The organism is Campylobacter sp. LH-2024 (assembly GCF_048270605.1).
GTDB classification, from domain to species: Bacteria; Campylobacterota; Campylobacteria; order Campylobacterales; family Campylobacteraceae; genus Campylobacter_D; species Campylobacter_D molothri.
In genome coordinates, this window is the sequence record NZ_CP168139.1 from 459,887 (window position 1) to 575,229 (window position 115,343).

General features: G+C 27.8%; 106 protein-coding genes, 1 tRNA gene, 1 other RNA gene and 4 pseudogenes (2 of these 112 running past the window's edge). 77 read left to right on the top strand and 35 right to left on the bottom strand.

Translation table 11 applies throughout. The features are described from left to right. From ACD570_RS02480 to prfB, 3 genes are all read left to right on the top strand, one after another. Positions 1-344, top strand: partial view of a type II secretion system F family protein gene (locus ACD570_RS02480; RefSeq protein WP_337199715.1) — the 3' end only. 835 nt of this gene lie to the left of the window's left edge; only the last 344 of its 1,179 coding nucleotides appear in the window; its start codon lies off the left edge, out of view; the stop codon is at positions 342-344. A gap of 82 nt (positions 345-426) precedes the next feature. Further along, on the top strand, positions 427-1,914 hold the full coding sequence (locus tag ACD570_RS02485) for a hypothetical protein (RefSeq protein ID WP_417904356.1): 1,488 nt from the start codon (positions 427-429) through the stop codon (positions 1,912-1,914). Between the two features lie 187 nt (positions 1,915-2,101). Next, entirely contained in the window at positions 2,102-3,199 is a 1,098-nt protein-coding gene (prfB, locus tag ACD570_RS02490) for a peptide chain release factor 2 (RefSeq protein WP_337200306.1), read from the top strand. Between the two features lie 2 nt (positions 3,200-3,201). On the opposite strand, the gene truD is transcribed toward prfB, so the two are convergent. Then, a complete protein-coding gene (gene truD, locus ACD570_RS02495) occupies positions 3,202-4,320 on the bottom strand; it encodes a tRNA pseudouridine(13) synthase TruD (protein ID WP_337207773.1) in 1,119 nt (372 codons plus the stop codon). Next, positions 4,289-5,107 (bottom strand): thiamine-phosphate kinase, encoded by an 819-nt coding sequence (locus tag ACD570_RS02500; protein ID WP_337207772.1) that lies wholly within the window; start codon positions 5,105-5,107, stop codon positions 4,289-4,291. Before ACD570_RS02500 ends, truD begins: the two co-directional genes overlap by 32 nt. Positions 5,108-5,198: 91 nt before the next feature. On the opposite strand from ACD570_RS02500, the gene ACD570_RS02505 reads away from it, so the two are divergent. The 10 genes from ACD570_RS02505 (at position 5,199) to ACD570_RS02550 (ending at position 12,861) form a co-directional block, all read left to right on the top strand. Next, positions 5,199-6,272: a DUF5644 domain-containing protein gene (locus ACD570_RS02505; RefSeq protein WP_337200307.1), complete on the top strand. Its 1,074-nt coding sequence runs from the start codon at positions 5,199-5,201 to the stop codon at positions 6,270-6,272. After that, on the top strand, positions 6,269-6,652 hold the full coding sequence (locus ACD570_RS02510; protein ID WP_200283591.1) for an ornithine carbamoyltransferase: 384 nt from the start codon (positions 6,269-6,271) through the stop codon (positions 6,650-6,652). The genes ACD570_RS02505 and ACD570_RS02510 overlap by 4 nt, the downstream gene beginning before the upstream one ends. After that, positions 6,645-7,313: an RsmD family RNA methyltransferase gene (locus ACD570_RS02515; RefSeq protein WP_337200308.1), complete on the top strand. Its 669-nt coding sequence runs from the start codon at positions 6,645-6,647 to the stop codon at positions 7,311-7,313. The genes ACD570_RS02510 and ACD570_RS02515 overlap by 8 nt, the downstream gene beginning before the upstream one ends. A gap of 64 nt (positions 7,314-7,377) precedes the next feature. After that, positions 7,378-8,424 carry a flagellar basal body P-ring protein FlgI gene (locus tag ACD570_RS02520; protein WP_239820080.1) on the top strand — a complete coding sequence of 349 codons (1,047 nt, stop codon included), beginning with the start codon at positions 7,378-7,380 and terminating at the stop codon, positions 8,422-8,424. Next, a complete protein-coding gene (locus ACD570_RS02525; protein ID WP_200283581.1) occupies positions 8,424-8,759 on the top strand; it encodes a rod-binding protein in 336 nt (111 codons plus the stop codon). Before ACD570_RS02520 ends, ACD570_RS02525 begins: the two co-directional genes overlap by 1 nt. A 66-nt stretch (positions 8,760-8,825) precedes the next feature. Then, a complete protein-coding gene (locus ACD570_RS02530) occupies positions 8,826-9,023 on the top strand; it encodes a flagellar biosynthesis anti-sigma factor FlgM (RefSeq protein WP_200283579.1) in 198 nt (65 codons plus the stop codon). A 44-nt stretch (positions 9,024-9,067) separates the two neighbouring features. Then, complete coding sequence (locus ACD570_RS02535) at positions 9,068-9,502, top strand: flagellar protein FlgN (RefSeq protein WP_200283576.1); 435 nt, start codon at positions 9,068-9,070, stop codon at positions 9,500-9,502. Between the two features lie 11 nt (positions 9,503-9,513). Next, positions 9,514-11,340: a flagellar hook-associated protein FlgK gene (gene flgK / locus ACD570_RS02540; RefSeq protein ID WP_239820081.1), complete on the top strand. Its 1,827-nt coding sequence runs from the start codon at positions 9,514-9,516 to the stop codon at positions 11,338-11,340. A 10-nt stretch (positions 11,341-11,350) separates the two neighbouring features. Further along, complete coding sequence (locus ACD570_RS02545; RefSeq protein WP_337197573.1) at positions 11,351-12,115, top strand: TIGR02757 family protein; 765 nt, start codon at positions 11,351-11,353, stop codon at positions 12,113-12,115. Next, entirely contained in the window at positions 12,097-12,861 is a 765-nt protein-coding gene (locus tag ACD570_RS02550; RefSeq protein ID WP_337202488.1) for a TSUP family transporter, read from the top strand. The genes ACD570_RS02545 and ACD570_RS02550 overlap by 19 nt, the downstream gene beginning before the upstream one ends. Before the next feature lie 70 nt (positions 12,862-12,931). Here the strand turns inward: ACD570_RS02550 and ACD570_RS02555 are convergent, their stop codons facing one another. The 4 genes and pseudogenes from ACD570_RS02555 to ACD570_RS02570 all read right to left on the bottom strand — a co-directional run. Continuing rightward, the gene (locus ACD570_RS02555; protein WP_417904357.1) at positions 12,932-14,479 is read right to left on the bottom strand and encodes a hypothetical protein; all 1,548 of its coding nucleotides are present in this window, start codon (positions 14,477-14,479) and stop codon (positions 12,932-12,934) included. Beyond that, entirely contained in the window at positions 14,476-14,703 is a 228-nt protein-coding gene (locus ACD570_RS02560; protein ID WP_417904155.1) for an acyl carrier protein, read from the bottom strand. The genes ACD570_RS02555 and ACD570_RS02560 overlap by 4 nt, the downstream gene beginning before the upstream one ends. Positions 14,704-14,720: 17 nt before the next feature. Further along, positions 14,721-16,223 (bottom strand): annotated as a pseudogene (locus tag ACD570_RS02565) (AMP-binding protein); the annotation flags it as partial. A gap of 906 nt (positions 16,224-17,129) precedes the next feature. After that, positions 17,130-17,943 (bottom strand): annotated as a pseudogene (locus ACD570_RS02570) (glycosyltransferase family 2 protein); the annotation flags it as partial. 123 nt (positions 17,944-18,066) lie between these two features. Here ACD570_RS02570 and rimO point away from each other — a divergent pair. Beyond that, a complete protein-coding gene (gene rimO / locus ACD570_RS02575; RefSeq protein WP_417904358.1) occupies positions 18,067-19,386 on the top strand; it encodes a 30S ribosomal protein S12 methylthiotransferase RimO in 1,320 nt (439 codons plus the stop codon). Continuing rightward, entirely contained in the window at positions 19,376-20,341 is a 966-nt protein-coding gene (gene tilS, locus ACD570_RS02580; protein ID WP_337205189.1) for a tRNA lysidine(34) synthetase TilS, read from the top strand. Before rimO ends, tilS begins: the two co-directional genes overlap by 11 nt. Here the strand turns inward: tilS and ACD570_RS02585 are convergent. From ACD570_RS02585 to ciaI, 3 genes are read right to left on the bottom strand one after another with little or no spacing between them, the layout of a single operon-like run. After that, a complete protein-coding gene (locus ACD570_RS02585; protein ID WP_337205188.1) occupies positions 20,324-21,031 on the bottom strand; it encodes an EI24 domain-containing protein in 708 nt (235 codons plus the stop codon). The two genes, tilS and ACD570_RS02585, sit on opposite strands and share 18 nt — an antisense overlap. Next, positions 21,019-21,717 (bottom strand): dUTP diphosphatase, encoded by a 699-nt coding sequence (locus ACD570_RS02590; RefSeq protein ID WP_337202505.1) that lies wholly within the window; start codon positions 21,715-21,717, stop codon positions 21,019-21,021. Before ACD570_RS02590 ends, ACD570_RS02585 begins: the two co-directional genes overlap by 13 nt. A gap of 11 nt (positions 21,718-21,728) precedes the next feature. Beyond that, entirely contained in the window at positions 21,729-22,277 is a 549-nt protein-coding gene (gene ciaI, locus ACD570_RS02595) for an intracellular survival protein CiaI (protein ID WP_239820070.1), read from the bottom strand. 74 nt (positions 22,278-22,351) lie between these two features. Between ciaI and ACD570_RS02600 the strand changes: the two genes are divergently transcribed. The 18 genes from ACD570_RS02600 to ACD570_RS02685 all read left to right on the top strand — a co-directional run bounded on the left by ACD570_RS02600 (position 22,352) and on the right by ACD570_RS02685 (position 43,809). Beyond that, the gene (locus ACD570_RS02600) at positions 22,352-22,771 is read left to right on the top strand and encodes a hypothetical protein (RefSeq protein ID WP_337197490.1); all 420 of its coding nucleotides are present in this window, start codon (positions 22,352-22,354) and stop codon (positions 22,769-22,771) included. A gap of 52 nt (positions 22,772-22,823) precedes the next feature. Beyond that, the gene (locus ACD570_RS02605; RefSeq protein ID WP_417904359.1) at positions 22,824-23,606 is read left to right on the top strand and encodes an ABC transporter permease; all 783 of its coding nucleotides are present in this window, start codon (positions 22,824-22,826) and stop codon (positions 23,604-23,606) included. Then, positions 23,603-24,265: an ABC transporter ATP-binding protein gene (locus tag ACD570_RS02610; protein ID WP_337207493.1), complete on the top strand. Its 663-nt coding sequence runs from the start codon at positions 23,603-23,605 to the stop codon at positions 24,263-24,265. The genes ACD570_RS02605 and ACD570_RS02610 overlap by 4 nt, the downstream gene beginning before the upstream one ends. Continuing rightward, positions 24,265-25,383: a capsule biosynthesis protein gene (locus ACD570_RS02615; protein WP_337207491.1), complete on the top strand. Its 1,119-nt coding sequence runs from the start codon at positions 24,265-24,267 to the stop codon at positions 25,381-25,383. Before ACD570_RS02610 ends, ACD570_RS02615 begins: the two co-directional genes overlap by 1 nt. After that, positions 25,383-27,041, top strand: a complete 1,659-nt coding sequence (locus ACD570_RS02620) for a polysaccharide biosynthesis/export family protein (protein WP_337207699.1) — start codon at positions 25,383-25,385, stop codon at positions 27,039-27,041. Before ACD570_RS02615 ends, ACD570_RS02620 begins: the two co-directional genes overlap by 1 nt. A gap of 12 nt (positions 27,042-27,053) precedes the next feature. Further along, positions 27,054-28,001, top strand: coding sequence for a KpsF/GutQ family sugar-phosphate isomerase (locus ACD570_RS02625; protein ID WP_417904360.1), 948 nt, complete (start codon positions 27,054-27,056; stop codon positions 27,999-28,001). 4 nt (positions 28,002-28,005) lie between these two features. Then, positions 28,006-28,395, top strand: coding sequence for an adenylyltransferase/cytidyltransferase family protein (locus ACD570_RS02630; protein ID WP_337207488.1), 390 nt, complete (start codon positions 28,006-28,008; stop codon positions 28,393-28,395). A 113-nt stretch (positions 28,396-28,508) separates the two neighbouring features. Then, on the top strand, positions 28,509-29,585 hold the full coding sequence (locus ACD570_RS02635; protein ID WP_337207702.1) for a LicD family protein: 1,077 nt from the start codon (positions 28,509-28,511) through the stop codon (positions 29,583-29,585). A gap of 19 nt (positions 29,586-29,604) precedes the next feature. Continuing rightward, positions 29,605-32,901, top strand: a complete 3,297-nt coding sequence (locus ACD570_RS02640) for a CDP-glycerol glycerophosphotransferase family protein (RefSeq protein ID WP_417904361.1) — start codon at positions 29,605-29,607, stop codon at positions 32,899-32,901. After that, entirely contained in the window at positions 32,894-36,490 is a 3,597-nt protein-coding gene (locus tag ACD570_RS02645; protein WP_417904362.1) for a hypothetical protein, read from the top strand. Before ACD570_RS02640 ends, ACD570_RS02645 begins: the two co-directional genes overlap by 8 nt. After that, positions 36,487-37,743 (top strand): protoporphyrinogen/coproporphyrinogen oxidase, encoded by a 1,257-nt coding sequence (locus ACD570_RS02650; protein WP_337207705.1) that lies wholly within the window; start codon positions 36,487-36,489, stop codon positions 37,741-37,743. The genes ACD570_RS02645 and ACD570_RS02650 overlap by 4 nt, the downstream gene beginning before the upstream one ends. Next, a complete protein-coding gene (locus tag ACD570_RS02655) occupies positions 37,727-38,272 on the top strand; it encodes a dTDP-4-dehydrorhamnose 3,5-epimerase family protein (RefSeq protein ID WP_337207706.1) in 546 nt (181 codons plus the stop codon). Before ACD570_RS02650 ends, ACD570_RS02655 begins: the two co-directional genes overlap by 17 nt. Continuing rightward, positions 38,269-39,402 (top strand): GDP-L-fucose synthase family protein, encoded by a 1,134-nt coding sequence (locus ACD570_RS02660; RefSeq protein WP_417904363.1) that lies wholly within the window; start codon positions 38,269-38,271, stop codon positions 39,400-39,402. Before ACD570_RS02655 ends, ACD570_RS02660 begins: the two co-directional genes overlap by 4 nt. Beyond that, positions 39,399-40,460, top strand: coding sequence for a GDP-L-fucose synthase (locus ACD570_RS02665; RefSeq protein WP_337207708.1), 1,062 nt, complete (start codon positions 39,399-39,401; stop codon positions 40,458-40,460). The genes ACD570_RS02660 and ACD570_RS02665 overlap by 4 nt, the downstream gene beginning before the upstream one ends. Positions 40,461-40,500: 40 nt before the next feature. Continuing rightward, entirely contained in the window at positions 40,501-41,532 is a 1,032-nt protein-coding gene (locus ACD570_RS02670) for a GDP-mannose 4,6-dehydratase (RefSeq protein ID WP_337207709.1), read from the top strand. A gap of 8 nt (positions 41,533-41,540) precedes the next feature. Further along, positions 41,541-42,560: a dehydrogenase gene (locus ACD570_RS02675; protein ID WP_337207710.1), complete on the top strand. Its 1,020-nt coding sequence runs from the start codon at positions 41,541-41,543 to the stop codon at positions 42,558-42,560. Then, positions 42,548-43,147 carry a D-sedoheptulose-7-phosphate isomerase gene (locus ACD570_RS02680; protein ID WP_337207711.1) on the top strand — a complete coding sequence of 200 codons (600 nt, stop codon included), beginning with the start codon at positions 42,548-42,550 and terminating at the stop codon, positions 43,145-43,147. The genes ACD570_RS02675 and ACD570_RS02680 overlap by 13 nt, the downstream gene beginning before the upstream one ends. Continuing rightward, the gene (locus ACD570_RS02685; RefSeq protein WP_337207712.1) at positions 43,144-43,809 is read left to right on the top strand and encodes a nucleotidyltransferase family protein; all 666 of its coding nucleotides are present in this window, start codon (positions 43,144-43,146) and stop codon (positions 43,807-43,809) included. The genes ACD570_RS02680 and ACD570_RS02685 overlap by 4 nt, the downstream gene beginning before the upstream one ends. On the opposite strand, the gene ACD570_RS02690 is transcribed toward ACD570_RS02685, so the two are convergent. Then, positions 43,810-44,208: a hypothetical protein gene (locus tag ACD570_RS02690; protein WP_337207718.1), complete on the bottom strand. Its 399-nt coding sequence runs from the start codon at positions 44,206-44,208 to the stop codon at positions 43,810-43,812. Then, entirely contained in the window at positions 44,187-44,999 is an 813-nt protein-coding gene (locus ACD570_RS02695) for a class I SAM-dependent methyltransferase (protein WP_417904364.1), read from the bottom strand. Before ACD570_RS02695 ends, ACD570_RS02690 begins: the two co-directional genes overlap by 22 nt. A gap of 94 nt (positions 45,000-45,093) precedes the next feature. On the opposite strand from ACD570_RS02695, the gene ACD570_RS02700 reads away from it, so the two are divergent. From ACD570_RS02700 to ACD570_RS02770, 15 genes and pseudogenes are all read left to right on the top strand, one after another. Then, a complete protein-coding gene (locus ACD570_RS02700) occupies positions 45,094-45,492 on the top strand; it encodes an HAD hydrolase family protein (RefSeq protein WP_337207715.1) in 399 nt (132 codons plus the stop codon). Then, positions 45,489-47,021, top strand: coding sequence for a phosphotransferase (locus tag ACD570_RS02705; protein ID WP_337207716.1), 1,533 nt, complete (start codon positions 45,489-45,491; stop codon positions 47,019-47,021). Before ACD570_RS02700 ends, ACD570_RS02705 begins: the two co-directional genes overlap by 4 nt. Continuing rightward, the gene (locus ACD570_RS02710) at positions 47,018-47,755 is read left to right on the top strand and encodes a glycosyltransferase family 2 protein (protein WP_417904365.1); all 738 of its coding nucleotides are present in this window, start codon (positions 47,018-47,020) and stop codon (positions 47,753-47,755) included. Before ACD570_RS02705 ends, ACD570_RS02710 begins: the two co-directional genes overlap by 4 nt. Beyond that, entirely contained in the window at positions 47,748-49,589 is a 1,842-nt protein-coding gene (locus ACD570_RS02715; RefSeq protein WP_417904366.1) for a DUF2972 domain-containing protein, read from the top strand. The genes ACD570_RS02710 and ACD570_RS02715 overlap by 8 nt, the downstream gene beginning before the upstream one ends. 63 nt (positions 49,590-49,652) lie before the next feature. Further along, positions 49,653-51,540, top strand: a pseudogene (locus ACD570_RS02720) (DUF2972 domain-containing protein). Between the two features lie 53 nt (positions 51,541-51,593). Then, positions 51,594-52,367, top strand: coding sequence for a class I SAM-dependent methyltransferase (locus ACD570_RS02725; protein WP_337207625.1), 774 nt, complete (start codon positions 51,594-51,596; stop codon positions 52,365-52,367). Between the two features lie 45 nt (positions 52,368-52,412). Next, positions 52,413-53,174, top strand: a complete 762-nt coding sequence (locus ACD570_RS02730; RefSeq protein WP_337207626.1) for a class I SAM-dependent methyltransferase — start codon at positions 52,413-52,415, stop codon at positions 53,172-53,174. An 11-nt stretch (positions 53,175-53,185) separates the two neighbouring features. Further along, positions 53,186-55,531, top strand: a complete 2,346-nt coding sequence (locus ACD570_RS02735) for a PEP-utilizing enzyme (protein ID WP_337207627.1) — start codon at positions 53,186-53,188, stop codon at positions 55,529-55,531. After that, a complete protein-coding gene (locus ACD570_RS02740; protein WP_337207628.1) occupies positions 55,522-56,130 on the top strand; it encodes a gamma-glutamyl-CDP-amidate hydrolase in 609 nt (202 codons plus the stop codon). Before ACD570_RS02735 ends, ACD570_RS02740 begins: the two co-directional genes overlap by 10 nt. Continuing rightward, positions 56,127-56,888 carry a phosphocholine cytidylyltransferase family protein gene (locus tag ACD570_RS02745; protein ID WP_337207629.1) on the top strand — a complete coding sequence of 254 codons (762 nt, stop codon included), beginning with the start codon at positions 56,127-56,129 and terminating at the stop codon, positions 56,886-56,888. The genes ACD570_RS02740 and ACD570_RS02745 overlap by 4 nt, the downstream gene beginning before the upstream one ends. Positions 56,889-56,969: 81 nt before the next feature. After that, positions 56,970-59,057, top strand: coding sequence for a capsular polysaccharide biosynthesis protein (locus tag ACD570_RS02750; RefSeq protein ID WP_337207630.1), 2,088 nt, complete (start codon positions 56,970-56,972; stop codon positions 59,055-59,057). Further along, on the top strand, positions 59,036-60,217 hold the full coding sequence (locus tag ACD570_RS02755) for a capsule biosynthesis protein (RefSeq protein ID WP_337207631.1): 1,182 nt from the start codon (positions 59,036-59,038) through the stop codon (positions 60,215-60,217). Before ACD570_RS02750 ends, ACD570_RS02755 begins: the two co-directional genes overlap by 22 nt. Positions 60,218-60,287: 70 nt before the next feature. Then, entirely contained in the window at positions 60,288-61,409 is a 1,122-nt protein-coding gene (locus ACD570_RS02760) for a DUF829 domain-containing protein (RefSeq protein ID WP_337207632.1), read from the top strand. After that, entirely contained in the window at positions 61,406-62,788 is a 1,383-nt protein-coding gene (locus tag ACD570_RS02765) for a cytochrome P450 (RefSeq protein WP_337196926.1), read from the top strand. Before ACD570_RS02760 ends, ACD570_RS02765 begins: the two co-directional genes overlap by 4 nt. Then, on the top strand, positions 62,769-63,185 hold the full coding sequence (locus tag ACD570_RS02770; protein WP_200280810.1) for a hypothetical protein: 417 nt from the start codon (positions 62,769-62,771) through the stop codon (positions 63,183-63,185). The genes ACD570_RS02765 and ACD570_RS02770 overlap by 20 nt, the downstream gene beginning before the upstream one ends. Here the strand turns inward: ACD570_RS02770 and acpS are convergent. After that, complete coding sequence (acpS, locus tag ACD570_RS02775) at positions 63,182-63,529, bottom strand: holo-ACP synthase (protein WP_200280807.1); 348 nt, start codon at positions 63,527-63,529, stop codon at positions 63,182-63,184. The genes ACD570_RS02770 and acpS overlap by 4 nt on opposite strands. Beyond that, on the bottom strand, positions 63,529-64,065 hold the full coding sequence (gene fliL, locus ACD570_RS02780) for a flagellar basal body-associated protein FliL (protein ID WP_417904367.1): 537 nt from the start codon (positions 64,063-64,065) through the stop codon (positions 63,529-63,531). The genes acpS and fliL overlap by 1 nt, the downstream gene beginning before the upstream one ends. 114 nt (positions 64,066-64,179) lie before the next feature. Here fliL and ACD570_RS02785 point away from each other — a divergent pair, with 114 nt between their 5' ends. Then, positions 64,180-65,550, top strand: a complete 1,371-nt coding sequence (locus ACD570_RS02785; RefSeq protein ID WP_417904368.1) for a phosphomannomutase/phosphoglucomutase — start codon at positions 64,180-64,182, stop codon at positions 65,548-65,550. Between the two features lie 41 nt (positions 65,551-65,591). Further along, positions 65,592-65,969: a DUF1090 family protein gene (locus ACD570_RS02790; RefSeq protein ID WP_239820040.1), complete on the top strand. Its 378-nt coding sequence runs from the start codon at positions 65,592-65,594 to the stop codon at positions 65,967-65,969. A gap of 72 nt (positions 65,970-66,041) precedes the next feature. On the opposite strand, the gene rsfS is transcribed toward ACD570_RS02790, so the two are convergent. Then, a complete protein-coding gene (gene rsfS, locus ACD570_RS02795) occupies positions 66,042-66,371 on the bottom strand; it encodes a ribosome silencing factor (RefSeq protein ID WP_200280795.1) in 330 nt (109 codons plus the stop codon). Positions 66,372-66,399: 28 nt separating this feature from the next. After that, positions 66,400-66,945: a nicotinate (nicotinamide) nucleotide adenylyltransferase gene (gene nadD, locus ACD570_RS02800; protein WP_200280775.1), complete on the bottom strand. Its 546-nt coding sequence runs from the start codon at positions 66,943-66,945 to the stop codon at positions 66,400-66,402. A gap of 60 nt (positions 66,946-67,005) precedes the next feature. On the opposite strand from nadD, the gene gap reads away from it, so the two are divergent. Genes gap through ACD570_RS02825 form a run of 5 tightly spaced genes read left to right on the top strand, consistent with a single transcriptional unit; the run spans position 67,006 to position 72,221 of the window. Continuing rightward, positions 67,006-68,004, top strand: a complete 999-nt coding sequence (gap, locus tag ACD570_RS02805) for a type I glyceraldehyde-3-phosphate dehydrogenase (protein WP_417904369.1) — start codon at positions 67,006-67,008, stop codon at positions 68,002-68,004. Between the two features lies 1 nt (position 68,005). Then, positions 68,006-69,205, top strand: coding sequence for a phosphoglycerate kinase (locus ACD570_RS02810; protein WP_239820037.1), 1,200 nt, complete (start codon positions 68,006-68,008; stop codon positions 69,203-69,205). Then, positions 69,206-69,877, top strand: coding sequence for a triose-phosphate isomerase (locus ACD570_RS02815; RefSeq protein ID WP_417904370.1), 672 nt, complete (start codon positions 69,206-69,208; stop codon positions 69,875-69,877). It begins immediately after the preceding gene. Positions 69,878-69,880: 3 nt separating this feature from the next. Continuing rightward, positions 69,881-70,705: an enoyl-ACP reductase FabI gene (gene fabI, locus ACD570_RS02820; RefSeq protein WP_337205026.1), complete on the top strand. Its 825-nt coding sequence runs from the start codon at positions 69,881-69,883 to the stop codon at positions 70,703-70,705. A gap of 4 nt (positions 70,706-70,709) precedes the next feature. Then, on the top strand, positions 70,710-72,221 hold the full coding sequence (locus tag ACD570_RS02825; RefSeq protein ID WP_337207635.1) for a hydrogenase small subunit: 1,512 nt from the start codon (positions 70,710-70,712) through the stop codon (positions 72,219-72,221). A 32-nt stretch (positions 72,222-72,253) separates the two neighbouring features. On the opposite strand, the pseudogene ACD570_RS02830 reads toward ACD570_RS02825, so the two are convergent. From ACD570_RS02830 to ACD570_RS02850, 5 genes and pseudogenes are all read right to left on the bottom strand, one after another. After that, a pseudogene (locus ACD570_RS02830) lies at positions 72,254-73,586 on the bottom strand (MmgE/PrpD family protein). An 8-nt stretch (positions 73,587-73,594) separates the two neighbouring features. Continuing rightward, on the bottom strand, positions 73,595-74,962 hold the full coding sequence (gene purB, locus ACD570_RS02835) for an adenylosuccinate lyase (protein ID WP_337207338.1): 1,368 nt from the start codon (positions 74,960-74,962) through the stop codon (positions 73,595-73,597). A gap of 11 nt (positions 74,963-74,973) precedes the next feature. Continuing rightward, complete coding sequence (gene metC / locus ACD570_RS02840; protein WP_200280750.1) at positions 74,974-76,137, bottom strand: cystathionine beta-lyase; 1,164 nt, start codon at positions 76,135-76,137, stop codon at positions 74,974-74,976. A gap of 12 nt (positions 76,138-76,149) precedes the next feature. After that, on the bottom strand, positions 76,150-77,643 hold the full coding sequence (gene dcuC, locus ACD570_RS02845) for a C4-dicarboxylate transporter DcuC (RefSeq protein ID WP_337207638.1): 1,494 nt from the start codon (positions 77,641-77,643) through the stop codon (positions 76,150-76,152). Positions 77,644-77,645: 2 nt separating this feature from the next. Continuing rightward, positions 77,646-78,008, bottom strand: coding sequence for a RidA family protein (locus ACD570_RS02850; RefSeq protein WP_239820029.1), 363 nt, complete (start codon positions 78,006-78,008; stop codon positions 77,646-77,648). A gap of 190 nt (positions 78,009-78,198) precedes the next feature. Here ACD570_RS02850 and ACD570_RS02855 point away from each other — a divergent pair, with 190 nt between their 5' ends. Then, positions 78,199-78,867, top strand: coding sequence for a helix-turn-helix transcriptional regulator (locus ACD570_RS02855; RefSeq protein ID WP_337207639.1), 669 nt, complete (start codon positions 78,199-78,201; stop codon positions 78,865-78,867). Here the strand turns inward: ACD570_RS02855 and ACD570_RS02860 are convergent, their stop codons facing one another. Together ACD570_RS02860 and ACD570_RS02865 are read right to left on the bottom strand one after the other, a co-directional pair. Further along, entirely contained in the window at positions 78,868-79,338 is a 471-nt protein-coding gene (locus tag ACD570_RS02860; protein ID WP_200280723.1) for a Cj1386 family hemin-binding protein, read from the bottom strand. 56 nt (positions 79,339-79,394) lie between these two features. Further along, entirely contained in the window at positions 79,395-80,819 is a 1,425-nt protein-coding gene (locus tag ACD570_RS02865; protein WP_239820027.1) for a catalase, read from the bottom strand. A 179-nt stretch (positions 80,820-80,998) separates the two neighbouring features. Here ACD570_RS02865 and ACD570_RS02870 point away from each other — a divergent pair, with 179 nt between their 5' ends. From ACD570_RS02870 to fldA, 3 genes are read left to right on the top strand one after another with little or no spacing between them, the layout of a single operon-like run. Then, a complete protein-coding gene (locus ACD570_RS02870; RefSeq protein ID WP_337207641.1) occupies positions 80,999-81,316 on the top strand; it encodes a DUF2325 domain-containing protein in 318 nt (105 codons plus the stop codon). Then, entirely contained in the window at positions 81,317-82,003 is a 687-nt protein-coding gene (locus ACD570_RS02875) for a hypothetical protein (RefSeq protein ID WP_337204513.1), read from the top strand. After that, positions 81,994-82,485 (top strand): flavodoxin FldA, encoded by a 492-nt coding sequence (fldA, locus tag ACD570_RS02880; protein WP_200280711.1) that lies wholly within the window; start codon positions 81,994-81,996, stop codon positions 82,483-82,485. The genes ACD570_RS02875 and fldA overlap by 10 nt, the downstream gene beginning before the upstream one ends. A gap of 30 nt (positions 82,486-82,515) precedes the next feature. Here fldA and ACD570_RS02885 read toward each other — a convergent pair whose 3' ends face one another. Beyond that, positions 82,516-84,159 (bottom strand): 4Fe-4S dicluster domain-containing protein, encoded by a 1,644-nt coding sequence (locus ACD570_RS02885; RefSeq protein ID WP_337207642.1) that lies wholly within the window; start codon positions 84,157-84,159, stop codon positions 82,516-82,518. Between the two features lie 72 nt (positions 84,160-84,231). Between ACD570_RS02885 and selA the strand changes: the two genes are divergently transcribed. From selA to ACD570_RS02905, 4 genes are read left to right on the top strand one after another with little or no spacing between them, the layout of a single operon-like run. Continuing rightward, positions 84,232-85,551, top strand: coding sequence for an L-seryl-tRNA(Sec) selenium transferase (gene selA, locus ACD570_RS02890; RefSeq protein ID WP_337198765.1), 1,320 nt, complete (start codon positions 84,232-84,234; stop codon positions 85,549-85,551). Next, positions 85,548-87,350 carry a selenocysteine-specific translation elongation factor gene (selB, locus tag ACD570_RS02895; protein ID WP_337207643.1) on the top strand — a complete coding sequence of 601 codons (1,803 nt, stop codon included), beginning with the start codon at positions 85,548-85,550 and terminating at the stop codon, positions 87,348-87,350. Before selA ends, selB begins: the two co-directional genes overlap by 4 nt. A 47-nt stretch (positions 87,351-87,397) precedes the next feature. Continuing rightward, positions 87,398-88,108, top strand: coding sequence for a thioredoxin fold domain-containing protein (locus ACD570_RS02900; protein WP_239820021.1), 711 nt, complete (start codon positions 87,398-87,400; stop codon positions 88,106-88,108). A gap of 32 nt (positions 88,109-88,140) precedes the next feature. Next, positions 88,141-88,629, top strand: a complete 489-nt coding sequence (locus ACD570_RS02905) for a hypothetical protein (RefSeq protein WP_200280866.1) — start codon at positions 88,141-88,143, stop codon at positions 88,627-88,629. Here the strand turns inward: ACD570_RS02905 and ACD570_RS02910 are convergent. After that, a complete protein-coding gene (locus ACD570_RS02910) occupies positions 88,619-89,914 on the bottom strand; it encodes an MFS transporter (RefSeq protein WP_337207644.1) in 1,296 nt (431 codons plus the stop codon). The genes ACD570_RS02905 and ACD570_RS02910 overlap by 11 nt on opposite strands. Positions 89,915-90,066: 152 nt before the next feature. On the opposite strand from ACD570_RS02910, the gene rdgB reads away from it, so the two are divergent. Beyond that, positions 90,067-90,678: an RdgB/HAM1 family non-canonical purine NTP pyrophosphatase gene (gene rdgB / locus ACD570_RS02915; RefSeq protein ID WP_337196962.1), complete on the top strand. Its 612-nt coding sequence runs from the start codon at positions 90,067-90,069 to the stop codon at positions 90,676-90,678. 42 nt (positions 90,679-90,720) lie between these two features. Here rdgB and ACD570_RS02920 read toward each other — a convergent pair whose 3' ends face one another. From ACD570_RS02920 to mqnE, 6 genes are read right to left on the bottom strand one after another with little or no spacing between them, the layout of a single operon-like run. After that, complete coding sequence (locus ACD570_RS02920) at positions 90,721-93,174, bottom strand: efflux RND transporter permease subunit (RefSeq protein WP_417904371.1); 2,454 nt, start codon at positions 93,172-93,174, stop codon at positions 90,721-90,723. After that, a complete protein-coding gene (locus tag ACD570_RS02925; protein ID WP_239820017.1) occupies positions 93,175-93,741 on the bottom strand; it encodes an MlaC/ttg2D family ABC transporter substrate-binding protein in 567 nt (188 codons plus the stop codon). A gap of 8 nt (positions 93,742-93,749) precedes the next feature. Next, positions 93,750-94,439, bottom strand: coding sequence for a VacJ family lipoprotein (locus ACD570_RS02930; protein ID WP_337207647.1), 690 nt, complete (start codon positions 94,437-94,439; stop codon positions 93,750-93,752). Between the two features lie 26 nt (positions 94,440-94,465). Then, the gene (locus ACD570_RS02935) at positions 94,466-94,909 is read right to left on the bottom strand and encodes a phosphoribosyltransferase (RefSeq protein WP_200280682.1); all 444 of its coding nucleotides are present in this window, start codon (positions 94,907-94,909) and stop codon (positions 94,466-94,468) included. A gap of 12 nt (positions 94,910-94,921) precedes the next feature. Then, a complete protein-coding gene (locus ACD570_RS02940; RefSeq protein ID WP_200280863.1) occupies positions 94,922-96,241 on the bottom strand; it encodes an NCS2 family permease in 1,320 nt (439 codons plus the stop codon). An 8-nt stretch (positions 96,242-96,249) separates the two neighbouring features. Then, positions 96,250-97,314, bottom strand: a complete 1,065-nt coding sequence (mqnE, locus tag ACD570_RS02945; protein WP_200280678.1) for an aminofutalosine synthase MqnE — start codon at positions 97,312-97,314, stop codon at positions 96,250-96,252. Between the two features lie 207 nt (positions 97,315-97,521). On the opposite strand from mqnE, the gene glmS reads away from it, so the two are divergent. Together glmS and fumC are read left to right on the top strand one after the other, a co-directional pair. Further along, the gene (gene glmS / locus ACD570_RS02950; RefSeq protein WP_417904372.1) at positions 97,522-99,318 is read left to right on the top strand and encodes a glutamine--fructose-6-phosphate transaminase (isomerizing); all 1,797 of its coding nucleotides are present in this window, start codon (positions 97,522-97,524) and stop codon (positions 99,316-99,318) included. A gap of 135 nt (positions 99,319-99,453) precedes the next feature. Then, a complete protein-coding gene (gene fumC, locus ACD570_RS02955) occupies positions 99,454-100,845 on the top strand; it encodes a class II fumarate hydratase (RefSeq protein ID WP_417904373.1) in 1,392 nt (463 codons plus the stop codon). A gap of 29 nt (positions 100,846-100,874) precedes the next feature. On the opposite strand, the gene ACD570_RS02960 is transcribed toward fumC, so the two are convergent. Together ACD570_RS02960 and ruvB are read right to left on the bottom strand one after the other, a co-directional pair. Beyond that, positions 100,875-101,918, bottom strand: coding sequence for an AI-2E family transporter (locus ACD570_RS02960; RefSeq protein WP_337210984.1), 1,044 nt, complete (start codon positions 101,916-101,918; stop codon positions 100,875-100,877). A gap of 4 nt (positions 101,919-101,922) precedes the next feature. After that, a complete protein-coding gene (gene ruvB / locus ACD570_RS02965; protein ID WP_337210985.1) occupies positions 101,923-102,930 on the bottom strand; it encodes a Holliday junction branch migration DNA helicase RuvB in 1,008 nt (335 codons plus the stop codon). 89 nt (positions 102,931-103,019) lie between these two features. Between ruvB and ACD570_RS02970 the strand changes: the two genes are divergently transcribed. Together ACD570_RS02970 and ssrA are read left to right on the top strand one after the other, a co-directional pair. Beyond that, positions 103,020-103,430, top strand: a complete 411-nt coding sequence (locus ACD570_RS02970) for a histidine phosphotransferase (RefSeq protein ID WP_200280663.1) — start codon at positions 103,020-103,022, stop codon at positions 103,428-103,430. A 1-nt stretch (position 103,431) separates the two neighbouring features. Beyond that, positions 103,432-103,790: a transfer-messenger RNA gene (gene ssrA / locus ACD570_RS02975) on the top strand. On the opposite strand, the gene ACD570_RS02980 is transcribed toward ssrA, so the two are convergent. Further along, the gene (locus ACD570_RS02980; protein WP_337199391.1) at positions 103,791-105,875 is read right to left on the bottom strand and encodes an RNA degradosome polyphosphate kinase; all 2,085 of its coding nucleotides are present in this window, start codon (positions 105,873-105,875) and stop codon (positions 103,791-103,793) included. A gap of 258 nt (positions 105,876-106,133) precedes the next feature. Here ACD570_RS02980 and nrfH point away from each other — a divergent pair, with 258 nt between their 5' ends. From nrfH to ACD570_RS03000, 4 genes are all read left to right on the top strand, one after another. After that, positions 106,134-106,625: a cytochrome c nitrite reductase small subunit gene (nrfH, locus tag ACD570_RS02985; RefSeq protein WP_337198778.1), complete on the top strand. Its 492-nt coding sequence runs from the start codon at positions 106,134-106,136 to the stop codon at positions 106,623-106,625. A gap of 15 nt (positions 106,626-106,640) precedes the next feature. Next, positions 106,641-108,473: an ammonia-forming cytochrome c nitrite reductase subunit c552 gene (locus ACD570_RS02990; RefSeq protein WP_417904374.1), complete on the top strand. Its 1,833-nt coding sequence runs from the start codon at positions 106,641-106,643 to the stop codon at positions 108,471-108,473. 83 nt (positions 108,474-108,556) lie between these two features. Beyond that, positions 108,557-109,111 (top strand): hypothetical protein, encoded by a 555-nt coding sequence (locus ACD570_RS02995; RefSeq protein ID WP_417904375.1) that lies wholly within the window; start codon positions 108,557-108,559, stop codon positions 109,109-109,111. Positions 109,112-109,170: 59 nt separating this feature from the next. Beyond that, positions 109,171-109,260 (top strand) — tRNA-Ser (locus ACD570_RS03000). 1 nt (position 109,261) lies between these two features. Here ACD570_RS03000 and ACD570_RS03005 read toward each other — a convergent pair. Further along, positions 109,262-110,260, bottom strand: coding sequence for a phospholipase A (locus ACD570_RS03005; RefSeq protein ID WP_337207652.1), 999 nt, complete (start codon positions 110,258-110,260; stop codon positions 109,262-109,264). Further along, the gene (locus ACD570_RS03010; RefSeq protein WP_337205007.1) at positions 110,257-110,832 is read right to left on the bottom strand and encodes a molybdenum cofactor guanylyltransferase; all 576 of its coding nucleotides are present in this window, start codon (positions 110,830-110,832) and stop codon (positions 110,257-110,259) included. Before ACD570_RS03010 ends, ACD570_RS03005 begins: the two co-directional genes overlap by 4 nt. A gap of 61 nt (positions 110,833-110,893) precedes the next feature. Here ACD570_RS03010 and ACD570_RS03015 point away from each other — a divergent pair, with 61 nt between their 5' ends. The 5 genes in view from ACD570_RS03015 to ACD570_RS03035 are tightly spaced (at most 10 nt apart) and all read left to right on the top strand, a layout consistent with a single transcriptional unit that may run on beyond the window. Beyond that, complete coding sequence (locus tag ACD570_RS03015) at positions 110,894-112,201, top strand: NFACT RNA binding domain-containing protein (RefSeq protein ID WP_337207653.1); 1,308 nt, start codon at positions 110,894-110,896, stop codon at positions 112,199-112,201. Between the two features lie 2 nt (positions 112,202-112,203). After that, positions 112,204-112,542, top strand: a complete 339-nt coding sequence (locus tag ACD570_RS03020) for a hypothetical protein (protein ID WP_337209599.1) — start codon at positions 112,204-112,206, stop codon at positions 112,540-112,542. A gap of 10 nt (positions 112,543-112,552) precedes the next feature. Further along, positions 112,553-113,278, top strand: a complete 726-nt coding sequence (locus ACD570_RS03025; RefSeq protein ID WP_417904376.1) for a phosphatidate cytidylyltransferase — start codon at positions 112,553-112,555, stop codon at positions 113,276-113,278. After that, a complete protein-coding gene (gene dxr, locus ACD570_RS03030) occupies positions 113,275-114,348 on the top strand; it encodes a 1-deoxy-D-xylulose-5-phosphate reductoisomerase (RefSeq protein WP_337210124.1) in 1,074 nt (357 codons plus the stop codon). Before ACD570_RS03025 ends, dxr begins: the two co-directional genes overlap by 4 nt. Continuing rightward, positions 114,348-115,343 carry the 5' portion of a M99 family carboxypeptidase catalytic domain-containing protein gene (locus ACD570_RS03035; RefSeq protein WP_239819953.1) on the top strand. The gene runs 393 nt beyond the window's last position, so the window shows 996 of its 1,389 coding nt (coding positions 1-996); it begins with the start codon at positions 114,348-114,350; its stop codon lies beyond the right edge, outside the window. The genes dxr and ACD570_RS03035 overlap by 1 nt, the downstream gene beginning before the upstream one ends.

Consider the following 115,343-nt stretch of genomic DNA (forward strand, 5'->3'; position numbering starts at 1 on the left):
ATTTAGCAATTTTAGGACTTGAAAATAAACAAATTATCTCAAAATACAAAAAACTTCTATCTTTTATAGATTCTGGACTTGAAATCACTCATGCTTTTAAGAAAATAGGCATATTTAATCCTTTGGTGCTTTCTATGCTCAATATTGCGATGAAAAGTTCAAAACTTGAATTTTTAACTGAGGAAATTTCAAAATATTATGAAAATAAAATGGAAAATCTTATAGATAAATTTTTAATTTTACTTGAGCCTTTGATGACCTTATTTGTCGCAATTTTGGTTTTATTATTGGCTCTTGGTATTTTTTTGCCGATATGGGAGCTTAGTTCTGGGGCGAATTTTTAATTTATTAATGTTTCTTATACTTATAAATATTATTTAAATTTTGAATTTTTTGATATATAACAAAAAACTCCAGGGAATTTCTATGAAAAATGTAGTTTTACTTGGTGAAAGTAATTTTGCGTTTAAAAATGGAATCACACAAGGTTTAAAAAATAAAGGAATTAATGTAATAAATTTATCATTAGGTTTAACACCTGCTTTACAAAATTTATATGAATTGAAAAGAAATGATCAAATTTTAAAAAATGCAGATTTAATTATAAATACATCTAATGTTAATGATATAGGTCGCTACAATTCAATTGAATTATTTTTTAAAAGTTATCAAGTTATCAATTGGTTACATAAAGAATTATATTTTCTAAATAAAAAAATTCTTTGTTTTCTTTTTCCAAATCCTCAAAAGTGGCATAACATACAATGCTCAAAATTAGTTTATGCTTTACATAAAAAATTAATCAATAAATACGGTTTTAATATCATTGATTTAAATGAATATTATCTTAAGAAAAATTTGTATGATTTTATAAGAAGAGATGAGGCTCATGGTTTTGATTTTATTACGAGAGAAATTGGTGAAAAAATAGCTAATAATATTGAAAATTTTTCTTTACCTAGAAAAATAGATATACAAAATGATAATCCCAATTTCATTGCTTTAAATGTTAAAGAGATGAAAAATATCGATGAAAATAATTTTAAAAATAAAACAAGTTGGCTTTGTCAAGAAGAAATTTATGAATTAAAAAATGAATTAAAATTTAAATCCATATATCATAATAATATCATTTTAGGTGTTCATACTTGGAATAATCAAGATAATAGTGAAATTGAAATTAAGAATGATATAGGTAATTTTAATAGAAATCTTAACCATTCGTTTTCATTTTTTTTCGATACCTATAATAGAAATATCAAAATAACTAAAAATACAACAATTTTAAGTAAAAATAATCCTGTAGGATTTGTAGGACTTCTTCTTGCCTCTACTGAAGGAAATTATCATAATGAAAATATAGATTTCAAAGCTTTAATCAAAGAAAACATAGAAATTGAAAAAAAATATAATTTCAATCACCTTATACCTCCAATAGAGTGGTATAAAGAAATTATAGATGAGTATTGTTCTATAATGGATCCTATAAAATTAGCATCTCTTCAAAATCAAATCAATACTTTAAAGATTCAATTATCAAATTCTCAAGCTAATTCAGCTAAAGCAAGAATTCAAAACCAACTTTCCTATAAACTAGGTCAAGCTATGATAGAAAATTCAAAAAGCATACTAGGTTATATAAGAATGCCTTATGTTTTATCTTATATAAAAGATAAACACAAACAAGAACAAAAAATTTATCAAGAAAAAATAAAAAAAGATCCTTCTTTAAAATTACCTCCTTTAGAATCTTATGCTGATTATAATGAGGCTTTAAAATTTAAAGAACATTTATCTTATAAATTAGGACAAGCTTTAATAAAAGCTAATAATAATTGGTATAGGGGTGGATATATCAAATTGTGGTTTGAGATAAGAAGGATAAAAAAAGAATTTAAAAATAAAAAAGCATAATTTTTCATCTAAGTACTGAATTTAATTATTTTTGAAAGATATTTTTGTATTTTTCAAATAAATTTGAAATTTAAGAAAAATAATCCCAAGCAACTTTGATGATGGTTATAATTAAAATAAACTTAGCTTACTTTTTGATAAAATTTGCTAAAATTATGTAAAAATTAACTTTGAGAAAGAAATTTTTATGGATAATTACGAATTTAGCGAACTATTAAAAACTCTTAAAAATAAAGTAAACAATATAGCCTCTATCATCAAACCACAAAACATTCAAGAAAGACTTAAAGAAATTGAAGAATTAGAAAATTCTCCTTCTTTTTGGAGTGATGTTAAGCAAGCTGGAATTATCGGCAAAGAAAAAACCAAAATTACAAATTTATTAAAAAAATACGAAGAAGCTTTATTGGCAGTTAATGATGCAAGCGAGCTTTTTGATTTGGCTAATGCAGAAAATGATATGCAAACCTTAGAAGCTTTATTTAATGATGCTCCAAAGCTTGAAGATACGATAACAAGCCTTGAAATTTCTATGCTTTTAAGTGGAGAAAATGATAGTAAAAATGCGATTGTTTCCATTCATCCTGGTGCAGGAGGAACTGAAAGCAACGATTGGGCGAGCATGCTTTATAGGATGTATTTAAGATTTTGCGAAAGAGAAGGATTTAAGGTTGAAACTCTTGATTTTCAAGAAGGCGATGAAGCAGGACTTAAGGATGTAAGCTTTTTGGTTAAAGGCGATAATGCTTATGGTTATTTAAAAGCTGAAAATGGAATTCATCGCTTAGTAAGAACTTCTCCTTTTGATAGTGCTGGACGTCGTCATACAAGCTTTTCAAGTGTTATGGTAAGCCCTGAACTTGATGATGATATAGAGATTGAAATTGAAGAAAAAGATATTAGAATTGATTATTACAGAGCAAGTGGTGCAGGTGGACAACATGTTAACAAAACAGAATCAGCGGTAAGAATTACACATTTTCCAACTGGTATAGTTGTGCAATGCCAAAATGACAGAAGTCAACACAAAAACAAGGCTACTGCTTTTAAAATGCTAAAATCTCGACTTTATGAGCTTGAACTTATGAAACAACAAGATAGTGCAAATTCAGGCGAAAAAAGTGAGATAGGCTGGGGGCATCAAATTCGCTCTTATGTGCTTTTTCCCTATCAGCAAGTCAAGGACAATCGTAGCGGAGAAGCTTTCTCTCAAGTAGATAACATCTTAGATGGAGATATTAAAAAAATGATAGAAGGTGTTTTAATCGCTTTAAAAGCAGAATGATTTTAATCAAATAAATTTTTATGCAAGATTTCCTCTAAAATCACCGTAGCATAAGAGCCTTTTTGTAAGAAAAATTCTATACAAAAATGCGCTTTTTGCTCATCATATCGCCACTTAACATTCTCTAAATAACTCCACATAAAACGTCTTGAACCTTGCATTTTAGTTTTAAATTCATAAGCATCTTTAAAAATTTCATTCTCTAAATTTAAAGCTAAGCCTTCTTTGGCCTCATACGCTTTTGCACCAAGTAAAAGTCCCATAGGAGTAATATCTCTTGTTTTAAAACGCTTAATCTCACTCTCTAAATCTTCGCATAAAAAACATTTACCAAAAGGGTAATGTCCTAAAACTTCACCTTTTAAAAGTTTAAAAAAATTATCTTGCTTTCTCAAGCTTTTAACCTCTTCTTTAGAGATATGATAAATTTGCATAAGCTCCTTTTCGCTAAATTCTTTTGAAAAATGCGATAACTCGACTCTTTTACTCAAATAACGATTGAAAAGTTCACTTTGAAAAGCTGAAATTAAAAATTCTTTCATTTTAATATTTTTCATTTTCTTGCCACGTAAAATTTCAAGCCCTTCTTTGTAATTATCTCTAAATTTACCAAAACGTTGGTATCCAAAATAATTTGCAAAACCTTGTTTGTCCAAATTGACAATGGCCTGTTCAAGTTTTAAAGCATCACTAGGCAAAACTTTTTTTAAGCGGATAAAAAAAGAATTGCCTTTTAAATGCCCTATTTTTAATTTATTTTCATGGGCAAAAGTTTCTAAAATTTTTAATTTTGGATGAGAAAAATTGTTTAAAGTGTGTTCAAATTTTTTAGGCATAGAAATATACTGAAAGGTTAAACCTTGTTTATCTTTAAGTCCAGCATAGCCAAAATCACGTATTTTTACCCCACTAACTTCACTTAAAATTCTTAAAGCTTCGTTAGTGCTTAAATCTTTTTTGTTAATGTGCAAAATGAGATGCTCACCTTTGCCACTAAATTCATACAAAGCTTTTTCACGTACTACAAAATCGTCGCTATTTTTACTAAAATAAGCATTAATGGGGGTATGTTTTAAACTATACAAAGGCTTAAAAATGGTGTTCTCTTCCGCTAAATTCATATTTTCCTTTCACTGCTTTTGCAAAGATATTTAATTTTACATGATGTTTTTTTGCAATTTGCTCTATATTAAGATATTGTGTTTTATCAAAGGCAAATAAAATTTCATATTCCTCTCCGCTATAAAGAGTATAATCATCTAATTTTTTTAGCCATTCAATACCACATTTATTTTTTGCCAAAAGTCTTGATAAATCCTTACTCAATCCATCTGAAATATCCATTGCACAAGAAATAAAAGGGGCAATTTCGTAAAAAAAATCTGACCTTAATTTAGGTTTTATAAAGCGGTGGTTTAAATTTAATTTACCACCATTTTGCAGAATTTCAAGTCCCTTTAAACTTTCTCCTAGCTTTCCTGTATAAGCTAGTAAATGTCCTATTTTTAAGCCTTTTCTAAATACAGCTTTTTTTCTAATTTTAGAAATAATAGTAATGCTAATATCTATTTTATCATTATAAATTGTATCGCCACCTATGATTTGCATACCAAATTTTTTTGCTGTTTTTAAAAAACCTTTTTGCAAAGCTTTAATTTCTTCATTATTTAAATTTGGTAAAGCAAGTCCTAAAAGTGCGTATTTTGGTTCAGCATTCATCACAATAGCATCAGAGATATTAACAAGCATTGCTTTAGTAGCAATTTGTTCTAGTGTCAGCCATTCTCTTTTAAAATGTATATTTTCAAAAAATAAATCTTTGCTATAACACCATTGATTAATAATAGCACCATCATCGCCATTTTTTTCATTTAAAAAAGCTTGAATTATAAAATCTTCTTTATTCATAAAAAAATTTTATGAAATTTCTTTTTAAATTCTATTAAATTTTAATTTTTTTTTATATAATATTTATCCTAAAGATATCAAGGAAAAAATCATGAGAAATTTAGAACTTAGACTTTTTAGATTTGATAAAAATAAAGACTATGAGAGTTATTACAAACCTTATGTTTATAATAACTATGAAAATTTTGCTACTCTTTATGATTTACTTTTGCAAGTGCAAGATGATGACATTTATTTCGAATTTGAAAAAAATGAAAATTCTCATATAGTTGTTAATAGACAAATTTTACCTCTTAATACCCCTTTAGAAGAATTAGTTAAAAAATATAATTTTAATCTTACTATTGAACCTTTAAACACAAAAAGAGCGATAAAAGACTTGATCATCAATAAAGATGATTTTTTAAGTAAATACAAATATCTTGCCCCATTTGGCAATGAAGAAGATAAAAAATTTTATGAAAAATATGACTATTTATATTATGCTAATGAAATTTTAGAATTTCTTCCTGAGTATATGGGAGACGCCTTATTTTATCTTGCATTTGAAATGATCAAAAAATATCCAGATAAAAAAACAGAAATTTTAAAAGTTATCTCTGATCCTGAAATAGGAATTTTTTATCATATTAACGGTACTAATCAAAAGGTAGAAAATGTAATTGAAAATCTAAAAAAAGAAATTTTAAATTTAGGATTTTTTGATGAAAAATTACTACATTTTGATTTACCTAAAAATGATGCTTTTGAAAATGAAATAAAAGAACTTGGACAAGTTAAGCATGATTTTGAAAATTTTAATGTAGCCTTTTATGGTTTTAAACCTTGTGATAATTTAAAGTCAAAAATCAAAGCAAAATTTATTTCATATGAAAATGCCGAAAAAAATAATGGTTTTGATCTCTTAAAACTCAATAGCGAACTCAGTTATAAAATGGCAGCAAAAATTCTTTTAGATGCTTATGATAGTGGAAGCGACTTTTTAGTTGTAAAAAATCCTAAAGATTTTTATATGTTTGACACTTGTGCTAAAAAACTTATGAATATAAGCAATAGGGATTTTAAAGATTTTTATATTTTAAGTCATTTAGAATTTTTATCTCTAATTCAAGGTATCAAAAGTCCATCTTTGCAAAATCATGAATTAAAAGTAACTTTGATATGAAAATTTCTTTAGAATGTAAAGATATTATTATAGAAAGAGCATTAGCTCTTTTTTTAAAGGAACATTTAGTAATAAAAAAAGATTGTGATTTTATCATTAGTGATGAAAAAATTCCTTCAACTAAACCTTTATTTCTTATAGCTCCCAATTCCCCATTTTTAAGTGTGCCTTTTAGTAAAGAAGCTTTATTTAAATCTTTAAATGATTTTGACAATGCTTTAAAAACAACAGCTCAAAAAATTGCAGATGAAAAAAGAAAAATTTTAGAAGCAAAAATTGACTCTATAGCAGAAGAATTTAGAAAAGACTATCAAATAAAAATAGATCTTGCTATTAGCGAACTTAAAGATAAACTTGTTAAAGCTTTAATACATGAGTGAAGATTTTATTCATGTAAAAGATTTTTTAAAAGAATATCAAAAAATCTCGAATTTAAAAAATAAAACAAATAAGACAACAAAAATTTATACTTTTATAGAAAGCGGACAATATAAAGGAAAAAAACTTCTTTTGCCTTCACTTGAAAAAACAAGAAGCACTAAAAGCATAGTAAAAGCTTGTGTTTTTAATGTTATAAGACAGAATTTAAGAAATAAAATTTTTATAGAAGCTTTTGGTGGAAGTGCTTTAATGGCGGCTGAAGCTTTAAGTAATTTTGCCTTAAAATCTTATGCTATCGAACTTGATAAAAACGCTTACAAAATCGCTGTTCAAAATTCTAAAATCGATCAAAATTTAAATGTTGTACAAGGAGATACTTTTGAAATTTTACCCCAGCTTATCGAAAAATTAACCCAAGAAAATATTCCTATTTTTCTTTATCTTGATCCACCTTTTGATATCAGAAAAGGTTTTGAAAAAATTTATGAAAACATTGAAAATCTTTTGAAAAATCTTAATCGAAAAAATATAGAAAAAATTATTTTTGAGCATCATTCAAAAATAGAACTTCCGCAAAATATAGAAGAATTTCAAAAAAATAAATCTAAAAAATTTGGCTTAACTTCTCTTAGTTTTTACGAAAATACTCCACAAAATTAAGCTCTTAAAATTGGAACACTTTTTGCTTTATTTTATATAATAATATAGATTAAAGGAATAATCCATGAGAGTTTTAATGTTTTTTTTACTCTTTATGACAAGTATTTTTGCAATACAAATCAAGGATGTAGCAAACACTGTAGGTGTTAGAGATAATCAACTTATAGGTTATGGACTTGTTGTTGGTCTTAATGGTAGCGGAGATGGAACAAGTTCTAAATTTACCCTACAATCTGTATCAAATCTTTTACAAGGTATGAATATCAAAGTAGATCCAGCAGATATCAAGTCAAAAAATACAGCAGCCGTCATGGTAACAGCAAAACTTCCAGCTTTTGCTAAAAGTGGAGATAAGCTTGATATTACAGTATCTTCTTTGGGGGATGCAAAATCTTTACAAGGTGGCACACTTTTACTTACTGCACTCCGCGGAATTGATGGAGAAATTTATGCAATAGCACAAGGTTCTATCTCAACTGGAGGACTCACAGCTAGACCAGGAGGTGCAGGTAGCCATTCTACAGCGGCAACTGTGATGGGCGGAGCTAACGTAGAAAGAGAAATTCCACAAAATTTTAGTCAAAATAATGATTTAACTTTAAGTCTAAAAGTAGCTGATTTTCAAACCGCTAGTAATATAGAAAGAGTGCTTAATAACGTTTTTGGAGAAGATGTTGCTAAAGCGATTGATTCACGTACAATTAAACTTAAAAAACCTGAAGATCTTTCAAATGTAGATTTTATGGCAAGAGTTTTAAATCAAGATATAGCTTATACTCCAGAAAGCAAGGTTATCATTGATGAAAGAACAGGAACAGTAATTGCGGGTGTTGATGTAGAGGTTGAACCTGTATTAATTACTCATAAAGATATTACAATCAAAATTGATCCTAACAATAACACTACTCCAAATCAAAATGAAATTGATATGAAAGATGGTGGTTTTATAGATCCTAGTTCAAATACGTTAAGAATTAATAATTCAAAAAGCACTGTTGCAAATATAGCAAGAATGCTTAATAAGCTTGGGGCAACCCCAAATGATATTATAGCTATTATGGAAAATTTAAAACGTGCAGGTGCAATTACAGCTGATTTGGAGATTATATAATGAAAGTAGATAATTTTTTAAATACATTTAACATGGATAATGTTTTATTAAACAAAACATCAAGAAATTTAGAAAACCATATTAAAGTAAATGATAATGATATAGTTACTAAAACTAAAGAAGATGAAGCTTTAAAAGAGCAAACTGATGCTTTTGAAGCATTTTTTTTAAAACAAGTTTTAGATGTATCTTTAAAATCTCAAAATTCACTTTTTGGAAAAGATGCAAGTGATGAAATTTATTCATCTATGTATAATGATACTATCAGTAAGGCTTTAAGTGGTGGTATGGGATTTTCAAAATTATTATATGATTTTTTAAAAGAAAGGGGTTAAGTTTTTTAATTTTTAGCCGATATAGTTTGTAGAGGATTTTTAATAAAAAATTTCAAGGAGGCAGAAATGATAAATCCTATACAGCAAGGCTACGTGGCAAGCTCCACATTAAACACAGTTCAAACAAATAAAGAAACTAAAACAAACGATACTCAAAAAACAGAGAATGATAAAGCTGCGAAAATTGCAGAACAAATTAAAAATGGCACTTATAAAATTGATACGAGAGCCACTGCTTCTGCTATAGCTGATTCTTTAATTTAAAGATAATTTTCTCTCTTTTTTTGAGTAAAAAAAGGAGAGAAAAAATGCTTAAAAAACATCTTGATGAAGTTAATGCTATTTTAGAAAAATTAATAGCATTAACCCAAGAAGATATAGAAAATATAAAAGTTGCAAAACATGATACTGTTGCACCTAGTGTTGAAGAAAAAAATAAATTAATTTCTGAATTTACAACAGCTAAAAAACAACTCGATGCTGCTTTAGTAGCTTTGAACAATAGCTCCACCAAAGGACTTAGTGAATTACTTGATGAAGAGGATAAAGAAAAATTAGATTTATTGAAAAAAAATCTTCAAACTCTTCATTCTGCTAACAAAGAATATGCCAAATTTGTACTTATTATTAAAGATTTTTTTGATGGTTTAGTTAATAAGATGTTTAATCTCAATGATGGAACAAATAATGCTTATGGTGATAAAAAGACTACTCCAGAGTCAATTTTTAAGATTAATGTATAAGGAATAAGAATATGGGTATTTTTGGAACTTTATATACGGGAGTTACAGGCTTAAAAGCAAGCGAAGTACAAATTGCAACCACCAGTAATAATATTTCTAATGCAAATGCAACTTTTTATACTCGACAAAGAGTTGTGCAAACAACCAATGGTTACGTTTCATCTAATGGAGTTCAAGTAGGAACAGGTACAGCCATCGAAAGTATTGTTCGTTTGCACGATGAATATTCTTATTTTAAACTAAAGGGAGCTTCAACTCAATTAGAATACACTAAATATATGGCTTCAACCTTGCAAGAAATTTCTGAACGTTTTCCAGATTTGCAAAATACAGGGATTTTACAGGATTTAGAAAATTACAATAAAGCATGGAATGATTTTGCATCCAATCCTAATGAAAATGCTACAAAAATAGCCCTTGTGAAAGCTTCTCAAACATTAACAGAAAGTATTAACAATACTTTTTCAACCTTAGATAAAATTCAAAAGAAAATCAACAACGATATTAAATCAACTGTGGAAGAAATTAATAGAATTGGCGAAGAAATCGCGACAATTAATAAACAAATTTATGGTCAAGAAGCTCTTCCAACAGAACACGCAAACGAATTAAGAGATAGAAGAGATGAGCTAGAACTTACTCTTTCAAAGCTTGTAAGTGCAGTGGCTAGTAAAAATGAAATCAATCAAGATAATCGTTTAGATACAACCATAACCGATCCAGGACATCAATATAATCTTAGTATTGAAGGTTTTAGCATAGTAGATGGGATCAATTTTCATCCGCTAAAACTCGATTATGATGATAAAAATAAATCTTATAGTATTTATTATGAAACTGCAGATGAAAAAGTAAGAGACCTAACTGGTAAAATTTCAGGAGGGCAATTAGGTGCTCAGCTTGATTTACGCGGTAGAAATTATGATAAAAGTAAAGGAAAATATAGCGACGGGATTATACAAGGTTATATGGATTCTTTAGACACTTTTTCTAAAACAATGATCAATGAAACCAATAATCTTTACGCTAGTTCTGCAAAAAGTCCAGTAACTTCTGATTATCTTCCGGGGCTTCAAGGCAATATTCCTTTGATGAATTATGATAGAACTATACAACCAGGAAGTTTTGATATCGTTCTTTATGATGAAAAAGGAGATAAAAAAGTTACTAAAACTATTAATATCGATGTTAATACCACCATGGATGATATCGTACGCCAAATCAAAGCTAATACAGACGATAATAACAACAAAGATCCAAATGATGATGTTGATGATTTAATTAATGTAAGTTTTAGCTACGATCCAACCTCTAATGATGGCTTATTTCAACTTACTGCAAAATCAGGATATAAGATAGCCATAGAAGATAAAGGAACAAATTTTGCAGGTGCTTTTAGCATAGGAGGGTTTTTTAGTGGAAATAGTGCAAGTGATATTAAAGTAAAAGATTCTATTTTAAGCGATCCAAGCACAGTAAGAGCTAGTCTAAATGGGGTTGATAGCGGTAATGATATGGCAAATAAAATCATACAACTTCAATATGATAAGGTTAATTTTTACAATGAAGATGGAACCATTGACCATCTTACCATGGAAGAATATTATCGTAAATTTACAGGAAAAATAGGCTCTGATGGGGAAAATAATAATGTAGTTAATGCTAGCAATCAAACCTTTTACAATTCTGTATATAGCGAGTATCAATCTAAAAGTGGAGTTAATACCAATGAAGAACTTGCAGCCTTAATACAATGGCAATCAAGCTATGGCGCCTCTGCTAAAATTGTTACTACCATTGATCAAATGCTAGATACTTTACTAGGAATTAAATCATAATCCTAGTAAAATGTCTGAGATATTAAAAACCAAGCTAGATACTTTAGTAAAATTAAAAAATACCAATAAAGCTTTATTTGAAAACCCAGATCCTTTGCAAGTTGCTAAAATTTACAAAGATGAATTTATTGCTTTGCTTTGTGCTTTATTTGCCTATGGTAATGCAAAAAATATAGTTAATTTTTTAAATAAGCTGGATTTTTCTTTACTCGATTCAAGTGAAAAACAAATTCAAAAAAATCTAAAAGGAATAAAATACCGCTTTCAAAATGAAAGAGATATTTTAGAAATTTTTATTACCCTTTCAAGGCTTAAAAATGAAATTTCTTTAAATGAATTTTTTACTAAAGCTTACCAAAAAAGACAAAATACTACAGACGCTATCCTTGCTTTCATGAAAAAAATTCAAAAAATAAATTCTTATTCTAGTTATGGATATGATTTTTTCTTTGGAAAAATTTGGCAAAATATACCAAAATCACCGCTTAAAAGATATCATATGTACTTTAGGTGGATGGTTAGAAAAGATGAGCTTGATCTTGGAATTTTTACTAATATACACACAAAAGATCTTTTGATTCCTCTTGATACCCATCTTTTTAAAATTTCCTTGACTTTAGGACTTTTAAAGCGTAAAATATATGATTATAAAAGTGTGTTAGAGCTTACCAAGAAGTTAAAAGAATTTGATGCAAATGATCCTGTTAAATATGACTTTGCACTTTATCGCTTAGGACAAAGCAAGGAGATTGATACATGGGCTTTGAACATTTAGATACAATTTATTATATTATATTATTTTTTGCAGCACTTTTTGCAGGTTTTATAGACTCAATAGTTGGTGGAGGTGGACTTATAACCTTGCCAGCATTAATAGCTTGCGGGATTCCTGCACATTTATCTATCGCAACTAATAAAGTTCAGAGCGTATGTGGAGCTTTTACTGCAACAATTACTTATTTTAAATCCACAACTTTACCTTATCTAGCTTGGGGGATATTTTTCACTGCGGTGGGTGCTATTATAGGAAGCTATAGTGTACTTTTTGTAAAGGATGAAAATTTAAAAATCATTATTCTAATCTGTTTAACTTTAACTTTTTTATATACAGCTTTACGCCCAAATTTAGGAAAATATGAAAACAATCCAAAGATTAAAAATATTAAAATTTTTTATCTTATTTGTGGTTTAACTTTAGGTTTTTATGATGGTTTTTTAGGCTCTGGAACCGGATCTTTTTGGATATTTGCTTGTGTAACCTTACTTGGCTTTAATATGAAAAAAGCAAGTATGAATACAAAAATTTTAAATTTTACAAGCAATATTATCGCTTTAATTATTTTTTTATGGCAGTATGAAGTTTTATGGAAAGTGGGATTAATCATGGCCGTTGGACAAATTTTAGGAGCTTTTTTGGGTTCTAAACTTGTATTAAAAAGTAATGGAAAATTTATTAAAAGCTTATTTTTAATCGTAGTAGGTATAACCATCATCAAAGTTGCTTGGGATTATTTTTCTTAAATTTCAAATTTATTTGAAAAATACAAAAATATCTTTCAAAAATAATTAAATTCAGTACTTAGATGAAAAATTATGCTTTTTTATTTTTAAATTCTTTTTTTATCCTTCTTATCTCAAACCACAATTTGATATATCCACCCCTATACCAATTATTATTAGCTTTTATTAAAGCTTGTCCTAATTTATAAGATAAATGTTCTTTAAATTTTAAAGCCTCATTATAATCAGCATAAGATTCTAAAGGAGGTAATTTTAAAGAAGGATCTTTTTTTATTTTTTCTTGATAAATTTTTTGTTCTTGTTTGTGTTTATCTTTTATATAAGATAAAACATAAGGCATTCTTATATAACCTAGTATGCTTTTTGAATTTTCTATCATAGCTTGACCTAGTTTATAGGAAAGTTGGTTTTGAATTCTTGCTTTAGCTGAATTAGCTTGAGAATTTGATAATTGAATCTTTAAAGTATTGATTTGATTTTGCAAGACTTGTAGTTTAATAGGATCTTTTCTTTGGTTATATTGCTCGATAATAATTTTATAGTCTTTTAAATATTCGCAAAGGTGTGTAAAATCATATTCTTTTGAAATTTCAAAATTTAAATCGTCTGGAATTTTTATTTCTTCTAGCGTTTCATTTTTTGGCATAAGTAAGAAACCTATGATTCCTGCTTGTTTTCCTTCTTCAAATATTCTATCATAAAAGACATTATATTTAGGTTTCTTCACATCATCATCCAAACGATTATGAATTTTTATATCTTGATTTGTAGTAAAGTTATATTCTAATGCAATGATTGCTTGATGATTATATACAGGTATTAGGACTTTTTGTTTTTTATTTTCAAAAATACAATAAGAAAGAAGATTTTCCGGAGTAAAACTATTGTTCCAAAAGTGAACAGCTAGAATTTTCATATCGCAATATTTTGCAGGTAAAATTAACTTAAGCTCCTTCTTATTCTCTAATTTATAAATATTTTCTTTACAAAGAAAGGATCTGATTTTTACAAAATCTTTATTGTTTTTTACATCTATAATTTCATCTAAATCTAAAGTTTGAAAAGATGGAATGTTAAGATTTTTAATTTTTTTTGGTTTTTTAAAAAAGTCAAAATTTTCACAGATTTTACAAGCTAATGTAGAGGTGATAAATATTGGAGGATGAACAGGATTAATTATATTAGCATAAAAATCTAGGATAGATTCTTTTGAAAGAAAATTAAAGACATCAATAAAATTAAATCCATATTTCTCGCTTTGAATTTTGTGAAAAGAAGTATATGTATATCCTCCATGATGAATTCCATGCAGCCATTGAACAATTAAAACTTTCTTTTGCAAGCTATTTAAAATTTTATAAATACAACTAAATACAGGTAGATTTATTTGCGCTATATCTTTATTTTTACGAAAAGCTGTCTCATCTAAAGAAAAGATTATTAAATCAGCTTCTTCGATATATTTTTTTGTTTTTTGTCGAAAAAGATAATAAATATGCCCTAAAGGGTCTATAGAGGCTAATCCAAAACTTTTAACATTTGCACCAAATTTCCTAAAACCTTCTGTAAAGGGATCATTCCATCTTGATTCGCAAGATCCAAGTAAAACAATTTTCATAAATCAAAAGCCTTTTTTATCATTGTTTCTATAGTTTTAAAATCTTCAAAATTTTCAGGCATTATAAAATTCATGTCTAATTCTTGTTCATAAAAATCTTCTATTTGAGTTACTAATTTCATAATATCTAAACTATCTATTAAACCATTGGTGACTAAACTTTTAGAATTTTCATCAATATCTTCTCTTCCAATTTCTTTAAAAAATTGTTTAATTTCTTCCATTTTTTCTCCTTAAAGTTCTTTATAATAACCCTATCAATCTTACCATTTTGATTAAGTTTAAAACTATCTATTCTTTTAAAATGTTTAGGTATCATATAAAGAGGTAATTTATCTTTTAAAAGAAACATTCTAAAATCAATTTCTTCTTTACTCTCATAAAAACAAATAATCTCTTCTTTAAAAACACAAGTAGAGTTTCTTACTTTATCATGGGAATTAATAATATTTTCTATTTCTCCTAGTTCAATTCTATGACCCATGTATTTAATCTGATTATCAGCTCTTCCATAGCATAACAATTCTTCAAATTCATTATAAGCAACAATATCTCCTGTCTTATAGAGTAAATCTAAATAATTATCATGTAAAGGATTTTGTATAAAAGCTTTATTTGTTTTTTCTTTATCATTGTAATATCCTAAGGATAAAGAAGTTCCTCTTATATATAATTCTCCTTTTTTACCTATTTCTTTAGTACTTATATAATTCATATTTTCATCAAAGACTAGAAGTTCTGTATTTTTACAAGCTTTACCAATTGGTAAGAGTTCATCATCTTTAAAAGGGCGATTGATGATGTAAAAACAAGCAATAATTGTGATTTCAGTAGGACCATAAAGATTAGCAAATAAACTTTGAGGTAAATGTTTTCTCCAGATATTAAGTTGCTTATTGGGCATAATTTCACCTGCAAAGAGTATTTTTTTGAGAAAATTTAGAGGATATTTTTTTAAACCTTTCTCATTTGCAAAATAAATCAATACTGAAGGCACCCAAAATATCGTACTTACTTTTTCTTGTTCTAAGCATTGTAATACTTTAGCAGGAAAAGCAAAGATATGATTAGGGATAATATGTAAAGTTGCACCCTTAAATACGGTTACCATAATATCAGAGACTGAAACATCAAAATAAAATTGAACTTGATTGGCTAAAATTTCATTCTCATCAAAATCAAAAGTTTCACACACCCAAAACGTATAATCAATCACACTCTTATGAGCTATACTTACTCCTTTAGGAATTCCTGTACTCCCACTTGTAAAAAGTACATAAAGTAAATTAGTATCAATGTGTGTTTCTTTGGCTTTAGTGATTAAATTTTCATCTGTATTAAAACTTTTAAAATCTTGTGTATATAAAGTAGGTAAATTTAAATCTAAATTTAAATCTTTAGAAGTGATTAGAAGTTTTGGTTTTAAAACTTCTATAACTTTTTCTATTCTTTCTTTAGGACTTTTTTCATCTAAGAGTGTATAAAAGTTTCCACTTAAAGCTACACCAAAAAAAGAAATCAAACAATCAATTCCTTTGGGTAAGATAATAAGAATGGCTTTTTGTAAAGGTAAAGTATCATTATTTAATTTTCTTAGAATTTCACTGGCAACTTTTCTAGAATAAAGATCAAATTCTTTATAAGTGATTTCTTTTCTTTCTTTAGCAAAAGGTTCAACAAAGGCTATTTTTTCACTAAAATTTTCAACGCTTTTTTCTAGAAAGTTGTAGATGTGGGTGAGCATGCAAAAAAGCCTTTATAATAAAATCAAAAGATGATTATACCCCCCCCCAGTTAATATAGGCTTAAAAAATTTTATTTTTTAAATAAAATTATTCTAAGAATAAAAATTTTATTTAAATCAATTTTAGTAAATTGATGTTTTTTGTAAAAATATAAAAATATTTTTCTAAAATAATATTTTTAGAAATACTTGAAATTTATTTTTTTGATATAAAAAATTTATACTTTATCTATTTTTAAATTCTTTTTTTATCCTTCTTATCTCAAACCACAATTTGATATACCCCCCCCCATACCAATCATTATTAGCTTTTATTAAAGCTTTTCCAAGCTTATAGGTGAAAGATTCTTTTTCTTTTAAAGCTTCTTGATAGTCAGGATAAGATTTTAAACGAGGTGGCTTTAAAGAAGGATTTTTTTCAATCTTTTTTTTGATAGATTTTTTGTTGTAGTTTATGGTTTAAAAATGTGGATATTAAGTAAAATGGCATTGATAGTATTTTTGAAAAAGAAGCGGAGCGCATGATCATTGTTTGGCCTAGTTTATAAGAAAGTTGGTTTTGAATTCTTTGTTTAGCTGTGCCGTATTTGCAAAAAAAATTTATATTATCATCTATAAGTTCAGATATGAATTTTATGTTTGAATTTACGTCATTTGAAAAATCAAATAATTTTTTAAAGCAAAGATATATTTTTTCTTGTCTATTTTCTTTTGAAAAACGGACTACTTCAAATCTTAAATATTCAATTGCTTTAATAAGAGTTTGTTTTAATAGATTTTTATGTTTAAGATTAGTTTTTTCTAAATAATCGAGAATGATAAAAGCTGCTAGGAAATGGTGACTTTTTCTGCGATACAAGGTATTTTCAGATTCATTTTTGTGATTCATATTGCTACCTTTTCTTATGCGATAGTAATATAATTTTTCTGTAAGTATATAGATATTATTACATTGAGCGAATAACAATATTCCAAAAGGAAAATCTTCTATATAGGTCATTTGATCTATAAATTTAAGTTTAATATTTTTTAGAAAATTAAAATCAACCATACCTTGCCAACCAAACCATAAACCCTTAAAACCTATTTTGAGAATATTTTTAAAAAAATCTTCCACACTTACTTTTTGATTTTCTTTATATTGATACTCTTCAATAGAGCTTTTAAAAAAGGGATTATAGAGGATATCATCTTCATAAATTTCTTTCCAGTTAAACCAAACCACTTCAACCCCATCCATCCTAAGAACACATTCTTCTATACAGTTTAACTCCCAATAATCATCACTATCTAAAAAGATAATATAATCTATATTTGGAGTTTGAAAATTTAAAAGTTCATTTTCATTTTTAAAGAATTTAGAACTTTTATAGACTTTATATATTTCATTATTACCTTCTATGCTAAATTCTATTAAAGAATTTTCTTTGATATCACTAGTGATATTTTTAAGTTCATATTCTTTACTGAAATATTCTATACCTAAATTTCTTGCTGAAGGAAGACCTTGATTTTTTCTATCAAATAAAATAAACCTTTCATCTTTTAAGGTGTATTCTTTAGCAATGTTTAATGAATTTTCATCAGTACTTCCATCATTGACTAAAACAACTTGTAAATTTTTATAAGTTTGATTAATAACACTATCTAAACACTCTCTTAAATAATCTTGTACATTATATATTGGTATAACTACGCCGACTGTTTTATCTTCTTTCATGTTTTACCTCAATATAAAATCATTTAATTTAGATAATTTATTTTAAAATTATATTTTTTGTTATAATTTTAAAAAAGCTTATTTTATCAAAAAAATAATTCAAAATTTAAAAAAGTGAGAAATATGTCAAAACTTTATTTAATGTCTTTAGGTTGTAATAAAAATTTAGTCGATAGCGAGATTATGCTAGGGCGTCTTAGTGCTTATGAATTGTGTGATGATCCAAGTATAGCGGATGTTTTGATCATCAATACTTGTGGTTTTATAGAAAGTGCTAAAAAAGAAAGCATCAATGCGATTTTAAATTTACATGAGCAAAGAAAAAAAGATTCACTTTTAGTGGTTACGGGCTGTTTGATGCAGCGTTATCAAGAAGAATTAATGAAGGAATTACCTGAAGTCGATCTTTTTACTGGTGTGGCTGATTATGAAAGAATCGATGAAATGATACTAAAAAAAACTAATTTATTTTCCTCTTCAACTTATTTGCAAAATGAAAATACAAAAAGAGTGATTACAGGTTCTAATTTTCATGCTTTTATAAAAATTTCAGAAGGATGTAATCAAAAATGTTCATTTTGTGCTATACCGAGTTTTAAGGGTAAGTTAAAATCAAGAGAAATTTCAAGTATTGTTGCTGAAGTTAAGGATTTGGTGCAAAAAGGTTATAAAGATTTTTCATTTATTGCACAAGATACAAGTTCTTATTTATTTGATAAAGGTGAAAAAGATGGACTTATACGCTTAATTAATGAGGTGGAAAAAATAGAAGGTATAAAAGCAGCTAGAATTTTATATCTTTATCCAACAAGTGCAAGCGAAGCTTTGATTAAGCGTATTATAGCTTCTAAAATTTTTGTGAATTATTTTGATATGCCTTTGCAGCATATTAGCGATTCTATGCTTAAAATTATGAAACGCGGAGCGGGGCAAAAAAAACTTAAAGAAATGCTTACTTTAATGAAAAATGTACCCGATAGCTTTTTACGTACCGGTTTTATTGTGGGGCATCCAGGAGAAAGTGAAGTGGATTTTGAGGAGCTTTGTGATTTTATCCAAAATTTTGGTTTTGATAGGGTAAGTGTTTTTGCTTATTCTAAGGAAGAAGATACAGTAGCTTTTAATATGGAACAAATTCCTTTTAAAACAATCAATACTCGTCTTAAAAAAATCGAAAAAATCATTGATAATGTTTTAGAGAAAAGTTTTGAAAAAGAAGTGGGTAAAAAGCGTTTAGTAGTTTGCACTGGGGAAAGTAGCGAAGGAGCTTTTTTCATCGCGGGAAAAGACTTAAGATGGGATAGAGAAATTGATGGAGAAATTCTTATTAATGAAAGCGAATGTGGTGATTTGGAAATGGGGCAAATTTATGAGTGTGAAATCACCCAAAGTTTAGATAAAAAATTAATCGCTAAGGCTTTAAGAAAAATCGATGCAGATTAAGCATGAAATTTTAGAATTATTAAAAAAGGGTAAAAATTTACTCGCTTTTTCTTATGGGAGTGATTCAAGTGCGCTTTTTTATTTTTTAATGCAAAAAAATATTTCATTTGATTTAGCTTTAATTAATTATAAAACTAGAACAAATAGCGACAAAGAAGAAAGTAAAGCCAAAGAACTTGCCTTAAAATTTCAAAAACAAATTTTTATAAAAACTGCTCCCAAATTTAAAGGCAATTTTGAAAAAGAAGCTAGGAATTTTCGTTATGATTTTTTTCATCAAATTTGCCTTGAAAATTCTTATGATCATCTTATTTTAGCTCATCATCTTAATGATCAATTTGAATGGTTTTTGATGCAGCTTTCTCGTGGAGCGGGTTTGGTAGAAATCTTAGGAATGAATGAAATTGAAAAACATGAAAATTATGATATTGTAAGACCTTTGCTTTTTGTAAGCAAAAATGAAATTTTAAATTTTTTAAAAGAGAATAAAATCTTTTATTTTAATGATGAAAGCAATGATGATATAAAATATTTTAGAAATTTCATAAGACAAGAATTTTCTAATTCTTTTGTCGAAAAATTTTCTAAAGGTTTGAAAAGAAGTTTTGATTATTTGCGAAAAGACCAACAAAAAATTTATGATTTTAAGAAGATTCAAAATTTTAAAGGGATTTTAATTTGTCCCAAAGAAGAAAGTATGATCGCCAAAGCATTAAAAATTCAAGGAGTTGTCCCAAGTGCCAAACAAAGAGAGCAAATGCTAAAAAGTGATTGTGTTATAAGTGGAAAAATAGGCATAGCTTATAAAAATGATAAAGCTTTTATCTTTCCTTATGAAGTTTGTGAAAAATTGCCTAAAAAATTTAAAGAAGAGTGTAGAAAAGCTCAAATACCAAAATCATTAAGAGCTTATTTTTATAATCACAATATCGAAATTTTAAGCTTTAAGTTTTAAAATTTTTTGATAACTTAAATGAGTTAAGAAAATTACAAAAAACACTTGAAAAAAAAGTCCTAAAAATGGCACTGAAGAAAGTATATAAAAACATAAGGTACTGAATTTAAATTCAAAAGGAGAAAATTTAGAATTAAAACTTTTAAAATTTTGTTGATCTAAAACCGAGCTTGTTACATCTAAAATTAATAATTTATGAAAAAGATAATAAAAAATAAAATAATAAATAAAAAGATTTACAAAAGGCAAAAATAAAGCCAAAGTGCAAAGTATAAAAAATAAGATAAATTTTATAAATATTTTAAAAATTTCAAAAAATACTCTAAGAGAGCCAACTTCTTCTTTAGAGCTATAATGATAGTATTTTTTATTAATTTCTTTCACGATAAAAGGGGTTAAAAAAGAGGTAATAAAAAGAGCAAGAAAAACAGAAGTGAAAACGACAATAAAGCCTGAAAACAAAAAGCTAATCATAGTAACTAATATTTGGACTATATGAAAAGCATAAAACCAAGCCCAAAAAGAATCCTCATTAACACTAAATAAAGTATGAAAATAATTAGTCAAAAAAGAAAAACCAAAGATTCCTAAAATACTCATAAATAAAAGACTGCAAGCAAAGGGAATTAGAGAGAATTTTAAAAATTTAAGAGAGAAGAAATCTTGTAAAGAGAGTTTTAAAATTTGCATGGAATAACTTTTTTATATTCTTCTTCAAGATGATTATAAATTTTTTCATAATCTATTTCTGTTTTTAAAATTTCATTTAAAATTTCATTGTCTTCTTTACCATTCCAATTTTTTATATAAGTACCATTTTTATAACCATGATCCTGTCTGAAAGCATTAAGAACATTTTTTCCTATATAAATTTGGTAGAGGCTATTTAAATTAAGACCGCATTTAATTGCTAAGGTAAAATAAACAGATAATAATTCACCTAAATCAAGATCAAAGCCACTACATTTATGTATGATAAGTTCTATATCGTTTAAAATGCCATAAATTTCGCTTTGATTTTCACTCGGCTTATCCTCTTCTTTGCAAAAATCTTGAAATACACTCACAGAGGCTATTTCCGTAGCAAAAAGATGAAAATCTTGTTTTTTATTTTCAAGGAGCAAACTCAAAATAAAATGCCAAATATCAACAATTTCTATGCGTACATTTTCCCAATTTGTTGCTTCTGAAATATTTTTCCAATGCTTCCAAGCAAAAGAATCAATAAGTTCAGCACATTCCATATAAATACAACGTCTCCAGCTAATTAGTTTTCCTTCTTTGGTATAGCCTTCTTTCCAACCAATACCATTAGTTTCATCATTTAATTTTTGTTGGAGTTTGAGCATATTTTCTATAATTTGCACATTTTGCATATTTAGCCTTTTTAAGCGTAAAGATTTAAGCCATTTTTTTCTTTATTGTTTTGTTCTTGTTGTTTTTCAAGTTGTTTTTTCATTTGTTCTAAAACTTCATCTAAAAGTTTTTTACTGTCTTCTAACATAGAAGTATTTACATCTTTATCATTGATTTGATTTTGTTTTAATAAGTTATCAAGTTTATTGGTTAAATTGCTTGCAATAGCATTTTTATGATTTTCATCTTTTGGAGTTGGTAAAACATCAGCAATTTGCATTGCAGTTTGGATAAGCTCTTTGGGCTTTAATTCTCCTACTTTTGAATTAGCTAGGAAATTTTTTAACATAGGCTCTACATCTTTCATAGCGTCTTTAATTTCATCCATATCATTTTGGGTTAATTTAGAACCCTCAAAGGTAAAGCTAAATCCATATTGATGCTTTAAGCTTAAATGTTTTCCATCTTTGTCGCTATAATTTAAACTTTGATTATCATACATTGAAAGACTTAAATGCTTACCGCTTTTGGTAGTATAATCCATAGAAAAACTTTGATTTTTGCTTGCATCAATTTGCATTACCCAACTCCTTAAAATTAATTTATTATAATTATATCGACTGATTTTAAATTTTATTGAGTATAATTTAATCTATGGATGAAAAAATTTTAGACTTTATAAAAAATGAACAGCTTTTATCATGGTCTATGATTGATGATAGTGGGGTTTATACTGCCAGTGCTTTTTATGTTTTTGATGAAAAAAATCTTTCTTTAATTATTGCTTCTCATGAGCAAACCAAACATATTCAGTTGGCTTTTAAAAATCCCAGCGTTGCTGTAAATATTGCTAAGGAAAATAAAATCGCTTTTTTAAAAGGAATTCAAGCTAAAGCCGAATTTAAATATGCAAATAAAGAGCAAGAAAAAATGTATTTTTCTAAATTTTCTTTTGCTAAATTTGATAAAAAAGCTAGAATTTATACTCTTGATCTTATTTGGGCTAAACTAACAGATAATACTTTGGGTCTTGTTAAAAAAATAGAATTTTTAAAAAAATCTTTTATTATTTAACAAAATGAGTTAACATTATACTTTAAAGTAAAAATTGGTGGTATAAAAATAAATGTTAAATGTAATTTATGCACTTTTTTTTAGGGAATTAAAAACTAGATTTGGTGTTAATAAGCATTTGGGTTATCTTTGGGTTGTAGGTGAACCTATGTCTGTTATTTTGGTGATCACTATAATAGGGACAGTTATTAGGGAATATCATCATCAAGTTATGCCAGAAGGAATTTCTATTTTTATGTTTTTAATTTCTGGTATTATGCCTTTTTTTATGTTTAGAAGCATTGTTACTCAATTAATGAATGGCATAAGAGCAAATTTGGGTTTATTTGCCTACAAACCTGTTAAGCCTATACATGTTTTTATTGCAAGAACTTTACTCGAGTTTTGTATTTATTTTGTAATTTTTGTTTCTGTGCTTTTTGTTGCAGGATGGTTTTTTGATCTTAATGTTTTTCCAGTAAATTTACTTGGAGTTTTGTTTTGTATTTTTTTAATTATGATTTTGGCTTTTGCTTTAGGAATGTGTTTTGCTATTATCTGGCATTTTTTTGAGCCTTTAAGAACAATATTGGGCTATTTTAGTATAGTGTTATATTGGACTTCGGGAATTTTGTTTCCAACTTGGCTTACCCCTTATACCTTGCTTGAAATATTTTCTTATAATCCTTTATTTCATCTTATGGAGCTTTTAAAATATAATTTTTTTGAAAATTATCCATTAAGAATTGATTATAGTTATTTTTATGCAATATTTTGGATTATACTTCTTCTTTTTATGGGATTTTTTATTTATTATTATAATAGACAAGCTTTGGCAGCGGTGAAAAAAGAATGATAAAGCTTTTAAATCTTACGAAATCTTATCCTTTATTTAGCGGTGGAAGACATTATGTTTTTAAAGATTTTACTTTTGAATTTCCTGAAAATTGTAGCATAGGATTAATGGGTAAAAATGGAGCTGGAAAATCAACCTTAATGAGACTCTTAAGCGGATCTGAACTTCCAGATAAAGGAAAAATAATTACCAATAAAAAATTATCTTGGCCTTTAGGTTTAAATGCAGCTTTTCAAGGATCTCTTACTGCAAGAGATAATGCTAAGTTTGTAGCAAGAGTTTATGGATACAAAGGAAAAGATTTGCAAGAAAAAGTGAAATTTGTTGAGGATTTTGCGGAAATAGGAAAATTTTTTGACGAACCAATGAAAACATACTCTTCTGGAATGAGTGCTAGAATCGCTTTTGGACTTAGCATGGCTTTTGATTTTGATTATTATCTAATCGATGAAGCCGGAGCAGTAGGTGATCCTTCTTTTAGAGAAAAAAGCGTAAGACTTTATAGAGAAAGACTTAGTCAATCAAAAGTGATTATGGTTTCACATGATGTAGCTGAAATTAAAGAATGGTGTGATAAAATAATTTTTATGGAAAATGGAAAAATAACTGTTTATGATGATGTAGATGAAGGTATAGCAGTTTATCAAGGAAAAGCTTAATGGATGAAAAAAAATCATTAATAGATAGAATTAAGGATTTGAGTATACTTGATTCTTTTAAAATTGTTTGGTTTTTGATGATTTTTGTGGTGATTTATTACACAATCATTGCTGCGCCTCGTTATGTAAGCACAATGATTTTAGATGTAAAGTCAACTAGTAGCAATGGAACTCAAGCGAATGGGGTGTTATCTTTACTCAATACAACTGCTGCAACGAGTGAAGATTTAAATTACCTAAGGGGTTATATAGAGTCGAGTGATATGTTAAAAATTTTAAACAAAACAATTAAATTAAAAAATCTTTATCAAGAGCAGCATGTGGATTTATTTTATAAGATTTGGGATTTTAGTTCATTTGAGTCATTTCTTAAATATTATAGAAAAATGGTTAAGGTATATACTGATGAAAATACCAAGTTGTTAAAAGTCGAAGTGGAAGGTTTTTCTCCAGAAACAGCCCATTTAATTGCTCAAACTATTATGAAAGAAAGTGAAAAATTTATTAATGAAGTTTCTCATAAGTCAGCAAGAGAACAAATGGCTTTTGCTGAAGTTGAAGTTCAAAAATATAAAGAACGTTATAAAAAGGCTCAAAATGCTTTAATTGCTTTTCAAAATAAATATGGAGTTTTTGATCCTTTAAAACAAGCAGAAGGTAAAGCTAAATTAGTTAATGAAATGGAAAGCAAGTTGGCTCAAAAAGAAGCTAAGCTTTTGAGCTTACAAAGCTACATGAATGATACAGCTCCTGAAATTGTAGCTTTAAAGGCAGAAATTGTAGCTTTGAAAAAACAATTATTTAAAGAGAAATCTAAAATTTCGGCTAATAATCCTTCTCAAAAATTAAATGATTTGATTGCTAAATTCCAAGATTTAACTATAGAGGCAAATTTTGCACAAAAAGCTTACGAAGCATCTTTAAAAGCTTATGAGACCTCGAGAATTGAAGCTTTAAGAAAAATTAAACAATTGGTAGTTATACAAACGCCAGATATGCCTCAAAGTGCAAAATATCCTGAAAGAATTTATGATATCTTAACAGTCTTTATGGTTTTATCTTTATTATATGGTATTATTAAATTTGCCAAAATGATTATAGAGGAGCACAAGTATTGATGAAAAAGATTATTTTATTTTTATTTTCTTTTATTTTTGCTTTTGGTTCAGTAGATGTTTCTCAAATTACTGCAGTTGAAAATGAAAACACTAATTTTATATCAGATGAAAATATAAGCACAAGACATTCTAAAATTCAACAAGAAAATACAGCAAAAACAGGTGACAATATAATTCCTGTTTTTGGTGCTCATTTATTTAATGGAAATTTTAAAAATTATAATCAAAGGGTTTATAATCCTGATTATAAAATTGCAGTCGGGGATCAAATCAGTTTAAAAATTTGGGGTGCTGTGGAATTTGAGCGTGTGCTTGTTGTAGATTCTCAAGGTAATATTTTTATCCCTAAAGTTGGTGCTGTTAATTTGTTAGGAGTGAAAAATAGCGCTTTAGTCAATGTAATTAAAGCGCATGTAAATAGAATTTATAAAAGCAATGTTTTTGTTTATGCTGATATGAATGCTTATCAAAATGTTTCTGTTTTTGTAACAGGAAGTGTAAATTCTCCGGGACTTTATCAAGGATTAAGTTCGGATTCTGTGATACAATATCTTGATAAAGCAGGCGGGATAAATTTAGAATATGGAAGTTTTAGAGATATCGAAATTTTAAGAAATAATCATGTGATTAAAAATATAGATTTATATAATTTCTTACTAAAAGGGCAAATGGATCTTTTCCCTTTTAGAAGCGGAGATGTCATTTTAGTAGGTAATGTGCAAAATTATGCTTTTGTAAGTGGAGATGTTCAAAGACCTTTTCGTTTTGAACTTTCAAATGATATTAAAACTTTAAGTGATTTAGCACGTGTAGCAGGGGCAAAACCCATAGTAACTAATGCTGTAGTTAAAAGTTATGGAGAGGATCATAAACTTAATGTTAGTGCTTATAATAAGATGCAGTTTTCTAAAGTTTTATTGCAAACTGGTGATGAGGTGCAGTTTAGTCCAGAGTATATTTCTCAAAATATCACTATAACAATAAGTGGTGAGCAAAGTGGACTAAGAAATTTGGTTGTAAAAAAAGGAACAACTTTGGAGGATGCTTCAAGATTAATTGTTTTTAATGATCAATCAAATGTTAATGCTTTGCAAGTTTTTAGAAAATCTGTAGCTAAAACTCAAAAAGAACTTATTAATGCACAACTTAAAGAACTTGAAACTTTAGCTTTAACAAGCACTTCAGTTACTTCACAAGGCGCTGCTATTAAAGCTCAGCAGGCAAGATTAATTCTTGAATTTATTCAAAGGGCAAAACAAGTCGAGCCTAAAGGGCAAATCGTTATTGACAATCCAAAATCTTATAAGTCTGTAATCTTAGAAGATGGAGATGTGATCAATGTTCCAAGTAAAAATAATCTAGTAATAGTCCAAGGTGAAGTATCTTTACCGGGTGCTTTTGTTTTTGATAAAGGCAAAGATTTAAAGTATTATATCAATCTTGCTGGAGGTTATGGAGAAAGGGCTGACACGTCTAAAGTTTTAGTTATACGTAGTAATGGAAAAGCCGAAAAGTATAATGGCAATCTTGCTATGCATCCAGGTGATTCTATTTTGGTTTTACCTAAGGTTGAAAGTGAGAATTTGCAAATCTTTAGCATGTTAACTCAAATTCTTTATCAAATTGCCGTTGCGACAAATGTCGTTTTAAATCTTTAAAAAGGTTTATTTATGGAAGCTATTGAAATTGCAAAAGAAGTTTTTAGAATAGAAGCTGAATCTATATCTGATTTGGCATCGCATTTGGATGAAAACTTTAATCAAGCAGTAGAGTTTATTTTTCACTCACAAGGAAGATGTATTGTTAGTGGCATGGGCAAATCAGGTCATATAGGTGCTAAAATCGCAGCAACTTTGGCAAGTACGGGCACTCCTAGTTTTTTTGTTCATCCAGGTGAAGCTTTGCATGGTGATCTTGGAATGATAACTCCTCAAGATGTTTTAATCGCTATTTCAAATTCAGGTGAAACCGAAGAGCTTTTAAAAATTATTCCTGTTATAAAAAGAAGAAAAATTACTCTTATAGCAATGACAGGTAATTTAAATTCTACTTTAGCAAAACAAGCAAATGTTTGTTTAGATATTTCAATTAAAAAAGAGGCTTGTCCTCTTAAGCTTGCCCCTATGTCTTCAACAACAGCAACCTTAGTAATGGGCGATGCTTTAGCAGCAGTTTTGATGAAAAAGAAAAATTTTAAACCTGATGATTTTGCACTTTTTCATCCTGGTGGAAGCTTGGGGCGAAAACTTTTAACGAAAGTAAAAGATCTTATGGTTTCAAGAAATCTTCCTATTGTGCATCCGCAAACTGAATTTAATGATCTTGTTAATGTGATGACAAGTGGAAAACTTGGACTTTGTATCGTTTTAGAAAATGAGAATTTGGTTGGAATTATTACCGATGGAGATTTGCGTCGAGCTTTAAAAACAAATGATAAGCCAAGATTTGATTTTAAAGCAAAAGAGATTATGAGCAATAATCCAAAAGTTATTGATGCTGATGCTATGGCGAGCGAAGCTGAAGAATTGATGTTAAAACATAAGATAAAAGAAATTGTTGTAGGAAAAGATGGTAAAGTCGTAGGAATTATCCAGCTTTATACTATAGGGAGCGTATAATTTAATGAAAAATGTTATAACTTTTGGCACTTTTGATTTATTTCATTATGGCCATTTGAAAATTTTGCAAAGAGCCGCTTCTTTAGGAGATAGATTGATCGTTGGTGTTTCGTCTGACTCTTTAAATTTTTCTAAAAAGAGTCGTTATCCTATTTATAGTGAAAAAGAAAGATTAGATATTATAGCTTCTTTAAAATGTGTGTCAAAAGTTTTTTTAGAGGAATCTTTGGAATTAAAAAAAGATTATATTTTAAAATATAAAGCTGATATTTTAGTTATGGGTGATGATTGGAAAGGGAAATTTGATTGTTTTAATAATATTTGCAAAGTTATTTACTTTCAAAGGACCCCAAGTATTTCTACAACTGAGATTATTGAAAGAATTAGAATATGAATTTTAAGGGCATTTTGCGCAAAAGTTTTCGAGAAACTAAAAAAAAATCCTTTATTTTGGTTTTTTTTAATGTTTTCTTAATTTATTTAATGCAAAGAAAGAATAGGCATTTTTTGTTTTTTAAATTATGTTATTTTTTAACGAAAATTAATATTAAAATTGCATATTATTATCAAGCAGAATTATATTTTTTTTATGCTGATTACAAAAAAGCTTTAAATAGTATCAATATTTTTTTACAGAAAGAAAAATCATTTAATGTAGATGCTCTATTGCTTAAGATACATTTGTTGTACTTATCTGGTTTTAAGACTGAAGCATGGGATATAATCAAACAACTTCAACAAAAATCCCATCGGTTAAAAATTTGGATGCTTATGAGTAAAATGGTGGAAACCCAAAAAGAATTAAGCGAAATGGAGAATTTATATTTAACTTATAAAAAAACAAAAATTAACTCAAATAAAAAAATTGAAATTCAAAAATATATATCTAAGGCTGCCGCTAATATAAATATGTATAAAGTTGCTGAAAATTATCTAAAAGAAGCTACAGAATTATTTAAGATAAACTCTAAAATAAAAAATAAAAAAAAATATTTTTCTAAATCCGATGCGAAAATTGCATTAGAAGATTTAAGTTTTGTTTTTAGCTCATTAAATTTAGATTTCTTTTTGGTCAGCGGTACTTTTTTAGGTTGTATTAGAGATAAAAATTTTGTATCAAATGACTATGATATTGATATTGGAATTTGGGAAAAAGATTATTCTGATGGATTAAAACAAGCTTTAGAGCATTATGGCGTGTTTCATATACATGAACCAAAATGGAATGGTGGAATTAAACTTAAGCATATTAATGGTATACTTATAGATATTTTTATTCATTATGAAGATGGTAATAAGCACTATCATTTGGGTAGTGTTGTAAAATGGTATAACTCTACTTTTGAGTTAGTCAAATATTGGTTTTTAAATAAACAATATTTTGGTTTTAAGGACTATGATCTTTATTTAAGTGAAAATTACGGTGATTGGAAAATTAAAAAAAAGGATTTTGATAATATTTTGGATACTCCTAATGCAGTGATATTCAATAAAAATAATTTTAAACTCCATTTATATCATCTTCTAATGAAAAAATATGGAATAAAACACAAAAATAAAATTTTAAATTTTTTAACAATGTAAACATTTAAGGAATTTTTTAATGTTTTTTTTATTTTACTATTTTTACGGAATGTTATTTTATCAAAAAAAAGATTTTTCTCAAGCAAAAATTTATTTTAAAAAAGCGCTAGAAATTCGTAGCAATCATGATAAAGCTAATTTTAAACTTGGCATGTGTTATTTTAAATTAAGTGAATGGAAAGAAGCAAACGAGTTTATAATAAAGGCTTTGATGCTAAATCCTTTTAAAAAATCATGGAGTATCCAATTAAAGCAAACAGAAAATCATCTAAATTCGATGATTTTTATTCCGCAAAAATTATGGTGGAAAGAAGTTGAAGATTTAAAAAAACAAATTTATAAAAAAGGCGGAAATTTTTTTATATATAAAGAATTAGCTATAGCTCTTGAATCCATGAAAAGATATCAAGAAGCAGCAGAGTACTATCAGTTAGCTTTAAAACATAACAAAGTAAAGGATGCTTGGGTATATTATAAGGCAGGTTTTTGTTCCGAGAGAAGCAAAGAAGTGGATTTTAATTTAGTAAAGAAATTATATGCAAATGCTATAAAATATGACAATGAATTAGATTCAAAACATTTAGGAATAGGTGTTTTTCATGAGAAAGATCAGTATTGGGTAGATGCGAATAAAGCTTATTTGGATCTATATCGACATGGTCAAAATTTGTATAATGATAGGTTGTTATTTAAAATAGCCTTTAGTTTCGAAAAAATACGTAATTATATAGAAGCTGAAAAGTATTATAAAAAAGCTTTAGAAATTAATTATCAAGAGGCTGATTTTCACTATAGATTGGGTATTATTTTAGAAAAAATGACTAAATATGAAGAAGCCTGTATATATTATGAGAATGCACTAAAAAGAAGCAATCCACATATATCATTTTGGTATTTTCGTTTATGTAAGTGTTTAAATATTTTAAAAAAATATGATAAATCAAATGAAATATTGGAGCAATCTCAAATAATACAAAATAATCCTTATGGTCTACTAGAAGATGCTTTGAAAGATAGAAATTTAAGAAGAAGAATTTTTTATACAGAAAATTATGAAAAATTAAAAATTCAAGATAATATGATTTTGTATGAGAGCTTTCATGGTAAATCAATGTCATGCAATCCTTATGCAATATTTTTATATCTTTTAGATAAAAGTGATTTTAAGGATTTTATTCATATATGGGTTGTTAATGATTTAAAATCTGTAAGATCTAAATTTAAAAAAATGAAAAATGTAATTTGCATAAAAAGAGGTAGCGACTTATATTTAAAATATTTAGCTAGTGCAAAATATTTGATTAATAATGTTACATTTCCAGATTATTTTATCAGAAAAGAAGGACAATTATATTTAAACACTTGGCATGGAATTCCAATAAAATATTTAGGAAAGAAAATACAAACAGGTTTTATGGAACACGCTAATGTTCAAAGAAATTTTATTCAAGCCACTCATTTAATTTATCCAAATAAATACACAAAAGAAATTATAGAAAAAGATTATGAGATTAATCATTTATTTACGGGAAAATCAGTTTTAACAGGGTATCCAAGGGTTGATTTATTATTTAAGCAAAGCAATAACTTAAAAAAGTCTTTAAATATTGTAAAAGAGCAAAAAGTTTTACTTTATGCTCCTACTTGGAGAGGAGGGTTAAATTCTCAATATTTTGATTTTAATCGCTTGATAAATGATATAAAAGAATTAAAAAAATTAAATTTTAAAATATTATTATCTATCCACCATGAGGTTAAGCATTTGCTTTTAAATGATGATCTTGAAGATGTTTTGATTCCAGAGTGGATTGAAATGAATGAGTTGCTATCTATTGTAGATGTCTTAATTTCAGATTATTCTTCCATAGTGTTTGATTTTATGATTTTAAACAGACCTATTATATACTATATTTATGATTATGAATTTTACAAAAAAGAGCGAGGAGTTTATTTTGATATATATGAAATAGCTCAATATACTTGTAGAACAATAGAAGAGTTAAAATTGATTTTAAATTCAAAAGAATTATTTGAACACAAAATAACTCCTGAAAAATTAAAAGATAAATTTTTATTATTAGAGGATGGACATTCAACCAAAAGAGTTGTTTCTGAATTTTTTCAACATGAATACAATAGTAAGTGCTTGCATAACAATATTTTATTTTATGCTGGTCCATTTATGCCTAATGGTATTATAAGCTCTTTTAAAAATTTATTATATCATTTAAAAAAATTAGATTTTAATATCTATATCGCTATAGATCCTAATGCTATTTCTTCATATCCAGAGAGATTAGAACAGTTTGATGTTCTCTGCAAAGATGTTCAAATTTTGCCTAGAATAGGTGCTTTAAATTTAACCTTAGAAGAATTTGATATAGAAAAACAAAGAATTGAGACTGTAAATTCTTTAAAAATTTATAAAAGAGAAATTAGAAGATTGTATGGAGATGTAAATTTTAAAGCTGTAATTAATTTTGAAGGATATAATGTTTTTTGGGTAAAGCTTTTTTCTTGCATAGAGGGTAAAAATTTTATTTTTTTACATAATAATATGCATAGTGAATTTGAGAAAAAATATTCTTATCTTGAAAAAAATTTTAAATGTTACAATGATTATAAAAAAATTCTTTCTGTTTCAAAACAGACAAGCGAGGAAAACAAGAAAAATCTAGCTAGTAGGTATAATATACAAGAGGAAAAGTTTGATTTCTTAGAAAATACAATCAATGGTGAAGAAATTCTTACCCAATCGCAAATATCATTAAAGAGTTCTATAGAAAAGAAATATTTCAAAAAGGATTATAAAATATTTATCAACATAGCAAGACTGTCAATAGAAAAAGATCAATTAAAATTAATCAAAGCTTTTAAAATAATTAACAAAAAATATCCAAAAACAAAACTTTTGATTTTAGGAGATGGTCCTCTTAGAGGTGATTTAGAAAATTTGATAAGAGAATTAAGATTGAATAAGTCTGTCTTTTTACTTGGTAGAATTTTAAATCCTTTTCCATATTTAAAAAAATCTGATTGTTTTGTAATGAGCTCAAACCATGAAGGACAGCCCATGACTTTACTAGAAGCCTTGGTTTTAAATAAAGCCATAGTTGCTACTAATATACCTGGGAATGTTAGTGTTTTGGATGGTAGAGGAGGATTGATCGTTGATAATAGTGAAAACGGATTGGTTGAAGGAATGGAAAAATTTTTGTGTGGAAAAATAGGGAATAAAAAGTTTGATTATGTGCAATATAATTTAAAAATATTATCAAAATTAGATATTTTACTAAAAGAGGATAAATATGAATAATATGCTAAATGTAGCTTTTAAAGCTTCTATTACGAGTAGTTCCAATAAAGCAAAAAATCCTGAAAGCGTTATAACAAAAATTGAGCAAAATCCTTGGTGTTTAATTGATTTAGAAAGAATATTTCCATGTAAATATATTAAATTTTATGGTCTTCAAATTTTACATAATCAAGAAAAAGTAAAATTAAAGATCGAAATTTCATCTGATCAAAAAGATTGGTTGATTCTATCTGAACAAAATGAAAATATTAAAGAAATTTATGATACGCAAAAGCGTCCAACTAGATATATTAAAATAAGTACTTATGGACGTGGTAGTTTAAATTTAACCAAAATAGAAGCTTTTGTTATAGATTTGGTTATTGCAGCGAGAGAAGATGCGCTAGGCTCTAGAATGTATGCTTTCGTTAATGGTATGGTTATTGCTAAAAAGATAGGTTTTGATTTTGGGTATGTTTGGAAAAAGATTAATCATGATTTTCAAAAAAATGAAGATTTGGCAGGTATGCAATTAGATGGTGAAGAATTAATTTTTTCTAAAAATTTTATTGAAAAGTATTCATATAGTGGTTATTTAGGTACGGGAGGTGGATTGTTTCATTTTAAGGATAGAAATATTCAGTCTTTAAAGCAAAAACCTTATCATAATAATTGGGGATATTATGCTCCTCTTGGATATGGATTTGATGATTATGAAGAAAAAACATACCATAGGGATTTTAAAGACTGTTTTTATATGATAGATTTTTCTGAGCCTGTACAATCAATTCTAAATTTATCTAACCACATTTCAAATCAAATTGGAGATTTTATTGCTTTACATTTAAGAGGTGGAGATATTATACATGGCGAAGCAAGCAAACAGTATCAAAAAGCTTGCTATTTTAAAGTTTTTCCAGTTGAACTGGCTTTGGAGGTTATTAAAGAGGAAATAAAACAAAATTCAAATATTGTTTTATTTGGAGATGATTTATATCTTTTAAGAGAACTTCAAAAATTTTCTAAAAATTTAATCAATAATTCTAAAATAAATATTTATATTGTAGATGATTTGATAGATAGAAAACAATATTCCATCACTCAAATGAGTTTTTTTGAAATTTCCTTAATGTCTAAAGCTTTAAAAATTTATAGGGCTGGAAGTTCCTTATTTTCTAGATTTGCACATGCTATAGGTGAAGCGCAAATGATAAATATTTTTACTCATTTTTCTTCAAAGCAAAGATACGATGCGCTATTAAACAATGTGGATGTTTTAAATTTATCCCCTAAGATAAGAAAATCATATGCTTATTTTTGTTTATATTTGTTGTCGATTGAATTAAAATTTAATATAGAGGTTTCTATAAATCATATTCAGCAAGCTATAGAGCATTATAAAGATAATATTATTTTTTATAGTTTATATTTGGGGAATTGTTATGTTTTAAAAAAAGACTTATTTCAGCTTGAAGAAATTTTTAAATCAGTTTTAACTTTAAATGAAGAGCTATTTTTTCAAAATTTATTTTTTCTTTATGCTGGTTTAACGAATCATTCCGAGATAGAAAATTTGGTAGCCTTATCAAAACTATGTGATACAACTAAATATCCTAATATAAGTTATGTTCTATCAAAAATTTATTTTTATAGGAAGAATTATAAACAAGCTCTACATTATTGTAATTTTGCTCATAGTTTTATCAGCGAAAGTTTTATTAACTTTAAAAATAATTTACAATTTCTTGTTGAAATGGGAGAAAGAAAACAAAATATAGAACAATACAAACAAGCTTGGAATTTTACTCAAGTGGAAAAAATATTTGATGAGTACGCTATCAAAGATAATATGTTTAGTGAATATATAGTTTTTTTATTTTCAATTGGAAAATTAAAAAAAGCCTTAGATAAGATGAAAAATTATGAAGGTTTTTTTCAATGTTTTGGTTTATCAAAGTTTGAATTGATGGAAACAATAAGAATAATTTTAGAAGAAAAATTTGAGCATTTGCTTTCAAAAACTTATAAAATAAAAAACGACTATATTGCTGCTTATATGATTTCAAATATAATAGAGCAAAGTGATAAGATGAAATATTTAAATGATGTATTTTCTTTATTGGAAAAGTCTATTTTAAATAGTAATGATAAAATTTTAAAAGCTTTTTGTATAAAAAATTTAATTGATTGTTTTTTTCCGTTTAACTTATTTTTTCAAAATAATAAAATTATGATTTTGATTTTAAATAAACTTCATGAAGAATTTTTAAATACGGTTGGTGGAAATTGTTATTATGATATTTTAAGTAAAAAATTAAAAAAAATATTTATAAACAATATGCATTTACGAACAAAGAAAAAAGTTGCTGTTTGTATTTTTGGAGCTATGAGGGGAGATTTTATAGCAAGTTTAGAGAATCTTGAACAAACCATTATAAAACCTTTAAATGCTGATGTATTTATTTTTTCTTGGAATAAAGCCTATAAATGGGCAGGCCTTGGTGGTAATAATTGTTGGATTGGCAAATTTTTTCCCGATAATGTAGTTAATCAATGTCCATCTGAGATTAGAACAAATCAAGGATTAAAGAGCATAATTCCTGAGGTTTTTAAAAGTCTATCTAAAGAGTATTTTATAGATATTAAGAAAAGTGACTTTAAGGGGATTTACAATCTTAAAAAGATTTGCTTGGAAAATCCAGAAAAATTTGAAGCAAAATACAAAAAAACACTCAATAGAAGTAAAATGTGGTATGGAATTTATAGAAGTTATCAACTTTTGTGTGAATACGAAAAAGAGAATAACTTTAAATATGATTTTATAGTGGCCACCAGACCCGATAGAGATCATGAAGGGCAATTAAAAATAGAACGTTTGGAAGTTTTAAATTCAAATGAAATATTAGAACTTCAAGGATTCCTAGGCCCTGCTGGAGAAAAATTTGCTGGTCCTAGGGAATCTATGAGACTTTGGATGTCGATTTGGGAATACGCTCAATTAAATAAAGGAATGTCTTTTTTTAGCGATTTTCCAGTTTTGAAAATTTCTCCACATCAATTATTACATCATTGGCTTGTTGTTAATGGTATTAAATGTTATCCTTTGTACGATAAAGATTTTAAACTAAAGGATTTTAATGATTCTTTATGCATTAGAGGTTTAAAAATTCCAGATATAAAACAGGTTTTGCTAAAAGATCTTGATAGATTAAAAAAAGATAATGTGGATTTAGCAAATTCTATAGAAATTTTTTTTAAATTATTATCAAGCCAAAAATATATCATGCCTATAGGAGCTGTAGATATTGTTAAGAATCATTTATCTTATAAATTGGGGAAAGCTATAGTAAATTGCAAAGGTTTAGATTATTTACTGCTTGTGTTTAAACTACTGAAAATAGGTATTTCACATAAAAAATTAGCCAAAAATCAAGATTTGATAACGTATTATGATTATTATGAATCTCAAAAAATAAAAAAATATTTTTCTTATCGCTTAGGAAAAATTTTCATAAATGCTCATAAAAATTGGTATAAAGGTGGATATATTAAATTGATTTTTAATATTATAAAACTTAAAAAAGAATTTAAAAGTAAAGGAAAAAAATGAAAATAGCTATCATTGGAGCTGGAATTTCTGGTATATCTTTGGCTAGATTTTTGCAGGATGATTTTGAAGTGGAAATTTTAGAAAAACTATCTGTGGTTGGAGGAATTGCAAGAACAAAAGATGTTAATGGCAAACCTTATCATGTAAATGGTGGCCATTGTTTTAATTCAAAATTTGAAGATGTTAAAGATTTTGTTTTTAATAAAGTTTTAAAGAAAGAAGAATGGAATTTTATACCAAGAAAAGCTCAAGTTTTATTTAAAAAACATTGGATTAATTATCCTATAGAATTTTCGATCAAAGAAATAGATAAAATTGATTCAAATTTGGCTTTTAATATCACTCAAGAAATGTTTAATGCAACCTATCAAAAAGGGAAAAATCTTGAAGAATGGTTTATTAATCATTTTGGACCAACCTTGGCAAAAGAATATTTTATCCCTTATAATACTAAAATTTGGGGTATAAATCCCAAAGATATGGATAATTCTTGGATAGAAGATCAAAATCAAATGAAGCTTCCAGTTCCAACCAAAGAAAGTTTTTATAGATCATTAATAAGTCAAACTCAAGATAAAATGTCACATGCTAGTTTTTTCTATCCAAAAACAAATAATCAAAATACTTTTATAGATGCTCTAGCAGAAAATATTAGTATTGCGTTAAATTATACTGTAAATAAAATAGAAAAAAAAGATGATAAATTTATTATCAATGGTGAAAGAAAATATGATCTTATCATAAATACTTCTCCGCTTGATCTTATTCCGAATATTTTAAGTGATATTCCTATGGATGTTTTAGATTCTTTTAAAAAATTAAAATTCAATAAAGTTACAAATATTTTTTGGGAGACTAGCGGAGAATTTGATGCGACTTGGGCTTATATACCTGATCCACATATAGGATTTCATAGAATTTCTAATACAGGAGCTATTGTCAGACCGCAATCGAATTTTTGTACTACAGAAGCTATTGGAGAGATACCGTATGAAAAATTGGTTCTAGAGGGTAAAAAAATTGAATTTTTAAAAAAGCCTCTTGATTATAATGTTACAGAACATGCTTATCCTTTATTTGACCTAAATTATGTTAGTGCTAGAAAAGTAGCAATAGATTATCTAAAATCAATTGGTATTGTTTCTCATGGAAGATTTGGGGAATGGGAATACTATAATATGGATGTTTGTATAAAAAAATCCATTGATTTGGCACATAATTTAAAAAAGGAAATCAATGGCAATAGAATTTGATATACAAGAATCAAAAGTTTTAAAAGGAGTTTATATTATAACTCCAAATAAATTTAGAGACTTAAGAGGGGAAATTTGGACAGCTTTTACTAGTGAAGTGATTGATAAGCTTTTACCGGATGGGCTAAAATTTATACACGATAAATTTATACATTCTAAACACAATGTCATACGTGGCATTCATGGAGATGAGAATACCTTTAAACTTGCAACTTGTGTTTTTGGTGAAATTCATCAAGTTGTGGTTGATTGTAGAAAAAATTCCCCAACTTATTTAAAATATGAAAAATTTATTATCAACCAAGACAATCAAAAGATTATTTTAGTTCCTGCTGGTTTTGGAAATGCTCATTATGTAAGCAGTGAAAGTGCAGTGTATTACTACAAGTGCGCTTACAGGGGTGAATATACAGATGCAGATAAACAATTTACTTATGCTTGGGATGATAAAAGAATAGGTATAGATTGGCCAACAAATCATCCTATTTTATCTGAAAGAGACATTTTAGCTTCAAAGGAGGCTAAATGAATAAAAATTCCAAAATTTATATAGCAGGTCACAGAGGACTTGTGGGCACTGCTATAATGGAAGAATTAATAAATAAAGGGTATAGTAATTTGATTTATAAAACCCATGAAGAACTTGATTTGACCAATCAAAAAGCAGTAGCTGATTTTTTCGAAAAAGAAAAACCAGAATATGTTATTTTAGTGGCAGCTAAAGCAGGTGGAATATTGGCAAATAATACTTATAGGGCAGATTTTATTTATGAAAATTTACAAATTCAAAATAATGTTGTCCATTCTTCTTATTTGTATAAAGTTAAAAAATTAATTTTCATAGCCTCTACTGTTATTTATCCAAAAAATACTTCTATTCCAACCAAAGAATCACAAATGCTAAGAGGAGAGTTAGAATTTACAAATATGCCATATTCTATTGCAAAAATTGCTGGATTGGTTATGTGTGAATCTTACAATATACAATATAAAACCAATTTTATTGCTTTAGCCCCTATTAATCTATATGGCAATAATGATAAATTTGATTTGGAAAAATCTCATGTAATGCCTGCTTTAGTAAGAAAATTTCATTTAGCAAAATTATTAAATGAAAAAAAATATGATGAGATATTAAAAGATTTAAATATAAATGATATTCAAAAAGCCATTACTTATCTTAAAAATTTTGGAATTGTTGAAAATAGTGTTGAAATTTGGGGCAGTGGTAATCAGACTAGGGAATTTTTACATAGTAAAGATTTGGCACAAGCTTGTATTCATATTATGGAAAATATTAATTTTTCTGATTTATATAATAAAAATGATAAAGAAATTAGAAATACTCATATTAATATAGGAGTTAATAAGAATATATCTATCAAAGATTTAGCTTTGATGATAAAAGAAATAGTTGGTTTTAAAGGAAATCTTGTTTTTGATGCAAGTAAGCCAGATGGTTTCAAAGAAAAATTAACAGATTGTTCAAAAATCCATTCTTTAGGATGGAAACACAAAATCGAACTTGAAGAGGGTATTAAAATGATGTATGAGTGGTATTTAAATAATGTTTATTGCAACAGCGGGGGGGGGGATAATAAAAAAATAATTTATAGCTATTCCTTCTACAGCGATGTATATAGCAAGGAGGTGGCATGAATAAAAATTCCAAAATTTACATAGCAGGTCATAAAGGCTTAACCGGATCTGCTATAATGCAAAATTTGAAAAATAAGGGCTATAAAAATTTAGTCTATAGAACTCATAAACAGCTTGATTTGATAAATCAAAAATCAGTTTTTGATTTTTTTGAAAAAGAAAAACCAGAATATGTTATTTTATGTGCAGCTAGAGTTGGCGGAATATTAGCAAATAATACTTACAGGGCAGATTTTATTTATGAAAATTTACAAATTCAAAATAATGTTATCCATAGTGCATATCTTTATGGAGTAAAAAAATTATTATTTTTAGGAACAGCATGTATATATCCTAAAATTTGTCCACAGCCGATAAAAGAAGGATATTTGCTAACTTCTGAATTAGAGTATACCAATGAGCCTTATGCTATAGCAAAAATTGCAGGTCTTAAGATGTGTGAAGCTTATAATTTGCAATATCAAACAAATTTTTTATCTGTAATGCCTGCTTCTTTATATGGCAATAATGATAATTTTGATTTGGAAAAATCTCATGTAATGCCTGCTTTAGTAAGAAAATTTCATTTAGCAAAATTATTAAATGAAAAAAAATATGATGAGATATTAAAAGATTTAAATATAAATGATATTCAAAAAGCCATTACTTATCTTAAAAATTTTGGAATTGCTGAAAATAGTGTTGAAATTTGGGGTAGTGGAAATGCTAGAAGAGAATTTTTACATGCTGATGATATGGCTGAAGCTTGTGTTTATATCATGGAAAATATTAATTTTTCTGATTTATATAATAAAAATGATCAAGAAATTAGAAATACTCATTTAAATATAGGATCTGGAAAAGATATTGCAATTAAAGACCTGGTAGAGATGGTAAATGATATTATAGGATTTAAGGGAGATATTATTTACAACACCAATAAACCAGAAGGAACTTTTCAAAAACTTGGAAGTTGTGATAAAATTCATTCTTTAGGATGGAAACACAAAATCGAACTTGAAGAGGGTATCAAGATGCTGTATGAGTGGTATTTAAAGCAAAGTAATGCAAGACGTTAATGTAAATTTGATATAATCCTGATAAAAAAGGAATTATACTATGAAAAAAACAGCTTTGATTACAGGCTTTACTGGCCAAGTCGGCTCTCAATTAGCTGATTTTTTACTTGAAAATACAGACTGGGAAATTATCGGTATGATGCGTTGGCTTGAGCCAATGGATAATATTTATCATCTAAGTGATAGGATCAATAAAAAAGATAGAATCAGTGTTTTTTATGCAGATTTAAATGATTATACGAGTTTGCAAAAACTTTTTGAAAGCAAAAGACCTGATTTTATTTTTCATCTAGCAGCACAATCTTATCCAAAAACTTCTTTTGATTCTCCTATAGAGACTTTACAAACCAATATCATTGGTACAGCAAATATTTTAGAAAATATTAGAATTTTGCATCAAAAAGATGGTTATGATCCAGTTATTCATGTTTGTTCTTCAAGTGAAGTTTATGGGCGTGCTAAAGCAGGCGTTAAACTCAATGAAGAAACCTCATTTCACGGAGCAAGCCCTTATAGTATCAGCAAAATTGGCGCTGATTATTTAGGAAGATTTTATGGTGAAGCTTATAAGCTTAAGACTTTTGTTACAAGAATGGGAACGCATAGTGGCCCAAGAAGAACAGATGTATTTTTTGAAAGCACAGTAGCAAAACAAATCGCTTTGATAGAAGCAGGACTTCAAGAACCAGTTATTAAAGTAGGAAATTTATCAAGCATAAGAACTTTTCAAGATTGTCGTGATGCTATAAGGGCGTATTATTTACTAGCTCTTGAGAGCGAAAAAGGAAAAGTTCCATATGGTGAAGCATTTAATATCGCAGGAGAGGAAGCTTTTAAATTACCCGAAGTTATCGATATACTTCTTGGTTTTTCTACTAGAAAAGATATTAAAGTTGAGCAAGATGAGGAAAGACTTCGCCCTATTGATGCGGATTATCAAATGTTTGATAATACAAAGATTAAAAGTTATATCAATTGGAAACCAGAAATACCAGCTAGAAAAATGTTTGAAGATTTATTAAATCATTGGCGTAATGAGATCGCTAGAGGTAGAATTCCTCTTAATCGTTAAGGTAAGATATGAAAATTATACGTTCGCAAACTCCCCTTCGTTTAGGACTTGCAGGAGGGGGAACCGATATTAATTTATATTGTGATAGATACACAGGCTATGTGCTAAATGCAACAATTTCTCTTTATATTCATTGTACTTTGATAGAAAGAAAAGATCATAAAATTATTTTTGATTCGCCAGATACTAATTCATATGCTGAGTATCAAAGTGAATTAGAGCTTAAAAATGATGGAAATTTAGATATTTTTAAAGCAGTTTATAATCGCATTGTTAAAGATTTTATCAAAAAACCCTTGAGTTTTTCTTTGCATACTTATTCTGATGTACCTAGTGGAAGTGGTTTGGGTGGAAGCTCTACCTTAGTCGTCGGAATAATTACAGCTTTTGTAGAATGGCTAAATTTGCCTTTAGGTGAATATGAAATCGCAAAATTAGCTTTTGAAATTGAACGTGAAGATATGAAGATCGTTGGAGGTGCACAAGATCAATACGCTGCTACTTTTGGTGGCTTTAATTTTATGGAATTTTATGAAAATAAAAGAGTTATAGTTAATCCTTTGCGTATAAAAAATTGGATAGCAAGTGAACTTGAAGCAAGAACGGTTTTATATTTTACCAATATCACGCGCGAGGCAAAAGATATAGAAGAGCATAAAAAAGGAAGATTGGGAGATCAAAATTCCCTAAATGCTATGCATGCTATCAAACAAGATGCCTTAGACATGAAAGAAGCTTTATTTAGAGCTGATTTTGAAAAAATAGCACAAATTTTGGGCAAATCTTGGGATTCAAAAAAAATCATCTCTGAAATAGTCAGCAATGATGAACTTGAGAGAATTTATAAACTCGCTATAAAAAATGGTGCTTATAGTGGAAAAACGAGCGGAGCAGGTGCTGGCGGCTTTATGTTTTTCTTTGTAGATCCCATCAAAAAATACAAACTCATAGAAGCCTTAAATAAAGAGCAAGGTTATGTGCAAGATTTTTCATTTACAAAAGAAGGTGCAAAATCATGGAAAATATAAACTCATATATCAAAGGACATTTTAAAGATTCTATTTTAACAAAAGAGCAAATTTTCAAAGATGAAAATTTGATTAAACTTATTAAAAATGTTTCTTTAGAGGTGATCAAAGCTTACAAAAATGGCAATAAAACTCTTATAGCAGGAAATGGTGGTAGCGCAGCTGATGCACAACATATCGCAGGAGAATTTGTAAGCAGATTTTATTTTGATAGGCCTGGGATTGCTAGTATAGCACTGACAACGGATACAAGCATTTTAACAGCTATAGGAAATGACTATGGTTATGAAAATATTTTTTCAAGGCAAGTTGAAGCGCAGGGTGTAAAAGGGGATGTTTTTATAGGAATTTCAACGAGTGGTAATAGTAAAAATATCTTAAAAGCCTTAGAAAGTTGCAAGAAAAAAGAAATTTTAAGCATAGGATTAACCGGAGAAAGCGGCGGAGCCATGGATAAAATGTGTGATTATTGCATCAAAGTTCCTTCATCTTGTACTCCAAGAATTCAAGAATCTCATATAATCATAGGTCATATTTTATGTGCTATCGTTGAAGAGGAGCTTTTTGGAAAAGGTTTTGGTATTTGAAAGCTATTATTTTATGTGGAGGGCTTGGCACACGTTTAAAAAGCGTGATAAAAGATATCCCAAAACCTATGGCACCTGTAGATAATAAGCCTTTTTTGGAATTTATTTTTACCTATCTTAAAAAGCAAAAAATCGATGAAATTATCCTTGCAGTTTCTTACAAATATGAAATCATACAAGAGTATTTTAAAGATGAGTTTTTAGATATAAAAGTAAGATATAGCATAGAAAAAGAGCCCTTAGGAACTGGTGGGGCGATCAAACAAGCTTTGGAGTTAGTTAAGGAGGATTGTTTAGTTTTAAATGGAGATACTTTTTTTGATATTGATTTAGCTAAAATGAAGTTAGATAAAAGTAAAATTTGCCTCGCTTTAAAAAAAATGAATGATTTTAATCGTTATGGTTCAGTTGAGCTTGATAAAATGGGAAATATCACTTCTTTTAAAGAAAAGCAGTATCTAAAACAAGGTTTTATAAACGGTGGAATTTATCTTATCTCAAAAGATATGTTTGAAGGTTTTATTTTGGAAAAAAAATTTTCTTTTGAAGAATTTTTACAAGAAAATTATAAAAATTTAAAAGCTAGAGCTGAAATTTTTGAAGATTATTTCATAGACATAGGAATACCTGAGGATTATAAAAGTTTTAATCCTCAAAATTAATTATATTAACTTTATTTCTTTTTCTGTTGCAATGATACCACCTTTATATTCTTTTTCTCTTAAAGAATTTATAATTTCTTCTTCGTAAAGAGGTGCTGCAATGACAATAATTTCTATATCCTTAAAATTTTCTATATTTGGTTCTTGGATAATGATTGAAGAATTTTGCAAGTACATACCTTGTTTTCTTTTGTCAAAATCAAAACATTTTTTGATTTTTTCAGGGTAATCTATGAAAGTTATTATGCTATTTCCATGAGCTCCAGAACCATAAATTGCAATATTGTTATAATTGCATAAAAATTTGTTTAGTTTTGCTATATTTTTTTGAAATAATGTCGAAACATTGTTATCAAAAAAATTGAAATTTAATTTATTTAAGATTTGAGGTTTGGATATTTTTTAAAAAATAATCCTACATGTTGTTCTCTAAAAAGAAAAATTTCATCAACGATTTCGCAGCCCAATGATTGTAAGACATTGATTAGAATATTTTTTTGATAATAACCGCAATGATCATTGAAAATTTCATAAAATCTATTATGTTTAACCAGCTCATTAAAGTTTGGAACTTCTACATATATTATTCCATTGTTTTCTAACAAATTAACAACATTTTGTAAAAAATCTAAAGGAGTATTGATATGTTCAAGTAAGTGTCTAAATATAATAAAGTCAATTTTATATTCTAATTTACTTTTTAAAATATCGCAGTCAAAAAATCCTTGTATGTGTTTAAGATTGTTTATATTTTCTATTTCCAATGAAACCAAAGATGGATCAACAGTATAGAAAAATTTCACTTCATTTATAAGTGCATTTACCATATCTCCGCTACCTGGAGCGATTTTAAGACAAACGCTATTTTTATCGATATATTTTAAACATTTATCTTTGATCGTTTTGATAACATTACTCATAGCTTTGGAAACTATTTTACGAGAGAAATAACCTTCGCTTTGATATTCTTGAGAGATTTTTTCTAGGTTAAATGTGAGATTATACACATAGCCACAATCTTGGCACTGTACAAGTGTTATGGTATTATCACCCTTACAATATCCCCCCCCCCCGTTATTATTTATACTTTTTGTCAGATCTTTATCAAGTTTACCAGATGAGGTAAAGGCATTTTTTGCGACAAAAAGTTCTTTAGGTGTTTGATTACTTTGACATAATGGACATGACATGCGATTTCTTTTTATTTTAAATTATTGAAAAAATAGTAACTAAAATATGTTAATATTTTAAAACAAAATCCATGAAAGTTAAATTTAAAAATCAATGAAAACCATAATTATAGATTTAGATGGAACTTTAACTATCGATGATGATAAAGTTGATTACTGTGATAAAAATCCAAATCTTGCTCTAATAGAAACTATAAGAGAGTATAAAAAAATGGGATTTAAGATTACTATTTTTACAAGTCGCAATATGAGAACTTTTAACAATGATATAGAAAAAATCAAAACGCATACTTTACCCATCATCACCTCTTGGCTTGATAAACATAAAATTCCTTACGATGATATCATTGTCGGCAAACCTTGGTGTGGATTTGATGGTTTTTATGTGGATGATAAGGCTATTCGTCCTTCTGAATTTATTAACCTTAAATATGAAGAAATTAAAGAGCTTTTAAAAAAAGAAAATCCATATCAAGATGGCGGAAACCGATGATACTTATTACTTCTGCTAAATATTTATCTGCTGATTTTACTTTAGAATTTGGCAAAATACCTCCTTCTTTTTTGCCTTTGGGAAATAAAAGACTTTATGAATATCAAGTAGAGCTTTTTAAAGATATAAAGCAAAAAATTATCTTGTCCTTGCCTAAAAGTTTTAAACTGAATCATTATGATCGAAAAAAACTTAATGAATTGGGCGTTGAACTTTTATTTGTGCCTGAAAATTTATCACTAGGTGAATCTATAGTTTATTGCTTAAATATCGGTTGTAATTTTAATAAGTATTTGTATATTTTGCATGGAGACACTTTTTTTAAAAATCTTTCATTTAAAGACGATTCCTTGCAAGTAATCAAGGTAAGGGAAAGCTATGAGTGGGCCTACTTGGATGATGATTTTTTAACTATAAACAAAACAAAAGGTAAAGATTTCATTTTAACCGGTGCGTATAGTATTACTGATCCTAAATTTTTAATTAAATCTATAGTTGAGAACAATTATTCTTTTATTGGTGGCTTAAAAGCGTATTCAAAGACTTATCCTTTTAATGTTATCGAAAATGATACTTGGCTTGACTTTGGGCTTATTACAAGTTATTTTCATTCTAAGCAAGTTGTAAGTACTCAAAGAATTTTTAATAGTATAAGTTTTAAAAATGGTTATATTAAAAAAACATCAAAATGGGAGAAAAAAATTCAAGCCGAAATAAATTGGTTTGAAAGGCTTCCAAAAGAAATGATTCTTTATGTTCCTAAAGTTTTAAATGGATCAAATAGCTATCAAATCGAATATATTTATAACAATACCTTGTCCGAACTTTTGGTTTTTGGGAATTTACCCCATTATGTTTGGAAAAGAATTTTTTATTCTTTGAAAGAATTTTTGGATCATTTGCATTCTTTTTCGATAAAAAATGAAAATATAAGCTGTACAAATTTTGATTATAAAAAGAAAACATTGCAAAGATTAAATGAATTTCAAAAGCAAAGCGATATTGATTTGCAAAAAAATATCAAAATTAATTCCAAAATTTATCCAAGCGTTTATCATTTGATAGAAAAATTAGACTTGTATTTACACAAAAGTAAAAATAATTGTTTTATTCATGGGGATTTTTGCTTTTCAAACATAATGTATGATTTTAGATCAGGTAGAATTAAAGTTTTTGATCCTAGGGGATTTGATTTTAATGAAAATATAACTCCTTATGGGGATAAAAATTATGATTTTGCAAAACTTATTCATTCTGTTTTTGGTCTTTATGATTTTATCATTGCAGGTTTTTTTGAGTGTGATATTACAGAGGATCAGATAGAATTTTTTATTAATAAAAATGAAAATTTATCAAGCATTCAAAAAGAATTTTTACAAATTTTTAATATAGATGAAAATATAAAAGCTTTATGCATCCATTTGTTTTTATCTATGTTGCCTTTGCATAATGATTCAAAAATTAAACAAATAGCATTGTTAGCTAATGCTTATAGACTTTATGATGAGTTTTTTAAGGAGGAAGGATGATCATAATTTTTCCTATGGCCGGACTTAGCAGTCGTTTTACTAAAGCAGGTTATACTAAGCCAAAATATATGCTTGATTTAAAAGGAAATAGTGTATTTTTCCATGCAATAAATAGCTTTAAAAAATATTTTAATGAGTGCAAATTTATTTTTATTTATCGAGATATACAAGATACAAAAGGATTTATAGAAAAAGAATGTGAAAAATTAAATCTTAATTTATATGAGAGTATTAAATTAGATAAAGAAACTTTAGGACAGGCACATACTGTAGCTTTGGGAATTCAAAAAGCAAAAATTAAAGATGATGAGAGTGTTTTAATTTTTAATATCGATACTTTTAGACCCGATTTTTCTTTGCCTAAAACTTTAGATTTTTCTAAAATCGATGGCTATTTAGAAGTATTTGAAGCCGAGGGTGAACAATGGTCCTTTGTTTTACCTGGTGAAAATAATACAGTTTTAAAAACTACAGAAAAAGAAAGAATTTCTAGTTTGTGCAGCAGTGGTTTGTATTATTTTAAAAAAGCGGTATATTTTAAAGAAATATTTGATACAATGCAAAAAGAAAATAATCTTAGCAAAGGTGAATTTTATATAGCTCCTATGTATAATTCTTTGATCCAGCAGAAAAAAAATATCCAATATCATAAAATAAGCATTGATGATGTAATATTTTGCGGAACACCTGCTGAATATGAAAATTTAAATACCTTAAGGAACCACCATGCATAACCCCAACTCAGCCGTAGAAAGAATCAAAAATCATTTAGCTTATAAATTAGGTCAAGCTATGATTGAATATAATAAAAATGGGGGGGGGTATTTAACCTTATTTAAAAAGCTTTATAATATTAAAAAACAACACAAAAAAGAAAAACAAATCTATCAAGAAACCATCAAAGTCTTTCCTACTCTTAAATATCCTGAATTAAAACAATGTCCTGACTATAATGAAGCTTTAAAATGTTATTTTCATTTATCTTATATGTTGGGTGAAGTTCTAAACAAAACTTTTAAAACCTGGTATAAAGGAAGTATATTTACATTAGCTAAAAATATAAAAAAAGCCAATAAAGAATTTAAATTATTTCAAAATATTTTTAAGGAATTTGATCAAATTAATTCTACTATTTTTGAGAATTTATTAAATAACAAACAATTATTCTTAAAAGAATTTCCTAAAATAAAAAACCTATTAAATATTCATAAAGATTATCAACCTATTATAGATAATATCTTTCATAACTTTGATTATGTTGCAAAGAATTTTAACCTTATAGAAGAATGGTTATTATCTAATGATTTTAATGAAAAATATAAAAAAGAAAATCATCCTTATCCATCTTTACTTGATCCTAAAAAACTTAATGATGAAAAAGAAAAAATAAACTATAAAACTATACCTGCTGAACTTGCATGGGAAATGAATTTACCTTTGCCAGATAATTATGAGTTTGTGTTTTTGAGTATTTTTGGTGCTGGAAGTGATGCGATGGATAAATTTTTAAGAGGTTGTAAAATCAGCATGAATGCAAGGATTAATAATAATTATAATCGCTATTTAGACAGTTATAAACTTTTAACAAATAGTAAAAATTATAATGTTTTGGTTCTTTCTGGTCATAAAGTTATCAATGATACAGATAAATTATTTTTTTTAATTACTAAAAAAATTCCTTATTTATGTGTTGTAAGGGATCCTATATCATTATTAAAACCTTTGGTTAATCATCATCAAAACAATGATCAAATTATAAGAAAAATATCTTTAGATTTTGATTACAAAAGCTATATAAAGAGTGCGATTTTATATCATCAAACATTTATAAAAAATGGTATTGTAGAATACAGCCATGGAAGACGGCCAAATTTAAATAATTTATTAAGATATTTAGATGGTAATATAAATATATTAAACTATAGAATCGAGTCCTTAAAGCATTCTATCGAAAAAATATATTATATAAATATGGATGATATTACACAAGAGTATGCTTTTAATACTTTTAAAAAATTATCTCAAATTTTTCATTTTCCTAAGCCAGAAGATGAACTTTTTTTTAGAGCAAAGGTGTGCCGTAATGATATATTGGTTTTATTGCCTTTTACATTAACAGTTTTTTTAAAAGATTATGAGGATATTGATGATAAAGATAAAAGTATAGAAATTTTAATTTCAACATATCAGATAACTAAGAATATGATTAATAAGATTAATATTAATCATATGATTTTTAAGGAAAATACCTATTTTGATAATATTGTTTGTTTGTGTAATTTACTTGATTATGATATTTTAAAGAAGTGCAAGAAAATATTTGATAGAGTAAAAAAATATATTCATGATTTTATTTATGCTATGTATATTCAAGAACAGAATGAAAGAAATAAATTTTTTAAAGAAGAAGATATTTTAAATTATTTGAAAAAAAATAAAGATTTGGCATTACAATTAAAGGATGTGCTAGATAAAGATTATGTTCATATCAAAGAGCATCGCCCTGATATAGTAGCTTCTTGGAAATATTATCAAGAATTTGAAAAAATGTGTGAAGAGTTAGATTAAAATAAAATTATTATTTTTTTATGATATAATTTTTTCTTTATTTAAATACCTTAAGGAACCACCATGCATAACCCCAACTCAGCCGTAGAAAGAATCAAAAATCATTTAGCTTATAAATTAGGTCAAGCTATGATTGAATATAATAAAAATGGGGGGGGGTATTTAACCTTATTTAAAAAGCTTTATAATATTAAAAAACAACACAAAAAAGAAAAACAAATCTATCAAGAAACCATCAAAGTCTTTCCTACTCTTAAATATCCTGAATTAAAACAATGTCCTGACTATAATGAAGCTTTAAAATGTTATTTTCATTTATCTTATATGTTGGGTGAAGTTCTAAACAAAACTTTTAAAACCTGGTATAAAGGAAGTATATTTACATTAGCTAAAAATATAAAAAAAGCCAATAAAGAATTTAAATTATTTCAAAATATTTTTTAAGGAATTTGATCAAATTAATTCTACTATTTTTGAGAATTTATTAAATAACAAACAATTATTCTTAAAAGAATTTCCTAAAATAAAAAACCTATTAAATATTCATAAAGATTATCAACCTATTATAGATAATATCTTTCATAACTTTGATTATGTTGCAAAGAATTTTAACCTTATAGAAGAATGGTTATTATCTAATGATTTTAATGAAAAATATAAAAAAGAAAATCATCCTTATCCATCTTTACTTGATCCTAAAAAACTTAATGATGAAAAAGAAAAAATAAACTATAAAACTATACCTGCTGAACTTGCATGGGAAATGAATTTACCTTTGCCAGATAATTATGAGTTTGTGTTTTTAGCAGGAACCCTTTCGGGATATGGTGCCATAATGTCTTTTTTTGAGAAATGCAAATTAAATTATTTATATCATCATACTGATCCTATGAAAATTAGATATTTAAATCATTATATTTTTTTACAAAAAAAGCAATTTAACATTATTGTTTACTCTCAACTAAGCTTATCTTATAATATGAAGGATTTTGATAAGTTTTTTAAGTTAATAGATAAAAAAATTCCAATCCTTTTTTTGGTAAGAGATCCTATATCAAGATTAAAAACAGGGATAAATCATCCTATTGCTAATCCAAATAGCATAAAAGATCTTAATTTAAACACTAATGTTTATGATGTTTTTAAAAATAAAATGTATGTTGGAGATTTTGGAAAGAATTTTTGTTATTCGGAAGAGCCTTCGATGAAATATTTGCCAAGATGGATTATCAATGATATTCTTTTTCAAACTTCTTTGATTAATTTTTTACGGTATAGAGATATTTTTTATCTTGACATGGAAGAAATAAAACCAGCAAGAGCATTTGATACTATGTGTGATTTAGCGGATAAGTTTAATTTTGAAAAGCCCACTGATAAACTTTTTTTTAAGGGAATTATGAATGGGGATTTAATGCTTTTTATTCCTCTTAATTTTTATGCAAACAAAAAAAATATAATCAAGAATGATGATGTGGTTTATAAAGATAAAAGCAGTATATATATATTAATTTCTTCCAATAATTTAATTGAATTTTATAAACAATCCAAAGAATATATTAATTTTACTAAAGAATTTTTTGATCATCCTCTAAAATATGAAAATTTAGGAATATTTTTAAAACAACAAGAATTTGAACGTCTAAAAAAAGATAATAGTTTATTTGACGCTACTAAAAAATATTTAAATAATTTCGTAAAAGCTTTAGAAGAGAGAATAGAATTAGAAAGGGCTAAATTATTTAAAGAAAAAGATGTTTTGAATTATTTTAAAGAGAATAAAGAGTTAAGGCTAAAATTGAAAAATATATTAGACAAAGAATTAGTCCATATTAAAAAGTATCGTCCCGATATAGTAGCTTCTTGGAAATACTACCAAGAATTTGAAAAAATGTGTGAAGAGTTGGATGGTGAGAGCGAAATAAAACAAATAGAAAACAACAGTAATTAATGAAACAATAAAATTATATAAGATATAATTACAAATCAATTTAAAGGAGAGTTATGAGACAAGGTGATTTTACAGAAGTTGCAAAGCATTATCACAATAGACCTGCTTATAGTCCATTTTTATTGGAAAAGTTAGCTGCTTGTATCAATGATAATAAAAAAGATCTAAAAGATCTTAATATCGTTGAAGTTGGAGCTGGAACAGGTAAGCTTACTAAGATGTTAGCTCAAATGTTTGCATGTCAAATCAATGCAGTAGAACCAAATGATAATATGCGAGAAGAAGGGAAAAAATTTACTCAAGAATTTTCTAACATTTCTTGGCATAAAGGAAGTGGCGAACAAACTCATATGCAAGATCAAAGTGCGGATTGGGTGATCATGGCTAGTTCTTTTCATTGGACGGATCCAAATAAATCTTTACCTGAATTTGTAAGAGTGCTAAATGGGGGGGGGTATTTCACTGCGATTTGGAATCCACGTCATATTGTAGAAGGTTCGCTTTTTGATGAGATTGAAAAGGAAATTAAACATATTGTTCCAGAGCTTGCTCGTGTGAGTAGTGGAAGTCAAAATGTTAAAAAATGGGAAGAAATCCTTGTTTCAACAGGGGATTTTACGGACTGCTTTTTTATGGAATGCGACTATAAGGAAATTTGGGATAAAGAGCGTTATCTTGGAGCTTGGCATTCTGTAAATGATATACAAGCACAAGCAGGTGAAAAAAGATGGAAAGAAATTTTAGAAATGATAGAAGCTAAAATTTCAAAGATGCAAAATATAGAAATACCTTATAAAATAAGGGCTTGGACAGTTAAAAAAGCATAAAAATCCTTTTTTCATCTAGCTTGGAAGATGAAAAAAGGAATATAAATGGAAAAATTAGTAGAACAAGTATGGGATTATACCAAGCATGCAAAATTTTATAGCTATAGGCCAAATTATGCACCAAAAACTATAGATATGTTGATTACTTTAGTTGGAGGTAAAAATTTAAAAGTTGCTGATATTGGAGCTGGAACAGGAAATTTGAGTATTATGTTGCTTGAAAGAAATTGCAATGTTGTTTCAGTAGAGCCAAATGACGCTATGAGAGAAATTGGTATTGAAAGAACTAAAGGGCAAAGTATAGAGTGGGTTAGAGCAACTGGAATTGACTCAACTTTGGAAAATTCTTATTTTGATTGGGTTACTTTTGGAAGCAGCTTTAATGTTATGGATAGAAATGAAGCTTTAAATGAAGCGCATCGTTTGCTTAAAAAAGGCGGTTATTTTTCTTGTATGTGGAATCACAGAGATTTAAATGATCCGATGCAAAAGATCGCTGAGGATACTATTATAGAATTTGTTCCAAAATATACAAGAGGAACTAGAAGGGAAGATCAAAGACCTATTATAGAAAGTCGTAAAGATCTTTTTGATAATATAGTTTATATAGAAGAAGATTTTTATTTTCATCAAAGCATTGAAAATTATATTAATGCATGGAGAAGTGTTAAAAATCCTTATTGGGATTTGGAAACAAAAGAAGGAAATGAGCTTTTTGAGAAGATAAGTCAAAAGATCATAGAGAGACTTCCTAAGGAATTTGATATTAAGTATACTACACGTTGCTGGAGTGCTAAAAAGATATAAATGGGGAAAACATGGCGGAGTTAAATTTTCAAACCAAGGCTAAAAATCTTTATAATTTACAATCAAAATTAACCAAAGCAAAAGTTTTACCTTTGGTTTTAACTTCGCTTAAAGAATTAGAACAAAATAAAGAAGCGATTTTTAACAAAATTTCTCATTTAAATACCGAAAAAGTGATTATCAGAAGTTCATCTTCAGGTGAAGATAGTATGGTAAATTCTAATGCCGGAGCTTTTTTATCCCTTGCAAACGTTTTAACTAACGATAAAATAGAACTTTTGCAAGCTTTAGAAAAAGTTGGAAATTCTATGCCCTCAAAAGATGATGAAATTCTAATTCAACCTATGCTCGAAAATATAGAACTTTGTGGAGTAGGTTTTAGTGTAGATAAAGATAATTTTTCCCCTTATTTTTGTTTACAGTATGATGAAAGTGGCTCAAGTAATTCTATTACCGATGGAAGTGTAAAAAATGCCAAGACTTATTATCACTATCGCCAAAGTTTAGAATTTAAAGATGAAAAAGTAAAGCAAATTATAGAGTTAATTAAAGAGTTAGAGAATTTATATAATTGCTGCTTTTTAGATGTTGAATTTGCTTTTGCTAGGTTAGAGCATAAAAGTGAGCTTATTTGTTTGCAAGTTAGACCTCTTGTTATGCACAATAAAAATAATCTTTTTAATGCTTTGCCTAAAGAAGCCTTGGAGAGATTTGCTAAACGTTTCATATCTTTGCAAGAATTACGCCCTAGGGTTTTAGGCGATAAGGCACTTTTTGGAGTTATGCCTGATTGGAATCCTGCTGAGATTATAGGTTTAAAACCAAAGCGTTTAGCCTTTAGTTTATATAAAGAAATTATAACCGATAATATTTGGGCTTATCAACGTGATAATTATGGCTACAGGGACTTAAGATCTCACCCTTTAATTCATTCTTTTTTAGGTATACCTTTTGTTGATGTAAGACTTTCTTTTAATTCTTTTATCCCAAAGAATTTAGATGAAAAGATTGCTAAAAAACTAGCTAATTTTTATCTTAATAAATTAAATCAAAATCATGAATTGCATGATAAAATCGAATTTAGCATAGTGTATTCTTGTTATGATTTTTATACCCCATCTAAACTTAAAGAGCTTTTGGAACATGGTTTTAATGAAAATGAAATCAAGCGTTTGGAATTTAGCTTACTTGAGTTAACTAATAAAATCATTAATCCTTCTTCTGGGCTTTATTTAAAGGATATTAAAAAAGCATCTAAATTAAGGCAAAGATATGAAAATATCATTAAATCTGACTTTTCTTTGATTGATAAAATTTATTGGCTTTTAGAAGAATGTAAGCGTTATGGAACTCTACCTTTTGCAGGTGTTGCAAGAGCTGGTTTTGTAGCAATGCAACTTCTTAACTCTTTGGTTGAAATTAATTTTTTTACTAAAGAAGAAAAAAATAGTTTTTTAAATTCTTTAAATACAGTAAGTAAAGTTTTAAGTCACAAAACCTTTGAACTTAATGAAAACAATAAGGAAGAATTTTTAAATGAATTTGGACATTTAAGAGCTGGAACTTATAATATTTTATCACCTAGATATGATGAAAATTTTGATTTGTATTTTAATATTAATGAGAAAAAATTGGAAAATAAGTCACATTTTAATGATGAAATATTTAAAATATCAAAACAAAAACAAGAACAACTAAATATCTTACTTAAAGAGCATGGATTAGAGGTTGATTTTGAAGAATTTTTTGATTTTTTAAAGCAGGCTATAGAGGGTAGAGAATGGGTAAAATTTGAATTTACGCGTTTATTATCTAAGGCTTTATTTTATATAGAAGAATTAGGGCGTTATTATAAAATTGAAAAAGAAGATTTAGCACATCTTGATATTAAAAGTATTTTAAATCTTTATTCGAGCCTTTATTCTATTAACCCTAAAGAGCAATTTTTAGAAGAAATTTCACGTCATAAAAAAGAGTATGAATTAACTCAAGCTATAAAGCTACCTTCTTTATTATCAAGTTCTGATCAAATTTTTTCTTTTTATGTACATCGCATTATTCCTAATTTCATCACTCAAAAAAGTATTATTGCAAATACAGCTAGAGAAAGCGATCAAGATTTAGAAGGAAAGATAGTTTTAATTTATGCTGCAGATCCAGGATATGATTATTTATTTGCTAAAAAAATTGCAGGATTTATTACCTGTTATGGGGGTGCTAATTCTCATATGGCTATTAGGGCTTCAGAATTAGGACTTCCAGCTGTTATAGGCGTTGGAGAGGAAAATTTTAAAACCTATCTTAAAGCAAGTAAAATAAACATAGAATGTGAAAGTGAGCAAATATTTTGTTTATAGGGATCACTCAAAGACTTATTTGCAATCAAAACTATTTTGAGGAAAGGGAAGCATTAGCTTTAGATTGGGGAAGGCTTTTTAATTTAAATTTATTTTCGGGATTTTTACCTTTGCCTTTAAGTTATGAAATTGATTTTAATATCTATGAAAAACATCTTAATGCTGTGATTTTAAGTGGAGGAAATGATTTAAGTATTTACGATCATAGTGTTTTATCTCAAAAAAGAGATGCTTATGAGAGGAAAATTATTGAGTATTGTCTAAAAACAAATACACCGCTTTTAGGAATTTGTAGAGGTGCGCAAATGATCGCACATTATTTTGGTTCTTCTTTAAATTCTTGTATAAATCATATAGGAAATCATGAAATTATTTTTGATGATGTAAATTACATGGTTAATTCTTTTCATAATTATGCTATTGTGAACTTAGGAGAAGATTTGATAAGTTTAGCTAAAGCAAACGATGAAAGTATAGAAGCTTTTAAACACAAAGATAAAAATATTTATGGAATAATGTGGCATATAGAAAGAGAAAATGGGCTTGAAAATATAAGTATTTTAAAAAAATGGCTTGATCTTATAAAGGAGAAAAAATGAAAGCTATTATTTTAGCAGCAGGCTTTGGATCAAGATTAATGCCTTTAACGCAAAATAATCCAAAATGTATGGTTAAGTATAAAAATCAAGAGCTTATATCTTATGAAATTCAGGCTTTAAAAGGAGCTGGGATTGATGAAATTGCTATCGTAGGTGGATATTTATTTGATATTTTAAAAAATTTTATCCAAGAGCGTTTTGGACTAAATCATTTTTATATTAATGAAAATTATTCATCAACTAATATGCTATATACTCTTTTTTGCGCTAGGGAATTTTTACAAACTTGTATTAAGGATAAACAAGATTTGATTGTTTCTTACGCAGATATTGTTTATTTTAAAGACACAATTGAACTTTTAAAAAAAGCAAAAGATCCATTAGCTATTGTTATTGATGAGGATTGGAAAAAACTTTGGCAAAGAAGATTTGAAAATCCTCTTGAGGATGCAGAAACATTAAAAATAGATAAAAATAATTTTATAATAGAATTGGGTAAAAAAGCACAAAATTATGATCAAATTCAAGGACAGTATATCGGTCTTTTTAAAATAAGCTCTGATTTTTTATCATCTTTTATTGATTTTTATGATCATTTAGATAGAAATGCTTTATATGATGGAAAAGATTTTAATAATATGTATATGACAAGTTTTTTACAAGCTTTAATTGATCATTTTCATAATGCTAAAGTTGTAAGAATCCAAGGAAATTGGTGCGAGATTGATTTTAAAAGTGATCTAGAAATTCAAATTTAGTTATAATTTTTTTAATATTTTAATTTTTTAGATTTGTTTGATATAATGGTATCTTTGTTATTATAATTAAGAAAATTTGTTATGAAGTATTATTCAATTTCAAAAAAACTAATCATTAGTGTTAAAAATTTTTATTCTGTTTTATTTTTTAATATTTTTTCAAAATGTAACAAACACGATATTTTTATGGGTTGGGGGCGTAAAAAATCTGGTTTAAGAGCGCAAGAATTAGCTCAAAAATATAATGCAAAATTTATGCTTTTAGAAGATGGTTTTATAAGATCTTTAAATTTGGGCGTTGAAAATGCACCTAGCTTTAGCTTGGTTTGTGATGATATTGGAATTTATTATGATGCTACTAAATCTTCAAGGTTGGAAAATCTTTTAAATACTTACGAGTTAAATCAAGATGAATTAAATAATGCTAAAAGAGCTATAGAGCTTTTAAAAAAAAATAAAATTAGTAAATATAATAATAATTTAGATATTCCAAATAATTATTTTTTTCAGGATAAAAATCGTGTTTTAATCATCGCTCAAACTGCAAACGATGTATCGCTACAATATGGTTTAACACAAAATACCAGCACTAATGAAATAATAAAAGATGCTATAGAAGAAAACCCTAATAGTGAAATTTATATCAAAATTCATCCTGATGTACTAAGTGGAAAAAAACAAAGTGATTTCGATGTACATTCTTTACCTAAGGAGTGTAAGATTATAAGCGAAAATTTTAATCCTTTGGCTTTGTTAAAATATTTTCATAAGGTTTATACTAAAACTTCTGGAATGGGCTTTGAAGCTTTGATTATGGGTTGTGAGTGTATTTGTTATGGTATGCCTTTTTATGCGGGTTGGGGTTTAACGCAAGATAAACAAAAATGCCCAAGAAGGGTTAAAAAAAGAAGTCTTGAAGAGGTGTTTTATATCGCTTATATGCTTTATAGTCAGTATTTTAACCCTTATTTAAATAAAAAAAGCGATATTTTTGATACACTTAATACTTTAGCAAAATATAAAAGCATAGAGCAAGAAAATTCCAATAGACTTTTTTTCTTCGGTTTTTCAAAATGGAAAAGAAAATTTATAAAACCTTTTTTTATTGCTAAAAACAACAAAATCATATTTTTGGATTTATTAGATTGTTTAAAAGATATAAAACTAACAAAAAGTGATAAATTTTTCATTTGGGGTAAGAGAGTCGATTTTAATGAGTTAAAAAATATTCTTATAAAAAAAGCACAAGATGAAAATTTAAGCGATTTTATTCCAAAAATTTCTTTAGTAGAAGATGGTTTTATTCGTTCAATTTCTTTAGGTTCTGATCTTACACGTCCTTATTCTTTAATAGTTGATGATAAAGGGCTTTATATTGATCCAAATCAAGAGAGTCGCTTGGAAAGTATCTTGCAAAATGAAATTTTCGATGAACAAATTTTATCAAGAGCAAAAAATATTATCCACATTTTAAAAAAAAATAAATTTTCAAAATACAATGGCATTAAACATCAAGATATTAAGATTAATGCTAAAAAAGGACAAAAAATTATTCTTATTCCTGCACAAGTTGAGGATGATGCCTCAATGATTTTAGGCGGTTTTGGGTTATCGACTTTGGATTTGATTAAAGAAGTAAGATTAAAAAATCAAGATGCCTATATTGTTTTTAAGCCCCATCCTGATGTTTTAAGTGGAAATCGCAAAGGCTTAAAAGATGAAAAAATTATTTTACAATATTGTGATGAGATTATAAAAAATTGTAGCATAGATAGTGCAATAAAAATTTGTGATGAAGTACATACGATTACTTCTACTTCAGGGTTTGATGCACTTTTGCGTTTCAAAAAAGTCTTTACTTATGGTATGCCTTTTTATGCGGGTTGGGGTTTAACTCAAGATAGACAAAAATGCTCAAGGCGAATAAGAAAATTGACTCTAGAAGAGCTGGTTGCTGGTGTTTTGATACAGTATCCAAGATATATTCATCCAAAAACAAAAAACTTATGTGAAATTGAACTTTGTTTGGATATAATGCTAAAAATGCAAAATGATTATTTTTCTAAACCTTATCGAAAAATAATCATTGATTTTAGAATTTTTATATTAAGAAAAATAAGAAGAATTTGCGAATTTGTAGTGTTAAAATGGAATTTGATCAAAAAATAAAAAAAGAATTTAGCAGAAAAAGTGTTATTCTTTTGCAAGGACCAGTAGGTAATTTTTTTTATCGCTTAGCAAAAAAACTTAAAAAATACAATGCTAAAATTCTAAAAATTAATTTTAATGGTGGGGACTTTTTATTTTATCCTAGTGGAAAAATTTATAAGGGCAAAGAAGAGAATTTAACGCAGTTTTATGAAAAAATTTTTAAGCAATATAAAGTCCAAGCTATTTTGATGTATAATGATTGTCGATTGATCCATAAAAAGGCTATAGAACTTGCTAAAAAATTAAATATCGATGTTTGGATTTTTGAAGAAGGATATTTAAGACCTTATTGCATTACTTTTGAAAAAAATGGTGTTAATGCAAATTCCTTATTACCTCGTAATAAAAATTTTTATCTTAATCAAAAAATATGTAGCAAAAAATCAATTAAAGAAATTCCTGGTGGATTTAAATATATGGCCTTTTATGCTTTTTTATATTGGCTATTCTCGTTTCTTTTGGCTCCATTTTTTAACAATAATCTTCATCATCGCACCTTATATCCTTTTGAATTTTTATTTTGGCTTAGATCTTTATATAGAAAATATTTTTATAAATTTACAGAAAAAAGACTAAACGATAAGATTTACAATAATCTTAAAAAGAAATATTTTTTAGCTATTTTGCAAGTTTATAATGACACTCAAGTGAAATATCATTATAAAAAAAGTATGGAAGAATTTATAGAAGAAACTATACTTTCTTTTGCAAATCATGCTAGAGCTAAGTCTTACTTGGTTTTTAAACATCATCCTATGGATAGAGGATATAAAAATTATTTTAAATTTATTCAAATGGTTAGTGAGAAATATCACGTTGAAGGAAGAGTTTTATATGTCCATGATACTCATTTGCCAAGACTTTTAAAAAATGCCTTAGGATGTATTACTATAAATTCTACTGTTGGCCTAAGTGCTATTTTAGATGGTTGTCCTACTAAAGTTTGCGGTAAGGCTTTTTATGATTTTGACGGTTTAACCTATCCTAAGAAGCTTCATTTTTTTTGGAGAGAAGCTCACGCTTATAAACCAAATCCAGTTTTGGTATCTCAATATAAAAATTATCTTTTAAAAACCAATCAATTTAATACAAATTTTTATAAAAATTCGTTAAAGTAAAATTTTTAATTAATAAAATTTAAAAAAATTGTTATAATTTTAAGAAAAATAATTTGAGAAATTGATTTTTATGAATAGAGATGTATTTTATATTGCAGGATATGATCCTAAAAGTTATAGGTATTATTATGATTTATTTAAAAAAAATTTAAAAAAGTATTCTGATCAGTTTGATATTCAAGCTAGTATTAGCAAGGTTGAACATCATAAAACTTTTCCTTTTTTTAAAGTTGAAAGTCAAAATATAAAGCTTAAATATCATTTTTTAACTTGGAATGATATTGTCAAAAAAAATTGGTCAGAAAGTTATTTAGATGCTTTAAAAGATTGTTATAGTTTTTTTAGAATTTATACAATTACAGGGCTTTTTATCAAATTTGGAAAAGAATCTATTTATCAATTAATTACTGGATATTACCCTTTTTTTTATGTGATTCTTTCTTTAATTTTCTCCTTATTTATAGGTTTTGAATCTTTTTTTCTTACTAAAAATTATATACATTTTTCTTTGTCAATTATTCTAGGATTTTTGCTTTCATTTTTAATTTTTCATTTTTCATTTAAACTTGGTAGGAAATTGGCTGTATTTTGGATAGCTAGAATTTGTGCTTTTTGTGCAAATTGGCACAATAAAAAAGAAGGGTTGATGCAAGAGAGAATTAAAATATTTTCTGATACAATCTTGCAAAATTTAAAGCAGAATAAAAATAATGAAAATTATGAATTAATTTTAGTAGCTCATAGTGTTGGAACAATAGTTTGTATTGAGGTTTTGGATTTTATTTTAAAGCAAAATTTAGAACAAAAAATATTCAATAAATTAAAAATTATTACCTTGGGTGAGTGTATTCCTTTGGTGAGTTATCAAAAAAAATCTAATGATTTTAGAAAAAAATTAGAATTTATTTCTCAATTTGATTTAAAATGGTATGATTACACTTCAGTTATTGATGGGGCGTGTTTTCCTCAAGTTGATTTTTTTCGTACAAGTGGTGTCAATGCGAAATTTAAACCGCATTTTTTAAGTGCCAAATTTCATACTTTGTATGAAAAAAATGAATATAAAAAAATCAAAAAAGATAAAAATAAAGCACATTTTTTATATCTTTATAGTCCAAGTATTAAGGGTAGCTATGATTTTTTTAGTTTTGTTTTATCATCTGAATTTTTAGAAAAGGAGATAAAAGTATGAGTAGATGTCCTTTCTATCCAAAACCTTATAAAAATAAGGCTTCTACATTTTTAACTTTTTTACTTAAGCGTAGATCTTGGCTTGATGGGCTTTATGAGCGTAGTTATAAAATGCAAACAGGCTATGTTAAAATGCCTAATTTTGATCTTTATGTAATCAATGATACCAAAGAAGTAAAAAGAATGATGGTTGATGAGGTTAAGGAATTTCCAAAAAGTGCTTTTTTGCACGAGCTTTTAAGTCCACTTTTAGGAGAAAGTATTTTCACAACCAATGGAGAAGTTTGGAAAAAACAACGTGAATTATTAAGACCTAGTTTTGAAATGACACGTATTAATAAGGTTTTTAACCTTATGAGCGAGGCTGTAGCAGATATGATGGAACGTTTTGACAAATATCCAGATAATTCTGTGATTGAAGTAGATGAAGCCATGACCTTTGTTACGGCTGATGTTATTTTTCGCACCATTATGTCTTCTAAACTTGATGCAAAAAAAGGTAAAAAAATACTCGATGCTTTTGTAATTTTTCAAGAGCAAAGTGTACATACAGCTATGCGTCGTATGTTTCACTTTCCAAAATGGCTTTCCTATGTTTTAGGAGATCGCAAACGAGCAAAGGCGGGAGATACAATAAGGCAGGTTTTAAGTGATATTATAAAACCTCGTTATGAAGCTGTTAGCTCGGGAGAGTCTGGGAAATTTGAGGATATTTTAAGTTCTTTACTTTTAGTGGTTGATTCGCAAACCAATCAGCGTTTTTCATTTGAAGAGATTTTAGATCAAGTGGCGATGCTTTTTTTAGCAGGCCACGAAACTACGGCTAGTTCTTTAACTTGGACGCTTTATTTACTTAGTCTTTATCCTAAAGAGCAGCAAAAAGCTTATGAAGAAATTATTCAAATTTTAAAAGATGAGACTATTGAAATTTCACATTTGAAACAATTTAAATATTTAACTAATATTTTTAAAGAATCATTAAGACTTTATCCTCCTGTAGGATTTTTTGCAAGAGAAGCCAATAAAGATACTATTGTAAGAGATAAAACTATTAAAAAAGGATCAGGAGTTGTAATAGCACCTTGGCTTATACATCGTCATGAAAGTTTTTGGCAAAATCCTAATGAATTTAATCCTTCTCGTTTTGATGAGGAATATAAAAAAGATGCATATTTACCTTTTGGGGCTGGAGAGAGAATTTGCATAGGACAAGGCTTTGCAATGCAAGAGGCTATTTTGATTTTAGCTAATATTTTAAAAACTTATAAATTAGAACTTGAAGAAAATTTTATTCCAGATGTCGTAGGACGTTTGACTATTAGATCAGCAAATGGAATGAGAATTAAATTTAGTAAAAGGGATGTTAAGGGTGAAAAATAGAAATCGAGCGATTTTTTTTCATTTTAAGCATAAATTTAAAGGAAACTTGAGGGAGAAGCTAGCAGGAACTTTATTGCTCTGCGCTATCGTTCCTTTGGCGGTTTTGGGTTATATTTTTATTGTAATTGTAGGAATTTTTTTTAATACAGCAAGGGCAAGACAAGGTGTAAGAGCACTTGATCATTTTGTTAATGCAAGTTTGTTTAATGGTTACGCTTGGGAGAGTGTATCTTCTCATGCGTGGAGAGAAAGAAACCGTAAAAAATGGGCTAGAATAGTGATTAAAATTACTGATTTTTTTCAAAAAGATCATTGCAAAAGAGCCAATAAAAGAGAGCAGCCAGTTGTCGATTTTATACTTTCAAAAAATTTAGATAAACAAACTATAGGGAATTAAACTAAGACAACAATAGCAATAGCAAAACCACCATCATGAGAAATACTAAGAGATGTTTGTTTGATGCAAAAGTGTTCCATAATTTTTTTAGAATATTGAAGTTTGGGAGCATTTTTTTCATCTTTGTAAATTTCTATATCTAAAAATCCACAAAGATCACTGATTCCAGTTCCTAAAGCTTTACTAGCAGCTTCTTTTGCTGCCCAAAACCCTGCTAAACTGGCAGGACTTTTGATTAATAACTGCTCTTTAGGGTTTAGGAATTTATCTAAAAAATTCTTTTTATGCTTTTGATAAATCGTTTCTATTCTATCAATAGAAACGATATCACAACCTACACGCATTAAGACACAACAAAATCTGTAAAATAAACGTTTTTAATAAAACCATCAGTTAAGATTTCATTTATCTTGCCTACCAATTCATCTTTTAAGCGTTCTTTCCCCTTTTGAGTACTAATTTCTTCAAAAGTTTTTGAAGTTAAAGTTCTGATGATAATATCACGAATTACAGCTACTTTTTTATCAAGTTCAGGTTTTAAAAGCTCACTATTTTGTTCTAAGTCGATAGTACATTTTAAATATCTTGATCCACTATCGCTAAGTAAATTTAGAGTAAAAGGATCAAGAGAATACATAGGACCTATATTAGCATAATCACTGCCACGCTGTGTTAGAATTGAATTTTTTGTTTTACTTGTTTTAACCTCTTCTTTTGGAGCTTCTTTGATTTTTGTTTCATCGCTAGAGCTACTTGAAATAAGCCAAGCAATAACACCCATAATACTTAAAAGTAATACAAAAAGCAAAATAACTATAATAATTACAAGCATTCCACCTTTTTTCTTTTTGCTTTCTTCGTTTTCTAATTCTTCATCCATAAAAATTTCCTTTATTTAGTGAAATTAATGTAAAATTGTACCAAAATTTTCTTTATCTTAATAACTAAAAATTTATTATATTGAAAAATTTTTAATGATTTTAAGGATTTATATATGCTTGATGTAATTTTTAGAGAATATGATATACGTGGACTTTATGGAAAAGAACTTCATGAAAAAAGCGTTAAAGCAATAGGTTTTTGTTTAGGACAAACTATGCTTCAAAGAGGTTGTAAGAATGTAAGCGTGGGCTATGATGCAAGATATAGTGCTAAAGAACTTTTTGGATATCTGGTTAGTGGATTAAATAAAGCAGGTATTAAGGTTTATAATATAGGACTTACTCCAACTCCACTTGGATATTTTAGTCTCTATGAAGGATTAAAATTTGATGCAAATATTATGATTACGGCTTCACATAATCCAAAAGAATATAATGGTTTTAAAATTACTATAGGTAAAGAAAGTTTTTTTGGGACTGAATTAAAAGAATTTTCTAAAGAAGTTTATAAACATTTAGATGATGAAATAGAAGATAATTTTGATGCACAACCTTATGATATTTTAAGCCTTTATGTGGAATTTATGACTAAACAATTTAGTTTTTTAAAAGATTTTCATTATAAATTTGCTATTGATTGTAGCAATGGAGCAGCTGGAGTTGTAATAGAGCCTTTAATAAAAGCTTTAAATTTAAAAGCCCATCTTATGTTTGTCGATCCCGATGGACGGTTTCCAAATCATAATCCTGATCCAACAGAAGAACAAAATTTGGAAGCTGTGAAGAATTTTTTAAATCAAAACGAAGATTATGGACTCGCTTTTGCATTTGATGGTGATGCTGATAGAATGGTAGCTTTAAGTAAAACTCATATCTTTTGTGGAGACGAGCTTTGCTATTTATTTGCCAAAAATATTCCAAATCCTAGAATTTTAGGAGAAGTAAAATGTAGTAAAAATCTTTTTGATGAGGTTGCTAAATTTGGGACTATTTTTATGGGAAAAACTGGACATTCAAATATTAAAAAAATGATGAAAGAAAAAGATATTGATTTGGCTGCGGAAGTAAGCGGACATATATTTTTCAAGCATAGATATTTTGGATATGATGATGGAATTTATGCCTTTTTAAGAGCTTTAGAACTTGTTTATAAGGGATTTGATTTAGAAAGTATGATTAAAGAATTGTCTAAATTATATACCACGCCAGAAATTAAAATTCCAGTAAATGAAGAAGAGAAATTTCAAATTGTTAGTGAATTTCAAAAAGCAGTTGAAAATGGTGCTTTAGAGGGTGTGAAAAGTCTTTGTGAAATTGATGGAGCGAGAATGGATTTTGGCTATGGTTGGGCTTTGCTTAGGGCATCTAATACAAGTGCATATCTTATCACTCGCTTTGAAGCAAATTCTTTAGAAAAAGCAAGTGAGATTCAAGAAAAAGTTATGAATTTATTTAATCAAATAAAAGATAAACTTAAGAATTAATTAAGTAATATTTTTTGAAATTTTATTTCAAGGAGTGATTGATGAAAAAAACATGGATTTTAATGGCTACATTATGCACTATGGCGTTTTCAAATGAGTGTGATAAAAATATAGATCGCATTAGTAAAGAAATAGAATATGCTAAAATTCATAATAATATTGCTAAAAAATCAACTTTAGAGCTTGTTTTAAAAGAAGTGCAAAATAATTGTAAAAAAGATCCTCTTTTTTATGATAAAAAATTAGAGGCTAAAAAGCTCAAAGAACAAGAAGTTGAAAAAATAGAAAAAGAACTTCATGCTTTAGAAGAAAAAAAGGATTATATGAGTAAAGTAGAGTATAAGGCTAAGAAAAAGGCCTTAAAAGAGCAAAAACATCAAATTAAAAAAGAGATTGAAGATTATATTGATCATCTTTAATTTGATTATTATTGATAATTTTGCTTAAAATTTATTCTCTATGGGTTTATAAAACATAGAGAATATTTTAGTTTAGTTAGTTTTATTTTTTTTTAAACTTTCTAATAATTCTTCTATATTATAAATTCCTCGGTGTTGAGGTGTTAAAAGATGGATTAGAATATCACCCAAATCAATCACACTCCATTCTTCACTGCTGTCTATATTTAAAAATTCTTCACCTTTGCTTTTGAGTTTGGTTTTTAATTCATCAATTAAAGATAAAGCGTGTTTTTCTCCTAAGGTTGCAGCTATAATAACGTATTTTACAAAATATTCTTCTTTACTCATATCAAAAGTTTTTATATCTTCTGCTTTTTTTTCATCTAAAATTTTAACGATTAAGTCAATTCTTTCTTGCATTTTTTTCCTTTATTTTTTTGAAATTGTATCAATTTTTTTGAAATTTTTTATAATAATTTCGCACTTCATCTTTAATTTTTTCACATACTTCATCTGTATTTAGAGTATTTCTTATAAAAGAAGAAGCTATTTTAATATCGGTTTTTAAATCTTTAAATTGTTCTGGAATTTCTATATTATCTCGCTTAGCGATGACAAATTCAACTAAAGAAGCTAATTTTTCAAATTGATGCCAAAGATGGAGTTTTTCTAAATGATCAGCACCAATTAAAAAATAAAATTTACTTGGCTGATAAATTTTATAAAGATATTCTACGCTCTCTATACTTGGAACAGGGCGTTTTTGTTTTATTTCAAAATCACAAATTTTTACTTTATCTAAATTGCCCCAAAGTTTAATTACCCATTCTAATCTTTTTTCTTCATTAGCAAAAAATCCTTTTTTAAATGGGTTAATAAAAGTTGGCATAATAATTAATTGGTCAATATTAATGGTTTTTAAAGCTTCTTTTATAACAGCGTCATGCCCCTTATGTGGTGGATCAAAGCTGCCTCCAAAAAGTGCGATTTTCATCTATTTTTTAACCTTTTTTTAGTAGAATATTAACATAAAAAATTTGCAAAGGAAAATAAAATGGCCGTAAAAGTTGCTATTAATGGTTTTGGACGCATTGGTAGATGTGTTGCTAGGATTATTTTACAAAGGAATGATATAGAGCTTGTAGCTATTAATGATACTACTGATATAGAGCTTGCAAAATATCTTTTTAAACACGATACGGTTCATGGAGAATTTAAAGGAAGTGTAGAAAGTGAAGGTGATGATTTAATTCTTAATAATAAAAAAATCAAGGTTTTCAAAAGTCGCAGTGTTAAAGATCTTGATTTTGCAAAATATGGAGCTCAAATCGTCTTAGAATGTACAGGAGCGCATTTGACTACAGAAAAATGTCAAGAATTTTTAAATATGGGTATAGAAAAAGTTATAATGAGTGCTCCTGCAAAAGATAATACCCCTACTTATGTTTTAGGTGTTAATTCTGATCTTTATCATGGAGAAAAAATTATTTCCAATGCAAGTTGTACTACGAATTGTTTAGGCCCAGTTTGCAGGGTTTTACAAGATAATTTTGGAATAAAAAAAGGATTGATGACAACTATACATGCTTATACTAATGGACAAAGTATTATCGATGCTAAAGCTAGAGATAAGCGTCGCTCACGTGCTGCAGCACAAAATATTATTCCAACTTCTACAGGTGCTGCTAAAGCCATGAAGCTTGTTATGCCAGAACTTGATGGTAAGCTTCATGGACAAAGTATGCGCGTTCCTGTTGTTGATGTATCAAGTGTTGATTTAACTGTTTTACTTGATTGTAAGGTTAAAAAAGAGGAAATTAATGATGCTTTTAGAAAGGCTTCAAACTCAAATTTAAAAGGCCTTTTAATGGTAGATGATGAAGAGCGTGTTTCAAGCGATTTTATTACTTGTTCTTATGGTGCGATTTTAGCAAGTGATTTAACTCAGGTTATAGCTGATGATTTGGTAAAAGTAATTGCTTGGTATGATAATGAATGGGGTTATTCAAGTCGTTTAGTTGATATGGCCGTTTATATTGCAAACAGGAATTAAAATGAATGATATTATTTCAATTAAAGATCTTGATTTAGATCATAAAAAAGTTTTTATAAGATGTGATTTTAATGTTCCACAAGATGATTTTTTAAATATTACAGATGATAGGCGTATTCGTTCAGCTATTCCTACTATTAGATATTGCTTAGATCATGGTTGTAGTATTATTTTAGCTTCACATTTAGGACGTCCAAAGGAAATTAGTTCTAAATATTCTTTAGATCCTATTGCTAAACGATTATCTAGACTTTTAGATAAAGAAATTATTATTGCTAAAGATGTTATTGGGGATGATGCAAAAAATAAAGCTTCTACTTTGCAAGCAGGTCAAATTTTAATGCTTGAAAATTTACGCTTTGAAAAAGGCGAAACCAAGAATGATAAAAATTTAGCCAAAGAACTCGCTTTGATGGCTCAAATTTATATCAATGATGCTTTTGGTGTTTGCCATAGAGCGCATGCAAGCGTTGAAGCTATTACTGAATTTTTTGATGAAAATCATAAAGGAGCTGGATTTTTACTTCAAAAAGAAATTGATTTTGCGATTAATTTAATTAAACGTCCGGTTCGTCCCTTTGTTGCAGTTGTAGGGGGTTCTAAAGTGAGCGGAAAATTGCAAGCTTTAACAAATTTACTTCCTAAAGTGGATAAATTAATTATTGGCGGGGGTATGGCTTTTACTTTTTTAAAAGCCTTAGGTTATGATGTAGGAAATTCGCTTTTAGAAGAAGAACTTTTAGAAGAAGCTTATAAAATTTTAACCAAAGGTAAGGATTTGGGAGTAAAAATATATTTACCTGTAGATGTTGTTACTGCTCCTTCTTGTTCTCAAGATGCTCCTATGAAGTTTTCTCCTATTCAAGAAATTCCTAATGGTTGGATGGGATTAGATATTGGACCTGCTAGTGTAAGACTATTTAAAGAAGCAATTTCAGATGCGCAAACAATTTGGTGGAATGGCCCAATGGGTGTTTTCGAGATTGATAAATTTTCAAAAGGCAGTATAAAAATGAGTCATTATATCAGCGAGGGACATGCTACTTCTGTTGTAGGTGGAGGAGATACAGCTGATGTGGTTGCACGTGCTGGAGATGCAGATGAAATGACTTTTATTTCAACAGGAGGTGGAGCTTCTCTTGAACTTATAGAGGGTAAAGAACTTCCAGGTATTAAGGTTTTAAGAGTAAAGGAGAATTAAATGATTTTTGCTGCAAATTTAAAATGCAACCATACTAGAGCAAGTTTTAAAAATTATGCCGATATTTTAAATAAAACTATGGGTGCAAAATGCGATGATATTATCGTTTTTCCGCCTAGTATTGCCTTTTTAGAATCTCAAACTAATTTTATACAAGGAGCACAAAATTTTTATCCTTGTATTAATGGAGCTTTTACAGGCGAACTTGGAAAAGAACATTTAGATGAATTTGGTATTAAATGTGTATTGATTGGACATTCTGAAAGAAGAAATTTGGGAGACGAGGCTTTTATAAAGGCTAAATTTGATTTTGCAAAAGAATATTGTTTTAAAATAGTTTTCTGCATAGGAGAAGATTTAAAAATAAAAAATTCTGGAAAAACTTTAGAATTTTTAAAATCCCAGCTTGATATAATCGATTTAAAATATGAAAATTTAATTATCGCTTATGAGCCTATTTATTCTATTGGGACTGGAGTTAGTGCAAATACTAAAGATATTGGTAGCGTTCTTAAATATTTAGTTACTTTAACCCAAGCACCTTTACTTTATGGTGGCAGTGTCAATGAAAATAATATAAAAGAAATTTTAAGTATTGAAGAATGCGGAGGAGTTTTGATAGGATCTGCTGCTTTAAAAGTTGAGAATTTTATAAAATTAATTAAAGGATAAAAGATGATAATGAAAGGTAAAAAGGGTTTGATTGTAGGAGTTGCTAATAATAAATCCATTGCTTATGGTATAGCAAAAGCTTGTCGTGAACAAGGTGCTGATTTAGCTTTTACTTTTTTAAATGATGCTTTAAAAAAACGTGTAGAGCCTATTGCTGAGGAGCTTGGTTCTCATTTTGTTTATGAGCTTGATGTAAATAATGAAGAACATTTGTCTAATATTGGAGATAAAATTAAAAAGGATTTGGGAAATATTGATTTTCTTGTACATGCAGTTGCTTATGCTCCTAAAGAAGCCTTAGAAAATGATTTTTTGCAAACCTCAAAGGAAGCTTTTGATATAGCTATGGGAACTTCTGTATATTCTTTACTTTCTCTAACTCGTGCTATTTTGCCTGTATTAAATAAAAATTCTTCTATTTTAACTTTAAGCTATCTTGGTGGGATGAAATATATACCACATTATAATGTTATGGGTGTAGCAAAGGCAGCACTTGAAAGTTCTGTGCGTTATTTAGCAAGAGATTTAGGTTCTAAAGGAATTCGTGTTAATGCTATTTCAGCAGGCCCTATAAAAACTCTAGCAGCTAGTGGAATAGGGGATTTTAGAATGATATTAAAATATAATGAAGTTAATGCTCCACTCAAACGTAATGTTAGTATAGAAGATGTTGGAAATTCAGCTATGTATTTACTTAGTGATTTATCGCGTGGAGTCAGTGGAGAAATTCATTATGTAGATGCGGGATATAATATCATGGGAATGGGTGATGTTGAAAAAGATGAAAATGGTAACACTGTTCTTTGTTGGGACAATATAAAAGGATAAAAAAATGGCAAAGCTTAGCAATGAAGAATTAAAAATCATACTTCAAAACCGTATAATTGAAATTGAAAATTCAAGTTCAAAAGATAAGAGGATTATCAATGAAGAAAGTGTAAAAAACATTGTTAAGTATTTATCCTTAGGAAATGAAATTCCATCTTTAGCTAAACAATTTTTTGAAATAGCTCCAAAAATGAAAGTAGTTTGGCTTCATCTTTGTGAATGTACCGGCTGCAGTGAGAGTTTATTACGTTCTGAATTACCGAGTTTTGATGAATTTATATTTGATTTTTTTTCTTTAGAATATCATGAAACTTTAATGGCCGCAAATGGAACAAAAGCGGAAGAGCTTTTGGAAGATGTTTTAGATAAAGGAGATTTTCTTTTAGCAGTTGAAGGTGGTGTTGCTGCAATTGACACTTTTTTCTTAACTATAGGTGCTAATGCTGAAAGCGGCCATGAAATTTTACAAAAATTGGCTAAAAAGGCTAAAGCTATTTATGCAATCGGGACTTGTTCTTCCTATGGAGGGATTCAAGCTGCGTATCCAAATCCTAGTAAAACTTGTGGAATTTCTGAAGTTTTAACTCAAAAAGTAGTTAATATACCAGGTTGTCCACCAAGTGATATAAATATTGTTTCAAATTTAGCATTTTTTGCACTTTTTGGAGTTCTTCCAGAATTGGATGAACAAAATCGTCCTGTATGGGCTTATGGTAAATGTTTGCATGATATGTGCGAAAGAAAAGCTAAATTTGAGAGTGGAATTTTTGCAGAACATTTTGATGATGAAGCAGCAAAAAAAGGAGCCTGTCTTTTTAAAATAGGCTGTAAAGGGCCCTATACTTACAATAATTGTCCAAAGGTTAAATTTAATTCTAAAACCTCTTGGCCTGTTGCTTCTGGGCATGGCTGTATTGCCTGTAGTGAAAAGAATTTTTGGGATGAATTTGGCCATTACGAAAAACCTATGGCTAATATTTTTTCTTATGCAAAATTACAAAATAAAGATTTTTCAACTCAATTTGTTTTAGAGGAACAAATTGAAATTTTATCGAACATAGATTTTGAATTTGAGAGTAATATAAAACTTATTTTGCAAAATATAGCTAAAAATAAACTAGGGGCTTTATTGGTTGAGAATTATAAAAAAAGTTTTGAAAAAAACTATGTTTTTATAGAAAAAAGTTTTGATGAAAATTCAAATATTTCGAATGATTTTTGGAAATATCTTGAAATTAATTTTATTTTAGCTAAGGGAGAATTTTTAAAAAATAAAGAAGATTTTTTAAATGCAGCGCAAAATTATACTTTTAAACATGCTAGCCCTTATGATTTTAAATTAAATTTGAACGGTGAAAAACCTAAACTTGATGTGAGTAAATCTTTTCGTATGCCTTTGATTTATCTTTGTGGTGGGCTTGATTTTGAGGGTATTGCTTTTAGTATTTTAAAAGCTTTTGAAAAGAGTGTTAAGGATATATTAGAATTTAATAATCCAAAAATTGTTAATCTATAAGAGACTTTTGTTTTTAAACAAAAGTCATTAATTTATAGTATAAAATTATTTTGATTTTCTAAATTTATAATTTGCTTTAATACATCGTTTGCTTTTTCTTCTGTAAGACTCATTTTAGCATTATTTAAAAATTTTTCTTTTAATTCTTCAAAACTTAAAGGATTATCAAAATTTCCTTTATTGATAAGAATATCTTTTTGAATAATTTTTCCATTTTTTAGAGTTGCTTTTAAATGTCCTGGAAAATATTTTGGAAAACCTGTGGATTGTTTTTTCTCATAGCTAATTTTTTGCGTAAAGTTTATAAGCTCTGTGCGTGTTAAGTTTTCATAAGATTTTAATGTAATTTTTCCATCAAAAAAACCTAAGGCTATTAAAAAAGGTAAGGAAAATTTAGCTTCATAGGCAGTCTTTGGTTGGTATTTTTTTTCAATTGGATCGCAAATAAAAGAAATAGGGACTTCATCAACAAAACAATGGATATTTTTTATTTCATCAGCTTTTAAACCATCATTTTTTAAAGAAATAGCACACTCTATAAAACCATGCGTAAAATGACAACTTGGGTAAGGCTTAATAGAAACTTGCATAATTTGCCAAATTTGACCTAAGGCTTTATCAAGTTCTGTTTTATCTGAGTTTTTTTCTATACCAAAACATTTAAAAATATTATCTCTTCCTTCGAAAATACTTAAAGGTCCACTCATATTATTTTTGGCTAAATTTGCAACTAGAATTACCATTTTTTGCAACATTTGCTAGATGTAAAACTTTGGAATTAGATCCGTTGGATAAAAATTCATTCACTCCACTTGCAAAACTTCCAGCAAGTCCTAAAGCATTGATGATTTGATTTTTATTTAAATTTAATAAAACCGCACTTGCGCTAACACTTCCAAAAATTCCAGCAATAGCACTTGTATGAAAACCACGTTGATGAAAACTTCCCTTGCTTGCAATGCCCACTCTAGCAGCTACCTCCCAGCCAACAATAAAGGCTTTTAAAATTTGTTCAGCATTTTTACAAATACTAAAACCATAGCTAAGACAAAGAGGTGTTAAAAAAGCACTAGCGTGCAAAATCGCTTCTGTGTGTGTATCATCAAAATCAAGAGCATGAGAAGCGATTGTATTAATCATAGTTGCATTAATAGCGTCTATTTTTTCTTTTTGACCCCAAACTACTGTATCTCCACTAGTTTTTAAAGCACTTAAAGCATTTAAAACACATTCTTCTTTGTGGGCAGCTAAGGCTGTTCCAAGACTATCAAGCATAAGTTCTTTAGCTCTTTGAATTACATTTTGGGGTATATCATTAAAATTTAACTTTGTGATAAAATCAGCGAATTTTTCACTATAAAACATTTGTTTTCCTATTTTAAAATAGCACTATTTTTGATTTTTGCTAAAAATTCATCCACAAGTTTTGGTGCATAACCTACATAGGTAGTTGCATCAAGTAAAGCATCAATTTCTTTTTCTTTTAATACTTTAGATACTCTTTTATCTGCGATTAAAACTTCTTTAAAAGTTTTTTGTTTTTCAATTCCTAACATAGCATTTTCATAAACAATTTCATGTGCATGTTGTTTTCCATAGTAATCACTTAATGCAAACATAACGCGTTCTGCTAAAACAAAACCATTAAGAGTATTTAAATTTTTAAGCATTTTATCTTTTTTAATTTCTAAATCACTAAGGGCGAATTTCATATTAGCTAAAACTACAGAAAGCATTAAAAACATTTCAGGTAAAAGCTTCCATTCCATTTTCCAAACTTGTCCATCTCTTTCATGTTCATGTCTTTCTATGTCACTAAGTATGGCTAAATTTGCTTTTAAAGCATTGCTTACTGTAACGGCATTTTCACTGATTGCAGGATTTCTTTTATGGGGCATAGTGCTAGATCCTACCTGTCCTTTTCCAAAAGGTTCTGCTATTTCATCAATTTCATTATGCGAAAGTATAAGAAGTTGGTGGGCAATTTTATTAAAGGTTGCATTGATATTGCCTAAAACATATCCTAATTCTATAAAGCGATCGCGTGCAGGTTGCCAAGAGATATTTGGCACATCAAGTCCTAAATTTTCTAAAGTTAGTTTTTCAACTTCATTAGCTTTATCACTTAAACTCGCTTTAGTTCCAACAGCTCCTACTATACTTCCAACATAAAGTCTTTTTTCAAGTTCTAATATTCTTTCAAAATGGCGATCAAGTTCACTAAGCCAAATAGATACTTTATGTCCAAAAGTTATTGGCAAAGCTTGTAAAGCTAAAGTTCTTCCCATCATTGCGGTATTTTTATGAGTTTTGGCAAGTTTTACTAAAGCTTTGGCAATTAATTTTAATTCTTGTTTGATAATTTGCATTGCTTCTTTAAATTGCAATACAATGCCCGTATCAATAATATCTTGAGTAGTAACGCCAAAATGAACAAATTCTCCTAAATTATCTTTACAAGCTTTTTCTAAACCTCTTACAGTAGGAACTAAAGGATGTTTTGTTTTTTTAAATTCTGCAAAAATAAATTCCATATCCATGAATTTATAATGTGCTTTTTTAGCAATTTCATCTGCTGCCTTTTTAGGAATGATATTGAGTTTTGCTTGAGCTTTTGCTAAAGCTGCTTCAACATCAAGCCATTTTTGAATACGATTTTCTTCACAAAAGATAGTGCGCATATCTTGAGTGCTCCAAGAATCTGCTAATAATTTATGATCAAATACGCTTATTCCAGTCATTTTTTCTCCTTTTATTTTTTAATTTTTTCAAAAGCTTGTTCTAGATCAGCTATGAGATCTTTGGTATCTTCTAATCCTATATGAAATCTAACAAATGGACCCCTATGACTCCAATCGCTTACAGTTCTAGGAGGGGTTGTTACTGTAGCTAAGCTTTCATAGCCACCCCAACTTGCTCCTATAGAAAAATATTTTAAGCAATCCACAAAAGTAATGGCATCATTTTGATTGTATTTATCATTAAATTCTATAGTGATCATTCCATTAGATCCTTTATGATCACGTATAAAAATTTCATGATTTGGATGAGATTTGAGCTTTGGGTAAAAAATAGTTTTAATCTCTTTTCTTGTTTTTAAAAATTCAACTATTTCATCGGCACTTTTTTCATGAGCTTTCATTCTTATATCTAGAGTTCTCATGCCTCTAAGTACTAAATACACATCATCAGGACTTGTAGTAAATCCAAAATCCTCTGGGAGTTCATTGAAATTTTGCCATTCTTTTTGATTACAAATTACTATACCCATGGTAACATCTGAATGTCCACTAAGATATTTTGTTGCAGCAATAACTGAAATATCAACTCCAAGCTTTAAAGGATTTAAAAAATATCCACTTGAATAAGTATTATCAATAGCAACTGGGATATTATGAGAATGTGCGATTTTGCAAAGTTTTGGCAAATCAATGATTTCATAAAGTATAGATCCTGGACTTTCGCATAAAATCAGCTTAGTATTGGTTTTGATTTTTTCTTCTACATCACTTGCATCAGCTTTTAGAAAATCAACTTCAATGCCCATTTTTTTTAAAAATTTATCACAAATAGTTCTTACTGGCCCATAAATAGCATCTGTAATTAGAAAATGTGCGTTTTTACTTGCATAATTTAAAAGTACCATAGCTAAGGCTGCAAGTCCAGTAGGAAAAAGTTGGGCTCTATATCCTCCTTCTAATTCACATATAAGTTTTTCAAGCTCAAAATTAGTAGCAGTGCCTCTTGCTCCATAACTTAAAACTCTCTCGCTTTTTCTTAATTCTTTATATTTTTGCCAAGTTGCATGATCTTTAAAAAGTATGGTTGAAGCACGCATTAGAGTTGGATTTACCGATCTTACTTCAGCATTTTGATCACCTCTTCCTTGATGGATTAATTTAGTTTTTGGTTTCATTTTTTCTCCTTTTTAAAGATAAATATAAGTCATTATAATATTAGTAATACTTGCTACTAGCATAGGAATAACTGTTCTTTTTACTATTGCAAATGGGCTAACTTTTGTCATAGCAGATATGGCTAAAATTGCAGGAGCAATAGGGCTAACACATCTTCCAAAACCTGTCATGATTTGAATAGGTGTTATTATAGAAATAGTTTCAACTCCAAAATGCTTTGCTATATTTGGAATAAGTGGGGCAAAACTAAAAAATGCAGCATTTCCAGATCCCATTAAAAAAGCACAAAAAGCAAGGAGTATAGAAATAGCTATAATTATAGTTAATACCCCAACACCTGCATTTTTTAAAATTTCTACTAAAGTATCTACAAAACCTACTGATAAAAGCCCACTAGCAAATACTTGACCACAAACGATAAGTGAAACTGTAATTACAAATAAATGTCCCATGCCTTTAAAGAAAATCATTATTGAATTTAAAGTTTCAACAATATTTTTATAGCGTATCATTTCAAAAATAATAGCTATAAAAGTTGAAATTATCATAGCAACAGGAACATTGATTTTAATGCTTGATTTATAATCAATTTGCAATAAAGCTAAAATGCTATCAAGTACAGAACTAAAACCTAAGATTAAAATTAAGGGTATAATGGGCAAAAGAGCGTATATTGTAGGTGGTTTTTTTATTTCTTGTTCTTTATTTTTATTAAGCTCTTCTTCAACTTTGTTAGGATCAAATACAAAATGTTCTTTTTTATCAAAAAAATAATTGCAAAAATAAATAGAAATAGCTACAGTTATAATAATGGGTAGGGTTATGGGAAGTTGATAATGAACAAAATAAAATGCAGGATCAATCTTAGCTACATTTGAAGCCATGATAACATTACCACTTCCAGGACCATGATCGATATATTGACAAATTGCAATTACACTTAAAGCCGAAAATTTAGACACTCCGGTTCGAATTAGTATAGGATACATGGTTGTCATTAATAAAAGTGCTAAACCAGCATGAGAAGGTATAAAAAGAACTAAAAATTGAGAAATAAAATATGCAAATATAAGCAAAATATAGGGTGATTTTACCATTTTTAAAGGCTTTTCAAAAACTTTAAAAAGAGCATAAGAAGCCCCAACATGATCCATATAGGCAGAAAAACCTGCTATACACATCAAAGTTAGTCCAAGACCTGATAAAGTTTTTGATAAAGTTTGGTTAAAAACTTCAAAAATATCAAAAAAACCTAAATTTAAAGATCCTTTGCTTAATATTGAATATTTTGGATTGTAAAAATTTAAATTTTTAAGATGATCGTAAATTTGAGGATAATTTGATTTAATTGGTTCTGGAAAAGTATAAATTAAGAATGTGGCAAGTAAAGATGCACTAAGTAATAAAAATCCACTTAAAAGCAATGCCATATGGGCATTGACTTTTTTATAAAGCATAAAAATAAGTAAAAAAAAGCTTAAAAATGAGAGGCCAAGACCAAGCATTTTTATCCTTTTAAGGCAATAACTTCTATCTCCACCTTTGCTCCTTTTGGTAAATCTTTAACTGCAAATGCACTTCTTGCAGGATAAGGAGCTTGGAAAAATTCAGAATAAATTTCATTAAAAGCAGCAAAATCTGAAATATTTGCTAAAAAACAAGTTGTTTTTAATACTTTATCGTAAGAGATTCCATTTTCTTTTAAAATAGCTCCAATATTTTTTAGCGATTGTTTAGTTTGTTCTTTTATATCTTCACTTTCTATTTCTCCTGAATCAGGATTAATAGGAAGTTGTCCAGAAATAAATAACAATCCATTAGCTTCTCTATAAGCTGAATAAGGTCCAATAGCTTTTGGATAATTTGACATTTTTTCTCCTTTATTTTTGATGTTTTTATGTTCAATAGAATAATATCATCTTAATTATATTTTTGTCAATATTTTTTTATTATAATAATAAAAAAATATTATTAATTTAAGAAAAATTTTACAAATTTAAAGTTAGAATTCAAATCTTTTTAAAATTTTTAAAAAGTTTTCTTAATTTTAAGGAAAAACTATGGATGAAAAACAAAAAGAACAATTTATCAAATTAACAAAATTTTTAGGGCAAGTTTTAGGCAAACAATATGAAGTTGTTTTTCATGTTATAGATAAAAAAGGCACTTATATTGCCGCTATTGAAAATAATCATATTAGTGGCAGAACTTTAGAATCTCCTTTAAATGCTTTTATAAGTGAACTTATACAAAAAAAAGTTTATTTAAAAAAAGATTTTTTGTATGATTATAAAGCTTTGGTTGAAAAAAATAAATTTGTAAGAGGTTCGACTTTTTTTATAAAAAATTCTGATGAACTTGTGGGAATTTTATGCATAAATCATGATGCAAGTGTTATAAGAGATGCAATTTGTAAAATTATAGATATAGAAAAATTAGACGATATGGGTGAATTTCTAAGCCAAGATGAAAGTAGTAATTTAGAAATTAATGATTTAGCTAATGTAGAGACACTAAGTCGATCTATAGAAGAAATTTTAGCTCAAAATATTGATATGAGTTATTTAAATTCAAATTATCAACTCAGCATTACTCAAAAAGAAGAGATCGCAAAAACCCTTTATGAAAAGGGTATTTTTAATATTAAAGGTGCTGTAGCCATTGTTGCAAAATTTTTAAAAATTTCAGAACCTAGTGTTTATAGATATCTGAAAAAATTTAAAAAATAATCATTTTCTTTTTATAAAATTCAATATAGCAAAAGAAATTTTCTTTAAAAAACTTTTCTTAGAATTTTTTAATAAAAAAGCTGAAATTTCTTTACGTCCAAACATTAAAGCAAAGGTATAAGGGGTCATACCTAAACCATTATTTTCATCAATATTTGCACCATACTCAACTAAAAGTTTACACATAGGTAAATATCCTTTGAAACAAACTCCAGCAAGCGGGGTTTGACCACGATCATTTTTTTCATCAACTTTTGCACCTTTTTCCAAAAGCATTTTTGCACTTTCATAGGAGTTATTATAAGCTGCTAACATAAGTAAAGTATCACCTTTATGGGTTTTTAAATTGACATTTAATCCTGCTTCTATCATAATTTTAAGATTTTTATAATCATTATTTCTAGCGAAATTAAAAGCCATATTACATAGTTGTTCAAATCTTTTTTCTTCTTCTAAACTAAGAGTTATCATTCTTTTTCCTTTTAATTAATAATCTTTATTTTACCGCCTTAGGCGGTAAGTAAAAATTATTTTTTTAAAGCTTTTTTAACTCCATTGGCATATTCAGGTGAAATTTTTTCAAAATGTTTTAAAGCCCTATCTATAATTTTTTCATTAACATTTTCCATTGAGCTAGCAATATTTTCAAAAAGTTGTTCTTTTTGATTTTCATTCATAAGATTAAATAAAGCTCTTGGTTGAGTGTAAAAATCCTGATCAAGAGGAGCATGTCTTTGCGCTAAACCATCTAAAAATAAATCAGGTTCAAGATAGCTTTTATCTTCTTTTGGGCTATCATCATAGCTATTTGGTTCATAGTAAGCTTCTTTATTTTTATAATTATCACTATTCATTGCTCCAGCTACATTATAAGTATTTATTTCATTTCTTGGACGATTAACAGGTAGAAGATGATAATTGGTACCTATTCTGTATCTTTGTGCATCAGGATAGCTAAATATTCTAGCTTGAAGCATTTTATCAGGGCTAAAACCAATCCCAGGAACTATATTGCTAGGGCTAAAAGCAGCTTGTTCAACTTCATTAAAATAATTTTGCGGATTTTTATTTAAAATCAACTCTCCAACATCTATCAAAGGAACAATACTATGTGGCCAAATTTTTGTTAAATCAAAAGGATTAAATCCAAGCTTGTCTGTATCATTTTCAGCTAAAATTTGAATTTGAACTTTCCATTTTGGAAAATCACCTTTTTCAATAGCATTATAAAGATCTCTTTGGTGACTTTCTCTATCTTTAGCGATTAGCTCTTCAGCTTCTTTATTGCTAAGATTTTTAATACCTTGTAAGGTTTTAAAATGAAATTTGACCCAAAATCTTTCATTTTTATTATTGATAAAACTATAAGTATGGCTTCCAAAACCATGCATATGACGATAAGTCGCAGGAATTCCTCTATCGCTCATAAGTATAGTAACTTGATGCAAACTTTCAGGGCATAAAGTCCAAAAATCCCAAGCTGCATTATTGCTTCTTAGATTACTACGAGGATCTCTTTTTTGAGTATGAATAAAATCAGGAAATTTGTATGCATCACGGATAAAAAAAGTTGGAGTATTATTACCAACCAAATCCCAATTACCTTCTTTGGTGTAAAATTTAACAGCAAATCCACGAACATCACGCTCAGCATCAGCAGCACCTAATTCACCTGCAACTGTTGAAAAACGTAAGAAAAGTGGAGTAATTTCACCTTTTTGAAAAACTTTAGCTTTGGTATATGCAGATAAATCAGCAGTGATTTTCATTTCTCCATAAGCTGCGCTACCTTTGGCATGTACTGTGCGTTCTGGAATTCTTTCTCTATTTTGATGAGCAAGTTTTTCAAGCAATAAATAATCTTGCAAAAGTAAAGGTCCCTTTGCACCAGCACTTAAAGAATTCTGATTATCAGCAATAATATTTCCAAAATCATTTGTCATTCTTTTCATTTTTAATTCTCCTAAATAATAATTTTTATTAATTAATAAATTGTATTCAAATAAAAATTAAAAATAACTTAATTAATTAATAATTTTTTGAAATAAATTTATTTTGATAATAAAATTCAAAATAAATTTAGTTAAGTAATATTATAATAATAATTATCAAAATAAAATAAGGAGAGCATATGTCGGTTTTAGTTATTGGTGCAGATGAAATTACTCCTATAAAAACTGTTTTATATGATCTAGGTGCTAAAAAAATTGAACATTGGAATGCACGTAATGAAAATAGGGTCAATCGTAAGCCAATTCCTTGTGATATAAAATGTATAGTTATGCTGACAAGTTTTTTAAACCATAATACAATGAAAAAAATTAAAAATGAAGCCAAAAAAAGAAAAATTCCATTAGTTTGTGCTAAAAGAAGTGTTAATTGTGTATATTGTGAGTATTGTAAAATTTTTAATTTAAATAGGGAAATTTACTGTTCTAAAGGATTTTAAATGTTGTTTGGTTTTGAAAAAAATAGAGAAATAATTCCCGAAATTTATCGTTCTTTAGATCAACAAGAACTTGTAATGAATTTTTTGATTCAATATAATTCTTGTGTAAAAGACGAGATGAAAATTCCTCTTATTTATGGGAAACAAGCTAAAAATATCCGAGAAGTTTTTAATAATTTTATAAAAGATATTTTTAAAGTAAAATTTGGAAAAATTAAAACTGTTTTTAGATGTAATGGATTTCAGGCAAGAAGATTAATTTTTAAAACAAAAAAAATAAAAAAATATGACTTAGATCAAATTTTTAACATTTATCATAATGGAATATATTTTAATACACAAAGCTTATTTAGCGATTATGTGTATGATAAGATTTCTAGACAAAATTCAGATAAAATGATTGATCAACAAAGAGATTTTATTATAATAGATAAAAAAATTGCTATTTGGGCACTTTGTAAAAAAATTGATATTTATAATTTAGAAATTGAAGATGAGGTTCAAAAAATATCAACTTTTATCAAAAAAAATAAATTTGAAAAACTATATATTGTTTGTCCTCGTAATAAAAATTTTAAACATTTTGTTGAAATAAAACATTTTTTGTGTGATTTAAATAAAACTATGTTAAAATTAGTTCCGTATAAAATATCAAATCAACTTATAAGGAGAAATAAATGTCAGTAGCAGTAATTTACGGAAGTGCTATGGGTAACACTGAAGGTGCAGCAAATATGATTGCTTCAAAATTAGGAATTAGTGATGTATTAAATATTGCAGATATTGATGCAGCTAAAATTAATTCTTATGATAAGTTAATTTGTGGAACTTCAACTTGGGGAAGTGGAGATTTGCAAGATGATTGGGATGGTTTTGACTTTTCAGGACTTAGTCTTAGCGGAAAAACAGTAGCTGTTTTTGGTATGGGCGATAGTGAAAGTTATTCAGACACTTTTTGTGGTGGTATGGGAAAATTAGCTGAAAATTTAAAAAATGCGGGTGCTAATTTAGTTGGAGAAGTTTCAACTGATGGTTATACTTTTGAGGCAAGTGATGCTGTTGTGAATGATAAATTTGTGGGTCTTGCTTTAGATAATGACAATCAAGAAGAACAAACAGAATCAAGAATTGATGCTTGGTTAGAGCAAATTAAACCTTATTTTGCATAATAATATTAAATATCGACTTATGGTCGATATTTATAAATTACTCATACTTTTTATCATAATTTTTGCTTTGCATTCTGCACAACAATAAAGTGTTTTAATTTTGTTTTGATCTTCTTTAAATTTAGGTTTCATAAATTCTGCAATTTTTTGTATAGCTTTTTTAGTAGCAAATTCTTTACCACATTCTATACACGCAAAAAGTTCATCTTTTGCCATTGTTTGATATTTAAAAAATCCAGGATTAAATTCTATTCCGCTTCTTGTTAATTTTAGTGTATTTTTTTCAGCACAACTTACTTCGCAATATCCACAAGTAGTGCAAAGTGAAGCATTAAATTTTAAAGCATTTTCTTGATGATCAGCAATTAAAGCTCCTACATTGCAAGCCCCAACACAAGAAAGACAAAGAGTGCAAGTTTGAGTATTGATTTCTATTTTGCCATATCTTATCCAATTTCCGCTTTTTAAAGAGCCAAAATCATCATTTTGTATAAGTTTTTGCATTCTTATGGAAAAGTTTTCTCTTGTTGTAAGGGTATTGTTATGAAATTCAAAATATAAATTTTCTATAAATTCTTGTTGTTTTAATTGAGTAATGAATTCTTCATTGTTATTAGCAACAAAAATAGCTTTTTTATTAAATTTTCTCTCAAAAAAAGTATTTAAAAGTTCTATGGTTTCATGATTTCCTTCAGACAATGTTTTAGTAAAAAAGATTATATTAGCTCCACTGCTTTGCAAAAGAGATAAAAAATGCATAGGGGTAAGCCATCCATCTTTTATAATTAGTGGTAAGGTATTTTTTGGAAGTGCTAAATTTAAATTTTCTAGAGAAATTTTTTCAGAAATAAGTACAATTTTATTTTTTTTAAAAAAATTACAAATTTTAAAAAAGCTATTTCTAGGTAAATTAGCACTATCAAGCGATCCACTAGGGCAAATACTAATACAAGAACCACACTCTAAACAATCTATTTGAGAAAAAACTAGGTTTTTATTTTCATCATCTTTTAAAATAGCTGTTGTAGGACAAATTTCAACACATTTAGCACAATGTTCACTACGTCTTGAATGATATTGACATATATTTAAATCATAAGAAAAATAATTTTTATATGTATAATTTGGAACAATACTATTTAAAAATTCAAGTAAGGTTTCTTTATCTTTAAAATTTTGCATATCATAACAGCCACTTTGTCTTAAAAAATCTTTCCTTGAGTATTTGTGATTGAAAATTAAAATATCAAAATCAATTTCTACTTCATCAGATATTATTGCACATAACTCTCCTATGGTTCCAAAGACACCTTTGATTTCTTGATTTTTTAATGTAATAACTTTAAAATTATTTTTTTTTAGAAAATCAGCAAGTTCTTCTTCTAAATCAACGAGAATAATGCGTTTTTGAATTTGTTTATTTTCTTCAAAATCAAGTCCCAAATCATAAATATGATTTCTAATTTGATAGAGTTTTAAAATATTTTTAGCTTTTTCCAAGGCATCATCTTGAGAATTTCTAAGGTAAAAATTAATTTCTGGAGCATAGATGATAGATTTTTGTTTTTTATCATTAGAGATTAAAACTTCTACATCTTTGGTTGTTTCCCAAATTTCAATTTGATCAGGTAAAGGGACTAAATTTTTGTTTTTTATAAAAACAAATTCTTTCATTAAGTTTTTCCTCTAAAAAATATTTTTTTAAATTTTATGTTAAAATAACCAAATATTTTCTTAAGGTTTAAGATGGACAAAATTAAAAAATTTCCACAAATTGGAGCTTTAATTGAGGATGAATTTTTAAAAGAATATCCGTTTTATTTAAAAGCTTATTTTTGCAAAAATATCGTGGCTAATTTTAAAGCCATGGGTAATAATAATTGTGAAAAAAGCATTCTTTTAGAAAAAATCAAATTAGAAATTCAAAATTATCTACGTAAAGATTTACAAAGTGTAATTAATGCCACAGGTGTGATTATCCATACCAATTTAGGAAGAAGTGTAATTGATGAAAGCATTTTTAATCAATGTAAAGATCAAATTTGCAATTATACAAATCTTGAATTTGATTTAGAAAACGGTAAAAGAGGGAGTCGCTATGCTTTAGTGCTTGAAAAGCTTAAAATGCTTTTTGAGTGTGAAGATGCTTTAGTGGTAAATAATAATGCTGCTGCAGTTTTTTTGATTTTAAATACCCTTTGTTTTAATAAAGAAATTATTAGCTCTAGGGGCGAATTGGTTGAAATAGGTGGGAGTTTTCGTGTGCCTGAAGTGATTAAGGCCGCAGGAGTTAAGCTTAAAGAAGTTGGAACAAGTAATAAAACACATTTAAAAGATTATGAAGAAGCTATCGATGAAAATACAAAATTGCTTTTAAAAACACATAAATCAAATTTTGCTCTTATAGGTTTTCAAAGCGATGTAAGTATTATAGAGCTTAATAAATTAGCTAAAGAAAAAGGAATTTTAACCTATTATGATTTAGGTTCTGGATGGTGTGAAAATTTAAATAAAGAATTGGCAAAAAATGAACCTATGATTAAAAAAGTGCTTAAAAATTGCGATATTTTAAGCTTTAGTGGTGATAAGCTCTTTGGTTCTGTTCAGGCTGGAATTATATTGGGAAAAAAAGATCTAATTGAAAAGATTAAAAAAAATCAACTTTTAAGAATGTTAAGAGTAGATAAAATCACTTTAGCATTGATCAATCAAACGCTTAAGGCTTATCTTGAAAAAGATTATAGCAAAATCACAACTTTAAGACTTTTAAATGATGATATTAAACATATAGAACAAAAAGCTTTATGGGTGCAACAAAGGATTAAATTTAAAAGTGATATTAAAAAAAGCAAAAGTCTAGTTGGGGGTGGATCAATGCCTGATAAAACTTTGGAAAGTAGAGTTTTGTCTTTTGAGGGTAAAGCTTTAATATTGCAAAAAAAATTTAGAGAAAAAAATATTATAGGTCGCGTTGAAAATGATAATTTTGTTTTAGATTTTAGAACGATTAGGCAAAGTGATTTAGATATTTTGATCAAACTAATTAATTCTATGGAAAATTTATGAATTCTTTGCTTATTGGAACTGCTGGACATATTGATCATGGAAAAACTTCTTTGATTAAAGCTTTAAATGGCTTTGATGGAGATAATTTAAAAGAGGAAAAAGAAAGACAAATTACAATTAATTTAAGTTTTTCAAATTTAAAATTAAAGGATAAACATTTATCTTTCATCGACGTTCCAGGACATAAAGATTTAGTTAAAACTATGATTGGTGGAGCATTTGGTTTTAGTGCTTGCTTATTTGTTATAGATATTAACGAAGGCTTAAAAGAGCAGAGTATAGAGCATTTAGAAGTGCTTGAAATTCTAGAAATTAAAGAGATTATCATTGTATTTAGCAAGTGTGATTTATGTCAAAACTATAAAGAGCGTGGACAAGAAATTTTAAAAAATTTAAATTTTAACCCATCGAGTGTTTTTTATACATCTATAAAAGAACAAGTTAGTATTAATATTTTAAAAGATTATCTTTTAAATTTAAAAGATAAAAATGCAAATGATGATTTGATTTTTCGTTATTATATAGATAGAGTTTTTACGCTAAAAGGTATAGGAACTGTTGTAACTGGCAGTTTAAATGAGGGAAAAATTAGCGTCAATGAAAAAATTATTTGTTTAGATAATCAAAAAGAACTTTTGGTAAAAAATATACAAAATCATGATGAAAATTGTGAAGAAATTAGAGCTTTTAATCGTGTGGCATTGAGTTTAAATTGCGATCATAGAGATTTAAAAAAAGGTTTTATCTTAAGTAAAAAAGGTGTTTTTAAAGGATTTTTAGAATGTGATGTTTTAATTAAGGCTAAAAGAGGATTAAAAAATGAAAAAATGCTTTTTTGCGTAGGGAGTAAAAGTGTAGAATGCAAACTTGTAATTTTAAAAGAATTAGATAATGACGAATTTTTTGCTCATCTTGTTTTTAAAACTCAGCTTTTTTTATGTTTTGATGAAAAATTTATTTTACTTCAAAATAATCGCATTGTAGGAGGCGGTAGAGTTTTAAATCCTGTGAGTGAGCCTTTAAAGAAAGAAATGAAAAATAAATTATTATTTTTGCTTAAAAATAGAGACTTTAAAGCTGTTTTTGGGTTCTTAAAAGATATTCATAAAATGGGTTTTGGCTTACTTTCTAGCTATCAAAGATTTAAATTATCTCATAAAGAAGCTTTGGATTTAGCAAAAAAAATAAATGGAGTTTTTGTAGATGAAAAAAATCTTAATGTCTACAATCTTTTAGCTTTGGATGAATTTAAAAAAATGATTGTTTTTATATTGGATAAAAATCCTTATGCTATGTTTTCTCCGACTTCATTATCTTTAAGAATTTCTTGGGCAAGTATGGAATTTTGTGAATTTGGGCTTAAGAATATGCAAAATTTGCTTGATTTTAAAAATGGAATATATTTTAAAAAAGGTACTGATTTTGAAAAACTCAAGCAAAGAAATAATAATGAACTCTATGAAATATTGAAAAAACAAGGTATTATGCCGCAAGCTCCTTATAATCTTTATGAAGATTTGGATCTTGATCGAAAGAGTGGTGATGAAATTTTAAAAAAACTTACCCAAGAAAAGTTAGTTGTCAGACTTTCTCATAATCTTTTTGTAGAAAAAAAATCTTTAGATCGATTAATGCAAGAATGTTTGAAAATTTTAGAAACTAGAATTCTTGATGTGCAAAAAATGAAAGAAATTTTTCATTTATCGAGAAAATATGCAATAGCTTATTTGGAATATTTAGATAAAGATGAAAGAGTGCAAAAAAAAGACGAAAAAAGATTTTTAAAAACAAGTATTTAGAAAATCATTATACAATAAACCCATATTTTATTTTTTAAGGAAGATAAATGAAAAAATTAAGCTTAATTTTAGCTTGTTCAGCATCTTTGTTTGCTGCGAGCAATAGCGAAATCAGTGATTTTTATTCAAAAAGTATTAAAATGCAATTTCCAAATGCTACTGTAACTGTAAAGGATCGTCAAAAAGTTGGAGATACTGGGTTTGAAAGTGTAATTGTTAGCGTAAGTGTTGATGGTCAAACTCAAGATCAAATTCTTTTTACAAAGGATAATATTATAGTTCCTGATATTATTGATTTAAAGACAAGAACTTCTTATGCTCAAGAATATGAAATGAAGAAATTTCAAGAAGCTAGAGAGCATTTTGCTAAAAATGCTAAACCTGTAGCACAAAAGGAAAAAATGGTAATTGCCATGGGAGATAAAAATAAACCTGCAATGTATGTATTCTCTGATCCAGAATGCCCTTTTTGTAGAGAACAATTAGAGCAAATTAAAGATGAGCTTAAAAATTATCAAATCAATTATATTTTAACCCCAGTACATGGAAAATCGGCTTTTGAAAAATCAGCATTAATTTATAAAGAAAGCAAAAAAGCTAAAAGCGATGATGAAAAAATAGCAATTTTAAAAAAGTATTACGATCCAAATATTAAAAGTTATCCAAAAGTTAGCGATGCTGAATTAAAACAGATATTCTCTCTTTATGAAAAATATCGTGCTTTAGGACTTAGTGCTACTCCAACTATTATAAAATGAAAATTTTTATTTTTATATTTTTAGCACTCTTTATGAGTGCTTGTGCTAATTCTACTTTTGTTGAAAGTTCTATACGGACAAATAATGAAGGAATATTTCTTCAAGCGCATCTAAATGAAACTTTTGAAATTCTTTTTCAAAATCCAAGTAAAATTAAAAGTGAGTTGGAAATTAAATTAGCTAATAGATTGCGAAATTTAGGACTTAAACAAAGCAATCAAAATCCAACATATAAAATTTATCTCAATCTTGTTGATATGAAAAAACATTCTTATGCACAAAGGATAAACACTTCAGCTAGATTTTTTTATGATTTTGATCCTTTAGAAAGCCAAGGAGAATGGCTTGTTGAGAATTATTATAGTATGCAATTAAATATAGAAGTTATTAAAAATGGCAAAGCTCAAAAAACAAGTTTGATTGCCAGAACAGCTTATTTAGCAAATAAAGAGCGTTGCCAAGTTTCGTTAGAGGATAAAATTCTTAACCAAATTACAAGCTTTTTCTATTTTAAATTTTAGCTTTTAAGTTTTCTTCGTTTGTAATTTTGATATCAAATTTAATAATTAAATTTTTAGAATTTTTATAAATATCCACCACTCCTATATTTTTTCCAAATTCTTTTAAATCTAAAGATGTGCTTAAAGGTAGATAAATATTTTTAAATTCAGATGGATTTTTTAAGAAAAAGAGACTAATCAACCAAAAAATAGCTAAAACAATTAAAATCATTGTTAAAAGATTTAATTGATTAAGATGCAAAAATATCCCACCAATAGTTCCACCTATAAAACTTCCCGCATAACCAAAAGCATTAAAAAGACCTAATGCTGCGCCTTTTTCATGAACTTTGCAAAATTTTGATGCACAGCTTTGCATTATAGGTTCATGCAAATTAAATCCAATAAAAAATATTATAATAGCAATAATAAAAAGATTGATAGAATTAGCAAGATTAAAAAGAATATAAGAACAAATAAAAAATACCACACCAAGTAGTAAAATTTGTTTAGCTAAGCCTTTTTTTTCTCCTAAACTTCCAGCAAAACCCATAGCAATAAATCCTGCAATCATAGAGGGTGTATAAACAGTCCAAAGTTTATTTTCATGAAAACCTAAATGTTTAACCAAAATAATAGGTATGCTTAAAAATGCTATACTCATAAGCATCTTTTGCATACAATTTGTAATATTCATTAGAGCTAAATTTTTTTGTCTAATCAGATGTAAAAAAGGTGTTTTTTGATTATGGTGAGTGATTTTATTTTCTTTTGGAACAACGCTATAGAGCAAAACAATACATAAAGCTGATAAGGCTGCACTCAAATAAAAAAGACTAGATAGTCCCCATTTTGCACTCATTAAAGGAGAGATAACCATAGAACTAGCAAAGCTAAGACCAATAAAAGAACCCATAATAGCCATAGCTTTACCACGATTTTCTTCTGTAATAAAATCACTAATCATAGCTGTGGCGACGCCTCCAATAGCTCCAGCACCTTGAAGCATTCTTCCTAATAGCATCATGTAAATATCATGAGAAAATGCGCAAATTAAAGAACCAAAGATAAAGATTAAGAGTCCTATAAGCATTGTTTTTTTACGACCTATTTTATCGCTTAAAATTCCAAAAGGCATTTGTAAAATCATTTGAGTAAGAGAATAAATTCCTACTAAAAATCCTACTAAAAATTCATTTGCGTGTTCTAATTTTAAAGTATAAAGACTTAAGACAGGTAAAACAATGAAAAGTCCGAAAAATCTAGTTCCAATTATAAATGATAAAGCTAAAACATTATTTAACATTGTTACCTTCCTAAAATTTTTAAATTGAGATAATTTTACTATGATTTAGATTAACTTATTTTTAATTTTAAGGGATAATTTTCTTGTAAGCTTTTAAAAATTATGCTAGACTTTTTTAAAGTTTTCATGGCTAAAAAAAGAAAGGATAAGGTATGAAAATTCTTTTGGCAACAAATAACGCACACAAAGTTTTAGAATTTAAGGATATGATAAAAAATTATCCCTTATACTCTTTTGGTGATGTTCTTGAGCCTTTTGAAATAGAAGAAAATGGTAAAAGCTTTAAAGAAAATGCTTTAATAAAAGCTAGAGCTGTTTTTAATGCTTTAAATCAAAAACAGAAAAAAGATTTTATTGTATTGAGCGATGATAGTGGAATTTGCGTTGACGCTTTAGATGGAAAGCCTGGAATTTATTCCGCTCGTTTTAGTATTCAAAGCGATGATAAAAGTAATAGAGAAAAATTACTTTCTCAAATGAAAAATTTAAATATTTCTGAAAGTAAAGCTCACTATAAAGCTGCTATTGCTTTGGTGGGTTTTAATGGGGAGTATGTAACTCAAGCAAGTATGCATGGAAAAGTTATCAATAAGGAAAAAGGGGATAAGGGTTTTGGTTACGATAGTCTTTTTATTCCAAAGGGTTTTGAGCAAACTTTAGCTGAACTTGAACCTAATCAAAAGAATAAAATCTCACATAGATTTAAAGCTATGGAACTTGCTTTAATTATTTTGGAAATGATTAAAAAGGAAAAAGAAAGATGAAGAAATTTATAAAATATATAATTGCTGTTATTTTAATTTATGCTATTTATGTTGGTTTTCAATTTTGGCTTTCTTAGAATAAATACTAATCAAAAAGCTAGGGAGTAAAAATAAACTCCCGCTTAAGAGTAAAATCATAACAAAGATTGTTAAAACTCCAAAATAGATTGTAGGGACAAAATTACTACTCATCATAACACTAAATCCTAATACAATACTTATGGTTGTATAATAAAGTGCTGAGCCTATACTAAGATGAGAATTTATTATAGCTTTTTCAATACTTTTAGTCTTAATTTCTTCCTTAAAACGGTAGATATAATGAATAGCATCATCAACGCCAATGCCTATAGCAATAGCAGCTATTGTAATACTCATCATATCAAGAGGAATTTTACATAATCCCATTAATGCAAAAACAACACTTAAAGGAATAACATTAACAAGTATAGCTATAATAGAAAATTTTAAATCACGAAAAACAAAGATAAAAAGAATAAAAATAGCCAATATAACAAAAACAAGTGTATCAAATTGCGAAGAAAAAAGGCTTTGAAGCATATTATTGTAAAGTACCATAATACCTGTAATTTGAATTTGTACATTATCATTTTTTAAAAGTTTGTGTAAATTTTCATTAAGTTTCGTTAAAAATTCATTACGTCTTAAATTTGGATCAGAATCAACAATACGCATTGTAAATCTTAATTCATTATTTTTTATATTAACAAAAGGAGAAATGAGATCTTGTTTAAAATTTTGCGGTAAATTCTCATTTAAAAATGCCAATGCAAAATCATCTAAATCTTCACCATGATTGATATTTTTTCCCAAAATTAAAAGACTATTTAAACTAAGAACCGAACCTACAAATTTTTGATGTTCTAAAAATTCATGAACTTTTTTAGCAATACGTGTTTTTTGGGAGTTAAACCAATAGGTATCTTTTTTTTCTAAATTTTCAAATTCATCTTCAAAACTATCTAAAGTATTATTTGAATCAATATTTTTTTGATTATCTTTAAAGCGTATAATTACATCTAAAGGCAAGGTTCCACCTAAATTTTTATCAATAACAAGCAATCCTTTTTTAATCTCGCTACCATCTCTAAAATAGTTTACAAAAGAATTTTCAACTCTTAGTTTAGAAATTCCAAATAAAGATATTAAAATTGCTATACAAGAAATTCCATAAATAATATAACGTTTTTTTGGATCCAAACTTATTTTTGCACAAAATTCTAAAAGATTAAATTTAAATTCTTTTTTATAATATTGTTTTGGCTTGAGCAAAACTAAAACACTTGCTAAAAATAAATAACTAAAAATTAAAGCTAAACCTATACCTATACTCATCATAATACCTAATTTTATAATAGGTTCTATGTTTGAAAGTATAAGAGAGCAAAAGCCTATCATGGTTGTAACTATAGCATAAAGACTGGGTTTTGCTTTAGCTAATAAGGTTTGAAGCACAAGGCGTTGAATTTTCGCTTTAGGATGGGCTTGAGAGATTTCTATAAAATGAGTGATTAAGTGAATTACAACACTTAGCGTTATGATTAAAACTAGGGCAACGTAATTAGAAGAAATAACAGTAATTTGAAAATTTAAAAGAGCAAATATTCCACTTGCCGCACTCAAACTGATAAAACATATAAAAAGGGGTAAAAAAACAAAACGCCAAGTTCTAAAAAAATAGTATAATGCAATTGCCAATAAAAAAACTAAAGAAACTCCATAAATTAAAAGATCGGATTTTATATAGGTGATCATATCATCAGCTATCATGCTGACACCACCAAGATAAAGTTTATCTTGGTTAGTTTCGTATTTTTTTATGATATTTTTTATAAAATCTAAGTTTTGTTTATTGAGAATTTTTTGCTGATCTTGATGCTTTTTAATCGCCAAACGAATAGCATTTTTTTCTTTTTCGTTTTTAGCCAAATCTCTTTTTTCTATAAGTTTATTGTAAATATAATCTGTTTTTAGATAAATAATAATTCCTGTGATTTTTCCATCTTTTGAGATAATATTATTTTTATAAAAAGGATTATTTAAAATTTCACTTTTTGCTTTTGTTTGATTAATATCTTTACTTTGTATATTGGGTATATTTTTTAAAAGTTCTTTAAAGTCTGTATTTTCAGAGCTTTGCAATAAAGGTGCATTGATGATGCTAAAAACGCGATTAACCAAAGGTGCTTTTTCTAGTTCATAATGAATTTTTTCTAATTTAGATAGATTTGTTTTTGAAAAAAGATTTCCATCTTGAGGTTTAAAGGCAAGAATTAAAAAATTATCATTTTTATAATGTTTTGAAATTTCTCTAAAGGTTTTTAAATCAATATCGTCTTCAAGCAATAAACTCTCAGCGCTTGCATCAACGCTTATTTTAAAGGCGAAAAAACTAAGAAATAAACAAATAAAAAGAGTTCCCAAAAAAGTAGTTTTTGGGTAAGAAATAATTAGTTTTAAAAATTTTGAAAACATTTATTTTATAGTGATGTTTTTAAGTTTTTGTAATAAAGCTTGAAATCCTTCACTCGATAAAATATCTCCAAATTGAGAACGATAGGTTTGAATAATACTAACTCCTAATACATCAACATCATAAATCAACCAATTATTATTGTTGTTGTAAAATTTGAAAATAATATTTTTTTCTTCTCCATTGTCAATAATAGAAGTTATAAGAAAATATCTTTTTTCATTTTTAAGCTCCCCATTTTTTACTTTTAGAATCTGATCTTTATAAAGACTTAGCTTATCAGTAAAACTTTTTTTAAGACTTTGTTCAAAAGCTTTTGAAAATTCTTCTTGCTCTTGTTTGTTAAGCTTATCATAATTTTTTGAAAGACTAAGTTTTGCCATGAGTTTATAATCAATAATATCATCGAAAAGTTTAAAAATTTCATTTGCTACTAAATTTTTATCTTTTTGAGTTTTTAAAAAATTTAAACTTTTGTCAATATTATTTTGCATAGTATTTGGGATATCGTTTAAATTTAGAGCCCAAATATTTCCTAAAAAAAAGAATAATAAAATAATTTTTTTCATTTTTGTCCTTATTTGCTTAATTCTTGCCTTCTTTGTTCATAAGCATCTCTTAAAAATGGATATAAATTTGGTGTATTATAGTAAATTTCATCAATTTCATCAAGTTTAAAACTAAGTTCATTTCCAAAGCCATAAGTACTTATAGTAATACTAACCCATTGAGGCTCTATATAGCTTACGGGATTTGCATACCAAATTGCAGGCAAGGTTAAAGTATCTCTTAAATTACTAGGTCCTAATACAGGCAATACTAAATGAAAACCTCCGCCAACCCCCCAATGTCCTAAAACTGTTCCAAGATCAGCAGGATGTTTTTTTAATCCCATTTTGCTAGCTGGATCCATTAAGCCCCCAAAACCCATAATTGTATTAGCGATAAATCTTTTAAATTCTTCTCCAGCATTTTCAAATTTAAATTGCAAAACATTTCCAACAAAACGCATAGGCGAAAATAAATTGTCAAAAAAATTTTTTACTCCCACACGAAAAAATTGAGGTGTAACCTGATCATAAACTTTTAAAATAGGACGAAATCCATAAGTGTATAAGGTCATATTAAAATGAGTCATAGCTTTATTATAGTTTACAAGTGGATCATTAATTTGATAATTTTTATATTCTTGCTCAAAGTCTTCAAAATTTTGATCCAATGCAAAAGAATAAGTTAATAATAACAATAATATGATTTTAATTTTCAAAATTTGAAACTCCAAAATAATAAAAGTCAATCAATTTTTATATCCCAAAAGAAGTCTATCCATTCTTTAGCTTCTTTAACCTTGAAGTCAGGTTCTAAAAGAGCCGTTTTTTTATAAAAAATTGTTGCAATTTTTAATTCAATATGAGGAAATTGTTCTTGCAATCTTCTTTTAATCTCAGATAAGCTTTCGCCACTATCTACTATATCATCAATGAGTAAAATTTTTTTATAATTTTTAAGATCTGGAATATTAAAAATTTCAATAGTATCGAGTTTTTTAGTATCATCATAATGTATAGAATTAAGACTAAAAAGATTACGAGTATTTAATGCAACAGCTAAAGAATGTCCCAAAGTCATGCCGCCTCTAGCAATGGCAATAAGAGCATCAGGATTAAATTCTTTTTTTATTTGTGAGGCTAAAAATTTAACATCTTCCTCAAAATAATTATAAGAATAAAAAAACATCTATCCCCTTTTTTATTGTAATGCAATTAGTAAAAAATTACCCAAAGAAATCAAACTTAAAACAACAATACCTAAATTAATTTGATTCCACTGGCGTTTAAAAACTCTTATGAGTAAATAAGTAAGAAAACCGAAAGCAAAACCTGAAGTAATGGAATAGGTAAGCGGCATCATGATTATAGTAAAAAAGCTACCTACTGCTATAGCTTCATCTTTAAAATCTATATTTTTAACTTCCATGAACATTAAAATTCCCACCATTATAAGAACAGGATAAATTGCATTTGCAGGTATGGCTTTAAAAAGCGGTAGTAAAAAAAGAGTTAAAACAAAGCATAAAGCTACAACTAGTGCTGTAAGACCGGTTCTACCACCACTTTCTACTCCAGTTGTGCTTTCAACAAAAGCTGTTACAGTAGATGTCCCAACTAAAGAACCAAGAGTAGATCCAGTAGCATCTGCCATTAAAGTTTTTCCAAGTTTTTTTTCGCCATTTTTAGCATCATCAAATATTTTTCCTCTCTCTCCTACTCCGGTAATAGTACCAATACTATCGAAAAGTTGGGTAATGAAAAAAGTAAGTATGATAGGAATCATACCAATATTTAAAGCATTTTTGATATCTAATTTGAAAAAAATTGCCCCTAAGCCATTGGCAGAATCAAAAGCAGGTAGAGAGAATAGTTGGGTTGGAAATTGTGCTTGATCAATATGAAAAATCCAAGCAATAATTGAGCTAATTAAAACTCCAAAAATAAAAGCTCCTTTGAGTTTTACAGCCCAAAAAAAGATAATAAGTGCAAGAGTAAAAATTCCAAAAAGCACATGAGAACTTCCAAAATTTCCTATTCCTACCAAAGTATCTTTATTGTGCTCAATAATTCCCATCTGACTCAATCCCAAAAAAGTGATAAAACAGCCAATACCTGCACAAATTGCTAATCTTAAATCTTTAGGTATATTTCTAATAATCCAAAGGCGAAAATGCGTAAATGAAAGAATAAGAAAAATAATACTTGAAATAAAAACAGCCCCTAAAGCACTTTGCCAAGGAATTTTTTGTGCTCCACAAACCGCAAAGGTAAAATAAGCATTTAAACCCATACCAACGCTCATGGCAACTGGCGTATTAGCAAAAAAAGCATTAAAAGCACTTGCTATAATAGTAACCAAGGTGGTTGCTGTGATTAAAGCTTCTATGGGCATACCAGTATTGCTTACAATTGCTGAATTGACAGGGATGATATAAACCATAGCTAAAAAAGTGGTCAATCCAGCGATTAATTCTGTACGAAAATTAGTTTTATTTTCTTTAAGTTTGAACAAATTTATCTCCTAAATTAATAAATTTTTAACTCATTGTATAAACTATCTCGTTCTACAGGGATTAAGTTGGCAGTTTTAATCATATCTATAAAAGTTTTCAAGCTTGCTCCTTTGGCTGATTTTGCCCCTCCAGCACTTTGAATACTTTCTTTTTCAATAGTTCCATCTAAATCATTGGCACCAAATTCTTGAGCTACCATAGCTAAATTTAGAGTCATTGTTGCCCAATATGCTTTGATATTTTTAATATTATCAAGTACTAAACGTGAAATGGCAACCGTTTTTAAAATTTCTTCACTGTCCATAATTTTATCAGTTTGTATAAAGCTATTATTTCTTTGCCAAACTAAAGGAATGAAAGCATTAAACCCACCAGTTTCATCTTGTAAATTTCTAAGTCTAAACATATGATCGATTCTATGTTTTCTTTCTTCTATATGTCCAAAAAGCATGGTAGCATTACTTTGCTTATCTTTTTTGTGCCATAGTTTGTGAATTTTTAACCAATTTTCGCTACTAACTTTTCCATGGCAAATTTTTTTACGAATTTCTTCATCAAAAATTTCAGCTCCTCCGCCAGGCATTGAATCTACACCATATTCTAACATTTTTTCTATCACTTCTTCATAGCTCATTGCAAAACGTCGATGTAAGAAATCAATTTCAGCTGCTGTCATAGCCTTTATATGAATATAGGGATATTTTTCTTTAATCATTTTAAAAATTTCTAAGTACCATTGCCAGCTTGTATCTTTATTATGAGCAGAAACTATATGCACTTCTTTTGTGCCACGAGTTACAGTTTCATCAACTATTTTCATGATTTCATCGTGAGTCATTATATAAGGATTTGGATTTTTGCGATGGGCTGAAAAGGCACAAAATTTACAAGTATCTGCACAGATATTAGTTGGATTGATATGGCGATTAATATTAAAATAAACTTTTTTTCCGTGAAATTTTTCACGTCTTTTATGAGCTAATTTACCTAAAGTAAAAAGATCTAAATCCCAAAGTCTATTTGCTTCTTCCTGATTAATTCTTTCTTCATTTTCCAGTTTTTTAATTAAATTTTTCATTTGATTATCACTTGTTTTATTTTTTAAAATTTTAAGATAAACATTATAAATTCTTACTGAAAAAAAGATTGATATTATAGGTAAATTTCGATAAAATAGAGTTTTATCTGTATTTTAAAAAAATATAATTTTAAAATAAATCATTAAAAAAGATAAGTTAAAATTCGATTGTTTAAAATAAATTAATTAATTTTTAAGAGAGTAAAAATGTGTGGAATAGTAGGTTATATAGGAAAAAGTGAAAAAAAACAAACTATAATAAGCGGACTTAAGGAACTTGAGTATCGTGGCTATGATAGTGCTGGTTTAGCAATAATGAAAGATGGAGAGCTTAATTTTTTTAAAGCTGTGGGAAAGCTTGAAAATTTATCCAATAAATGCGCTAATTTTTCTAGCGAAGGTTATGGATTTGCTATAGGACATACACGCTGGGCAACTCATGGCAAACCAACAGAAATTAATGCACATCCACATTTGGGTCAATATTCTTGCGTGATCCATAATGGGATTATTGAAAACTATAAAGAAATTAAAGACAAATTAGAGCAAAATAGTATTCATTTTTTAAGTCAAACTGATACTGAAGTGATAGTACAACTTTTTGAATTTTATGCCAAAGATATGGATACATTTGAGGCATTTAAAAAGACTATCAATGAATTGCGTGGAGCCTTTGCAATTCTTTTGATTACAAAAAAAGATCCTAATCATGTTTTTTTTGCTAAAAATGCAGCTCCTTTAATTGTAGGAAAAAATGAAGAAAATGAAATTTATTTTGCTAGTGCAGATACACCTTTAATTGGACTTTGTAATGAGGTAATTTATCTTGAGGATTTGAGCTTAGGCTATGCCAATAAAGAAGAACTAGTGATTTTTGAAAATGATAAACTTAAAAGCAATTCTTTTATAAAATTGCGAGGCGATAAGGCTTTTGCTAAAAAAGATGGTTTTCGCTTTTTTATGGAAAAAGAAATTTATGAACAAAGTCGCGTTATGAGTGAAGTTTTGATGGGGCGTATTAATGGCGATGAAGTAGTTTTTGATGAGCTTGAAAATGAAAATTTAAGCGATATTGAAGAAATTACTTTATGTGCATGTGGAACAAGTTATCATGCAGCCATGGCTAGTGCTTATTTATTTGAACGTTTGGCAAAAATTAAAGCTAAGGTTGAGATCGCAAGCGAATTTCGCTATCGCGATGCAGTAATTAAACCTAATTCTTTATTTATTGTAATCTCTCAAAGTGGAGAAACTGCAGATACATTGGAGGCTTTAAAAATAGCAAAAGAACAAGGCGCAAAAACTTTTGCAATTTGTAATGTTGATAATTCTAATATGGTACGTTTAGCTCATTTAAGTCTTTTAACTCGTGCAGGTATTGAAAAAGGAGTAGCCTCAACGAAAGCTTTTGCAACTCAAATTTTAACACTTTGGATGTTGGCTATTTTTATTGCACAAAAGAAAAATTTTGATATTTCTAGAGAAATTAAAGCCTTATTGCATACGCCAAATTGTGTTAAAGTAAATGCAAAATTACATGAAAAAATTCATCGTTTATCTAAACGCTATCTTGATGGACATGGTTTTTTCTTTATAGGACGCGACGTTTTTTATCCTTTAGCTTTAGAAGGTGCTTTAAAATTAAAAGAACTTTCTTATTTACATGCTGAAGGCTATCCAGCAGGTGAAATGAAGCACGGTCCTATAGCATTAGCTGATTCTAAACTTTATACCATTGCTTTAATGCCTAAAAATATGCTTTATGAAAAAACAAAATCCAATGTTGAAGAATTAATTGCTAGAGATTCTACTGTGCTTAGTATTTCGCCTTTGGAATTTGATTTGAGCGATGATTTTATAAAAACCAATGAGCAAAATCATTATATGTGTGAATTTTTTGAAATGATGGTAATTACACAACTTTTAGCGATGGAGATTTCTATTAGATTGGGTAATGATGTAGATATGCCAAGAAATCTTGCAAAAAGTGTAACAGTAGAGTAAAAATCTATTGTGTGCAGTTTTGAAACAAAGTTTATTTAAATACATACTTATTGATTTAAAATTTAAACTATAAGCTAATTTTATGTCTATTTTTGTTTAAATCATTATATGAAATTAAAATTGAAGGAAAATATAATGGAGTATAGAATAGAGCATGATACAATGGGTGAAGTTAGAGTGCCAAATGATAAATATTGGGGAGCGCAAACCCAGAGAAGTTTTGAAAATTTTAAAATCGGTTGTGAAAAAATGCCAAAGGTTTTAATTTATGCTTTTGCTAATCTTAAAAAATCTTTAGCTTTGGTTAATCATAAACTTGGCAAACTTGATGATACTAAAAAAAATGCCATAGTGCAAGCTTGTGATGAAATTATTTTAGGTAAATTTGATGATAATTTTCCGCTTGCCATTTGGCAAACAGGTTCAGGCACACAAAGCAATATGAATATGAATGAAGTTATTGCAAATCGTGCCACTGAAATTATGGGCGGAGATTTTCGTAAAGAAAAGCTTGTGCATCCAAATGATCATGTTAATATGAGTCAAAGTTCAAATGATACTTTTCCAACAGCTATGAGTATCGTTGCAGTTGAGCAAGTAGAGAAAAAGCTTATCCCTGCTTTAGATAAACTTATTGCAACTTTTGAAAAAAAAGTAAAAGAATTTGATGGTATTATCAAGATAGGACGCACGCATTTACAAGATGCTACGCCACTTACTCTAGCACAAGAATTTAGTGGTTATTTGTCAATGCTTTTACACTCTAAGGAGCAAATTATTGCTTCTTTGCCAAGCTTAAGGGAGTTAGCTATTGGTGGAACAGCTGTAGGAACAGGTCTTAATGCTCATCCAGAGCTTGGTGAAAAAGTTAGTGAAGAATTAAGCAAACTGATAGGGACTAAGTTTATTTCAAGCCCAAATAAATTCTATGCTTTAACAAGTCATGATGCGATTAATTTTACACATGGAGCTATGAAAGGTTTAGCTGCAAATTTGATGAAAATTGCTAATGATATTAGATGGTTATCTTCAGGTCCAAGATGCGGACTTGGAGAGCTTAGCATTCCTGAAAATGAACCAGGAAGCTCTATAATGCCAGGTAAAGTAAATCCAACTCAATGTGAAGCTATAACAATGGTTGCAGTTCAAGTTATGGGAAATGATGCAACAATTGGATTTGCAGCAAGCCAAGGAAATTTCGAACTCAATGTTTTTAAACCTGTGATTATTTATAATTTTTTACAAAGTCTTGATTTGTTGGCTGATTCTATGCATTCATTTAATATCCATTGTGCTGTAGGTATAGAACCTAATCGTAAAAGAATTGATTACAACCTTCATAATTCTTTAATGCTAGTTACCGCCTTAAATCCATATATTGGTTATGAAAATGCTGCAAAAGTAGCTAAAAATGCACATAAAAAAGGAATTTCTTTAAAAGAAAGTGCAATAGAGCTTGGTTTAGTTAGTGAAGAAGATTTTAATCAATTTGTTGATCCAACTAAAATGATAGGACCAAAAGCTTAATTTGAATTTATCTAGCTAAGCTAGATAAATCAGATCAGTTTTTTATCTTTTAAAATTACATACATTCTAATCGTAGAAATAAAAAAAGTTAAAATTGCAGGACCTAAAATAATACCCCAAAAACCAAAGCTTGATATTCCTGCTATCATGGCTAGGAAAATCAAGAGCTCATTAATTTTTGTTGGTGTTTTAACGAGTTTTTTATTGATCCATTTTATAATTAAAGGCTTGATTAAAGTATCAGCGATAAAAGAAATAATAACTATAGAATAAATTAAAATTACAAGTGCTGAATTTAAACCATTAGAAGCAAATTCATAAAGACTTACTGGTATATAAACTAAAGCACCACCAACAGCTGGTATTAAAGAGCTAACAGCAAAAATTGCTCCCATTAAAATTCCATCATATCCATAAAACATGGTAATAATTCCAAATAGAGTTCCTTGAAAAATAGCAATGATTACCATAGAATAAAGCACAACAGCCATTACATTGCCAACTTCTGATAAAACATCATCTAATTCATTTCTATCTACTGGAACGATTGATTTTAGGTAAATGACGAGTTCGGTTCCATATAAATTAGCAAAAAAATAAAAAACACAAATTAAAGCCATATCTATGAGAAATTTAGCTCCAGATTTTGTAAAGCTTGAGGCATAATTTAAAGCTTGTTTTGAAATATTGTTTAAATCTATAGAGGCTAAAAATTCTTTGACCTTTGGTTCTAAGAAATTAAATCCTTCAGGTAGGGTAAATTGATAATTTTTTATATAATCTAGCGTATTAGAAATTAAGCTAATATCAAAGTTTTTTAAAGTTTTAGCTAGTTCTATCATCGTGTAAAAAAAAGGAGCAAAAAATAAAATTACCATACAAGAAGTTGTTAAAATTGAAGCAAAAAATTTATGCCCTTTAGTCAGATGTAAAAATTTTGCATTTATATTAGATGTTGCTACTGCCATTAAACTTGCAATAATAATTACAAGTAAAAAGCTTTTAAAAAGATAAAGTAAAAGTGATAAAATAACTAAAATAAAAGAAATTAAAAATATTTTTCCGTTTTTCAAAAAACTACTCCTCAAATAAATTTTTTTGATATTTTAATTTTAATACATTAAAGCTTTTATGACTCGCTATGCGTCCTTTGGCAGTGCGTTCTATATAGCCATTTGCTAATAAATAAGGTTCTATAACATCTTCAATCGTATTTTCATCTTCGCTTAAAGCTGCAGCTATACTTGCAAGTCCCATAGGTTTTTGTTTTGCTGCTGTTAAAAGTTCAAGATATCTTAAATCCATCGCATCAAAACCCAATTCATTTACTCCTAAAGAATTTAAAGCTTCATTAGCTCTTTTTAGAGTAATATTTTTTTCATCATTAACATCAGCAAAATCTCTCACTCTTTTTAAAAGCCGAAGTGCAATTCTAGGTGTAGATCTTGATCTTTTTGCGATTTCAAGTGCTGCATCTTCTTCACAGACTTTATTAAGTTTTAAAGCAGCTTTTTGAAGTATAGTTGCAAGTTCATTATCTTTGTAAAATTCTAAACGAAATTGCATACCAAAACGATCTCTTAAGGGATTACTAAGCATACCCGCACGTGTAGTGGCACCTATGAGTGTGAATTTGGGCAGATCAATTTTTATTGTTTGTGCCGCAGGACCACTTCCTATAATGATATCTAAGCGATAATCTTCCATTGCTGGATAAAGTACTTCTTCAATAGCAGGGCTTAGACGATGAATTTCATCGATAAATAAAACATCACCTTCGCTTAAATTCGTTAAAATGGCAGCTAAATCTCCACTTTTTTCTATCATCGGTGCAGCTGTTGTTTTAATATTTGCTTCCATTTCATAAGAAATAATATTAGCTAAAGTTGTTTTTCCAAGTCCTGCTGGACCACTAAAGAGGATATGATCTAAACATTCATTTCGTTTTTTTGCTGCAGCAATAAAAACATTTAAATTTTTTTTAATACTTTCTTGTCCTATATAGCCATCAAAACTTGAAGGGCGTAAAGAATTTTCATAAGTTTCATCAAAAGAATATTTTTCTATTTCTACTATTCTATCCATTTTTCATTCTTGTATTTCTGAGAAAATTAAAATAAGATTTTAACTAAATTTTGCTAGAATTTACTTAAACTTTATAATATGGTTTAAAAATGGGAATTTTAACAAAATTAGAATTAGAATATGAAATTGACGATATAGAAAAGTTTTTGCAATTTTTTAGAACAATGTGCGATAGGTTTGAACCTTTGATTATAAAGCTAGGTAGTGATAGTGTGCGTTATAAAGAAGCAATTAAAGAACTTGAAACTTTAGCACACAATACCGCATGGGCTGCAAGGCGCTTAGAGCTTAATGAGATTACTGATTTTTGTGTATTTTGTGAAGAAATGATGGCACAAGCAAATCGTTTTGAAGGTCCAGCTAGTGAAGAATTTACAGATTGGATGCTTTTAGTCAGTGACCAATTTGAAAAATATTGCCGTTCATATGAAAATGATGATTCAGTTTTAGCTGTTTTTAATCCTTTAATTGTTAATGTTCCAAATATTATTTCTAAATAATGGGAGCGACTTGGCTTCGACAGGAGTAGGTCTGCTTGGATGGCATGTCGCTTTGGGCAAAGCGTAAAAAGCCTAAATAAAATTAAACGCAAACAACGTTAAATTTGCTCCTGCTTACGCTAAAGCTGCGTAAGTTCAGTTGAGCCTGAATTTTAAGTCATACTATCTAGCTTAAAATTTGGTCATCTTAAGATAGTGTAGCTTAAAACTTGACGCATTTTAAGTGAAATTAAAGTCTTAGCTATATTTTTAAGTTTTGGAAGATGAGCGAAATATAGTGAAAAGTCATCTTTACTAAGCATGTAGAGGTCTTTGCGGGGTTATTTTTGGACAGGGGTTCAATTCCCCTCGCTTCCACCATTAATTTTCCTTAAATAATTTTGATGCTAATTGTGTTGCTTTAGCTTGATCTGTATCTTTTTTCAAAGTTTGATATATTTTATTAACATAATCTTCTAAGGTTTGTTGAGAATCTATAATTTTATCATTTTGCTCAACTTTAATATATTCTCCATCGCTTTGTAATTCATAAGCTAGGGTATTATCACTAAGTTGCAAACGTAAAAATTCTGCCAATTTAGCTTTATTTCTTTCATCAAAAATTGGAGTCATAAGTTCTAAACGACGCTCTAAATTTCTTGGCATCCAATCTGCACTTGATATAAAATAATTAGGTTCACTATGTTTAAAATAAAATATTCTCGCGTGTTCTAGATATTTTCCTATTATGCTTCTTACGCGTATATTTTTACTATATTCTTGATTGGGTTTTAAACAGCAAATGCCTCTTACGATAAGATCGATTTGAACTCCTTGCAAACTTGCTTCATAAAGAGCTTTTATAATATGACTATCTACAAGAGAATTCATTTTAGCAATGATAACACCTTCGCCACCTTTAGCTGTTTCTATGCGGATCATTTCTAGAATTTTTTCTTTGATTTGATTAGGACTCATAGAAAGAGTTTTAAGACGACGATTTTTATTAAAGCCAGATAAAATATGAAAAAAACTTGTTACATCTTGAGCAATTTCAGCTTTATTAGTAAAATAACTCATATCTGTATATAATTTTGCACTGCTTGCGTTATAATTTCCCGTGCTTAAATGGATATAAAATTTAAGTTTTTCTCCTTGTTTGCGTATCACTTGAGAAACTTTAGCATGTACTTTAAAGCCTCTAATTCCATAAATAACATGTGCGCCTGCATTCTCTAAAGCTTTTGCCCAGTGCAAATTATTTTCTTCGTCAAAACGAGCTTTTAACTCTACCATAACTGTAACTTGTTTTCCTTCACTAGCAGCATCAATTAAAGCTTGAACGATGTTTGAATTCTTTTCAACTCTATAAAGTGTCATTCTTATAGAAATAACTTCAGGATCTTGACTTGCTTCTTTTATAAATTTATACACAGGATCAAAACTTTCATAAGGTTGAATGATTAAAATATCTTCTTTATCGATTGCATTAAAGATAGATAAATTTTCATCAAAAGGCGGTAAGGTTTTTGGTGTATAAAGGGGGCTTAAAAGATGAGTAAAAGTTTTATTTCCTACGATTTGCCAAATTCTAGGAAGATTTAACAAGGTAGAATATTCATAAACATCTTTGTGAAAAATTTTCATATGAGTGCTTAAAAATTCAACTATTTGTTCATCTGCATCTTTTTGAATTTGAAGTCTAACAAAAGCACCTTTTCTTCTTAGTTTTAAACCTTGCTCAAGTATCATCATAAAATCATCTGCTTCTTCTTCTTCGATAACCATATCCGCATTTCTTGTTACTCTAAATGCCGCTGAAGCTAATAGCTTGTAGCCAGGAAAAATTTCTTCAATGTGTTGATGAACGATACTTTCAATAGGCACATAAATATTTGAAACTACTTCATAAAAACGAGGTAATACTCTTGAAATTCTTACCATTCCAAATTTAATAAGCTCAGGATGTGATTTGTCACAAATTTTAACCGCTAAAGAAAAAGATAGATTATTTAAATGCGGAAATGGATGAGTTGCATCAACAGCTATAGGGACAATTACAGGAAATATATTTGAGAAAAAATATTCATCACATTTTTGCTTTAAATTTTCATCTAAATGATCGTATTGCTTAATAAATAAATTTTCTTTTTCAAGCTCTTGTGTGATTTCTTTGAAATATTCTTCTAATAATTCTTTTTCTTCATGCAAATATTTACGTATGGCTTTAAGTTGCTCTAAAGGAGTCATTTCATCACTACTACTTGTATTTACACCTGCAGAAAATAATTGCTTAAGTCCAGCAACACGTATCATATAAAATTCATCCAAATTAGTGCAATATATAGCGATAAATTTAAGTCTTTCTAGCAAAGGCATTGATTTTGTGCATTGATTTAAAACTCTTGAATTAAAGCGTAACCATGAAAGTTCTCTATTTAAAAACATATCAGGAGTTGTTTGCATAGAAAATTTCCTTTTTTTATTTTAATTTTAACATTTGAAAATCAACGATTTTTTATCAAATTTACAAAATTTAGACCTTATAAAATAAACTTTGAATTTTATTTTAAATTAAATATATTTCTAAAATAATATAATATATAAAAAATAAAAAATAATTTAATTAATTAAATATAAATATATTTAAATATTTATTAACAATATTTACGTTAGCATTTCAAGTTATTTTTTAATTTAAATACTTTTCTAAGGAGTATAGGGTTGAAAAAAACTTTAAGTTTATTTAATATTTTTCTTGTTTTGCTTTTTATATTTTTTATTATCGGCTTTTATACTTTTTACAATGCAAAAGGCACATCTTATTTGAGTAGTGCGAGTGAATCTTGCAATAACTGCCATATTATGAATGAAGTTTATAATGAATATATGCAAGGACCACACTCTAAAAAGTTTAAAGGTGAACCTAGAGCAACCTGTGTGGATTGTCATTTACCTCATGAATTTTTTGCCAAATGGATTGCTAAAGCACAAAGTGGATTAGGCCATGCTTATGCTTTTACCTTTAAACTCGATGAACTTCCTACAAATTTAAGTGCAAACAATAAAAGTCGAGAAATTATACAGCAAAATTGCATCCATTGTCATGCAGACTTTGCACAAACAGCAATTAATGCAACTACTAATCCCCACGCACATGATTCTTTAAAATGTATTTCTTGCCATAAAGACGTGGGTCATAAACATGGAATTTAATAAGGAGATTATGTCATGAAAAAAAATATTTTACGCTTAGGTATTATTATTCTTGTTTTACTTATTTTGGGTGTTTTATGGCTTAATAATGATATTGAACAAAAAAAGAAAGATGAAGCAAATAAAAATACAATTGCTATAAGCGCTGATCCTTCTTTGTTAAGTGATGATGATCCTAATTATGAGAGATGGGGTAAGGTTTTTCCTGAGCAGCTTGATATGTATTTAAAGGTTGAAAAAGAAAAGCCGCAAGCTACTGAATTTGGTGGCAACTTAGCTTATTCTAAATTGATTCGTTTTCCTCAATTAACTATATTGTGGGCAGGTTATCCTTTTAGTATTGATGCTAATGAAGAAAGAGGTCATTTTTGGGTTCAAATTGATCAAATGAAAACTGCAAGAAATAATAAAGATTTTTTAAATGCCCATGGATTTAAAGCTTTTAAAGGACAGCCTACAGCTTGTATGAATTGTCATAGTGGATGGACTCCGTGGTTGATTAAAAACGTTGCTAAAGAAGACTTTGTTGCATTTAATTCTACAAATTATTGGACGATGATGAAAAATATTCCTGCAGCTAATGGTATTATAGAAAATTCACCACAGCATGCTGGAGCACATGGCGGAAAAAGAATGGGTGTAACTTGTGCAGATTGCCATAATCCAAGCGATATGAGTTTAAGAATAACCCGCCAAGCTGCTATTAATGCTTTAGTAGTAAGAGGTTATGAAAAAGATTCTATTCAAGGTATAAAAGCAAGTAGAGAAGAAATGAGAACTTTAGTTTGTTCTCAATGTCATGTGGAATATTATTTTAAACCAACTGGAGAAAAAGTTAAAGTAATGGGGGAAAGTATTGCTGATGATAGTTCTAAAAAATGGTGGGATGGCACTCAAAAAACTTACGATGAGTATGAATTTTGGAGAGATGGTAATAAAGCAAAAGAAATACAAACTAATGGTATTATTCTTACTTTTCCTTGGGATGATTGGAAAAAAGGGCAACCATTTAGAATTGAAATGTTTGATGAGTACTATGATAAAATTCGTACGATATTTGGTGCAGATTTTATACACAAACTTACAGGGGCGCCAATTATTAAAATTCAACACCCTGAAAGCGAACTTTATAGCGGTGGTGTGCACGCTTTAAATGGTGTAAGTTGTGCAGATTGCCATATGCCTTATATAAGAGAAGGTGCTAAGAAGATTTCTCAGCACAATATCACTTCTCCTTTAAGAGATATTAATTCAGCTTGTAAAGCTTGTCATAAACAAAGTGAAAATGAGTTAAGAGAGCAAGTTAAAGATATACAAAATATAGTTGCTTCAGAGCAAAGAACAGCTGAATATGCTTTGGTAAGCTTTATAATGGATATTAAAAAATTACGTGAAAAATTAGGTACTATGGAACAATTTCAAATTGATAATAAACCAGATGAAACTAAAATCAGTGCAGAATTAAAAGATATTTTAGAGCTTCATAGGAAATCTCAAATGAGAGTTGATTTTGTTAATGCTGAAAATTCAACAGGTTTTCATAATCCACGTGAAGCTTCGAGAATTATTTTTCAAGCTATAAATATGACAAGAATGGGACAAGCTAAGCTTTTGGAAATTGCAAATGCAAATAACATAAAAGATTTTCAAATTTCAAATTTAGGTTTTGAAGATATTCAGAAATTAAATCCAGGCGAGCTTTATTATAAAGTCGATGTTAATGCCCATAAAGCAGGAGAGCGTTATTATGGGAATGAAAAAGATGTTAATATTAATCCTCCAGAAGAACTTTTAAAAGAAGATAAAAATCTTTCTCCTTATAATTATAAATTTATAGATAAAAAATAAGTTACAAATCCTAGTTTCGGGATTTGTATTTTTTCGCATTTTTTGTTACAATTTTTCAAAAATAACTAGAAAGTTTGGAAAAAATGATTCGTAAAAATAAAATATTTAGACAAATTCATATTTATCTCAGTTTATTTTTCTTACCTTGTGCTTTGATATTTGCAATTTCAGGAATTGCTTATATTTTAGGCTTTAATCAAAATGTCGGTTTAGAAGTGCAAACTTATAAATTAAATCAATATATACAAAAAGGTAAAGAAAAAGAGGCTTTGATAGAATATCTTATAGAAAATAAATTAAAACTTCCATCAAATATTGAACCTATAAAAAGTAGAAATAAGGGAATAACTATAGGTACAGTTCATTATAGTGCCAACATAGCACCCATTAATGAAAACGAATATCTTATTACTCTTAATACTAGATCTTTATTAGGTGATATGATTATGCTGCATAAAGATAAAGGCTTATGGTATTTTTCTATACTGAGTATTGGATTTGGAGTTACTTTATTTTTACTTTATATTTCAGGTCTTATAATCACATTCTTTGCAAATAAGAAAGATAGAAAAAGACAATTATTTGTTTTGTCGTTGGGATTTTTAATTACTTTTATTTTAGCTTATATGAGTCTTTAAATTTTTATTTTAAGCTAAGTATTATTTAAATTACTATATAATTTTACTTTTATTTTTAAGGACAGATGGGTGAGTGGCTGAAACCACACCCCTGCTAAGGGTGCAGATCTTAACGGGTCTCGAGGGTTCAAATCCCTCTCTGTCCGCCACTTAATAAGATATTAAAAATCCAGTAGAAAGTCTTTGTAGTTTTTTATTGTAATCAATTAAGCTTTCTCCATAGCCATTAAAATACTGTAAATACCAATAAATTCCATTATTAAAAATATCATATCCTATATCAACTTGGATAGCGCCTTTATTACGATGAAAATTAAGATTATTTCTTAGCATTATATTAGCAAAATAATCTTTGCCTAAATATCCTAAATTTAAATCAAAGTTTCCTAAATAATGTGTAATGTCGGGATTATCATCATCTTTTCTTTCTTCAGGAATTCTATACCATATCCTAGGAACAAATAAAAAGCGTTTATAAAAAATAGCAGTTGAAACATAGATTCTATTCCATGAGCGAGATTCCAAATTTTCATCGCCTTTGCCATTACTTTCATGCAATACACCTAAACGAAGATTATTAAAAAATGGATAATCTTTAAGATAAAGAGGAAAATCTACAAAAAATTCAGGTTGATAATTGGTTTCCCTAAAAGGGGAGGAATGTTTATAATTTTGCCACCAAGAAGTTTGAGTATAACCTATATAGTATTTTTCATCAAGTCCAAATAAATTTTCAAATAATCTTTTTTTAATACTAAGTTGAAATTTTGTCTCCATTTTGCGACTATCATTTCCAAGCGATCCAAAACTATAAGCAAAAGGTAAGAAATAATTCATTTTATAAGCTGTAATACCAAGAGGATTAAAACCTGTATTTTCATCAAGATAATTTGCTAAGGCAAGTTTAGAAAAATCTTCCTTTTTTTGTGGATTATTTTTAAAAGTTTGAGTATTTGAAACCTTAATTTTTTCAGACTTTTTATCAGTAAAAGATTGATTTTGCATTTGATTTTGAGCTTTTAAAAGTAAATTTTTATAAATTTGTATAGCTTTTTTATAATCACCTTTTTTTTCAAATTCCATGGCTTCTTCAAAATTTTCAGCCCAAGCTAGATTATAGATCAAGAAAAATAAAATTATTTTTTTCATTTAAACTCACTTTTGAATTTTTCATACTCTTGATAAAAATTTAAATTTAAAAAGGCATCTTCATTTTCAAATTCTACAAATTTAGTCTTAACTTGAGAAAACAAAAATCCTATTTTATGTTCATTTTTTTTTAAATATTCTTCACATAAATTTTTTAAAGAGCTATGGTAAAACCCACATAAAGGGTGTTTATAAGATTTTGTTTTAGCTATAACAATGTGATAATCTCCTTTTAAAAAGGAATAGAGTTTTAAAATTTCATTTTCGCTGATATTGGGACTATCTACACTTAAAATAAAAACAAATTCATCCTTAAAATAAGAAAATATAGAATATAGTGCGAGCATAGGGGAATAAAATTGAAATTTTGGATCATCTTTTATAAGAGAAAATTGCTTGTTAAATTTATCTTCTTTAGCACTTATATAAACTTTTTTAAAAAAGTGTGACATTTTTTTGACTTGAAATTCACTTAAAGTTTCATTCTTGATTTTTAATTTACTTTTATCTTCGCCCATACGACTTGATTTTCCGCCACATAAAATCACACAATTTAATTCTTTAAGTTTCAAATTTTCATTCCTTTTTTAAAAACTCTACCATAAATTCGCTAAAATATCTTATAATTTTTTTATGAAATATACAGAACTTTTGCAATTAAAAGATTTTTTTAGCAATTTTAAAAAAGTTGATTTTATAAAACGTATCAATGATAATGTTTTAGAACTTAGCCTTGATAGACAAAAATTTATTTTTGATTTGAGTCGAATGGATAGTGCAATTTATACCGCTAAATTAAACGCTAAAAATTACCATGCTCCTTTTGATTTTATGCTTAAAAAATATTTTAGCAATGCTTTATTAAAAGATGTAAAAGTATTGCAAGATAATCGTATTTTATGTTTTCATACCTTTACAAATAAGTCCTATAAAAGCTATGAAAATAAAATTTATTTTGAATTTACAGGTAAAAATACTAATGTGATTATTACGGATGCAAATGAAATGATTATCGAGGCTTTAAGACATATTGACAAAAGTTATCGTATTGTAAAGCCCAATATTGTTTTAGAACTATTAAAACCTTATAAAATGGATGATCATTATGAAAAAATTGTTGATTTTAATCTCTATTTTGCTAATAAATTTAAATCTATTAGTCAAAATAAAATTCATCAAATTAAGATTTCAAAGCTTGCGCAAATTGATAAAAAAATACAAAATTTAAATGAAATTTTAAAATCTTTAGAACAAGAAGATTTATTAATCGAAAAAGCTTTAGAATATAGAAAAAAAGCAGATATTTTATTTGCAAATTTAAGTATTTTAAAAGATTATGAAAGAGAATTTGAACTTAATGATTTTGAAGATAAAAAAATACATTTTAAACTCGAAATAAGCCCTAAAGATAGCGCTAATTTATTTTATAAAAATGCTAAAAAGTTAGAACAAAGAGCTAGAAATTTAAATATACAAAGGGATAATTTAGAGCAAAAGTTAAATTTTGCTTTAAATTTAAAAGAATTGCTAAGACAAGCAAAAGATGAATTTGAGCTTGAAATTTTATTACCAAAAAAAAGCAATAGAAAAAGTAATGAAAATAAAGAAAGCGATCATATAGCTTATTTTTATATTCAAGAATTTAAAATTTGTGTGGGAAAAAATGAAAAAGGAAATGAAATTTTATTAAAAAATACAAAAAAGGATGATTTATGGTTCCATGTAAGAGATGTTCCAAGTTCTCATGTGATTATTGTTTCAAACAAGAGAAGTATTAGCGAAGATGTGATAGAATTTGCCGCAAAACTTTGCGTGAGTTTTTCAAAGTTAAAAAAAGGTTCTTATTGGGTCGATTATACTTTAAGAAATTTTGTCAAGGTTCAGCAAAAAGCATTTGTAAATTATATTAATTTTAAAAGTATTAATATTATAAAGGATTAAATATGCCTGTAAGCCCTTTAGGAAATATGAATTTTATCAACCAAAATATGGCCTATCCAGCAACTCAAGCGAGTAATGAGCTTGCAAAAGAAGGAGTTACTGCTGCTTTTAATATGGCAGCAACTAAAGAAGAAGAAAAGGTGATTGATAAGCTTGAAAAAGTCAATGAAACTCATGATATAAAAGAAGAGATCAAAGAGAAAGCAGAACAAGAAGAAAAAAAGAAAAAACATAAACAAGAATTAGAAAAAAATGATAAAGAAGAAGCTAGCGAAGAAAATGAAGAAAAAGAAAATTTTAAAGATATGCAAAGTATTCACCATATCGATATGAGTATTTAAAGGATAAAAAATGTTTAATTCAACTAGGATTATTTGGGGTTTATTGATGGTTGCAGCAGTGATTATCATTGCTTTAATCGATCAATTTTTTATTAATTTTATTATTTTTGGAATTTTGTTATTTTTGGCTTTTAATGAAGCAAAAAAACTTTTTAATTTAGAAAAAATAAGTATTATACCTTTAGTCTTAGCTTTTATTTTGGGCACTATGATGTTAAAACCTTTGTTTTTAGGAATTTTAGCCACACTTTTAATTTTAGGATATCAAGTATACAAAAAGTCAAATTTAAAACCTGTTCTGATTTATCTATATCCTAGTTTACCTATTTTAGCACTTTGGCAAATATATTTGACTCATGGGATGTTTGCTTTATTTTGGTTGATTTTAATTGTTGCAAGTTGTGATAGTGCTGCGTATTTTATAGGAAAACTTATTGGAAAAACTCCCTTTTCTCCTACAAGTCCTAATAAAACCTTAGAAGGTGTTATAGGTGGACTTATTTTTGCTAGTATACTTGGAAGCTTAATAGGAATTTTTGTCTATGGTTTTTGGCTTTCTTTGTTTTGTTCTTTCTTTTCAGCTTTTATGGCAGTTATAGGAGATTTGCTAGAAAGCTATTTTAAAAGAGAAGCGGGAGTAAAAGATAGTGGAGATCTTATCCCAGGACATGGTGGTTTACTTGATAGGATTGATGCAGTGATTATTGCTGCTTTTGTTATGGTTAGCTTTTTATGATTATTTTTGGAAGTACTGGAAGCATAGGGATAAATGCCCTTAAGCTTGCCGTTTTAAAAAATATCAAAATTTCAGCCCTTGCATGCGGGGAAAATATTAAACTTTTAAATGAGCAAATTCAAATTTTTAAGCCTCAATTTGTTGCTATTAAAAATGCTAAAGATAGACATTTAGTAAAGCATGATAAGGTTTTTATAGGTCAAGCTGGTTTAGAAGAGATTTTGCAAAATTGTGAAGATGATTTTTTACTTAATGCTGTAGTGGGATTTGCAGGATTAAAAAGTACGATTAAAGCAAAAGAATTAGGTAAAAAAATCGCCCTCGCTAATAAAGAAAGCTTAGTTGTAGCAGGAAATTTTTTAAAAGGGGCTAAAATTATCCCTGTTGATAGTGAGCATTCAGCTTTAAATTTTTTACTTAAAGATAAAAAAAATATAAAAAAACTTTATATAACAGCTAGTGGTGGAGCTTTTTATAAGAGCAAAATTAAAGATTTAAAAAATGCCACTCCTAAAGATGCCTTAAAACATCCTAATTGGACGATGGGGTCTAAGATAACTATAGATAGTGCTACTATGGTAAATAAGCTTTTTGAGATTATAGAAGCATATCATTTGTATGATTTTAAAAATATCGATGCTTTAATAGAGCCAAAATCGATTGTTCATGCAATGTGTGAATTTAAAAATGGTGCTACTACGGCATATTTTTCAAGAGCTGATATGAAGCTTGCTATTTCAGAAGCTATTTTTTCTTCTCATGAAGAAAAAATTTTAGAACCAGTTGATTTTGTTAAACTTTCTAGTTTAAAATTTCATGAAATAAGCACAAGAAAATATCCTGTCTATAAACTTAAAGATTTATTTTTAAAAGAACCTAATTTAGGTGTTATTATTAATGCGGCTAATGAGGTTGGAGTAGAAAATTTTTTAAATTATAAATCTAGTTTTTTAGATATTTCAAAAACTATTTTTAAGGCTATTGATCATTTTGGAATTCCTAAAATTTCAAGTATTGAAGAAGTTTTTGAATATGATGATAAAACAAGGAAATATTTAAAAGGTATTTAATGAGATTTTTTTTAGTTGTATTGTTTTTATATACAAATATTTTTGCTTTAGAATTTAGTGTAGGAGAAAATGGAAAAAGCTTAGATGATAATAATACGGTTTTAATTTTTGGTGGGATTCAAGGCGATGAGCCTGGCGGTTTTCATGCTGCAAGTTTGCTTTTGAGTGATTATAATATTACTAAGGGAAAAATTATAGTAGCGCCTAATTTAGCTTTTGATAGTATTATTAAGCGTTCTCGTGGGAATAATGGCGATTTAAACCGAAAATTTGCAAGCATTAGTCCAAAGGATCCTGATTATAAAACGATCGAGCGTATTAAAGAGCTTATTTTATTACCTGAAGTGAGTATGGTGATCAATCTTCATGATGGATGGGGATTTTATAAGCCTACCTATGTTGATGCTTTGCAAAATCCTAAAAGGTGGGGAAATTCTAGCGTAATTGATACAAGTGAAATTAACGCAAGTAAATATCCTGATCTTGAAAATATAGCAACGCAAACTGTTAATAGCGTCAATTCTTCTTTGGCTGATCCTAAGCATGCTTATCATCTGAAAAATACCAAAACACAAGAATTAGGCGACACAGAAATGCTTAAAGCTCTTACTTATTTTGTTATATCTCATCATAAAGCAGCTTTTGCCAATGAGGCAAGTAAGAATTTACCTGTTAATTTAAGAGCGTATTATCATCTTTTAGCGATTGAAAATTACTTAAAAACAGCAGGTATAGAATTTACAAGAGATTTTGAATTAACTCCAGAGGGTGTAAAAGAAGCGATAAATCGTGAGCTTGAGGTAAAGCTTTTTGATGATAGAATTTTGCTTTCTTTAAAAAATCCAAGAAAAACGATCAAATATTTACCTTTTCCGGTAAATAAAGAGTTAAATTATAATACAAGCAATGAGCTTACAGCTGTTATTGCTGATGGTTCTTCTTTTTTTGTTCAGTATGGCAATCGTTTCCAAACAAGAATTTATCCTGAGTATTTA

Bases quoted from the DNA above. Each gene is read 5' to 3' on its own strand.
- ACD570_RS02485 (WP_417904356.1), top strand. From the start codon at position 427: ATGAAAAATGTAGTTTTACTTGGTGAAAGTAATTTTGCGTTTAAAAAT.
- prfB (WP_337200306.1), top strand. From the start codon at position 2,102: ATGGATAATTACGAATTTAGCGAACTATTAAAAACTCTTAAAAATAAA.
- truD (WP_337207773.1), bottom strand. From the start codon at position 4,320: ATGAATTTAGCGGAAGAGAACACCATTTTTAAGCCTTTGTATAGTTTA.
- ACD570_RS02500 (WP_337207772.1), bottom strand. From the start codon at position 5,107: ATGAATAAAGAAGATTTTATAATTCAAGCTTTTTTAAATGAAAAAAAT.
- ACD570_RS02505 (WP_337200307.1), top strand. From the start codon at position 5,199: ATGAGAAATTTAGAACTTAGACTTTTTAGATTTGATAAAAATAAAGAC.
- ACD570_RS02510 (WP_200283591.1), top strand. From the start codon at position 6,269: ATGAAAATTTCTTTAGAATGTAAAGATATTATTATAGAAAGAGCATTA.
- ACD570_RS02515 (WP_337200308.1), top strand. From the start codon at position 6,645: ATGAGTGAAGATTTTATTCATGTAAAAGATTTTTTAAAAGAATATCAA.
- ACD570_RS02520 (WP_239820080.1), top strand. From the start codon at position 7,378: ATGAGAGTTTTAATGTTTTTTTTACTCTTTATGACAAGTATTTTTGCA.
- ACD570_RS02525 (WP_200283581.1), top strand. From the start codon at position 8,424: ATGAAAGTAGATAATTTTTTAAATACATTTAACATGGATAATGTTTTA.
- ACD570_RS02530 (WP_200283579.1), top strand. From the start codon at position 8,826: ATGATAAATCCTATACAGCAAGGCTACGTGGCAAGCTCCACATTAAAC.
- ACD570_RS02535 (WP_200283576.1), top strand. From the start codon at position 9,068: ATGCTTAAAAAACATCTTGATGAAGTTAATGCTATTTTAGAAAAATTA.
- flgK (WP_239820081.1), top strand. From the start codon at position 9,514: ATGGGTATTTTTGGAACTTTATATACGGGAGTTACAGGCTTAAAAGCA.
- ACD570_RS02545 (WP_337197573.1), top strand. From the start codon at position 11,351: ATGTCTGAGATATTAAAAACCAAGCTAGATACTTTAGTAAAATTAAAA.
- ACD570_RS02550 (WP_337202488.1), top strand. From the start codon at position 12,097: ATGGGCTTTGAACATTTAGATACAATTTATTATATTATATTATTTTTT.
- ACD570_RS02555 (WP_417904357.1), bottom strand. From the start codon at position 14,479: ATGAAAATTGTTTTACTTGGATCTTGCGAATCAAGATGGAATGATCCC.
- ACD570_RS02560 (WP_417904155.1), bottom strand. From the start codon at position 14,703: ATGGAAGAAATTAAACAATTTTTTAAAGAAATTGGAAGAGAAGATATT.
- rimO (WP_417904358.1), top strand. From the start codon at position 18,067: ATGTCAAAACTTTATTTAATGTCTTTAGGTTGTAATAAAAATTTAGTC.
- tilS (WP_337205189.1), top strand. From the start codon at position 19,376: ATGCAGATTAAGCATGAAATTTTAGAATTATTAAAAAAGGGTAAAAAT.
- ACD570_RS02585 (WP_337205188.1), bottom strand. From the start codon at position 21,031: ATGCAAATTTTAAAACTCTCTTTACAAGATTTCTTCTCTCTTAAATTT.
- ACD570_RS02590 (WP_337202505.1), bottom strand. From the start codon at position 21,717: ATGCAAAATGTGCAAATTATAGAAAATATGCTCAAACTCCAACAAAAA.
- ciaI (WP_239820070.1), bottom strand. From the start codon at position 22,277: ATGCAAATTGATGCAAGCAAAAATCAAAGTTTTTCTATGGATTATACT.
- ACD570_RS02600 (WP_337197490.1), top strand. From the start codon at position 22,352: ATGGATGAAAAAATTTTAGACTTTATAAAAAATGAACAGCTTTTATCA.
- ACD570_RS02605 (WP_417904359.1), top strand. From the start codon at position 22,824: ATGTTAAATGTAATTTATGCACTTTTTTTTAGGGAATTAAAAACTAGA.
- ACD570_RS02610 (WP_337207493.1), top strand. From the start codon at position 23,603: ATGATAAAGCTTTTAAATCTTACGAAATCTTATCCTTTATTTAGCGGT.
- ACD570_RS02615 (WP_337207491.1), top strand. From the start codon at position 24,265: ATGGATGAAAAAAAATCATTAATAGATAGAATTAAGGATTTGAGTATA.
- ACD570_RS02620 (WP_337207699.1), top strand. From the start codon at position 25,383: ATGAAAAAGATTATTTTATTTTTATTTTCTTTTATTTTTGCTTTTGGT.
- ACD570_RS02625 (WP_417904360.1), top strand. From the start codon at position 27,054: ATGGAAGCTATTGAAATTGCAAAAGAAGTTTTTAGAATAGAAGCTGAA.
- ACD570_RS02630 (WP_337207488.1), top strand. From the start codon at position 28,006: ATGAAAAATGTTATAACTTTTGGCACTTTTGATTTATTTCATTATGGC.
- ACD570_RS02640 (WP_417904361.1), top strand. From the start codon at position 29,605: ATGTTTTTTTTATTTTACTATTTTTACGGAATGTTATTTTATCAAAAA.
- ACD570_RS02645 (WP_417904362.1), top strand. From the start codon at position 32,894: ATGAATAATATGCTAAATGTAGCTTTTAAAGCTTCTATTACGAGTAGT.
- ACD570_RS02650 (WP_337207705.1), top strand. From the start codon at position 36,487: ATGAAAATAGCTATCATTGGAGCTGGAATTTCTGGTATATCTTTGGCT.
- ACD570_RS02655 (WP_337207706.1), top strand. From the start codon at position 37,727: ATGGCAATAGAATTTGATATACAAGAATCAAAAGTTTTAAAAGGAGTT.
- ACD570_RS02660 (WP_417904363.1), top strand. From the start codon at position 38,269: ATGAATAAAAATTCCAAAATTTATATAGCAGGTCACAGAGGACTTGTG.
- ACD570_RS02665 (WP_337207708.1), top strand. From the start codon at position 39,399: ATGAATAAAAATTCCAAAATTTACATAGCAGGTCATAAAGGCTTAACC.
- ACD570_RS02670 (WP_337207709.1), top strand. From the start codon at position 40,501: ATGAAAAAAACAGCTTTGATTACAGGCTTTACTGGCCAAGTCGGCTCT.
- ACD570_RS02675 (WP_337207710.1), top strand. From the start codon at position 41,541: ATGAAAATTATACGTTCGCAAACTCCCCTTCGTTTAGGACTTGCAGGA.
- ACD570_RS02680 (WP_337207711.1), top strand. From the start codon at position 42,548: ATGGAAAATATAAACTCATATATCAAAGGACATTTTAAAGATTCTATT.
- ACD570_RS02695 (WP_417904364.1), bottom strand. From the start codon at position 44,999: ATGTCATGTCCATTATGTCAAAGTAATCAAACACCTAAAGAACTTTTT.
- ACD570_RS02700 (WP_337207715.1), top strand. From the start codon at position 45,094: ATGAAAACCATAATTATAGATTTAGATGGAACTTTAACTATCGATGAT.
- ACD570_RS02705 (WP_337207716.1), top strand. From the start codon at position 45,489: ATGATACTTATTACTTCTGCTAAATATTTATCTGCTGATTTTACTTTA.
- ACD570_RS02710 (WP_417904365.1), top strand. From the start codon at position 47,018: ATGATCATAATTTTTCCTATGGCCGGACTTAGCAGTCGTTTTACTAAA.
- ACD570_RS02715 (WP_417904366.1), top strand. From the start codon at position 47,748: ATGCATAACCCCAACTCAGCCGTAGAAAGAATCAAAAATCATTTAGCT.
- ACD570_RS02725 (WP_337207625.1), top strand. From the start codon at position 51,594: ATGAGACAAGGTGATTTTACAGAAGTTGCAAAGCATTATCACAATAGA.
- ACD570_RS02730 (WP_337207626.1), top strand. From the start codon at position 52,413: ATGGAAAAATTAGTAGAACAAGTATGGGATTATACCAAGCATGCAAAA.
- ACD570_RS02735 (WP_337207627.1), top strand. From the start codon at position 53,186: ATGGCGGAGTTAAATTTTCAAACCAAGGCTAAAAATCTTTATAATTTA.
- ACD570_RS02745 (WP_337207629.1), top strand. From the start codon at position 56,127: ATGAAAGCTATTATTTTAGCAGCAGGCTTTGGATCAAGATTAATGCCT.
- ACD570_RS02750 (WP_337207630.1), top strand. From the start codon at position 56,970: ATGAAGTATTATTCAATTTCAAAAAAACTAATCATTAGTGTTAAAAAT.
- ACD570_RS02755 (WP_337207631.1), top strand. From the start codon at position 59,036: ATGGAATTTGATCAAAAAATAAAAAAAGAATTTAGCAGAAAAAGTGTT.
- ACD570_RS02760 (WP_337207632.1), top strand. From the start codon at position 60,288: ATGAATAGAGATGTATTTTATATTGCAGGATATGATCCTAAAAGTTAT.
- ACD570_RS02765 (WP_337196926.1), top strand. From the start codon at position 61,406: ATGAGTAGATGTCCTTTCTATCCAAAACCTTATAAAAATAAGGCTTCT.
- ACD570_RS02770 (WP_200280810.1), top strand. From the start codon at position 62,769: ATGTTAAGGGTGAAAAATAGAAATCGAGCGATTTTTTTTCATTTTAAG.
- acpS (WP_200280807.1), bottom strand. From the start codon at position 63,529: ATGCGTGTAGGTTGTGATATCGTTTCTATTGATAGAATAGAAACGATT.
- fliL (WP_417904367.1), bottom strand. From the start codon at position 64,065: ATGGATGAAGAATTAGAAAACGAAGAAAGCAAAAAGAAAAAAGGTGGA.
- ACD570_RS02785 (WP_417904368.1), top strand. From the start codon at position 64,180: ATGCTTGATGTAATTTTTAGAGAATATGATATACGTGGACTTTATGGA.
- ACD570_RS02790 (WP_239820040.1), top strand. From the start codon at position 65,592: ATGAAAAAAACATGGATTTTAATGGCTACATTATGCACTATGGCGTTT.
- rsfS (WP_200280795.1), bottom strand. From the start codon at position 66,371: ATGCAAGAAAGAATTGACTTAATCGTTAAAATTTTAGATGAAAAAAAA.
- nadD (WP_200280775.1), bottom strand. From the start codon at position 66,945: ATGAAAATCGCACTTTTTGGAGGCAGCTTTGATCCACCACATAAGGGG.
- gap (WP_417904369.1), top strand. From the start codon at position 67,006: ATGGCCGTAAAAGTTGCTATTAATGGTTTTGGACGCATTGGTAGATGT.
- ACD570_RS02810 (WP_239820037.1), top strand. From the start codon at position 68,006: ATGAATGATATTATTTCAATTAAAGATCTTGATTTAGATCATAAAAAA.
- ACD570_RS02815 (WP_417904370.1), top strand. From the start codon at position 69,206: ATGATTTTTGCTGCAAATTTAAAATGCAACCATACTAGAGCAAGTTTT.
- fabI (WP_337205026.1), top strand. From the start codon at position 69,881: ATGATAATGAAAGGTAAAAAGGGTTTGATTGTAGGAGTTGCTAATAAT.
- ACD570_RS02825 (WP_337207635.1), top strand. From the start codon at position 70,710: ATGGCAAAGCTTAGCAATGAAGAATTAAAAATCATACTTCAAAACCGT.
- purB (WP_337207338.1), bottom strand. From the start codon at position 74,962: ATGACTGGAATAAGCGTATTTGATCATAAATTATTAGCAGATTCTTGG.
- metC (WP_200280750.1), bottom strand. From the start codon at position 76,137: ATGAAACCAAAAACTAAATTAATCCATCAAGGAAGAGGTGATCAAAAT.
- dcuC (WP_337207638.1), bottom strand. From the start codon at position 77,643: ATGCTTGGTCTTGGCCTCTCATTTTTAAGCTTTTTTTTACTTATTTTT.
- ACD570_RS02850 (WP_239820029.1), bottom strand. From the start codon at position 78,008: ATGTCAAATTATCCAAAAGCTATTGGACCTTATTCAGCTTATAGAGAA.
- ACD570_RS02855 (WP_337207639.1), top strand. From the start codon at position 78,199: ATGGATGAAAAACAAAAAGAACAATTTATCAAATTAACAAAATTTTTA.
- ACD570_RS02860 (WP_200280723.1), bottom strand. From the start codon at position 79,338: ATGATAACTCTTAGTTTAGAAGAAGAAAAAAGATTTGAACAACTATGT.
- ACD570_RS02865 (WP_239820027.1), bottom strand. From the start codon at position 80,819: ATGAAAAGAATGACAAATGATTTTGGAAATATTATTGCTGATAATCAG.
- ACD570_RS02870 (WP_337207641.1), top strand. From the start codon at position 80,999: ATGTCGGTTTTAGTTATTGGTGCAGATGAAATTACTCCTATAAAAACT.
- ACD570_RS02875 (WP_337204513.1), top strand. From the start codon at position 81,317: ATGTTGTTTGGTTTTGAAAAAAATAGAGAAATAATTCCCGAAATTTAT.
- fldA (WP_200280711.1), top strand. From the start codon at position 81,994: ATGTCAGTAGCAGTAATTTACGGAAGTGCTATGGGTAACACTGAAGGT.
- ACD570_RS02885 (WP_337207642.1), bottom strand. From the start codon at position 84,159: ATGAAAGAATTTGTTTTTATAAAAAACAAAAATTTAGTCCCTTTACCT.
- selA (WP_337198765.1), top strand. From the start codon at position 84,232: ATGGACAAAATTAAAAAATTTCCACAAATTGGAGCTTTAATTGAGGAT.
- selB (WP_337207643.1), top strand. From the start codon at position 85,548: ATGAATTCTTTGCTTATTGGAACTGCTGGACATATTGATCATGGAAAA.
- ACD570_RS02900 (WP_239820021.1), top strand. From the start codon at position 87,398: ATGAAAAAATTAAGCTTAATTTTAGCTTGTTCAGCATCTTTGTTTGCT.
- ACD570_RS02905 (WP_200280866.1), top strand. From the start codon at position 88,141: ATGAGTGCTTGTGCTAATTCTACTTTTGTTGAAAGTTCTATACGGACA.
- ACD570_RS02910 (WP_337207644.1), bottom strand. From the start codon at position 89,914: ATGTTAAATAATGTTTTAGCTTTATCATTTATAATTGGAACTAGATTT.
- rdgB (WP_337196962.1), top strand. From the start codon at position 90,067: ATGAAAATTCTTTTGGCAACAAATAACGCACACAAAGTTTTAGAATTT.
- ACD570_RS02920 (WP_417904371.1), bottom strand. From the start codon at position 93,174: ATGTTTTCAAAATTTTTAAAACTAATTATTTCTTACCCAAAAACTACT.
- ACD570_RS02925 (WP_239820017.1), bottom strand. From the start codon at position 93,741: ATGAAAAAAATTATTTTATTATTCTTTTTTTTAGGAAATATTTGGGCT.
- ACD570_RS02935 (WP_200280682.1), bottom strand. From the start codon at position 94,909: ATGTTTTTTTATTCTTATAATTATTTTGAGGAAGATGTTAAATTTTTA.
- mqnE (WP_200280678.1), bottom strand. From the start codon at position 97,314: ATGAAAAATTTAATTAAAAAACTGGAAAATGAAGAAAGAATTAATCAG.
- glmS (WP_417904372.1), top strand. From the start codon at position 97,522: ATGTGTGGAATAGTAGGTTATATAGGAAAAAGTGAAAAAAAACAAACT.
- fumC (WP_417904373.1), top strand. From the start codon at position 99,454: ATGGAGTATAGAATAGAGCATGATACAATGGGTGAAGTTAGAGTGCCA.
- ruvB (WP_337210985.1), bottom strand. From the start codon at position 102,930: ATGGATAGAATAGTAGAAATAGAAAAATATTCTTTTGATGAAACTTAT.
- ACD570_RS02970 (WP_200280663.1), top strand. From the start codon at position 103,020: ATGGGAATTTTAACAAAATTAGAATTAGAATATGAAATTGACGATATA.
- ACD570_RS02980 (WP_337199391.1), bottom strand. From the start codon at position 105,875: ATGCAAACAACTCCTGATATGTTTTTAAATAGAGAACTTTCATGGTTA.
- ACD570_RS02990 (WP_417904374.1), top strand. From the start codon at position 106,641: ATGAAAAAAAATATTTTACGCTTAGGTATTATTATTCTTGTTTTACTT.
- ACD570_RS02995 (WP_417904375.1), top strand. From the start codon at position 108,557: ATGATTCGTAAAAATAAAATATTTAGACAAATTCATATTTATCTCAGT.
- ACD570_RS03005 (WP_337207652.1), bottom strand. From the start codon at position 110,260: ATGAAAAAAATAATTTTATTTTTCTTGATCTATAATCTAGCTTGGGCT.
- ACD570_RS03015 (WP_337207653.1), top strand. From the start codon at position 110,894: ATGAAATATACAGAACTTTTGCAATTAAAAGATTTTTTTAGCAATTTT.
- ACD570_RS03020 (WP_337209599.1), top strand. From the start codon at position 112,204: ATGCCTGTAAGCCCTTTAGGAAATATGAATTTTATCAACCAAAATATG.
- ACD570_RS03025 (WP_417904376.1), top strand. From the start codon at position 112,553: ATGTTTAATTCAACTAGGATTATTTGGGGTTTATTGATGGTTGCAGCA.
- dxr (WP_337210124.1), top strand. From the start codon at position 113,275: ATGATTATTTTTGGAAGTACTGGAAGCATAGGGATAAATGCCCTTAAG.